The sequence below is a fragment of the Lachnospira hominis (ex Hitch et al. 2025) genome (genome assembly GCF_040096395.1).
GTDB classification, from domain to species: Bacteria; Bacillota; Clostridia; order Lachnospirales; family Lachnospiraceae; genus Lachnospira; species Lachnospira hominis.
The window spans coordinates 1-115,343 of the sequence record NZ_JBBMES010000007.1 but is presented as its reverse complement, the minus strand read 5'-3'; the positions used below and the strand labels follow the sequence as shown (position 1 = coordinate 115,343).

Sequence of the window (115,343 nt, the reverse complement as noted above, 5' to 3'; positions counted from 1 at the left end):
TATAATAAATGCCGCAAGGCACGGAAGATGCTGGATACAGATACACAGAGCTTTAACGGGTGTTATGCTTACAATAATTCTGTTTTGCTTTATATACGGCATGGATATGTATACTATGTATACAATGTATGGTATGCCGTACCTTGAAGCTCCACTTATGAGTCTTACTTTTATGGAGGGGTGTAATCCGTCTTTTACAATAGGGCAATGGATTATAATTCGTCTTGTAAAAAGATTTGTTGTGATTCTTCAAATATATATTGCCACATATGCCATAACAAATGTTGTTATGCGAAAGATGACAGGCGGAAAGTAACATGTCATGAATTATTCTTGCCAATATACAAATCGGCGAGTATAATTAATTAAGAAAAAATTAATAAAATGTTAATAAACAAAGGAGCAAAACAAAATGAAAAGACGATGTATGGGGATTTTTCTTGTTCTGTGTATGACATTAAGCTTGTTGCCAGCAACGGCTTCTGCCACAGAAAACGGCGTTGCGATTAACGAAACAAATTTTCCGGACGCCTTGTTCAGGGAGAAAGTTGCGGAATATGATAAAAATAACGATGGCGTTTTAAGTGACACAGAAATATCAAATATTAGGAGTATTTCAATAAACGGGGACTCATCGAAAGGCGGAGATGTAACTGACCTGAAAGGAATTGAGTATTTTACTTCATTGACAAGGCTTCAATGCGGTCATAATAAAATTTCAAAGCTTGATGTTAGTAAAAATACAGCATTGACAGAGCTTTACTGCCCAAATAACGAGCTTACGGAATTGGATTTGGGTAACAATACAGCTCTTGGTCAACTTACCGTAACAAATAACCAACTGAAAGAATTGGATATAAGTAAAGATACAGCTCTTACTTATCTTGCTTGTGCAAACAATCAATTAAAGGAATTGAATGTAAGCAAAAACACAGCCCTTACAGAACTTAGCTGTTCGTATAATCAACTGACAGAGTTGAATGTAAATAACAATACAGCTCTTACAAGGATTGACTGCGGAAGTAATCAGTTGTCTGAATTAGATGTAAGTAAAAACACAGCACTTACTTATCTTAGCTGCGGAAGCAATGAAGGCAACAAACTTACAAAACTTGATGTAAGCAATAACACAGAGCTTACGTATCTTGAGTTTTGGCACAATGAGATTACATCTATAGATTTAAGTAAAAATACGGCATTAAAAAATCTTTCTTGTTATGAAAACAAATTGACAGAATTAGATTTAAGTAAAAATACAGCTCTTACTAATCTTTTGTGTGGTGATAATGAATTAACTTCATTGGATTTAAGTAAAAATACGGCATTAAAAAGCCTTGAGTGTTTTTCCAATAAGTTGACAGCATTGGATTTGAGCAATAATACAAACCTTGAGGTGCTTCGTTGTAACGATAATAAGCTTACATCGTTAGATTTAAGTAATAATACTTTAATAAATGGTTTTAGCGGTAAGTATAATATTTATAATATTACAGCCGATTCTGACCGTAGAATCAATCTTTCTGATTTGCCGGGAAGCTTTGATGTGAGCAAAGCAAGCAACTGGAAAGGCGGAACGGTAAGCGGTAATGTATTAACCGTTAATGAAAATGCAAAATTTGTTACTTATACTTATGACTGCGGCAGCGGTCAGTCAGTTGATTTTAATTTGAGGGTAACAGTTGATGAAGCTCCTGCTCATACACATACATACGGTGAGTGGAACAATGACGAAACAAATCACTGGCATGAATGTAGTGATGCTTCATGTACTGATAAGAGCGGAAGTGTAAAAGATTTGGCAGAGCATACTTTTGAATGGAAAGTTGACAAAGAAGCAACTGAAACAGCAACAGGACTTAAACATGAGGAGTGTTCGGTTTGCGGTTACAAACGCAATGAGAATACTGTAATTGAGAAAATTGAGAAAATTCCTGCTGACATCTCGAATAATACTCCTGCTCCTGTACAGACAGTTCCGGAAACAGGTGACAACAGCAATCTTATATTCTGGCTTGCTGTTATGTTTATAAGTGCCGGTTCACTTGTCGGTGCAACAGTTGTTTGCAAAGAGAAAATGTATTGAAACCCTAAAAGTTTATAACTAAAAGTTAAGGCACAGCCGACAGAAGTTTTTCTGTAAGCTGTGCCTTTGTTTTCAATGAATTAATATATTTAATATCAATGATTAATAATACATAGACATGCCACCTGATGTATTAATGAAAGCAAAAACATAAAATACGATTGTTAAGATTCCGAGGATAAGACCTACCAGAAGAGCAATCTTACATCTTTTGAGCTGTTTTTCATAATCATCGAAGTTTCCGATTTTGAAAGCGTTGTTACCCATGATAATAAATATTATTCCGATTACACCACATATTTTATTTAAAAATACGGCACACAATATACTCAGAGTAAGCCATGTGCCAAAAGATGGTGCATTCTGGCTTGATGGATATGGCGGACGGTTATATCCGTTATTATATTGATTATATCCGTTGTTATATTGGTTTCCGTACTGATTATTGTAGTTATTATAGCCATTGTTTCCATAACCATTATTGTAACCATTGTTGTAGCTGTTGCCGTTATTATAGCCATTGTTGTTGCCGTAGCCGTTATTATAGCCGTTATTGTAACCATTGCTGTTGCTGTAGCCGTTATTATAGCCATTATTGTAGCCGTTGTTATTACCATAGCTGTTATAGCCATTATTGTAACCGGAATTGCCATTGTTGTTATAATAATTATTATATCCGTTGCCATAATTGTTGTTATTGGAATTATTGGAATTATTGCTGCCGGAATTGTTATTGTAATAATTGTTGTCAGAAGAATTATTGCCGTCAGAATTATCGGATGTTGAACTATTGTTTGAATAGTCATCTGATGGTCTGTAATTGGCATCATATGTATCATTATAGCTGCCGTAAGTTCCGTTGCCGGAAGCATTATTACCGTTATTCTGATTATTATTCTGGTTGTTGCCTGAATTATCATTAAAAGGATCTGGTGTATAGTTATCCATGAAACTCCTCCATTTCTGTATGATTCATACTATACTTAGAGTATAATAAATATAAGCTGTTACGTCAAGTTAAAATTTATTACTAAAAAGTAAAATAAAAATAGCATTTGCATGTAAATTGTTAAAACAAATAAAAAAATAAGTTTGTAAATTTTATAATTGCATGATATACTCATAATAACATTAATATGTTGATGACATAAAATATTGGAAATACAGGAGTAAAAATTATGCCTAATATACTAATTGTAGAGGATGATATAAATATTAATAACCTTCTTTGCGAGGTACTTAGGAAGGCAGGTTATATGTGTGAACAGGCATTTTCAGGAACGGAGGCAAAGCTGCTTCTGGATATAAAAGAAAAGGCTTATACGCTTGTACTGCTTGACTTAATGCTGCCTGGTGCAAGTGGTGAAGAGGTTTTAAAAGAGATAAGAAAGCAGGGAAGGCTTCCGGTGATTGTGCTGACTGCAAAGGATAGTATAGATGATAAAATCGGAGTGCTGACAGACGGAGCAGATGATTATATAACAAAGCCCTTTGAGATAAGAGAGGTACTGGCACGTATTCAGGTACAGCTTCGTCATATAGAGGCAGAAACAAAAAGTGAAGCAGATGCAGAAACAGAAGCAGAAACGGAAGTAAAAACAAAGGCTGGTATACAGGAAGGACAAGGCAGCGGAAGGCTTGAGTTCAGGGATATGGTGCTTACACGCTCTACCTTTGAGGTAAGTATCGGTGGCAGGGTGCTTCCTAAGATTACAAAACAGGAATTTGCAATACTGTAATTGCTGCTTAAAAACCCGAAGCAGGTGTTTAGCAAGGAGGATATATTTGAATATGCGTGGGATGAGCCATATATGGGTGAAACAAAGACACTGGATGTGCATATAAGCAATATCAGGAAGAAAATAAAAACCGTTACATCTGATGAATATATAGAAACAATATGGGGGATTGGATATCGCCTGCATGAATAATTTACTCTTTTTTTACTATTTATTTGCGATTGATTAGGATTTATTTTTTATGATAAGAGCAGATAGGTGATTGCGGAATGTATTAACCAGAATTTATGTGGTTGTAAGAGTTTCGCAAACACCCGGATAAGAGCATTTAGGAAAAGGAGAAGAAGGCTTTGAGTGAATTATTATTGCAGACAAGGAATCTGACTAAGCAGTATGGCAGACACAGGGCGGTTGATGATGTAAATATGCACATTAAAAAGGGTGCGATATATGGCTTTATTGGAAGAAACGGAGCCGGTAAAACGACCTGTCTTAAGATGATTAGCGGACTGTCAGCACCGTCTTATGGCGAAATAGAAATGTTTGGGTATAAGGGAAAGGACTTACAAAAGGTACGTTCAAGAGTAGGGTGTCTTATAGAAGCTCCCGGACTTTATGGCAATATGTCAGCATTTGACAATCTGAACATTAAATGTAAGCTTACAGGAATTAAGAAAAAAGGATATATAGAAGAGCTGTTAAAAACAGTAGGTCTTGATGCTGTTGGAGAAAAGAAAACAAAGCATTATTCGCTTGGAATGAAGCAGCGCTTAGGAATTGCTCTTGCACTTGTAGGCGAGCCTGACCTGCTTATTCTTGATGAGCCGATTAACGGACTTGATCCGCAGGGAATAGTGGAGGTGCGTGAAACCATCCAGAAGCTTGCTAAGGAGCGAGGTATGACAATATGTATTTCAAGTCATATCCTGGAGGAATTATCAAAGATTGCTACAGATTATGGCATTATTCATAATGGATGCCTTGTGCAGGAGCTTACAAGAGAAGAGCTTATGAAAAAATGCAGTGAGCGTATAGAGCTTACGCTTGATAATCCTAAGCAGGCTATTCCTGTGCTTGATGATATGGGCTTTAGCAGCTATCAGGTTATAGATAAAGAACATATTCATATATTTGAAAGACTGGGAGAAAGTGCCAATCTGAACATGGAGCTTGCAAAGGCGGGAATTCCAGTTAAGGGAATATCTATTACAAGTGAAGAACTTGAGAATTATTTCTTAAGGCTTACAGGGGGTGACAATCGTGCTTAATATGATAAAGATGGATGTATACAGAATGTTTCGTACAAAGAGTATGTATGTAATATGGATTATATTGATGGCATCAGCACTGCTTACCTCATTTCTTTCAAAAATAGATTATGATGCAGTTAATAAAGAGTGGGAGCAACAGCAGGCAGTGGAAAGACAGGCAGATACTGATGGTCAGACAGTTGATGTGGTAAATGCACAAAACATAGAGGAACAACAGGCAGATGACAGCAACAAGGAACAGCTTTCGCAGCAGAATACAGATAATGTCAATCTTGGTATGAGCGTGGAATTACCTACGGAGCCAGGGAAGAAGGTTACGGTAATGGATGTTTTCTTTTCTAATGCACAGGGAAAATTTTATGCACTTTTTCTTGTAATATTTGCGGTTATGTTTGCAACAGCAGATATTAAGAGCGGTTATATTAAGAATATTGGTGGACAGGTGTCACAAAGGGGGATGCTTATTGTTTCAAGGGCAGTTGTGCTTGCCTTATTTACAGCAATTACCTTTGCAGGGATATTTGTATTCCAGGCAGCAGCGAATATGCTTGCGTTTAAATGTGTGGTGTGGGGTAACTGGAAGGAGATTATACCTTATTTCTTAACGGAACTTACGCTTCATTATGCATTTGTGTTAATATGTATGGCAATAGCAGTTATAATTAAGAACAATGTCATAAGCATGACCTTGTCGGTATGTCTTACCATGAATATAATGAGCATTGTGTATGGCTTTATAGATTATGTAGTTAACAGAAAGGGACTTCATAACTTCAGCATCTATAAGTATACAGTAACTGGAAGGATGGCAATGCTTCCTATGAATGCAGGCAGGGATGATGTTGTTAGTTCAATGTGTGTGGCAGTTATATTTATTATTATAATTCTGTCATTAAGTAGTTATGTTTTTCAGAAAAGGGATATTTAGAGGATGAGGATTATTATTGGAATATTAGCAGTAATAATTATTATACAGGCATTTATTATGTGGAAATACCAGCGGCAGATTAAGGACATCTGCCGCCAGTTGTCGTTTCTTATGGAACATGATAGTAACAAGCTGATTCAACGTGAAATAGATATGGGGGGAATAGGTGAGCTTTCAGATAAATTGAATAAGCTTCTTGACCTGCGTAAAAAAGAAAGAAATGAGTACAGAAAAAAAGAAGAGCTGATTGCAGATACATATACTAATCTTTCACACGATATAAGGACACCGCTTACATCGCTGGATGGGTATTTCCAGCTTATAGAGGAATGTGACAATATAGATGACCAGAGGAGATATCTTGATATAATCAGAGAAAGGCTTAACAGCCTCAATGAAATGCTGGAGGAGCTTTTTACATTCACTAAGCTGAAAAATGATTCTTATAAGCTGGAGCTTACGGATTGTTGTATGAACAGAATATTAAAAGAAGCTGTATTTTCTTATTATGATGAATGGAAGAAGCAGGGTATCTGCCCGGATATTAGTATTACTGAGGAAATGCTGTACATATCAGGTAATAAGCAGGGCTTAAGGAGAGTTATACAGAATGTCATAAAAAATGGTCTTGATCATGGGGAAAAGAATATAAGTATCAAGCTTATCCGTGAGGATAATCACGCCTTGCTTAAAATCAGCAATTATACGGAACATCCTGAAAATATTGACTTAAGCCATGTGTTTGAACGTTTTTATAAAGCAGATGTGGCAAGAGGCAGAGCCTCAACCGGACTGGGTTTATCTATTGCAAAAGAGCTTGTGGAGCGTATGAATGGAGATATAAGTGCAAGAATACAGGGGAATGATTTCCTTATTGAGATAAAAGTTCTGCTTGTGGTATAATATGAATAGGTTGAAAGAGAGATAAGGAAGGTGTTTTTATGAAATATTCTAATGTAGTAGTTGCCGGTGGTGGGGTGCTGGGAAGCCAGATTGCATTTCAGGCAGCATATTGTGGTTTTAACGTAACTATATGGTTAAGAAGTGAGGGTTCTATTGGTCGTACACAGCCAAAGATTGATAATCTTAAAAAGACATATACAGAAGCAATTGAGAAGATGGCAGGCGATAAAAATGCGTGGTGTGCAGGTCTTGCTGATGAAGATTCATTTGATAAGGTAGAGTGTCTTAAAAAAGTCGAAGCTGCTTATGAGGGCATAAAACTTGAACTTGATATGGCAAAAGCGGTTAAAGATGCTGACCTTGTAATTGAGTCAATGGCAGAAAACGAAAAAGATAAGATTGCGTTTTATGAGAAGCTTGCCCCGCTTCTTCCTGAAAAGACGGTCGTTGTGACTAATTCATCAACACTTCTCCCGTCAATGTTTGTAAAGTATACAGGAAGACCTGATAAGTATTTATCGCTTCATTTTGCTAATTCAATATGGAAGAATAACACGGCAGAAGTAATGACACAGCCTCAGACAGACATGAAGTATTTTGATGAGGTTATGCAGTTTGCTAATGATATAAGAATGATTGGACTTCCGGTAAGGAAGGAAAAGAGTGGATATCTGCTTAATTCAATGCTTGTTCCATTTCTTTTAAGCGGACTTGATTTGTATGCGTCAGGCATATCTGACCCTGAGAGCATTGATATAGCGTGGACAAGAGGAACAGGAGCACCTAAAGGACCATTCCAGATATTTGATACAGTAGGACTTAACACTGCATATAATATTGTTCATCAGTATCACAGTGTTCCGGGAATATTTTCACCATTATTAAAGAAGATGATGATGCCATATAATTTTAAGAAGATGGAAGAAATTCTTAAAAAATACATAGATGAAGGCAAGCTTGGAATGTCAACAGGTGAAGGATTTTACAAATATAAATAAATATATTATTCTATAGATAATCAAAAGGAGGCTTGTCAACAGATGATTGGCCTCCTGAATTATTTATACAGGAGAGATTAGATGAAATTAGATGTTCTGGGGCTTATCGGTGCATGCTCATATGCATTGGACTGTGTTGAGGCAGAATTAGTTCATGTGACGAATAAACATGCAAAGCGTGTGGCATATATGAGCGTATGCACGGCAATGCAGATGGGAATTACAGGCAGAAAACTGCAGGACCTGGCTGTGTGTGCACTTTTGCATGACAATGCCCTTACTCAATATATACAGGAAGAATTTCATAATGACATTTCACATGTAGATAGTATAAAAGAACTGCCGCATGCAGGGGCACATTGTGTAATGGGTGAACAAAACATAAAAGACATTCCATTTTATACAGATGTAAAAAATGTTATTTTATATCACCATGAAAATGCCGATGGAAGTGGGCCGTTTGGTAAAAAATGGAACGAGATTCCGCTTTTTGCACGAATTATACATATGTGTGACCTGCTTGATATGGTATGTCTGCGTAAGGCGGTTGACTTTGAGACATGGAAGAAAATAAGTGAGTTTCTTTCAAAAATACGTGGAACGGTTATTGATGATGAGTGTGCAGATGCATTTATGGATGCATTTACAGGAGTGTCCGTTATGAATATGGAAGATTCGCAGATAGAGAAGAGTCTGTGGGAAAAAGTACCACGCGAAAAAATAGAATTAACTTTTGAGCAGATAAAAAATATTGCCGGATTTTTTGCGAGAATAGTAGACTACAAATCACCATTTACAAGTACACATTCAATTGGCGTGGCTGAATGTGCCAGGAAACTTTCGGGATATATGGGATTTGATGATGAAACAGTACAGAAAATGTATCTTGCCGGAGCACTGCATGATATCGGAAAAGTTGCAATAGGCAATGACATACTTGAAAAACCGGACAGGCTTACTGATGAAGAATTTGATACAATGAAGCATCACGCATTATATACATATCGTATTTTGTCAGATATTGATGATTTTGACGAAATCCGTGACTGGGCAGCTTTTCACCATGAAAGATTAGATGGAACGGGATATCCGTTTGGAAAGAGTGCAGACGAATTGAATGAATGTGAACGGATAATGGCATGTGTTGATATTTATCAGGCGTTGACAGAAAGCCGGCCGTATAAAAAAGGAATGACACATGAAAAAGCAATTGGGATTCTTGAAGATATGGCACAAAAAGGATGGCTTGACAAAAATATTGTATTAAAGACAGATGAATGTTTTTCTGTATGATAAATATAAAAAATATGGAGGGAATATGCTTGATATAATATATGAAGATAAAAATATGATTGTAGTAAATAAACCGGCAGGACAGCTTGTGCAGAGCGGCAGATCATTTGAACTTGACCTTACAAGCGAAGTGTTAAATTACAGGCGTGAAAAAGGCGAAGAAGCATATGCTGCAGTTATAAACAGGCTTGACAGACCGGTGAGCGGACTTGTGCTGTTTGCAAAAAATAAAAAAGAGGCATCAAGATTGAGCAGCCTTATGCAAGAAGAAGGCTTTTGTAAACAGTATTATGCGGTGTGCTGCGGAAAACTGCCTGATAAAAACGGTGAGTTTGTGGATTACCTTTTAAAAGACGGAAAGAATAATGTTTCAAAGGTTGTAAAGGAAGGGACAGCCGGTGCGAAATACGCAAAACTTCTATACGAAACATTAAAAGAGATAGAAAAAGATGATAAGGTTTACACGCTTGTAAAAGTAACACTGATAACCGGAAGACATCATCAGATACGCGTGCAGTTTGCACATAGAAATCATCCGCTTCTTGGCGATACAAAATACGGAGATGAGAGATTTAACAATGAAATAGCACTCTGTGCAGCATTTTTAAGCGTTGACGGACATGAATATTCGATAGAGCCGTCATGGCAGTTTTGAAACTGAAATACTGAATAATTACCCCGCCTGTTGACAATAATTACATATATAAAGAATGTAAAACGTTGTGAACTTATTATAGAAGGGGCAGGGCAGATGCAGGAAACCGGGAAGCATTATGAAAAAGCATATTGGACAAACAGGCAGAAGTTGCAGTATATAAGTGGAATCGTAATTATTACGGTATCTGTAATTGCTGGCTTTAAATATGTTTTTCCTTTTGTTGCACCATTTGTGATTGCATATGCTGTGGCAGTAATGATTGAAAAGCCTGTAAACAGACTCGCAAGGGTGTTCAAGGGCAGAAAAATGATTGCGTCGGCTGTTATAGTTATTTTGTTTTCGGCAGTTTTGTGTGTGGGAATCGGACTGTCAGCGTATTTTGGACTGGCTGAGATAAAGTCATTTATAAAAAATTATGAGTATAATATGGTGACATTCAGGCAGACCGCCGCAAGAATCTGTTTTAATATGGATGGATGGCTTGGACTTTCGGACGGACAATGCCTTGATTTTATATGCCGCTGTATGGAAAAATTTGAAAAAACTGTTGATAATGGCGGTGTTTCACAGATTATGACTAAAGTTGTGACAATTTCGGTTCCTGCTGTAATAAAAACAATTACAGTTACAGGTTCGGTAATTATCTGCTTTATATCAGTTGTGTATCTTGCGGTTGTGATTGACAACGTGAGGGATTGGAAAAAGGAAAATGTTTTTCGCATGGAAATAAAAGCTGTATCTGATTCGTTATACAGGCTTATACAGGTATATTTTAAAATAGAGGCATTAATTCTGGTTATTAATTCAATACTATGTATAATTGCTTTGCTTATAATAAAAAATTCGTATGCAGTTGTGCTTGGCATACTTATAGGTATTGTGGATATGCTTCCCGTTTTCGGAACCGGAACAGTTCTTCTTCCGTGGGCATTATTTGAACTTGTTAATAAAAATGTGACATCGGCAGCAGTTCTTGTAAGTGCGTATGTTGTGACATATTTTGTGCGTGAGATAATGGAGAGCAAGTGCCTGGGAGACAAAACGGGGATTCCGCCGTTTGTTATGCTTATGGTAATATTTCTGGGGATTATGATATATGGCATAATGGGATTTATATTAGGCCCTGTTTCATATTGTATAATGAAAGCACTGATACTTCACTTGAAAATAGAGATTGAACGTGGTACACTAAAAAATACTTGAAATATAAGCTGTAAAGTAACAGCAAAATCGGAGGTAGACATGGCAGAGGATAAGAAACTGGTAGAGGCAATTACATCAATGGATGTTGATTTTGCACAGTGGTATACAGACGTTTGTAAGAAGGCAGAACTTATGTCCTATTCAAGCGTAAAGGGATGTATGATATTTAAGCCCGCTGGATATGCCATTTGGGAAAATATAAAGAATGAATTAGACAGAAGATTTAAGGAGACAGGTGTTGAGAATGTATACATGCCAATGTTTATTCCTGAAAGCCTTCTTGAGAGAGAAAAAGATCATGTAGAAGGATTTGCACCGGAAGTTGCATGGGTGACATACGGCGGTCTTAATCCACTTCAGGAAAGAATGTGCGTAAGACCTACATCAGAGACACTTTTCTGTGATTTCTATAAAGATGAGATTCAGTCATACAGAGATTTACCAAAGGTTTATAACCAGTGGTGTTCAGTTGTAAGATGGGAAAAAGAGACAAGACCATTCCTTCGTTCGAGAGAGTTCTTGTGGCAGGAAGGCCATACAGCACATGCTACAGCTGAGGAAGCAGAAGCAAGAACACAGCAGATGCTCAATGTATATGCATCATTTTGTGAGGAAGTTCTTGCAATACCTGTTATCAAGGGACGTAAGACTGATAAAGAAAAGTTTGCCGGTGCTGAGGCTACATATACAATTGAAGCACTTATGCATGATGGCAAGGCACTTCAGTCAGGTACAAGCCACAATTTCGGTGATGGATTTGCAAAGGCATTTGGTATCCAGTATACAGATAAAGATAATAAGTTAAAGTATGTTCACCAGACATCATGGGGAGCAACAACAAGACTTATCGGAGCTGTTATTATGACACACGGTGATAATTCAGGTCTTGTTCTTCCGCCTAGAGTTGCACCTGTTCAGGTTGATATTATTCCTATCATGCAGAAGAAGGAAGGCGTGCTTGATAAGGCATTTGAGGTTATGGATACACTCAAGGCAGCAGGACTTCGTGTTAAGGTTGATGATTCTGATAAGAATCCGGGATGGAAGTTCTCAGAACAGGAGATGCGTGGTATTCCTGTAAGAGTTGAGATGGGACCAAGAGATATTGAAGCTGGTCAGGCTATCGTTGTAAGAAGAGATACAAGAGAGAAGATTACAGTTAATATTTCTGAACTTGCTGATAAGATTAAAGAGATTCTTGATGCAATGCAGGTTGAGATGCTTGAACGTGCAAGAAAGCACAGAGATGAGCATACTTATGTTGCAACAAATTATGATGAGTTTAAGGATATAGTTGCTAATAAACCTGGATTTGTTAAGGCTATGTGGTGCGGTGACCAGGCATGTGAGGATAAGATTAAGGAAGATACAACTGCTACTTCAAGATGTATGCCATTTGCACAGGAACATCTTTCAGATGTATGTGTATGCTGCGGAAAGCCGGCAAAGAAGATGGTTTACTGGGGTAAAGCATACTAAAAGATTATTAATATAGATAAAGACAAAGGCGGGCAAAAGCCCGCCTTTTATAAAAGATTAAAATTTGTGGAAATGAGGTAATGTATGGATAAATACAATATTGTGATGCCGCAGGAGGTTAAGGATATAATAAAACAGATAGAGGCGGCAGGCTTCGAGGCATTTGCTGTCGGTGGCTGTGTCCGTGACTGTATTCTTGGCAGAACACCGCAGGATTGGGATATAACGACATCAGCACTGCCTTCACAGATAAAAGAAATATTTGCAAGAACAATAGATACAGGCATACAGCATGGAACTGTTACCGTGATGATAGGCAAAACCGGTTATGAGATAACTACATACCGTATTGACGGGGAATATAAGGATTGCCGTCATCCTGAAAATGTCGAATTTTCATCAGATTTAAAGGATGATTTAAAAAGACGTGATTTTACAATTAATGCAATGGCATACAATGACAGCACAGGCCTTGTTGATGAATTTGACGGAATAAATGATTTGAACAAAGGTATTATAAGATGTGTGGGAGATGCAAAAGAGCGTTTTACGGAAGATGCTTTGAGAATGATGCGTGCAATACGATTCTCTGCCCAGCTCGGATTTGATATTGAAGAAAATACATACAATGCAATATCAAAGCTGTCACCATCAATAAGCCATGTCAGCATGGAACGCATACAGGTTGAGCTTGTAAAAACATTGTTGTCGGATAACCCCGGTTATGTAATGAGATTTTATGAGACGGGGCTGTTTAAATATGTGCTTCCGGATATCGGCCGGGTGCTTGGCGGAAGATATTCAAGAAATGCACTTACAATGTTGAAATTTTCTAAAAAACAGCCTGTTTTCAGGTATGCAGCACTTCTTAACACGCTTGAACCGGAAAATGTAAGAAAGACGCTCAGGGAATTGAAACTTGATAATTATACGGTGGAGCATGTTACAAAACTTGTTGCTAATTCAAAAGTAACAATAGAAGAAAATGAACCAGCATTAAGAGAGGCAGTCCACCAATACGGAAGAGAACTCATACAGATGATGTTTGAGCATGAAGAGGCCATAATTGCCACAAAGGAAGAAATTACCGGTATAAAGCTTGCTGGCAAGAAAAAACACCTTATCGTTCTCAGGACTATGTATGATGAGATTACAAAAAGAGGTGACTGTATCTGTATAAAAGACCTTGATATAACGGGAAATGATTTGATGGAATATGGACTTAAAGGTCCTGAAATAGGGAAGACACTCAATGAACTCCTTGGCGTTGTAATAGAAAATCCACGTCTTAATGATAAAGCAACACTTATAGCATTAATAGAACATCTTAATTAACTTTAGGGTATTTTTCCTCCACAGCTTTCATATGATAAGACAGACATATGGAAGTGTGGAGGTTTATAATGAATGAAAAATCACTGGATGTATTAAAACAGTATGATATAGATGTGTATAAAACTATGCGTGGAAGAGGAGGAATGCTGCTCTTTACAAATCAGGGAGTGAAGCTGTTTCTCGAGTGTAATCATCCTGATAAATATTATGAAAGAGAAGATATAATTACTAAAACTATTGCACATAATGGATTTATTAATGTTGATACATATATAAGAAATGCAGATGGCGGGCTTGTGAGTGAGAATGAGGAGGATGGCAGACGGTATATACTGAAAAACTGGGTTGATGCAAGAGAGTGTAATGTGAATGATATTTCGGATATAGCAGCCGGTGTCTCAACGCTTGCAAGGCTGCATACATCACTTGATGAAGCGGCAGTGTGTTTCAGGGAGATGGATGTTAATCCTGTAGCAGAAAACATGAGGCTTGCGGATAATTATGTGCGCCATATGAAAGAACTGAAACAGGCATCCAATTATCTTAAAAATAAGAAAAAGAAATCTGAGTTTGAAAATATTGCATATAGAAATATAGGTTCATTTTACAGTGAGGCGGTGAATGCTGTCCGTAAAATGAGCGATGATAAATTAAAAAAACGTTTTTTGCAGGCACAGCTTAGCGGTGAACTTGTACATGGCAACTATACATATCATAATGTATGTTTTTGCGGAAGCACTGTATTTGTCACGAATTTTGAGAAGTGCCGCAATGAATGTCAGATAAGTGATTTGTACCAGTTTATGAGAAAAATTCTTGAAAAATATGAGTGGGATATTCAGACGGCATACAAAATGCTTGATGAATATGACAAAGTAAAACCTGTATCTGATATTGATTTGGAGCTTTTAGGAGTGCTTTTTTCATTTCCGGAAAAATTCTGGAAGATAATCAATTATTATTATAATATGAATAAGGCATGGATACCACCCAAAAGTGTTGAAAAACTGAAAGCAGTTACATCCGTAAACAGCCGCAGGCTGGAATTTCTTGCAAGTATAGGTGCATTGTGATAATATAGCTTACAAGTACGGATAGATTTTGAATTGGAGTACGTATGAACAAAAATGTATTTTTTAATATAATATATAAGGCAGTTTCCGTTATGATGATTGTTGTCATTTCTGTGTCAGGTCTTGTAGGCTGCGGCTCGAAAAAAACAAGTTCTGTCATACCGGGAAGCTCAATACTTCCGGCACCGACAAAGTCAATTACGGATGCACCTGTAAATGCAAAAACAAATGAAATTACAATAGAAGGTGTTTTGTCTTCATTAGATAAAGATGCCAAAAAGATGAGATTTGTTGAAAATTCATCAGGAATAGAATATGAAGTTCCATATACGGGGGGAACTGATATTCAGACAAAATATGGAACAAAGATAGCACCATCCAACATGAAGCCGGGTGAGATATACGAAGTTACATGTGATAAAAAAGGAACAGCACTGACAATCTACGGTGCAAAGGATGCGTGGGAAAGAACCGGGATTACAGGGCTTGATTTTGATGAAAGCACAAGAAAGATTACGATTGGTTCAACTAATCTTGTATATGCACAGAAATCGGTGATTTTGTCAGATAATGAAAAGATATCTATTTCCCAGATTGTAAAACAGGATACTGTAATATTAAGAGGTGTTGATAGTACGGTTTACTCAATTGTAGTTGATGTAGGACACGGATATATTAAGTTCACAGGAGTAAGTGCATTTGAGGGCGGATATGCAAGTATAGGAAAGAGCCAGCTTGTAGGTGTGACTGATAATATGCTTGTTACTGCAGCAACCGGAACATATGATCTTGAACTTGATGCAGGAACCATGAGCGGAAAGAAGACTGTTACGGTTGAGAAAAATAAAGAGACAACGGTTGATTTCAGTGAATATAAGCTTCCAGTTGATGAGCAGGGAGCTGTTAATTTTAAAGTTACTCCGTCAAATGCTGTCATGACGATTGACGGCGAGGAAGTGGATTATACAGAACCTGTTATGTTGAAATTTGGCAGTCATGTCCTGACACTGGCAGCTAATTATTATGAAGCATATACAGAGACATTTACAGTAAGTTCGGCTTATTCTACAAAAGTTATAGATATGACATCTAAGTCAGCCTCGACTAAGAGCAGCAGTTCATCGACGACTGCAGCATCAACAAATGGTTACAAGGTAAATGTAACAGCACCTGCAGGTGCAGCACTTTATGTAGACAGCGTATATGTTGGGATTGTGCCGTGTTCATTTGAGAAAAAGTCGGGTACAAAGACTATAACTCTTACGCAGAATGGATATAATACAATTAGTTATTCTATTTCTATTGCCAACAGCAGCGGAGATTTGAATTATGCATTTCCGGATATGACAAAGAAAGAATAGAAGGAGGATAAATCCTCTCCTCGCTAGGAGACATAGTGCATCAAAGATGCACATTGGGATTTTTCTTTGAAAAACAAGGAGGATATTATGAATATACCGTTTTCACCACCTGATATAACAGAAGAAGAGATAGAAGCAGTTGCCGAGGTTATGCGTTCCGGCTGGATTACAACAGGACCAAAGACTAAGGAACTTGAAAGAAAGATGGCAGAATTTACGCATACAAACAGAGGTGTATGCCTTAATTCGGCAACATCATGTATGGAGATGGCACTACGCTTGTTTGAGATAGGACCGGGAGATGAAGTTATTGTGCCGGCATATACATACACTGCCAGTGCCAGTGTTGTATGTCATGTTGGTGCGACGCTGCGTCTTGTGGATGTAGAAAAAGGAACATTCCACATTGATTATGCTGCGGTTGAGAGTATGATTAATGAAAATACAAAGGCAATCATACCTGTTGATCTGGGCGGTGTTATGGTTGATTACGACCGTATACGAGCTATTGTTGAATCAAAGAAGAGCCTTTTTAGACCTTCTTCAAAGATGCAGGAAGCATTGGGACATATTTTAATTCTTGCTGATTCTGCACATGGATATGGTGCTTCACAGAATGGAAAGATGAGTGGAGAATGTGCTGATTTTACAAGCTTTTCATTTCACGCTGTTAAGAATTTTACGACAGCTGAGGGTGGCGGACTTGTATGGAGACATGTGCCGGGTGTTGAAGATGAGGAGATTTATCATAATCTTATGCTTCTTACGCTTCACGGACAGTCAAAAGATGCACTTGCAAAGACAAAGTTAGGTGCATGGGAATATGACATAAAGGGACCTTATTACAAATGTAATATGACAGATATTCTTGCCGCTGTAGGCCTTGTACAGCAGAAGCGTTATAAGAGCCTTCTTGCGAGAAGAAAAGAGATTATTGAGCGTTATGATGAGTGGATTAAAGATGATGATATAATGACACTTAAACACTTTGATGGCGGTAATATTTCAAGTGGACATCTTTATCTTGTAAGAGTGCTTCCATATGATGAAGAAAAGAGAAATTCCCTTATAACAGCAATGGCAGAGGCAGGTATTGCAACTAATGTCCATTACAAACCTCTTCCTATGCATACGGCATACAAGAACCTTGGATTTGATATAAAAGATTTCCCAAATTCATACGAGATGTATAAAAATGAAATTACACTTCCGCTTCACACATGTCTTACAGATGAGCAGACAGAGTATATCATTGAGAATTTTAACAGATTAAGGAAGATTTAATTATGGAGTTAAGACAGTGGAATGAGCTGCCTGACCGTATGAGAACGCGTGAGGTCAGAAAATATTATAATATAATCGCACAGCGAAGAGGCTGGTTTCGTGCAAAAAGGGTATTTGATGTCATAGTTTCATTAATAATGCTTGTATTTCTTGCAATTCCTATGGCAGTTATTGCAGCCATGATAAAGTTAGACTCAAAAGGTCCTGTTTTTTTCAGGCAGGAAAGAGTTACGCAGTATGGAAGAATTTTTAAGATTTACAAATTCAGAACTATGGTGAATAATGCTTCATGTATTGGAAGCCAGGTTACAGTGGCAGGTGACGCAAGAATAACAAAGGTTGGTAAATTTTTAAGAAAATTCAGACTTGATGAATTTCCACAGCTTTTTAATATAATAGCTGGTGATATGACACTTGTTGGGACAAGACCTGAAGTGCCGAAATATGTTAAGCATTATACACCTGAGATGTATGCAACACTGCTTCTTCCTGCAGGACTTACATCGAGGACAAGCATTGCATACAAGGATGAGGATAAGCTTTTGAAGGATGCAAAAAATGCCGATAAGACTTATGTAGAGCAGATTCTTCCTGTTAAAATGCAATATAATCTTGAAAGTTTAAGAAAATTTGGACTGGTTGATGACTGTAGCATTTTATGGAATACTTTTTATTCTGTAATCAGGAAGTAGGATTGGAGACATTATGTTTATTACAATGTGTGTAATTGCATATAATGAAGAAAATGCAATTGACAGAATTCTTGGCGATATAGCCGCACAGGATTACAATCATAATGATATGGAAGTTGTGCTTGTTGATGGGGCATCAACTGATAATACAAAAAAACATCTTGATAATTTCAAGGAAAAATACAAAGATGATTTCAGAAGAGTTGTGGTGCTTGATAATCCTAAGAGAACACTACCGTCAGGCTGGAATGTAGCACTCAGGGAATATAAAGGCGATGCAATCATAAAAGTAGATGCACATGCCGAGATTCCTAAGGATTTCGTGAGCAAAAATGTGCGTGTTCTTGAGAGCGGAGAGGATATATGCGGTGGACAGAGACCTGTGATTATAGATGAAGAGACTCCGTGGAAGAATACGCTTCTGCTTGCGGAGAGCAGCATGTTTGGCTCAAGTATAGCTCCATACAGGAACAATCCGGGAAAAACATATGTAAAATCAATGTTTCATGCTGCGTACAGAAGACAAGTTTTTGATAAGGTCGGTTTTTTTAATGAAAATCTTGCACGCACGGAAGATAATGAGATTCATTACAGAATGAGGGAAGCAGGATTTAAACTTTGCTTTGACCCTGATATTATCTCATATCAGCATATAAGAAGCAGTCTTCCTAAGATGTTAAAACAGAAATATTCCAATGGATTGTGGATTGGGAAAACAGCAAAAATATGTCCGCAATGTTTGTCATTATATCATTTTGTGCCATTTGCCTTTGTATCGGCAATTATAATGTCGGTAATCGGAACAGGCCAGAAAATATGTATGCCGCTTAACAGGCTTGCAAAAAAACTTACAAAGTTGATGTGGTCTGTTTATGGACTTCTGGCAGCAGTAATGTCAGCATTTTCGGTGATGAAAGCAGGCAAAAAGAAAAATATGACAAATGTGGCACTGCCATTTTTGTTTTTATTGCTTCATGTAAGTTACGGAGTTGGCACATTAAAAGGCTTACTTAGTAAGACTGATGGTGAAAGGAAATAGGAAAAGATATGGGAGATACAAGAAAAGACAGGATACAGCTCCTTGTAAGAAGAATTTTTTTGGTTATAACGGATATTATTCTCATAAATGGTTCAGTATTTCTTTCACTGATTATGCGTTTTGAGATAAATATAGCAAGTGTTCCGGAAGAATATATACAAAAGTACATTGTAAATGTTATTCCATTTACAATCGTGACGCTTATAATATTCTGGTGTTTCAGGATGTATCACAGTCTGTGGCAGTATGCAAGTATCGCAGAACTTTATAAAATTGTGGAAGCATGCGTTGTTGCAGAGCTGGCACATCTTTGCGTGACATCTTTTATGGGATGGATGCTTCCACGTTCATGTTATTTTACATCAGGAGTATTTCTTATAGTTGCAATGAGTGCAAGCCGTTTTATGTACAGGCTTTTAAGGCAGCTTATTAATGAATACAGACATACCTCGGAACAGTTAAAGATAATGATTATCGGTGCCGGAGAGGCAACAAGTGTGCTGATGAGAGAAATTTCCAATTCGAGATACCTCGACAACTCAAAGGTGGTTTGTATAATAGATGACGATTTGGGAAAAGTTGGAAAGTATATCCGTGGTGTCAAAATTGTAGGTACAAGAGACCATATAAAAGAGTATGCAAGATATTATGACATCGATGAGATAATATTCGCTATTCCTTCAGCATCAACTAAGGATAAGAGGGAGATTCTTAATATCTGTAAAGAAACATCATGTAACTTAAAGATTCTTCCCGGCGTTTACCAGATGGTTGACGGCGAGATTAACATTAAGGATTTAAGAAATGTTGATGTTCTTGACTTGCTTGGAAGAGACCCTGTAAAAGTTGATATAGAATCAATTATGGGTTATGTTAAAGACAAGACAGTGCTTGTAACAGGAGGCGGCGGTTCAATTGGTTCCGAACTTTGCAGACAGCTTGTAAGCCACAAGCCGAAATGTCTTGTTATATTTGATATATATGAAAATAATGCCTATGACATACAACAGGAATTAAAAATAAAATATCCTGATGCAAATGTGGTTACGCTTATCGGTTCAATAAGAAATACATCAAGACTTGAATCGGTATTTGAACAGTACAAGCCTGATATTGTTTATCATGCGGCAGCACACAAGCATGTTCCGCTCATGGAAGTAAGCCCTAATGAGGCTATAAAGAACAATGTTGTCGGAACATGGAATGTTGCAAAGATGGCTGATAAGTACGGAGTTAAGAAGTTTGTTATGATTTCTACGGACAAGGCTGTTAATCCTACAAATGTAATGGGTGCAACAAAGAGAATCTGTGAAATGATAATCCAGTCATTTAATGAGAAATCAAAGACAGATTTCGTTGCTGTTCGATTCGGAAACGTGCTTGGAAGCAACGGTTCGGTTATTCCGCTCTTTAAAAGACAGATTGAGGCGGGAGGTCCTGTTACAGTTACACACCCTGATATTATCAGATACTTTATGACAATTCCGGAGGCGGTATCACTCGTCCTTCAGGCGGGAGCTTATGCCAAAGGCGGCGAGATATTTATTCTTGATATGGGTGAGCCGGTAAAGATTGACGATCTTGCAAAGAACTTAATACGTCTTTCGGGTTACACGCTCGGTGTTGACATGGAAATCAAATATACAGGTCTGCGTCCCGGTGAAAAGCTTTACGAAGAGCTTCTCATGAATGAAGAGGGCATGCAGGACACAGATAACAAACTTATTCACATAGGCAGACCAATCGAATTTGACAAAGAACATTTCTATGAAAAGCTTGAAGAGTTAAAAGAAATGGCATATGCAGAAGATTCGGCAGATATAAGAAAGAAGATTATGGAGGTTGTGGATACGTATCATCCGCAGAATTTGTAATCTCTATTATGGCAAGTATAGTAGCCTACTATATTTGTAAATGGCTGGATAGAGATTATTAGTCGGCAATCAGCCTAGGGTTTAAGCCGCCTTGCAAAAAAGGAATAAAAATCCCAGTGAGCTGCAACTCACTGGGATTTTTTCAAAATTTAAATGTATTTTCAAGCGTGTCCCACAATTTATCTTTTTCGCTGAAGTTAAGTGGCGTGCCATCTTTTAATGTGTAGCCGGAAGGGTCAGCATTTCCAGGATATTCGCCTGTTATCTCAGGCCATTTGATGCCGATTACCGGGTCGTTCCATGCAAGTCCGCCCTCATCACCAGGATGATAGAAATCAGTGACTTTATAACAGAATTCAGCTGTATCACTTAATACAAGAAATCCATGTGCAAATCCTTCACTTATATAGAACTGCTTTTTATTTTCTTCAGTGAGTTCGACACCAAACCATTTTCCGTATGTTTTTGAATCCGAGCGTAAATCAACTGCAACATCAAATACACGCCCTTTGATTACACGGACGAGCTTGCCTTGCGGAAATTCTTTCTGGAAATGAAGTCCGCGAAGCACGCCTTTTGATGAACTTGATTGGTTATCTTGTACAAAGACCATGTCAAGTCCTGCTTCATGCATATCATTCTGATTATATGTTTCCATAAAATAACCGCGGCTGTCACCATGAACAGTCGGTTCTATTATATAAAGACCATCTATGTCGCAAGGTGTAACTTTAATCTGTCCCATAGTATTCTCCTTAAAATTAAAAAATAGTGTTAATAAAAAATGTATCGGGTTATTGATGATTAATCAGCAAGTTCTCCTATTTCGTGGAGATATCGGTTAAGTGCATCCTGCCATGCTGGCAGTGGAGTGAATCCGTTTTTAACAAGTTTGCTTTTATCAAGCCTGCTGTTAAAAGGCCGTGCAGCTTTTGAAAGACCATATTCGGCAGTTGTTACAGGTGTAACTTTTGTTTTGAGTCCTGCCTGACGGTAAATTTCACATGTAAAATCATACCACGAAATATATCCGCCTTCATTAGTTGCGTGGTAATAACCATATTTATCGGTTTCTGCCATGTCGATAAGTAAACGTGATAAATCAAGAGTGTAAGTAGGAGTTCCAATCTGGTCATTTACAACACGGACTTCATCATGTTTTTTACCGACATTAAGCATTGTTTTTATAAAATTTTTACCGTTAAGCCCAAAAACCCACGCAATGCGGATGATAAAATATTTTTCAATTGTACTGGAAACAGCAAGCTCGCCTGCAAGTTTAGTTTCGCCATAAACATTGAGCGGTTTATAGTCTTTACAGTCTGGCTGCCAGGGGGTGCTTCCCTGACCATCAAATACATAGTCAGTACTTATGTAAATCATTTTACTGTCTGTTTTTTTGCATGCAGCGGCAATGTTTCTGGTTCCATCAGCATTGATTGAATGGGCTTTATTTTTATTTTCGTCATCTTCTGCAGCATCTACAGCTGTCCATGCAGCACAATGAATAACCACATCAGGATTTACGCTGGTTATGACTTTATTTACGGAAAAGTCATCTGTAATATCAAGGGATATATAAGGTGCGGTTGTTACGGCTGAATTATCTTTAACTCCCGAATATTCAGGTGCAATGTCACTTCCGATTCCTTCATGACCACGCTTTATTAATTCATTCATCACATCGTGACCGAGTTGGCCGCCAACTCCTGTAACTAAAAATTTCATATAAAATCTCCATTATGTATTGTCTGAATGGTATGTATAAAATGTTAATCAGCGGTTTTTATACATCTTTTCATAATAATTCTGATACTCACCGGAAATGATTGTTTCCCACCATTCCCTGTTGTCAAGATACCATTTTATAGTTTTTTTGATACCGTCTTCAAATTTTGTTTCAGGGAGCCATCCAAGTTCATTGTGAATCTTTGTCGGGTCGATGGCATAACGCATGTCATGCCCTTTGCGGTCGCCAACGTGAACAATAAGTGATTCGGGCTTGCCAAGTTCTTTACAGATAAGTTTTACAATATCAATATTACGTTTTTCGTTATGTCCGCCAACATTGTATACTTCGCCAACTTTTCCTTTGTGAATGATAAGGTCAATAGCTTTGCAATGGTCTTCAACATAGAGCCAGTCACGGACATTAAGACCTTCACCATAAACAGGAAGTGGCTTGTCATTTAATGCGTTTGCAATCATAAGAGGAATGAGTTTTTCCGGAAAATGATATGGACCATAGTTGTTGGAACATCTGCTTATTGTAACAGGAAGCCCGTAAGTTCTGTGGTATGCAAGAACGAGTAAATCGGCTCCGGCTTTTGAAGAACTGTAAGGGCTTGATGTATGTATAGGTGTTTCCTCAGTAAAGAAGAGATCAGGACGGTCAAGAGGTAAATCGCCATAAACCTCATCTGTAGAAACCTGATGGTAACGTGTGATTCCATATTTTCTGCATGCATCCATAAGCACTGCTGTACCTTTAATATTAGTATCAAGGAAAATCTCAGGATTTTCGATTGAACGGTCAACATGTGATTCCGCTGCGAAGTTGACAACCATATCAGGGTGTTCTTCTTCAAAAAGCTTGTATACAGCTGCTCTGTCTGTGATATTTTCTTTGACAAATCTAAAATTAGGATTATCCATTACAGGTGCAAGTGTAGAAAGATTGCCTGCATATGTAAGGCAGTCAAGACAGATGATTCTGTAATCAGGGTATTTTTTTAACATATGGAAGATAAAGTTGCTTCCGATAAATCCGGCACCGCCGGTTACAATAATATTCATAATTGGTAATCTCCTTATACTGTATGTGAAAAATTTATCTGCGGATTGTATCAATATATTTTCCGTCAAGAACGTCTTTGAGATATTGTCCGTATTGGTTTTTCTTTAAGATTTCGTATACCTTTAATACGTCATCTTTTGTAATCCAGCCGTTTAAATATGCAATTTCTTCAAGGCATGCAATTTTTCTGTGCTGATGTGTTTCAACTGTTTTTACAAAATTAGTTGCCTCAACAAGACTTTCATGTGTACCTGTGTCAAGCCATGTAAATCCCTGACCGAGAAGTTCTACGTTAAGATTTCCGGATTCAAGATAGATTCTGTTTAAGTCGGTAATTTCAAGCTCACCTCTTGCAGAAGGTTTAAGATTTTTTGCGTACTCAACAACTTTGTTGTCATAAAAATACAATCCTGTTACACAGTAATTGCTCTTTGGCTTTGCGGGTTTTTCTTCAATCGAAATGGCTTTTCCATCAGAATTAAATTCCACAATACCAAATCTTTCGGGGTCATCAACGTAATAACCAAATACGGTTGCACCGACACCGCTTTCAGCATTATGTACGGCTGCTTTGAGGCGTTCGTTTAATCCGCTTCCGGCAAAAATATTATCGCCGAGAATCATTGCAACTGTATCATCACCGATAAAATCCTCGCCAATAATAAATGCCTGTGCGAGTCCGTCCGGTGAAGGCTGTTCTTTGTATGTCAGGTTTACACCAAACTGGTGGCCGTCGCCAAGAAGTTCTTCAAAACGTGATAAATCCTGAGGCGTAGAGATAATTAAAATATCACGGATTCCGGCATTCATAAGAACTGACATAGGATAATAAATCATAGGCTTGTCGTATACCGGAAGAAGCTGCTTGCTTGTAACCATTGTCAGAGGGTAAAGCCTAGTACCGGAACCGCCCGCTAAAATAATTCCTTTCATAAAATATCAATCTCCAATCTTTTGTTATAAAAATTTGACGCATCAGCGTCATTATATGTTGCATTAATTTTTGTTAAATATATAATAAAAGATGACGTTACGTTATCTTCAAGCGTTTTTTAAAAAATATTCAAATTATAAAAATTAACTGGCAGAGGAGTGGATTTATGCATAAAGAGGGATTTTATTCATCAGGAGAATTTGCAAAAAAAGCAAATGTGACAGTAAGGACAATACGTTTTTATGATAAAAAGAATCTTTTAAAGCCATCATATGTCAATGAAAATGGGGCAAGATTTTACACGGATGCAGATTTTGCAAGGCTGCAGCAGATATTGTTATTTAAGTATCTTGGGTTTTCTCTTGATGATATAAAAAATATAACTGTAGGTGATTCGGATTACAACATTCTTATAAATTCACTTCATCTGCAGCTTAATCTTATAAAGGATAAGATTGCCCAGATGCAGCTTGTAAAAAATGCAATAGAAGATACGGAAAAAATATTAAAGGACAGCGAATCCATAGACTGGAGCAGCATGCTTTCTTTAATACATCTTACCAACATGGAAAACAGTCTTAAAACACAATATCTTAATGCCGGAAATATTTCTGCGAGAATTAATCTGCACGCAAAGTATTCTGTTAATAAGCAGGGATGGTTTTCTTGGATATATGAGCAGTGTGGACTTGAACCGGGAATAAAAGTGCTGGAAACGGGATGCGGCGATGGGAGACTATGGGTTGATAATATAAAAAATGTTGAGAAACTTAAGAATATTAAAATAACTGTTACAGATATTTCTGAGGGAATGGTTAATGATGCAAGAAGAAATATCGGAAACGGAATGTTTGATTATGGTGTAGCAGACTGTATGAACCTGCCGTTTGATGATAATTCATTTGACTGTGTGATAGCTAATCATGTGATTTTTTATTGCGAAGAACCGGGGAAAGCTTTTAAAGAGATAAAGAGAGTGCTAAAACCCGGAGGAAAGGCCGTGTTTAGTACATATGGAAGCCATCATATGCAGGAAATTGCACAACTGGTTAATCAGTTTGATAAAAGAATAGTTTTGTCGGCGGATGTGCTGTATGAGAAGTTTGGGCTTGATAATGGGGAAAGATTGCTGAAAAAATATTTTAATAAGGTAGATAAGCGTTTGTATGATGATTATCTGCTTGTTGACGTGGCAGAGCCTATTATTGAATATATTTTGTCATGTCATGGCAATCAGAATCATTATCTTTTGGACAGATATTCAGATTTTAAAGCGTTTATAATGAAAAAAACAAGGAAACCATTAAAAATAACAAAAGAGGCAGGAGTGTTTGTGTGCTTCAATTAAATGCTTTTAATTGATTTATAGTATGTATATATGGTATTATTATATATTATTCAGGAAAAAATTGTATATGCTGATTTATAATATGGCATGTTAAGACAGAATAGTGCATGAGGAGATGTTATGTCATTAGTTTCAACGGGTTTTCTGCTGTTTTTGCTGGCAGGAGTGATTGTATATTATATAATACCAAAGAAAATGCAGTGGGTATGGCTTCTTGTATTGAGCTGTTTTTATTATCTTTGTTCAGGATATAAGACAATAATTTTTATAATAACAACGACGATAGTTACCTATTTTGCAGGAGTGTTTCTAAATAAAGAAAATGAGAGAATAAAAAATATTCCGGCACAGGCAGACAGAAGTGAAAAGAAAAAGATAAAAGAAGATGTCAAAAGAAGAAAAAAACTTATAGTTGCATTGCTTCTTGTTATTATATTCGGAATACTTGCAGTGATTAAATATCACACATTTGCAATAGAAAATATTAATGCGGTTATAGGTGTGTTTACAGGAAAATATGATACAATTCCGACATTTAAGCTGCTGCTTCCGTTAGGAATATCATTTTATACATTTCAGTCAGCAGGTTATATAATAGATGTATACAGGGATAAATATGAATGTTGCAATAATATTTTTAAATTTGCATTATTTGTATCATTTTTTCCTCAGATTATGCAGGGACCAATTGGAAGATATGACAGATTAAGCCCTCAATTTAACGAACCACATTATTTCAGCCTTGAGAATACAGAATATGGACTTCAGCTGATGCTGTGGGGATTTTTCAAGAAAATTGTTATTGCTGACAGAATTGGAGTAGTGGCAGACAAAGTATTTCTTCATCCGTATGATTATAACGGAATATTTGTAATTGTTGGAGTTCTTGCATACTGCCTGCAGTTATATGCGGATTTTTCGGGTGGAATGGATGTTGTATCAGGTGCAGCTGAGCTATATGGAATCAGGCTTGACAAGAATTTCAGACAGCCATTTTTTTCAAAGTCAATTTCAGAATTCTGGAGAAGGTGGCATATAACACTTGGAACGTGGATGAAAGATTATGTGTTTTATCCGTTTAGTCTATCTAAGAAAATGATGAAGTTTTCAAAGCTTATGAAAAAACATCTCGGCACATTTGCAGGAAAAACACTTCCGATATGTCTTGCTGATTTACTTATATTTTTCCTTGTAGGCGTATGGCATGGAGCTGCATGGAAGTTTATTGTATATGGAATGTACAACGGAATAATAATTGCTGCAAGCAGTCTGTTAGAGCCGGTGTATGAGAAAATGTTCAAAGTTACGCACATCAACAAAAATGCGAAATGGTACAGGGTATTTCAGATTATAAGAACATTTATACTTGTAAATATAGGCTGGTTTTTTGATGATGCAGCAAATCTTAAAGAATCATTTGTTCTTATAAAAAATGTATTTGTCAATTTCAGCATAAAGCCGTTGTTTGACGGAAGCGTAAGAGCAATGATGGAATTTTCAAGCATGGATATGCTTGCAATAGCAGTTGGTATAGCAGCATTGTTTATTGTAGGAGTTATAAATGAAAAAGGCATTGATATAAGAAAATCACTTGCAAAAAAGCCACTTATATTAAGATGGGCTGTATATCTTATGCTTGTTATGTCAATTCCTGTATTAGGATATGTTTCAGCAGAAACAGGAGGCTTCTTATATGCACAATTTTAAAAGAATTATGAGGGCAGCTGCATTTATAATTGTGGTTATTGTGCTTATGAATGCGTGCAATTTTATATTTGCCCAATCAGGATACACAAGATATATAATTCATCAGGTTGACAATCCTGGTACGAAAGATGGCTACGATACAGTTATAATCGGGGCTTCACATGGCAGGGCAGGGGTTGACCCGGCTGTGCTTGATGAGTATGGTGCCTCTGATAATACCGTTAATCTGTGTATTCCGGGTGCGTTTATAAGAGATAATTATTATCTTTTAAGAGAGGCGGCTGCACACAATAAGATTAAAAAAGTGATACTTGAGATGGACTATCAGTACTGGTGCAATTACAAGGGCGGTGAATTTATTGAGACGGCTGTGTATTCGCATCTTCCATTATCTACAAGAAAAATTGATTTTATCTGGAATAACCTTCTTGATAAAGATTTCAGAACAACTTTTGTAAATAAAAATTCATGGGTGTCAGATTTTAGCGGAATAAAAAGCAATATTAAACTCAAGATGTCGAAAGCATACAGGGATTATGATATAAGTGCTGTTATAGACAAGGATGCTTATGGTGAATATAAAGGAAAAGGTTTTTATTACAGGACACAGCGTGCAGATGATAAAGGCCAATTTGAACCATTTGCATGGGATGAAAATGATGTGGGAAAAACTCCTCTGAAATATTTTCAAAAGATTGTTGGATTTTGTAAAAAAAATAATATAGAGCTTACGTGCGTTACAACGACTATTACGCCGAAGGCAGCACTGGACGGAGTATCAGAGGAAACAGGCAGATGGTTTGCCAATCTTTGCAGTCAGAATGGAGTAAGATATATAGATTTTAATCTTGTATCACTTGATGAACTGGAAAGAACAGATGATGATTTTGCAGACTGGGAAGGTCACATGATGGGCTGGATGGCAGAAAAGTATTCGGAAGTCCTTGCAAAAGTTATTCGTGGAGACAATATCCGGTTTTACAAAGATTATCAGGAATACCGCATGGCGTATGAAAGCAGGAAAGGCATAAAATGAGGAAAATAAAGATTGCAGTTGATGCAAGAACACTCGGCTCAAGACCGAGCGGTGTAGGAATGTATCTTAATGATTTCCTTGAACAGCTTATTAATTATGACGAGTTTGAATGGGTTTTATTTACCGATGTTGCAAAAAGCGAGTATATAAAAAGATTTGAAGCAAGGGGAATCAGGGTTATATCATGGGGCAAACCGGTATACAAGAGTGCGGGCGTTTATCTTTACTTTAATTTTATAAGAAATGAATTAAAGAATGTCAGCCCGGATATATTCTGGGAAGTAAATACGATTATTCCTATAAATATGGGAAAGGGATTTAAAACACTTATAACAATACATGATATGTTTCCTATACAATATGTAAAATATTTTGGAAAAGTATACAGTGCGTATTTCCATATTAATCTTAAACGTACATTAAAGAGAACGGATATGATACTTTACAATTCAGAGCAGACAAAAGCCGATACGTGTATGTATTTTCCAGAAGCTGCAAAGATAGCAAGCTGTAATGCATACATCATATCTAATCCGCTTACGCGGTATGTTCCGCCAAAAGATGAGAATTATTTTCTTTATGTAGGTAATATGGAAAAGAGAAAAGGCGTGGATATACTTGTAAAGGCATATCGCGAGTATAGAAAGACAGGTGGCACAAGGCCGCTTATCCTTGCTGGTAAAATGCAGGAAGCAGATGTTGGCAAACTTGTTGAAGATGCACTCACAGAACTTGATGGCATGACATATCTGGGATATGTTTCACACACTACACGTTACGATTTGTACAATAATTGTTCATGTTTTGTATTTCCTTCAATGGCAGAGGGATTTGGAATGCCGCTTCTTGAAGTTATGAAACATAATAAGCCGATACTTGCCAGTGATTTGAAAATATTCGATGAAGTTGTTGGAAACTGTGTTGAAAGGTTCAGTCTTGACGGAGGAGAGGAAAAACAGATAAAAAATCTTTCGCAGGCAATGCATAATTTTGATAAAAAGGCAAGTGTGGGAATTGTAGACGAAAATGCATATAAAAATGCACTCGAAAAATTTACTCCTGACAGACTTGGTGGAATGGTACGTGATTTTATCAATACGCAGATGGAAAATAAATAATATTTTTGAAAAAATTCAATACAAGGAATTAGAAATGGAGAATTTATGGGATTTTCTAAACTTTTTTTAAATGCCGGAGAAGCGTTGAGACCGGTGCTTACAAAGATTATTCCGATGAAGCTTTTAAGCAAGATGAAAGCGGGAATTATTAATAATGCGACTGATAAACTTTCTGCAGATTCAATTGCGAAGTACGAGCCGGGAAAATATAAACAGGGTGTCAATGTAATTGGTAATATTAAAGGCGATAATGGACTGGGACAGAGTGCAAGAATAATGTGCAGGCTTCTTGATGAAAACAATGAAGTGCATGTTATAAGAGATTTTTTTGTTCCACCTGGAGGCTCAAGAACAAATGAGACTTATGATGACAGGCTTACAACAGAACTGCCGTATGATATTAATGTTATTCATGTAAATGCGAGTGAGTTTATGGTTGCATATTTAAGTCTTGGAAAAGAAGTATGGGATTACAGATATAATATCGGATACTGGGCATGGGAATTAGAGACGTTTCCGGAAGAATGGCTTCCGGCATTTAAGCTTGTTGATGAAGTATGGACTCCGTCCGATTTTGTTACAAATACATTGAAAAAATATACGGACAAGCCGGTAATTACGGTTCCTCACTGCATTGCACCTGTTACGGATGAAAAGTATGATAGGAAGCATTTTAATCTTCCAGAAGATAAATTCCTGTTTCTTGTAATGTTTAACAGTGGAAGTGTAATGGAACGAAAGAATCCTCTCGCTGCAATAAAGGCATTTAAAGAGGGCTTTTGTAAAGATGAAGAGACAAAGAAAAAGTATAAAGATGTTGGTCTTGTTATTAAGATAAGTGAAGCAGAATTATCAACAGATGACGAGAAAATAATCAATTCTGTTGTGGATAAAGATGATAATATTTATTATATGTGTGGACATCTTAACAAAACAGAAGTTAATTCACTTATAGCTGATGTTGATGTTTATGTTTCTCTTCATCGTTCGGAAGGCTTTGGGCTTGTCATGGCAGAGGCAATGTATGTCGGAACGCCTGTTATTGCGACAAATTGGTCTGGCAATACAGAATTTATGAACAGCGATACAGCCTGCATGGTTGGCTACGACATGAAAGAACTTGATAAAGATTATGAGCCTTTTAAGAAAGGCAATCTCTGGGCTGATGCACACGTGGATGAGGCTGCACAATTTATGAAAAAACTTTATGAAGATAAAGAATTTTACAATAAAATTGCCGTAAATGGTCAGAATTATGCGAAAGAACATCTTGCATACAAGCGTTCGGCAGATATTGTTAGTGATAGAATCAGAAAAATACACGGAGTGTTTGACAAAGAGGTACATTAAGACTATAATGGGCTGGATTTGTGCCTGATGATATATAAATACAGGCGTTGGAAAGGTATGGATAGCAAAATGAAAAAGGCACTTCCTTATATAAAAAGTTTGATTTTTATTGTGGGACTTATTGTGATAATCGGTGTGTGTGATTATTGCTTTGCAAAGACAGGATATATACATTATATATTGCAGCATGTAAATGAAGATGATGAAAATTATGATACAATTGTACTTGGTGCTTCGCATGCAAGAAGTGCTATTGACCCGGCAAAGATAGACAGCCAGGCAGATACAGTTACATTAAGTATGGCAATTCCCGGAGAAACATTAAAAGATTCATATTATGTTCTTGAAGAGAGTTGTAAAAATAATGATGTTAAAAGAGTGATATTTGATGTGGACTACCAATATTGGTTTGGCCCACAGGAAGAGGGATATTTCGCCGAAACATTTATATATAACCAGTTCAGCTGGCTTTCTTTGACCAAGTGGGATTATTTTATTCATAACAGTGAATACATGGATATAAGAAGTGCATTTACAAAGAGATATGTTTATTGCGACCCTACGGATTTTTCAGCAGTGAAAAATAATATAATCCAGAAAAATTCAGAGGATTATAAAAATGCCAATATTTATTCACTTGATGTTAAAGATGCAAAAGGTCCATATAAGGGGCAGGGATTTTTTTATCGTGATAATATAGAAGGTGGTCCTTTAGGTGAAGGATATGTGCAGACATGGGAAGGACGACAGTTTACAAAAATGCAGTCATATCCTGTCGCATATTTTAAAAAGATAAAAGAATACTGTGATAAAAACGGAATTGAACTTATATGTGTGACATCACCTATCACTCCGTCAAGTGTTAAAAGACTTGGACTTGATGTTGTTAATGAAAAATTTGAAAAGTTTTTTGGTGAGCTTGGAGTAACATATTACAATTTTAATAAGGCGAGAATGGATGTCCTCCCGAGAGAGGATAATGATTATGCGGATAAAGAAGGCCATATGGAGGGGCATCTGGCTGAAGAATATTCACAGGTTCTCGGTGAGGTTATAGATAAACATATAGATGGAACTCTCAATATGAAGGATTATTTTTATGATTCTTTTGAAGAACTTTTTAAGACTACGGAGGAATAAAAAATGTCACTGACATCAACAGTGTTTTATGCTTTTTTGATAGCTGGGCTTCTGGTATATTATATTTTGCCTGCTAAGTTTCGTTGGGTCTGGCTTCTTATAATGAGCTATGTTTATTATTGGGGATACAATGTAAAAAGCTCGTTATATATGGTATTTGATACAGTAATTATCTACTTTGCAGCGATGCTTATCTGGAAAATTAATGATTCATCTAAAAAGTATCTTGCACAAAATAAAGAGATACTTACAAAAGATGAAAAGAAAAAATACAAGGAAAAAACAAAGAAAAAGAAAAGGCTTGTTCTTGCCGGAGGACTTGTACTTACGTTTGGACTTCTTGCTGTCTTAAAATATTCAAAGTTTTTCCTGATTAATTTTGAGAGCTTTTTTGTTTCTATAGGAGTTACTAATGCACATTCTCTTGCATGTAAAATGATTATGGCAATGGGATTGTCATTCTACACATTCCAGTCGGCATCATATTTAATAGATGTATACATGGGCAAGTATGACTATGAAAAAAATATATTTAAACTGGGACTTTTTATATCATTCTTTCCACAGATTCTGGAAGGACCGATTGGAAGGTATGACAGGCTTGCACCACAGCTTTTTAAGGGCAATAAGTTTGAACTTAAAAATATACAGTATGGTTTTCAGAGAGTTATATGGGGTCTTGCAAAGAAGTTTATTCTTGCAGACAGGGCATATGTGTTTGTAGAAGCTGTATTTGGAAAGTATTATGAATATGGTGGATTTGTTACAATTGCAGCAGTGCTAATGTATTCGGTTGAATTGTATTGTGACTTTTCAGGTGGTATTGATATTGTAATAGGTGTGGCTCAGATGTTTGGAATCAAGATGGATGAGAATTTCAGACAGCCATTTTTTTCAAAGTCAATTGGTGAATTCTGGAGAAGGTGGCACATAACACTTGGTACATGGATGAAAGATTATATTTTTTATCCGATGTCATTATCTAAAGGCATGAATAAACTCAGTAAATGGGGAAAGAAGCATCTTGGTAATCATCTGGGAAGAACGCTTCCGATATGTTTTGCCAATCTTGTAATATTCTTTATTGTAGGTATATGGCATGGGGCTGAAGTGCGTTATATAGCATATGGTTTATATAATGGTATCATAATTGCATTCAGCAATCTGTGCGAACCGATTTATAAAAAGGGACTAGAAAAGTTTCATATTAACGGTGATGGCAGAGGCTGGAAGATATTTAAGATAATCAGAACATTTATTCTTGTAAATATCGGATGGATATTCGACTGCTGTGAGTTGGGAATGAGAACTGCTGTTAAGATGATGACAGAGATGTTTACAAAGCTAAATGTACAGCTGCTGACATGGGATATATTTAAACAGTTTGAATTAAAGCCAAAAGATTATATTGTCATAGCAGTAGGGTGTGTGGTAATATTTATTGTCGGAATTTTTAAAGAAAAAGGCATTAAGATAAGGGAAACGATAGCATCAAAGCCATTAGCTGTAAGATGGCTGCTTTATTATGGAATTATTATTCTGGCATTATTGTTTGGTTATACAGATTCGGGTTCAAGCGGATTTATGTATGCAGCTTTTTAGTGAATACGAATGGAGGTCAGTATGCAGCATTTAAAAGAATTATACGAATACAGGGAAATGATATTCAGTCTTGTAAGAAAAGATTTAAGGGGAAGATATAAAGGTTCGGTTCTTGGATTTTTATGGACATTTATTAACCCGTTATTACAGCTTGTTGTATATACAATAGTTTTCTCGGTAATTATGAGAGCAAGTTATGAGCAGTATTATCTGTTCCTTTTCGTTGCACTCGTGCCATGGATGTTTTTTTCATCAAGTGTTACGGATGGTGCATCAAGTATTCTGAGAGAAAAAGATATGGTAAAGAAAATATATTTCCCGAGAGAAGTACTTCCTATAGCAACTGTAACAAGTGCGTTTGTTAATATGATACTTACGTTCATTGTGGTATTTGGCGTTGTAATTATTGCAGGACGTGGGATTCATATTCATGCAATGCTTTGTCTGCCGATTGTTATGATAGTAGAGTATATATTATGTCTTGGAATTGCACTTATTGTATCATCAATCACGGTATATCTGAGAGATTTACAGTATATTCTTGGCATATTTGTTATGGCGTTGCAGTATCTTACACCTGTTATGTATGGTGTAGATATGGTTGAGAATTCAGGTGCAGGTTACTGGCTTGTATTTCTTTTCAATCTTAATCCTATGACACCTATAATAAGAATCTACAGACAGATTATTTATTACGGAGAAGTGCCGGAACTTCACTCATTACTTCTGGCATTAATTGTGGGAATTGTATTTATAGTGATAGGCGAAGTTATGTTTAAAAAGCTTCAGAAAGGTTTTGCTGAGGAGTTCTAATGAATACCGGTAGAAAGGCATGGTTTTAAGTATGAATAAAGAAAATGCAATTGAAGTTAATAATATAACAAAAAGTTTTAAGGTTTATTACGATAAGGGAAGTGAATTAAAAGAAAAGATGCTTTTCTGGAAACGTAATAAATATGAGATGAGACAGGTACTTAAAGGAATCAGTTTCAATGTAAAAAAGGGGGAGGCAATTGGTCTGGTAGGCAAGAATGGTTGTGGTAAGAGTACAACTCTCAAAATGCTTACAAAGATTATGTATCCTAATTCAGGAACTATTGAAATGTGCGGACGAGTATCAAGTCTTATTGAACTTGGTGCCGGTTTCCATCCTGATATGTCCGGACGTGAAAACATATATACAAATGCATCAATATTTGGCCTTGATAAAAAAGAGATTGACAGGAGACTTGATGATATTATAGCATTCTCAGAACTTGAGGAGTTCATAGATAATCCTGTAAGAACATACTCATCAGGTATGTATATGAGACTTGCATTCTCTGTAGCGATTAATGTTGATGCGGATATTCTGCTTATTGATGAAATTCTTGGCGTTGGTGATGCTAATTTCCAGGCAAAATGTTTTAATAAGTTAAGAGAAATCAAGGCACAGGGAACAACAATTGTCATTGTTTCGCACTCACTTGGTCAGATTGAACAGATATGTGAACGTTCAATCTGGATTAAAGATGGTCTTATTGAGATGGAAGGAAAACCGCAGGAAGTTCACCTTCAGTATCTGAATTATATGAATGAAGAAAGAATCAGTCAGCAGGAAAAAGAAAGAATAAGACAACAGAAAAAAGAAGCAGATGATAGAAAAAAACAGCAGGAAGAAGAAGAACGCAGAAAGAAAGAAGAAGAAATTAAACGTATGCGTCAGGAAGAGTGGGATAATAACACACGTTATGGGAGCGGTGATATTATGTTTACCAGCCTTGAACTGTGTGATGTAAATGATCATGATGTATCGACATATAAAACCGGGGACACTATGACATTGAAAGCAAAATATAAGATGAATAAACCAGTACAAGATGTTGTTTTTGGCATAGGCGTATTCAGAAATGATGACCTTTGGTGTTATGGAACCAATACTAAGATTGAAAGATTTGAAAAGTTTGATGTTAATCGAGATGGTGAATATGACATTACTTTTACTGACTTAAATCTGATTCCTGGTCAGTATTGGATGAATGTAAGTATAGAATACGGTGCTGATGGTGCACCAATAGATTTTTATAAACAGGCGATAAGATTTGAAGTCGTATCAAATGTTGGTGATATTGGTGTTGTGAGAATACCACATAAATGGCAGATTAAGAATTAATACCAGGAGGATATTTTAATGCAGGAAATTAACGTGGAAGAGATTATGCAGGGCATAAGAAAAGAAATAGCCGAAAAACACTATGAAGATGTAGAATATAAATTCAGGGATGTTCATTTAAGACTCAATTGTGCTGATGCAGTATATGATAAAGAGGAATTTATTGCTAATCTCGATAAGGCTAAACCACATGCGATTGTAAATGCTTACAAGCCGCTTTACGGCAATCCAATCTCAAAGATTATTAAGAAAATTAACAGAAAGCTTATTGCTTTTTATGTTGAATCTATAGTGGATGACCAGAATGATTATAATATCTATACGCATAGGGCTATTGCTATGCTTCCGGATAGATTTCAGGATACAGATGAACGCCTCTTTGAGCTGGAAAAAAAGCTTGCAAAGTGTGAAAAAACTATAGAAGAACTGAAAAGTCAGCTTGAGAAGTAATTACGGAGGTTAAATGTATGCGAATAGTACAGATGCTGCCATCACTTGCTTATGGCGATGCAATAGGAAATGATACAGTTGCATTAAAAAAAAGTCTTGAGGAACAGGGATATGATACAGCAATATATGCAAAATATATAGATGGCAGGCTCCCGGAGGGGACAGCACAGGAAGTATCAAAAATGCCTCATATGAATAAAGATGATATAGTATTATATCATATGTCAACAGGTTCTGAACTTAATGAGATGTTTGGTGATATGAAATGCAAAAAGGTCATGATTTATCATAATATTACACCACCGGAAATGCTTGAACCTTATAATAAGGCAGCAGCAGCAGACTGTCGAGAGGGTTATGAAGAGCTAGCAAAGCTTGCCGATAAAGTTGACTATTGTATTGCGGATTCTGAATATAATAAGCAGGATTTAATTAAGGCAGGTTATAAATGTAAGATAGATGTACTTCCGATACTTATTGCATTTAGTGATTATGATAAAAAACCAGATGCTCCGTTATATGGCAAGTATAACGATGGGGTTACAAATATAATTTTTACGGGGAGAATTGCAAGTAATAAATGTCAACAGGACGTTATACATGCATTTGGACTGTATCAGAAGTATTACAATTCTAATTCCCGGCTTATCCTTGTGGGAAATGAAGGCGGATATGAGACATATAAGCTGAAAATGCAGAAATATGCCCAGCTTAACTGCATTAAGAATGTTATATTCACAGGACACATCAGGTTTGCTGAAATTCTTGCATGTTATAAGGCTGCGGATTTATTTCTTTGCATGAGTGAACATGAAGGATTCTGTGTTCCACTTGTAGAAGCGATGTATTTTAAAATTCCTGTTATTGCATACAATTCATCAGCAGTTGGTGAAACGCTTGGAAAAGGTGGAATACTTTTAAATGAAAAAAATGCACTTGAGACAGCAGCTCTTATGGATAAGATATTAAAAGATAAAGGACTTCAGAAGAAGATTATTGCAAATCAGAATGAAAGACTTGATGATTTTGCACATGATAAGATTCTGGCAAGATTTAATGAACTGTTAAGAGAAAATGTTTTATAGAACTAATTGTTTTGGAGGATGTTGTGAAAAAACTGGCATTAGTTGTACAGCGATACGGTCTTGAAGTGAATGGTGGAGCGGAACTTCTTATGAGACAGATGGCTGAACATTTGAATGGGAAATATGATGTTGAGGTGCTCACCACTAAGGCTGTTGATTATCTTACATGGAAAGATGAATATGAGAAGAATAATGAAGTTATCAATGGAGTACTGGTGAGAAGATTTGGTGTTAAAAAGCCAAGAAGTATCAAACGGTTTGGACATTTATCAATGCTTATTGATAAGCCTTTTAATATGCATTTTCTTGAAGATAAATGGGTTGATTCACAAGGTCCATATTGCCCGGAATTAATAGAATATATAAAAGCTAATAAAGATAAGTATGATGTGTTTGTATTTATGACATATCTTTATTATACAACAGTTCGCGGAATAAAAGAGGTGGCTGATAAATCAATACTTATTCCTACAGCACATGATGAGCCTACAATTTATTATGATGTTTATAAAGATGTTTTTACAAAACCGTCAGGTATTTTTTATTGCACAGTGACAGAAAAGAATTTTGTGGAAAATAAATTTCATAATGAAAATATAATTAATAATGGTGGGTTTGGCGGTGCAGGTATAGAACTTCCTTCTGATATAGAGCCATATAAGTTCAAAAAAGAGAGAGGGATAGATAATTATATAGTTTATGTTGGAAGAATTGATACACATAAAGGATGCCAGCAGTTATTTGAATATTTTATAAAATATAAGCAGGAAAAGAATAATGATGTAAAACTTGTGCTTATGGGCAAGACGGTAATGGAAATTCCTGAAAGGGATGATATTATTAGTCTTGGCTTTGTGTCAGAAGAACTTAAATACAATGTTATGGCAGGAGCAGATGCTCTTATAATGCCTTCAGAATTTGAGAGCCTTTCGATTGTTGTTCTGGAGTCACTGGCACTTGGAGTACCTGTGATTGTTAATGGGTTATGTGAAGTGTTAAAACAACACTGTGTTATAAGCAGAGCAGGAACTTATTATACTAATTATGATGAGTTTGCAAATCAGCTTGATGATATGGTTTGTGACGGCGGTCTGAGAGAAGAGATGGGGAAACTTGGAGTGCAATATGTTGACCGGTATTACCGCTGGGACAAAATTATAGATTCATTTTCACAGATGGTTGAAAAAGTAAGTGATAAAGCAGAAAGAAAGGAATGATTATGAAAACTATAGCATTTGTAATACCATGGTTCGGATTTGATATTCCGGGTGGTGCAGAGATGGAGCTTAAAGGTCTTGTATCACATTTACATGATGCGGGGGTAAAAGTTGAGATACTCACAACATGTGTAAAGGAATTCACTTCAAGCTGGAGTGTTAATCATTATAAGCAGAAAGCATATGTTGAAAATGGAATAACAGTAAGAAGATTTAAGGTAAAAAAACAAAAAACAGATTTGTTTAACACTGTTAATAAAAAACTTATGTCAAATGATAAGCTTACTCCGGAAGAGGAAAAAATATTTACAGATGAAAATGTAAACAGTCCTAATCTTTATAAATATATAGCAAAGCATAAAGAAGATTATGATTTATTTGTCTTTATACCATATATGTTTGGTACAACATATCATGGAATACAGCAGTGCATCGACCGTGCCGTAATGATTCCATGTTTTCATGATGAAAGCTATATATATATGGACAGATTTAAAGAAGCATTTTCAAAAGTTGCAGGTATGATTTTCCATGCCAGACCTGAGATGGAACTCGCATCAAAAGTGTATGACCTTAGTAATGTCGATGCAAGAGAGCTCGGTGAAGGTGTATATACTGATTACGAGTATGATGCAGAAAGATTCAGGGAAAAATATAATATAGACAGCCCATTTATTTTATATGCAGGAAGGAAAGATATAGGTAAGAATATCTACACACTTATATATTATTTTGAAGAATATAAGAAAACACATCATTTTGATGATTTGAAACTGGTTCTTATCGGTGGTGGTAAGGTAAATATTCCGGCAAGGATTAAAGAGCATGTATATGATCTTGGATATGTTCCTATGCAGGATAAGTATGATGCTTATGCGGCTGCAACAGTAATGTGCCAGCCTTCAAAGTTTGAAAGTTTTTCGCTTGTAGTTATGGAAAGCTGGATATGTGAGACTCCTGTGCTTGTCCATAACCAGTGTAATGTCACAAAATATTTTGCAAGTGATGCTAATGGTGGCTTTTATTTTGATAATTACAGGGAATTTGAAGCGGAGATTGAATATCTACTTTCGCATCCTGAAGAATGTAAACAGATGGGTGAAAATGGTAGGAAGTATGTTCTTGATAAGTTTGCCTGGAATGTTATAGTGGACAAGTATACAAAGTATTTTCAGGATGTTATTGACAGAAGAAAAAAGTAAAATTATAATTGTGATATATGTCATGAAATAGCATTTATTGTTATTTATGAGGAGAAGAAGCTTTTTAGATTCCGTACTGTGCAGGAATTTATGCCTGAAAGAAGGCAGAGCTAAAAATACAGACACAGAATGAGGCAAATTATGAAAGTAACAGCTCTTATTATGGCAGGCGGTAAAGGTGAAAGATTCTGGCCAAGAAGCCGTGTTAATATGCCTAAGCAGTTCTTGTCACTTACAGATGATGGCAAGACAATGATTCAGCTGACAGTTGAAAGAATTAGTCCTATAGTTGATATTAAGGACGTTTATATTGCTACAAATGAAAATTACAGAGAACTTGTAAAGACACAGTTACCTGGACTTCCGGAGGAGAATATTCTGTGTGAACCGATTGGAAGAAATACAGCTCCATGTATCGGTCTTGGTGCAGTTCATGTGGCAAAGAAAAATGAAGATGCAATTATGATAGTTCTTCCGTCAGATCATCTGATTAAGAATAACGAGATATTTAAGGATACTTTTGTAAATGCATGTAATATTGCAGAGCAGGGAAGTAACCTTGTTACAGTTGGCATAACACCTAATTATCCTGAGACAGGATATGGTTATATCAAATACAATAAGTCAGATGTTCTTGATGGCAGTTTTGCAGTAGAAAGATTTGTGGAAAAACCGGATTTGGAAAATGCAAAGAAATATGTTGATGATGGAACATATCTCTGGAATTCCGGTATGTTTGTATGGAAGACCTCTACAATCTTAGATTGCTTTAAGAAATATATGCCATCGACATATGAAGGCCTTATGACAATCAAAGATTCAGTAGGAACAGCTGATGAAGAAAAGGTTCTTAAAGAAGTGTTCCCAACACTTGAATCACAGTCAGTAGATTATGGAATTATGGAAAAGGCATCAGATATCTATACTCTTGCCGGTAATTTCGGATGGGATGATGTTGGTTCATGGCTTGCTGTAGGAAGAATCAAAGAAAATGATGACAAGGGCAATGTTGTCAATGGTAATGTTGTAACCGTTAATACTGAAAACTGTGTAATTGAAGGTGACAAGAAGCTTATAGCAACTGTAGGGCTTCGTGATATGATTATTGTTGACACACCTGATGCAACATTAGTTTCAACTAAGGAAAATGCAGGAGAGATTAAGCAGGTTCTTGCAAAACTTAGAGAAGAAGGCAAAAATCAGTATTTATAAATTATAATATAGGAGAAGTAAAATGAAAAATGCTTTAATTACAGGAATTACAGGTCAGGATGGCTCATATCTTGCTGAACTTTTACTTGAAAAGGGATACAATGTGTATGGACTTATGAGAAGAAAGAGTGTTGTTGATTATGGTAATGTAGACCATATTAAGGATAAGATTCATTTCATTTATGCTGATATGCAGGATTTGGTTTCTCTTGTATCTGCTATGAAAATTTCACAGGCAGATGAAGTATACAATCTTGCTGCACAGTCATTTGTTGCCACATCATGGGATACACCATGTACAACGGCCGATATCGATGCTATAGGTGTTACAAATATGCTTGAAGCAATCAGAATGGTTAAGCCTGAGTGCAGATTTTATCAGGCATCAACATCAGAGATGTTTGGTAAAGTACAGGCTATTCCGCAGACAGAGGAAACACCGTTTTATCCAAGAAGCCCATATGGTGTTGCGAAGCTTTATGGACATTGGATTACAAAGAATTACAGAGAGAGTTACAATATGTATGCATGCTCAGGAATTCTTTTCAATCATGAATCGGAAAGACGTGGTAAGGAATTCGTTACAAGAAAAATTACTAATGCAGTTGCGAGAATTAAGCTTGGTCTTCAGGATTATGTTGAATTAGGTAATCTTGATGCAAAGAGGGACTGGGGACATTCAAAAGATTATGTCCGTGCAATGTGGCTTTTATTACAGCAGGAAGAACCAGATGATTATGTAATTGCAACCAACGAGACAAGAACTGTAAGAGAATTTGCTAAAACAGCATTTGAAGCAGCAGGAATGGAAGTTGAATTTGAAGGTGAAGGAGTTAACGAGATTGCAAAAGACAAGGCAACTGGTAAGGTCGTTCTTAAAGTAAATCCTGAATTTTTCAGACCGGCTGAAGTTGAACTCCTTATAGGAAATCCTGAAAAAGCAGAGAAAAAACTTGGATGGAAGAGAGAAATTTCATTTCAGGAATTAGTTGAGAGAATGGTTAAGAATGATTTGGCTTTAACTGAAAAGGAAGTTAAAGCTGCACAGCTTTAATTGAGGTTTTATATGAAAGCATTAATAATTGGTGGTGGTGGTTTTGTCGGACCATATCTTGCAAAACATCTTACTGAAGATTTGGGATATACTGTAACAGTTACCAAAACAGAAAAAGAAACATTGAATTTAGATGGGGTTGGCATTGCCAACCTCAATATTCTTGATAAAGAGCAGATAAAAGAACTTTTGGTGAATGAAGAACCAGATTATGTATTTCATCTTGCGGCACAGTCATCGGTTGCATATTCATGGAAAAACCCTTCACTTACCATTGATGTTAATGTAAAAGGATGTGCCAATCTGCTTGATGTACTTAGGGAACTTGAGAAAAAACCGCGTGTACTTCTCATTGGTTCAGGTGAAGAATATGGTCATATTAAAAGCAGCGAGTGTCCTATTGTAGAGGATAATACGGTACGTCCGGGTAATATCTATGCGGCAACAAAGGCATGCCAGAATATGCTTGGAAAGATTTATGCTGATGCATATGGACTTGATGTAATAATGGTACGGGCATTTAATCATATAGGACCGAATCAACTACCGATGTTTGTTGTGGCTGATTTTTGTAAGCAGGTAGCTGATATTGAAAAAGGGATACAGCCTCCTGTAATAAAGGTTGGTAATCTTAGTGCAAAACGTGATTTTACAGATGTAAGAGATGTTGTGAAAGCATATGCACTTCTTGTGATGAATGGCAGACGAGGAGAGACATACAATGTTGGAACTGGAAATGCAGTAAGTATTCAGGAAATATTGGACCGAATCGTATCAATGTCAGAGTGTGAAATAAAAGTTGAAGTTGATTCTGCTAAGCTTCGGCCTGTTGATGTGCCTATAATTGAGCCTGATATTACAAAGATTGTAGATGAGGTTGGATGGCACCCGGAGATAGATTTAAATGAAACGTTGAAAGAAACTTTGACATATTGGAGAAGTAAATAATATGAATGAAAAAAAGACGAATAAGCAATTGGTAAGTTACATAACACTTGCAGTTTCATTACTTGTAATTGTATTGCTGGAATACAAGTTCTTTGCTAATGTTATGTTTAATGGCGTGCTTATAGGAGACGAAGGAGATGCCCGTCTTAATAATCTTTTAGTGGAACATTGGTTCAGGGCATTTGGCGGCAAAGAAAAGTTTAGCATTGTTAATATATTTTATCCGATAACCAATACACTGGCATATACAGATATGCTTCTCGCACTTGCAATTCCATACAGCATTTTAAGAATGTTTGGCATGAATATGTTTCTTGCAAATAAGATTGTTTTAATAGGTTTCCATATATTTGGAAGTTATTCACTTTTTTATCTGTTAAAAAAGAAATTCAAGTTGAATAATCTCTGGAGTCTTTTCGGTGTGATTGTATTTTCATATTCTAGTGCATATTATGTAAGAATAGGACATACCCAGCTTATTACAATCAGTCTGGTTCCGTTGTTGATTATATTCATGTTCTGCTTTTTTGAAAATTTTCAGAATAAAGTTAAGCGTATAGTTTACGGACTTTTGACAATAACATTATATGTTCTTATAATGTATACAAGCTGGTATACAGCATTCTTTACAGCATTATTTATGGCGACATTTATTGTAATATATGTATGTGTTGCATCAAGTAATAAGAACAAGGTATTTAGTAATGTCTGGATGTATATAAAGAAATGCTATAAAGAGATTATTGCTTATGTTGTATATGCAATATGTATTGCAATACCATTTTTCAAGATGTATATACAGGTAAGCAGAATGTATGGCAAGCGTTCATATAGTGAGATTGCAACAATGCTTCCTGAATTGATTGATTTCTTTAATGTTGGCGATAATAATCTTCTTATAGGTCGTTTTATCAAGGCACTTGGTCTTTCGTCAAGAACATATCTTAATCAGGGAGAAATGTCGGTAGGCTTTTCATTACTTACAATGGGACTTCTTGTAGCTGCGTTTTTCTATGTGAGAAAGAAGTATCTTAAAGAAAAATATAAGGCACTTGAGACGGAAGGAAGCTATACAGTCCAGAGCAAAATGGTTCTTGTATCAATAATATATGCCGTACTTGTATCATTTATACTTCTTGTACAGTCTAAGGAAATATCTTTCTGGTATCTTGTATACAGATTCGTTCCAGGAGGAAGTGCAATCCGTGCAGCAGTACGATACAATTATTATCTTGTAATGCCAGTTGCAATAGTAATTGCAAATTTTGGACAGATGCTTCAGAATAGAATAAAAAAAGAAAAAGTGAATCTTATATTTGGCATTGTGATGCCTTTATGTGCTGCGGCTCTTGTGTGGGTAAGTAATTATAATACACAGGGGGTATATGCACATTGGAATATGGAGAGTGAAAATAAATTCATTGAGGCAGTATCGGCACCACCGGATGACTGTGAAGTCATGTATATAGTTGATTCAAAGTATGAAGACAGAAAATATGCATTTCATTCATATCAGCTTATGGCATGGGAAGTATCATATAAATATAATCTCAAAAATATGAATGGATATTCAGGACAATTTCCAAAAGAATGGGAACTTGATAATGTATGGGAAAAAGACATTCATACAAAAGCCGCTGAGTGGATTAAACTTAATAAGATAGACAAAAAAGTTTATTATTATGACGTTGCCACGAATGTATGGACGAAAGCTAATTGATTAAAATATATTATTTAAGAATGGAGTAAAAAATGGCTAATAATGAGAAAGTTTTGTCTATAGTAATTCCTTGCTATAACGAAGAAAACAGTATACTTGATCTTGTGAAAAAGGTATTGGAATCACCTGTTCCTAACAAAGAAATCATCGTAGTAGATGACTGTTCAAAAGATGGAACAAGAACAGTTCTTGAAAGAGATGTAAAACCTCTTGTAAGCAAGATTGTTTATCATGAAGTTAATCAGGGTAAGGGTGGAGCTTTAAAGACTGGCTTTGCGGCTGCTACAGGTGACGTTGTGATTATTCAGGATGCTGACCTTGAATACGATCCAATGGAATATCCACAGGTTGTAAATCCTATATTTAATGATGAAGCTGATGTAGTATATGGTTCAAGATTTAAAGAATCTAAGATGAAAGGTTATCTTGCTAACAGAATGGCGAACTGGTTCCTCACAAGATTATCAAATCTTTTCACACATCTTAAATGTACAGATATGGAGACATGTTATAAGGCATTTAAACGTGAGATTATTCAGTCTGTTGATATTCAGGAAAAGAGATTTGGTTTTGAACCTGAAATTACAGCCAAAGTAGCAAAAATGAATGTAAGATTCAAAGAAGTACCTATTTCATATTATCCAAGAACAAATGAAGAAGGTAAGAAGATTGGCTTCAGCGATGGCGTAAGAGCTATTTACTGCATTTGGAGATATAGAAAATAATGAAGTTATTAAATAAAGCTAACATAAAACAATTTATATCTTATTTCTTTGTTGGCGGTGTTGCTGCAATAGTTGAGTGGGTAATGTTCTTTATATTTGCAAATGTATTGCAGATAAATTATTTTGTTTCAACAGTAATTGCATTTATATTTTCAACGACAGCCAACTGGATATTAGGAAGAATAACAACATTTAAAGATAACAATACGTATAAAGATAAGAAAGCAAAAGAGGCTTTTCTTGTATTTATTGTAAGTGCAATAGGATTGCTATTTAACCTCATTCTCATGTATCTTTTTGTTACTGTGATGGGATTTGACAGTTCGTTAGGCAAGACATTAAGTAAGATTGCAGCTACAGGTATTGTTTTTATATGGAATTTCCTTATAAGAAAACTTGTTATATATAAATAAATATATAGATGTGCGAATCCTCTGCTTTTGTAATAATCAAGGGCAGAGGATTTCTTTTGGAGATATTAATGAAAGACAAACAGATTAAAATCGAAAAGACTATATTTTATATGCTGTTAATACTGGTAATGGTATATAGGGGTGCTATTCTTTTTAAATATTCATTTTATTATGTTGATGATGACCAGGCATTGATGTGGTACGGAACTGTTTCGTTTGCTCATTTTGATTTTCATGAGCCATGTTTTTTTGGACAGTCATATGGAAGCATGATTGAATCACTGCTGGCAGTACCGTTTTATTTTCTTCATATACCGCTTAATGTGGCACTTCCCGTTTCAACATTAATTTTTACAACACTGCCATTTTTATATCTGGGTATAAAAAGCCTTGAAAATAACAGAATGGTTGCAGCTTATATTATATTGTTTGTATATGCTGCTATGAGTTATGACTGGGATGTGCTTACATCTATTCCAAGGGCGTTCGTTGGAGGATTTATATTCGGAGTAATAGGTGGTGTGCTTATAAATGAAGAAGGTAAATGGTATAAATATCTCATAGCATCATATTGCATATATCTTGGGTGCATTATAACAAATACAGTTGTTGCAATTGCAGGAATGTCATATCTTGCAATGGTTTTATATAATAAAATTGATAAAGATTTTATTAAAAAGCGTTTTCCGGGGCTGATAGCCGGTAATGTGCTTGGATTTATTACAGGGTACTTTATAAAAATGTTTTATGTAAATAATCCTGATTATAATCTTCATCCTGCTTATAATGCTGCAGTAAGCCTTGAAGTTTTAAGAGAAAATATTGCAGATTTTAATGAAATAGCAGGCTGGTTTACACCAGTGACCATAGGGGTGGTATGGATTATTGTAATGCTTGTGATTGTATGGATATGCATATACAGAGGTGCGTTTAAGTCACTTATAATGACAGCGTTTGCCTTTTTTGGATTTATTGCTATACTGTCGCTTGATAAAATGGAAGATTATATGCCGGGAACACTTTTATATGGTCAGCTTAGGATGCTGTTGTTCGTTCCGTACATGATTGTATTAGTTGTTTTTTTGTGCTCATGTTATGATGAATCTGTGTGGAACAGAAAAAAGACATATGCGGGATGTATAGTTATGGTATTATGTTTTCTTGCAGTAATGGTCATAAAGAGTAATATAATAATAAAAGAAATTATCTCAGAAGACAGTGTTTTGTATAATTCAGAAGTTATAAATTTACAACAGTCAGATGACCTGATTGAAAATGCAAAAGAAGCAGGAAAAATTGCAAAGCAGAATAATTGTGATGTTGCGATTCAGGTTGATGATAATAAAGCGTTTGGATATATATGTGCCGCATTGAATTATAATAAATTTGTTCAATATAATGCAGAATATGACAGAAGAACATGGGTATATCACAATATGCAGCAGCCTGGAAATTTCAGATGTCTTCTCGTAAAATATAACAGCGATGACGGATTATCGACAGAAGTTGTAGAAATATATGATGAGCCTGTGACACAATGGCTTTACGATAATATGGGATTAACAAGAAATAATTAAAAGTTTAAACTACTTTATCAAAAGCTATTTGTATAAGTTCAACAAAAAAACTTGATAAAATTTGACAAAAGTGTTGAAGAATTAATTTTATTTTGATAAAATAATTAAAGTGGTTTTTTATTAATAAATATAACTTTAAGAAAAGAGGTATATGATGAAGATAGCAGTTGTAGGAACAGGATATGTTGGCCTCGTAACAGGAGCTTGTCTTTCAGACTTAGGAAATAACGTATGGTGCGTTGATGTTAATGAAGAAAAGATTAACGCATTAAAGAATGGAGAAATTCCGATTTACGAACCGGGACTTGAAGATCTTGTTATGAACAACTTTAGGGCAGGAACTTTAAAGTTCACAACAAAGATTCATCAGGCACTTGCTGATTCAGATATATGTTTTATAGCAGTTGGTACACCTATGGGTGAAGACGGAAGTGCAGATTTACATTATGTATTAGGCGTTGCGGAAAGCATCGGACAGTACATGGATCATCATATGTATATTATAGATAAATCAACAGTTCCTGTTGGTACAGCACAGAAGGTACGTGCAAAGGTTCAGGAAGAACTTGACAAGAGAGGAAGCAGTCTTACATTTGATGTTATCTCTAATCCTGAATTCTTAAAAGAAGGTACAGCTATTTCTGACTGCCAGAGACCTGACAGAATTGTTATTGGTACAGATAATGATAATGCAGCAAAGGTAATGAAAGAACTTTATCTTCCACTTGTACGTAACAATGAAAATATTATTTTTATGGATATTGCAAGTGCAGAGATGACAAAGTATACAGCTAATGCAATGCTTGCAACAAAGATTTCATTTATGAATGAGATTTCAAATATTTGTGAGAGAGTTGGAGCTGACGTTAACAAGGTTCGTCTTGGTATTGGTTCAGATAAGAGAATTGGTTATTCATTCATTTATCCAGGCTGTGGATACGGCGGAAGCTGCTTCCCTAAAGATGTTCAGGCACTTATCAAGACAAGCAAAGATTTTGGTTATACAACAAAGATTCTTAATGCTGTAGAGGAAGTAAACTTTGAACAGAAGCATGTAATTCCAAGAAAGGTTGTAGAGCGTTTCGGCGAAGACCTTACAGGAAAGACATTTGCAATATGGGGACTTGCATTTAAGCCTGATACAGATGACATGAGACAGGCAGCAGCCATCACAATCATCAATGAACTTACAAAGCGTGGTGCAAAAGTTAAGGCTTATGACCCTAAGGCAGAAAAAGAAGCAAGAGTATGCTACCTTAAAGATAATAAGAATGTTGAATACTGTGACAGTAAGTATACTGTACTTGTAGATGCAGATGCAATGATTCTTGTAACAGAATGGAAAGAGTTCAGACAGCCGGATTTCATTGAAATCAAGAAGAGACTTAAAAATCCTGTTATATTTGACGGACGTAACCAGTTTGATGCACACAGCCTTTCTGATAAAGGATTTGAATATTACCAGATTGGTGTCAGCAGCAAGTTAAATAAATAATATTATTACAAAATGCGGCTGCATTATGGCAGCTGCAATTTTGAGATGGAGATTAAAATGAAAAGAATATTAGTTACAGGCGGAGCTGGATTCTTAGGCTCTAACCTCTGTAAAAGACTTATAAAAGAAGGCAATCATGTAATCTGTGTTGACAACCTTTACACAGGCCGTATGGTAAATATTGAAGAACTTATGGATAATCCTGAGTTTGAATTTATCAACCATAATATAATTGAGCCGCTTGATATTGACAATCTTGATGAGATTTACAATCTTGCATGCCCTGCAAGCCCTCCACATTATCAGAAGTCACCAACATATACAACTAAAACATGTGTACTTGGTATTCTTAATATGCTTGAACTTGCAACAAAGAATAATGCAAAGATTATGCAGTTCTCAACAAGTGAGGTTTATGGAGATCCTTTCGTACATCCACAGGTTGAGACATACAGGGGAAATGTTAATCCAATCGGTATCCGTTCATGTTATGATGAAGGAAAGAGAGTTGCAGAGACGCTTTGCTTCGATTATAACAGGGAATTCGGAACAAGAATCAAGGTTATAAGAATATTTAACACATACGGACCTATGATGGATCCTAAAGATGGCCGAGTAGTTTCTAATTTCATTATTCAGGCACTTAAAGGCGAGGATATTACTATATATGGTGATGGTTCACAGACACGTTCATTCTGTTATGTTGACGACCTTATTGAAGGTATCGTAAGAATGATGGCATCAAGAGAAGATTTCTTAGGACCTGTAAATCTTGGTAATCCTGGAGAGTTCACAATACGTGAACTTGCAGAAATCGTACTTGAGATGGTAGACACAAAATCAAAGCTTGTATGCATGGATTTACCAAAGGATGACCCAACACAGAGAAAGCCTGATATAACAGTTGCAGGAAGAGAGCTTAACGGATGGGCTCCAAAGATTTCTTTAAGAGAAGGACTTGTACCTACAATTGAGTATTTCAAGAAGACAATCTGATTAATTTAATATGTATATTTAAAGACTTTACTCATTAGTATAAAAAATACTATTGAATAAAGTCTTTTTTAATGTTAGATTATATACTATGTGTTTATAATTGAAATGTAATAAGGTGAGAAGAATATGAAAGATAAAAAAGTTAGAGAAGAACTGATTATAGATGCTTTTGCAATGTTATTTCTACTTGCAGGTGAACTATATTTTTTCAGGAATATTATTGGTACAGGTCAGCTTATAAGTGATGGCAGTGATGGAAGGCTGACGATGCTTATTGCAGAACACTGGTACAATGTTTTCAAAGGCAAGGCATCAATTATGGATATGGGAATGTTTTATCCGGCAAAGAATACGCTGGCATATTCTGATATGCTGTTAGGATTCGGACTCATACATTCTGTATTGCGTGTTGTAGGACTTGATATTTTCAGGGCATACAAATATACAATTATGTTGGTTCATCTGACCGGAACGGTTTCGTCTTATTATCTTCTGCATAGAAAATTAAATTTATGTGCTGGATGGTCTGTGTTTGGTACTGTGATGTTTTCGTTTTCAAGTACATATGCGGTACATATTTATCATACACAGCTTGTATCGCTTAGTCTGATACCGCTGGCAGCTGTGTTTGTTATTTCCTTTTATAATAATTTGAAAAATAGAAAAATGAGAAACGTATATACATTTTTATTTATAATAACAGCTGAAATCATTCTCTACACTGCATGGTATATATTCTTTTTTACGGTTTTTTTTGTATTGGGAGTTATAATTACGGGAATTATATTAAATGTTGTAAATGACTGCGGTCTGTGGGATAAAACAAAAGATTTTTTTAAGACCGTAAAATATGATTTTGTTATATATGTTGCTGCATTGATTATTATTGCACTTCCGTTTCTTATTATGGAAATGTCGATTATTAAAATGTCAAGTGGTAGGGAATATTCAGAAGTATGCTATTACCTTCCCGAAATGATTGATGTTATAAATGTATCATCAAAGAACTGGCTTATGGGTGGTCTTCTTACAAAAATGAAACTTGATGCAAGAGGTTTCAGCTTTGAAAATGCAGCGGGCTTTTCACCAGTGCTTCTTGCGACATTTATCGGATTTTACATTTTTGTAAAGAAAGATAGAAAAAACAGCTGGATAAAAACGATATGGATAACAGTTGTGCTTGGAATATTTCTTACAGTCAGACTGAGTAAGGATGGACTGTCATTGTGGTGGTTTATATATAAATTTTTCCCTGGTGGTTCATCAATAAGAGCAGGTGTGAGATATCTGCTTTATCTCAGTCTGCCTATGGCTGCCGTTACATCTATGATGGGAAATGAACTGACAAACAGAATCGGTTCAAAGAGGATAAGTATACCATTAGTCGCTTTAAGTATACTTGCGGGTTTTGTTTCGTGCATAAAAACAGATGGAGTGTCATCTGGATGGAATGTGGCTGATGAAGTTGAAAGAATAGAAAATGTGGCAGATGTTCCGGTAGACTGTGAGTCATTTTATATAACACATTTTAATGACAGTGATGAAAAACTTGTATATCATGAAAGGGATGTACTTCAGATATTTGCATGTGGGATTGCTGATAAATATAACATAAGGACAATTAATGGTTATTCCGGTGTCAAGCCGGAGAACTGGGGACTTGTAAGCGATTTGGAGAGCGATGTTTATGAACAGGCGGTATCTGGCTGGATAGAGAGAAATAAGCTGAAAAATGTGTATGCATATGATGTTATTGATAATAACTGGATAAAATTTGAAAGAGAAAATGTTATGGATAATCGTATTAATTTTGGCGAAAAGGATGTCGCTGATTTGATGACAGGAATATTAGATATGGATTCAACATCTGATTATTCATGGACACAAAGAGAGTTTCAGGTTACATTAAAAAATAATGATATAACAAAATACGGATTAAAGCTAAAGATAGGCACTGAAAAAGATTCGTATATAAAACAGCAGCCTGATTTGAAGCCATATGTTGAATTATATGTAAATGGCAAAAAGGTCAAAGAACTGGATGTTATAAATGGAAATGCAGAATATAGCATCAATGTAGAGCCGTCTTCTGATGATATTTATAATATTCAGATAAAGACAAATTGTTATTTTGTACCTAAACAGGTTGGAATTAGTAATGATACAAGAGAATTGTCGTACAGGCTTTATTATATTGAAGCTGATTGACACATTTTAAATTACATTATAAAATAATAAAGATATATACTAAGAGGCAGTGATTTTTGGACACTAATTAATATAAATAAATTTTATCAGGAGAAATTGATTATGAGCAGCAGACAGTTGAAACTTTTTGTGCCGGGACGTTTATGTCTTTTTGGCGAACATAGTGATTGGGCAAGTTTACATAGAGTTATGAATGCACAGATTGTACCGGGTCATGCTATTGTTACAGGTGTTGAACAGGGAATATATGCAACAGTAACAGAGTCGGACAAGTTTATAGTTGAGAGTGAAATAGAAAGCTTTAAGAGTGCTTCATTTGAATGTGAAATGGATTCGGCAAAATTAAGACAGGCGGCACAGGAGGGAGGATTTTTCTCTTATGTTGCAGGCGTTGCATCTTATGTAATTGACCATTACAGGGTTAAAGGATTAAGAATTCATATAGATGAGATGGATCTGCCAATTAAGAGCGGGCTTTCATCAAGTGCAGCTATATGCGTTCTTGTTGCAAGAGCTTTTAATGAGATGTATGAATTGCAGCTTAATACTATGGGTGAGATGAATATAGCATTTTATGGAGAGCAGAGAACTCCATCAAGATGCGGAAGACTGGATCAGGCATGTGCATATGGTGTTTCACCTGTCCTTATGACATTTGATGGAAATGAGGTTTTTGTTGACAAGTTAAAGTTAAAAGAACAGCTTTACTGGGTGTTTGCAGAACTTCATGGAACAAAAGACACTGTTAAAATTTTATCGGATTTGAATAAATGTTATCCATTTGCCGAGACGGAGATAGAAAAAAATGTTCAGCAGGCATTGGGTGTTGATAATGAAAAGCTTATAAACGAAGCTAAGGCGGCAATAGAAGCTGGTGATTCAAAGGAAGTTGGCAGACTTATGGTTGAAGCACAGGCACATTTTGATAAAATGGTCGCACCTGCATCTCCGGTTGAACTTAAAGCACCTGTTCTTCATTCTATTCTTGCTGATGAAAAGATAAAAGAGCTTACATATGGTGCAAAAGGTGTAGGTTCTCAGGGAGATGGATCGATTCAGTTCCTTGCAAAAGATGATAATACACAGGAAGAACTTATAAAATATATCAAAGAAAAGTATGATATGGAAGGATTTAAGCTTACATTAAAACCAGGTAAAAAAGTTAAGAAAGCAATTATTCCTGTAGCCGGATTTGGTACTCGTTTATATCCTGAAACAAGAAGTATCAAAAAAGAATTTTTCCCGATTATAGATAAGGATGGATATGTAAAACCTGTAATTTTATGTCTGCTGGAACAGCTTGAAGATTCGGGTATAGAAGAAATCTGTCTTGTAATAGGTGAGGAAGAACAGAAACAGTATGATGAATTTTTCAGTCCGCTATCACAGGAGCATATTTCAAAGCTTTCAGAAGAAAAGAGAGAATATGAAGAAAAAATTCTCAGAATCGGAAAGAAGATAACATATGTATATCAGAAAGAAAGAAAAGGCTTTGGACATGCAGTGTACCAGTGCAGGGAATTTACAAATAATGAGCCGGTTCTTCTTCTTCTTGGTGATATGATTTACCAGTCATATGAAGATAAGACATGCAGCAGACAGCTTATCGATGCATATGAAGAGACGGGCAAGACGATGGTTTCAATGCAGGCAGTTCCTCTTGAAAATGTATCAAGCTATGGCATTCTTGCCGGAACATGGGAAAATGAGTCGGAAAATCTTTTAAAAGTAACTTCAATGGTTGAAAAACCAAATGTTGCAGATGCAAAAGATTCGTTAAAGGTAAAAACAAGAAAAGACGGAGATAAATATTTCTGTGCATATGGACAGTATGTATTGACACCTGAAGTGTTTGAAGCATTGGAATATAATATTGAAAATAATATTACTACAAAGGGAGAAATACAGCTCACAGATGCTTTAGATAGTGTAAGAGAGACATATGGAATAAGAGGATTTGTATTTAATGGTAAAGTGTATGATGTCGGAACAGCTGATAATTACAGAGAGACATTAAATACATTCTGCAGAGAGGACTAAGACTGATGGAAGAAAATAAAAAAGAAGGTTTTTTAGACGTATTTATACAGTTTATTAAATTTGGGCTTGTCGGTGTATCCAATACAATTGTTTCAGGTGTAATCTATTTTTTGCTTAATACAGTTATATTACCGGGAGTATGGATTGTTGCCAGCGTTGTAAGCTGGGTTATTTCTGTGCTTTGGGCTTATTTTATGCAGAATATTTTTGTGTTTAAAGAGGATAAGAACAAGGAACACCGTGTATGGTGGCAGACGCTTATTAAGACATATATGACATATGCATTTACAGGGCTTATTCTTAATAACATACTGCTGTTCCTTTGGGTAAATGTTATTGATATTGCACAGTACAGCGGAGCAATAATAAGCTTTTTTGCAAGAATACATATTGGATTCCTTGGGGATGCAGCTACATTTTCAAGCAATATGGGCTGGTTTATTAATATGATAATTTCAATACCACTTAATTTTTTTATTAATAAATTCTGGGCTTACAGACAGAAAGGTGGAAATAAATAAATACTATTGCCATTGCTTGCATTGTATGTTACAATACATCAATGTGAGCAATAGCTCTAATAAGGGCGGATTCCCGAGTGGCCAAAGGGGACAGACTGTAAATCTGCTGGCTATGCCTTCGAAGGTTCGAATCCTTCTCCGCCCATTAAGCCGGTGTGGCGGAACTGGCAGACGCACAGGACTTAAAATCCTGCGGGACTTATACTCCCATACGGGTTCGATTCCCGTTGCCGGCATAAACATATGACAGCAAAGTGGAAAGATTTACACTTTGCTGTTTTTTTACGTTATTGGAGGGGTTATGGTTAATCTTGATGGAAAATTATCAGTTGTAATGCCGGCGTATAATGAGGAAAAACTCATATACAGTAGTATTAAAACAACTATTTCTGTTATTTCTGGATTTGTAAAAGATTTTGAGATAGTTGCGGTAAATGATGGCAGCACTGATGCGACCAAAGAGGAAATAAAGCGTGCCATGAAAGAAGATGACAGAGTAAGAATGGTGTCATCTGATAAAAACAGGGGTAAAGGTACGGCTATAATATCAGGCGTAACAGAGTCAGAAGGAAAATATATTGCATTTCTTGATGCGGACCTTGAACTTAATCCTTCACAGCTTGAGAGTTACCTTCGCAAGATGATTGATGATAAAGCAGATGTTGTAATCGGATGCAAATTTCACAAAGATTCAAAACTAAGTTATCCTTTAATACGTAAAATAATAAGTATGGGATATTATATAATGCTGCTCATTCTTTTTCATCTTAATGTAAAAGATACACAGACAGGATTAAAAGTATTTCGTGCAGAAGCGATAAGACCGGTGGCACATCTTGTGAGGACTTCAGGATTTGCATATGACATAGAACTGCTTGTTGCACTTAACAGGAGAGGATGTACTATTGCACAAATGCCTGTAACTGTGGTATATGTAAGGGATAAGAATACAAAAAGAATTGGAATGAAAGATATATGGCGTGCGTTTAAAGATACATGGGCTATATTTATAAGAGTTTATTTTAAACATTATTATGACTAGATATTTGCATATATAAATAAAAATTGATATAATAAAAAAGTATATGATTAATAGATGCGAAAGGACGATAAAGATGCATTACGATTATCTTGTTGTTGGTGCCGGACTTTACGGTGCAGTATTTGCACATGAGGCAAAGAAAAAAGGAAAGACCTGTCTGGTTATAGAAAAAAGAAATCATATAGCAGGTAATATATATTGTGAAAATGTTGAAGGGATTAATGTACATGTATATGGTGCACACATTTTTCACACTTCTGACAAATTTATATGGGATTATGTAAATGAGTTTGCAGAATTCAATAATTATATTAATTCACCGATTGCAAAGTATAAAAATGAATTATATAACCTTCCTTTCAATATGAATACATTCAGCAAGATGTGGGGAATAAGCACTCCACAGGAGGCAAAAGATATTATTGCAGCACAGATTGCAGACCTTAATATAACAGAGCCGAAGAATCTTGAAGAACAGGCATTATCACTTGTCGGAAAAGATGTATATGAAAAGCTTATAAAGGGATATACTGAGAAACAGTGGGGAAGAGACTGCAAAGAACTTCCTTCATTTATAATTAAGAGACTGCCGTTAAGATTTGTATATGATAACAATTATTTTAATGACAGATATCAGGGGATTCCAATTGGCGGATATACTAAGATAGTAGAAAAGATGCTTGAAGGAATTGAGGTAAGGCTTGATACTGACTATCTTGCAAATAGGGAAGAATTTAATTCCATGGCAGATAAGATTGTATATACAGGGATGATTGACCAGTTTTATGATTATAAGCTGGGAGTTCTTGAATACCGTTCGGTAAGATTTGAGACGGAGACGCTTGCAACTGATAATTATCAGGGAAATGCAGTTGTCAATTATACAGAACGTGAAGTTCCTTATACAAGAATTATTGAGCATAAACATTTTGAATTTGGAAAACAGCCGGTTACGGTAATTTCAAGGGAATATTCAAGTGAGTGGCATAAAGGTGATGAGCCTTATTATCCGATTAACAATGAAAGAAATAATGAGCTGTATCAGAGATATAGAGAGCTTGCAGATAAAGAAAAACGTGTGATTTTCGGTGGAAGATTAGGCGGATATAAATATTACGATATGGATAAAGTTATTAAAGCTGCACTTGAAATGTGTAGTGAAGAATTGGTTTAAGGGGAATGAAAATGGAAAAAGAGGACAGGGAATTAATTAAGTTATTAAATGATTCTAAAAAAGGCAATAAAAACAGCTTTGAAAAATTCACAAGACTTGTATATCAGGAAGTTTATAATCTTGTTGCATTTGTCTATATAACAAAGGAATCAAGAGAGAAGCTTACCAAGCACGTTCTTGTCAGAATGTTCAAAAATGCTTCAGAGTTTGATAATGAAGAACTTGATATACATTTGTGGATTGCCCGTTTTACAACAGTTGAAGTCTATAATGTGTGCAAAAAACAGAATGGTGAATTATTTGATACACAGATTTCTGCCGAAGAGTACAATTATGACTCAATAAGTGAAGATTCAGAATTTGCAAAATGTGCAGCTGATTATAATCAGGCATTTCTTGATATAGATCAGTTAAATGAGATTATGACAGATTTTGAGGATTTTTCAAAGGGACAGAGGCTCCTATATCTTATGTTTGCATATGAGAGTTATACGATAGACGAGATTGAGGATTTACTTGAAATTGACAGCACATTTATCGGCACACAGATTATGCAGATACGAGGTATGCTTGGACTTGATATGGTATCATTGGATGGTGATGGGGCGCAAATACATGTGGCAGATGAGGATTTATCAGAGGATGAGACAGATGATGAAGATAGTTCCGATGACAGTGTACCTGAAATTGATTTTGATGATAATGACAATTATTCTGACAGATATGATGCTAAGAGTGCAAATCATGGAATTAAGGCAGATGCACGTATGAGAGGAATAATAGCAATATGTGCGGCATTGGTGGTTGTGCTTGCAGTGGCAACTGTTGCAATTGCCGGACGTATAAAGAAAAATAAGTCAAAGAGCACATTTAATCCGACACCTGTTACAACAGCTGCAGAAGAGGCTACAACTAAGAAATCATCAAAGAATAATAATGCAACAACAAAGGCGGCAGAGACGACAACAACTAAAGCAGCAGAGACTGATGAACAGACAGAGGCTGCAACAACTAGAAGAATGCAGACTCAAACGAATGATACTGAGGCTGCCGGAGATACCGAAGATGGTGGAAACGCAGGCGGAAGCGATTCAGGTGACAGCGGAAGCACAGATGGAAGCGGTTCAGGCGATAGTGGAGACACAGGCGGAAGCGGTTCAGGCGATAGTGGAGACACAGGCGGAAGCGGTTCAGGCGACAGCGGAAGCACAGGCGGAAGCGGTTCAGGCGATAGCGGAAGCACAGGTGGAAGCGGTTCAGGTGACAGCGGAAGCACAGGTGGAAGCGGTTCAGGTGACAGCGGAAGCACAGGCGGAAGCGGTTCAGGTGACAGCGGAAGCACAGGTGGAAGCGGTTCAGGCGATAGTGGAAACACAAGTGGAAGCGAAAGTGGTAGTGAAACCGGAAGTTCAGAAGCCGCAGGAAATTAACTATTGTTTTTAGTTTGCATTGCAATACAAGGAGGATACGAAAAACAATGAAATGTTTAATACTTGCCGGAGGCAGCGGTGACAGCCTTTGGCCATTGTCAAGAAAGAATTATCCAAAGCAGTTTATGAATATTAAAGAAGGACGTTCACTTTTACAGGAAACGGTCGTTAGAAATATGCCATTTTGTGATGAATTTATAATTGTCACAAAGGAGAGTTACAGGAATATAGTCAATGGTCAGATGAAAGCATTCCAGAGTCTGAAGTACCGGCTTATTCTTGAGGGTTCACCAAAGGGGACAGCTGCGGCAATTATGCTTGGAAATATGTTCTGCAATCAGTCAGAACTTGTTTTTGTAGTAACTGCGGATCATTTAATAGAAGGTCAGGAATATAGAAATGCAGTGCTTAGAGGCAAGGAACTTGCTAAAGAAGGATATGTTGCTGCTATAGGAATCAAGCCGACAGAGAATACATCCGGATATGATTATATTATAAAAGATGAAGAGGATGTACTTGGTTTTGTCGAGAGACAGCAGTTCGATTCGGAAAGCGATTCGTATAAGAATAAAGAATATCTTTGGAACAGCGGAATGTATATATACAGAGTTGGGGATCTTATAAACAGTGTGAAAAATATTTCACCTGAATTATATAATACATGTCGTTTTGCAAAGAGAAGAACTCCTGCAATAAGACGAGGCATACGCTTTTCTGAAAATGTGATGAAAGATATTCCTACAGGCAGTATTGAGCAGATTGTATTTTCAAAGAACAGTATTGTAAAAGTTGTTGAGGCAGAATTTGGCTGGAAAGATGTCGGCAATGTAAGTGATCTTGACGGATTTGGCAGTGTGACACATTCTGATTATGTAATAAAGAATAATTGTGAAGATGTGTCAGTCGTAAACAATGCAGAGAGACAGCTTGTTGTAACAAATGATTTGAATGATGTAGTAGTTGTAAATACTGAAGATGCAGTTTATGTTTCTTCAAAAGAGCGTGCAAAAGATATTAAAGATATAATAAAAGATAACCGTGAAAAGTATGAAAGTTATTTTGATTACAACAGACTTTCTTATCGTGAATGGGGAATTCATGAACTTCTCACATGGTCAGAAGGGTACAAGGTAAAGAAAGTAACAGTTTTTCCGGGAATGAGCATGAATCTTCACCAGCATGAGATGAGAAGTGAGCACTGGGCTGTTGTTGAAGGTACAGCGACTATCACACTCGGTCAGGAGACAAGAGATTATCATAAGTTTGAAAGCGTATTTGTGCCTATTGGAATGAAGCACAAAGTTGCTAATAAAACAGATAAAAATGTTGTTATTATAGAGATTGGAATAGGTGAGGTTGTATCTGAGAGAGATATTGTAAAGATATATACAGATGAATCCTCTGAGGGCAATTATGTTGCGACACAGGATAATCCTGTTGTAAAGCTTGACCCTGCATTTAAGGATAATCTCTGGGGTGGCACGAAGCTTCGTACTGTATTTGGCAAGAAATGTGATTATGATATTATTGCAGAGAGCTGGGAATTATCAGCACATCCGGATGGACCAAGCCGTATAGCAGACGGTAGATACAGGGGTATGCTTTTTGGTGATTATCTTTCAATTATCGGAAAAGAAAGCCTTGGCTGGAAATGTCAGGCACAGGACAGATTCCCTATCCTTATAAAGTTTATTGATGCAAAGCAGGCATTGTCAGTACAGATTCATCCTGATGATGAATATGCACTTGAAAATGAAGGTGAGTATGGCAAGAATGAGATGTGGTATGTTGTTGACAGTGAACCGGGCTCATATCTTTACTGCGGACTTAAAAAAAATACTGATAAAGAAGAGATTGAACGCAGAATTGCCGATAATACAATAACAGATATTCTCAATAAAATTGAAGTTAAAAAGGGCGATGTTGTTATGGTTAAAGCCGGAACAATACATGCTATAGGAGCCGGAATAATTATCTGTGAAATTCAGCAGAACTCAAACTGCACATACAGAATGTATGATTATGACAGAAGAGATAAGTATGGCAATCCGAGAGAACTTCATGTAAAAAAAGCACTTGATGTTGTTGACACAAAAGCATATGTGAAAGATAATAAAACGGAAGTTATGCTTGAGGAAAATGAGCATTATTCCCTTGAACGTCTTGTACAGTGCAAATACTTTGAGTGTCTCAAATATGAGATAAAAGACGAGGTTAAGATAGTTGCAGATGAATCATCATTTGTTTCGCTTGTATTTATAGAGGGAAGCGGAACGATAGAGGCAGATGATTATAAGCAGGAAGTTCCGTTCAAAGCGGGAGAAAGCTTCTTTGTAAGTTCAGGAAAAAGAAGCATCAATATTAAAGGAAAAGGCACATGCATAGTAACACATGTATAAATATGCGGTGTGTATTTATACATGCGTTACATGGACACGTTGTGTAAACTATGAAAGCCCGCATCAGCTGCGGGCTTTGTGACGTAAAATAAAAAGGCAGGTTTCTGATGAAAAGCGGCGGTAAGAAGACAAGGATTGTGCTTTACAGTGCAAGTATTATATTGGTATTATTTTATATAATTGTAATGTGGTGGGGAATTACCCCAAAAGTAGGAATTGAATATAAGATGTATTATATAACGCACGAACTTTCTGACTGGCCGGGATATGGCAGATTAAGCTATAAACTTGGAACCAAAGAAATCTGTACATCATACAAAGACAGAAATGGAAGTCCTTATACATGGGATGTATGTGTGAGGAAAGGTCAGGGCTGGAACAGGGAGCAGTATGACGGAAGCGTAAGCAATGCATCTGAAAGCTACATATATTATCTTCCTGAAAAAAATGCGGATAATGTTACATATACGATTGAGGTAAAAAATGTTACAGGAGCCGTAAAGGTATATGCGGATGATAAGCAGATAGGTGAGTTTGAAAAAGATGGAACATACAGTTTTAAAGCAGGAGATGCTGTGAGTGATAAATTATTTACAATAAAATTTGAGACAGAAAGAGGAAGCAGTTTTACACTGTGGAGTACCTGCCTTGAATAATGCAGGCTGGTTGATTATTAAGTGATGGAGGCGTTATGAAAGACAACAAATCGTTATTTCAGAGAGTAAAATTATATGCCATACCCGGATTGATTACGTGTGCGGTTATTGTATTTATTTATGTTTTTAAAGGTATATGGCCGTTTGGAGCTAACCGTATAGATTATTTTGACAATATGCAGCAGGTAGCACCACTCTATGCACATCTTTGGGACTGGATGCATGGAAAGGCGTCATTGTGGTTTGACTGGTACACAGGATTTGGCACGAATGTATCAATGAGTATATCTGCATTTTCAATGCTTAGTCCTTTTAATCTTTTGCTGTATCTTTTTCCGAGAACTCTGATACTTGAAAGTATATCAATACTTACGCTTGTAAAGATGATATTTATGGCAGTTGCCATGTATGCATATATTAATAAAAAATATAACAGCCTTTCATATAATATGAAAGTTGTATTTTCACTTATGTATACATTCTGCGGATATACAGTGCTCTATAGTTCATGCTTTACACCATGGATGGATATAGTTGCATTATTCCCACTCCTTATGCTTGCATATGAAAATATGATGCAGACAGGCAAAAAGCTTTTTTACATAATAATGGTTGCAATTATTTTCATAATTAACTATTATCTCGGTGCCATGTCACTTGTATACATATTCCTTATAAGCGGGGCGTATGTTCTTCTTATGTCTAAGAAAGAAAAAATCAAGGAACATGCATGGAATCTTGGAATTGGAACTGTTGCAGGACTTGGGCTTTCATGTTTTGTGCTTGTGCCTGTAATGATGCAACTTTCAGGCTCACAGAGAGGTGGCTCCGGACAGGGAATTGTATCGCAGTATATCGGCTGGATAAAGAGTGCTATTATATCTGACGGACAGATGGCAGCATTTCAGAGATGGATGATGCTTTATGGAATGGCATTTGCAGCAGCAGTAATAATTATGGGCTTGAAGAAGTTCAAAGAAGAGAAGAATACTATAAGATATATGATTTCCCTGCTTCTTATTTCGCTTCTGCCAATTGTTGTCGAAGGAATCAATCTTATGTGGCATTTTGGTTCGTATAACGGATATACGTTGAGAAACGGATATATTGTCGCATTTACGCTTATAACTGTTGCTGCGTATTTTGCACAGCGGATGTTTGAAGAAGTGACAGCTGATAAAAAACAGCTTGTAAAACAGCTTGTCATATTTGTTGTAGCGGCAGCTGTATATGCAGTTATTTATAATATTATTCCTTCAAATGATATCATCTTAGCAGCATTTATATTATTTATAGCGATATTTATAGCGGCATTTATTTTTTATAATAAAAAGCTTAAAAAAGATGGAATTGGATTTGATTTTAATACTATTATAGCGATAGTTGCTATAGAAGTATTTATTGGTGCATATTCGCTTATCGGACCACCTAAGTTTTATGAATATGAGCCATATCAGTATGGCGATTATGTCCAGGCTGCGAATGAAGTAAAAGATTCACTTGATATTGAAGAGTCTGTGACTGATAGAATTGTCAATCCGGATATAAGCCTTAATGCCAACTATCCGCTTATTTTAAGGAGAAGTGCAATGTCAAGCTTTACGGCGGCACTTCAGAGTGATACACAGAGTTATTCAAAGAAATTTGGTTACTCTAAGTATTTCCTCTGGCTTCTTGATTCAGGCGGCACGGTATTTACTAATTCACTCTTTCATGTTACTCAGGCAGTTAATGTGAATGAACTTGATTCACAGATGTATACAGCAGTAAGAAGTGATGGAGACTATACGTTATATGATGCTGATTACAAGCTTCCTTTTGCAATGAGTGTAAATAAAAACATTACACGTCAGGATTTCAGTGGAAACTGGGAAGATTTACATAATATTTTCTATAAGGCACTCACCAATGACACACAGGATATTGTTAATGGCATGTCATATACTAAGAAAGAGTCATCGGTTATAAGGGAGTATAATGTAAGAGCAGATGGAAAACAGGCTGTTTATATTAATATTGTTGATGTAAATAACCGTAATACAGATGCTAATGCTTCATGGCTTATAAGTTCAATGCATATATATGTCAATGGTGAAGCGGTTCTTGTTCCGACACTTGGTGATGTTAAGAATACAGCATATTTTACAGATTATAATAATAATCTCGTATATCTTGGCACATTTGAGAATGAGAATTTTACAATAAGAGTTGAATATGATGACCCATGGTATCTGAAGGTAAGTGAGGTATCATTTGCCGGACTTGATATGGATAAGATGCAGTCACTTGTCGATAAACATGCCGATGATTACTGTGAGACATCATATACTTCAGATTCGCTTACAGTTAAGATTAACGGAAGCGGTGTAAATAATATGGCACTTATTCCTGTTGTATACAGTGATAACTGGAATGTAAAGGTGAATGGAAAGAAAGTAAAAGCTAAGAGTGTCTGCGGACTTTTTACAGGTGTTGATATTCATGCAGGTGAAAATGTGATTGAGATGACATTTGAGCCTAAAGGCAAAAAAGCAGGAATGCTTATATCTTTAGCAACACTTATTATGATGATAGCATCAGCACTTATTTTGAAGTTTACAAAATTGAAAGTGCCGGCTTTATTAAAAATGTGTGCAGCATTCATATATCTTGAACTTTATAATATTGTAATTGTTGCAATGTTTTTAATTCCTGTAGTAGCGGCAATTCCGGCATTGATTTATCAGATTGTTATAAGGCTGATGCAGCTGTTCTGATGCAGCTGTCCAAATAGGGGATAAAGAATGAATACTTTGATTGAAAAATACAAAAAGAACAGTAATTTCAGACTGGCTGTTCAATTGCTTTTTATACTTGTACTATCAAGGGTGGTTATGCTTATTATGGTACCGGTATACAATGGAATTATGGGAACAAACCGGTCATTTAGTTTCCTTATGAATGAGTGGGATGCAAAAAGATACCAGTTTATGGTAGATAATGGATATACATTTCCTCTTGATACTGACCCGCAGGCGAACTGGGCGTTCTTTCCGATGTATGTTATTGTCTGCCAGTTTGTGAAACTGCTCACATTCTGGAAAGCCGATACGTACTGGGTTGGCATGTTTGTATCAAATGTGTGTATTTATATAGCAGCATATTTTGGTATAAAATGGCTTCGAGACAGATATGAAATAAATAATGGTACACAGCCGGATATTAATAATAATTATGGAATTCTTCTTGGAATTCTTATGTTTATGGCACCATATTCATTTTACTGTGCATCTGTTTATACTGAAGCGATGTTTATAATGTTTATTGTTTTATTCTTTTATTTCAGCCAGAAAAAGCAATGGCTTATTGCGGGACTTATGTCTGCATTTGCAAGTGCAACAAGAATTGTGGGCTGTACACTTGTATTTGCACTGATTATCGAACTTTATCTTGACTATAAGAATAAAAATACAGTTATTGACAGCAAAAAAGCAGGAATCTGGCAAAACGTCAGAGATTTTGTGGTTCATTTTATAAAGACGCCGAAAGAGATATTGTCAGTTATGCTTTGTCCTCTCGGAACATTTATATATATGACATTTTTGAGATTTTTCTGCGGAGATGTGTGGGCATTCATGCATGTTCAGATTGCCTGGAGAGAAGATTCATATTTTCCTGTAATCGGAGTTATGTGGAAAGCCTGCACAGGGCAGATTGAACCAAGATATACATATATGGGCTGGTTTTGTATTGCAGCATTTGCTGTATATGCATATATGATTTACAGAAAATATTATTCAATGGCATTTTTTGGAATAATAGCACTTCTTGTCCCACTAACATCACATGTTATGAGCACATGCAGATTTATAATAGGCTCATTTGTCATATTTATTGGTGCGTATGATTTGATGACTGCCGGTGGACGGGAGTATTCGGAATTAAAAAATAAAAAGAAAGTAATTGCTATTGATTCTATTGTTTTAATAACCTTTTTTGTTTTAGAGTTATTTTTATTGTTTTTGTGGTATAATTCTGATTGCTGGCTGATGTAGTATTACGTATATAGATATGTGGAATACTGAGAGGGAATGCTGGAAAGAAAAGGAGTAATAGTCATTGAAAATTAAACTTAAAAGAAGAAAAGGAACAAATAAAAAACAAAATAATCAGAATTTGAGAAAATTTGGCGAAAGACTAAATGTTTTTTTCAGCGACAGGAAGAATGTTGCTGTTACATCATTGTTTGTAATCATTATTGTTATAGCTTCGGTCTGTGGAGTTGTAGGCTGGAAAAAGGTCAACAGACCTAAGAATAAGGAAGTATTGACGACAGAGGCACTCTCTGAGACTGAAAAAATTACGACAACCCAGGCGGAAACGGAAACTGAGACGGAAACGGAAACTGAGACGGAAACTGAGACGGAAACAGAAATTTCGGAAGAAGAAGCCGAAGAATTAATGGAAGAATTGCCGGATGAAGATCAGGCACCATGGGAACTGCCTCCAAGAACTATGACGTCTGAATGTATACCATATGACGGACAATACAGGGAGATTTCTTGCTGGGGAGATTCTATGACATGGGGAAATGGGTCTGAATACGTAGAGGGATATTATAATGGGAAATCCTATACATATCCTAGAACGTTAGAAATGTTTAGTCATATACCGACACATAATTTTGGTATGCCGGGGGCAACTTCCGATGAGATTGCAATGATGCAGGGTGGACTTGCAATGAAAACGGACAGAACTGTAACAATAAATGATGCCAGTGAGACACAGATAAGAATTGTAAGAGGTGACAATGGCGATTTTATTTCCAATGACTGGGGATTTCTTGATAATGTTTATATATTAGACAGAGTGTTCCATGTAAGAAAAACAGATGACAGACATTATATTTCAAGAATATATGAGATTGAATTAAAAAGTGAATCACAGAATTCTAATAAACTTGCGGCATTTGCTAATGTTAAGGGAAAAGATTCTGATGCGGCTGTTATAAAAGAGACTGGGACAGCCACAAAAGAAAATCCGACAAAAGAACCAACAACACAGGAACCGACAACAGAAGCACCAACACCGGCATATGAGACAATAACAATACCTGAGGGAACGAGAGTTTATACAAAAACAGCAATTGATCACAGCGGCGATATTCTTATTCTTGAGATAGGAAGTAACGGTGGCTGGGAAAATGATTATAAGACACTTATTCTTCAATATGATGCCATGATTCAGGAGTTTGGCTGCAAATATTATATTGTTGTAGGTGACACGGATGACCCGGGAACATCTATTGGTGATCTCAGTCAGGGGGAAACGGATGCAAACGGTGATTATATAGGCATTGGCGACACATCATGGGAAGCAGCTTTAAGACTTGCATATGGTGACCATTTTATCAATATGAGAACGTATCTTATTCAGAATGGGCTTAAAGATTTAGGACTTGTACCTACATTGGAAGATCTTGAAAATTATAGAATAGGCAGAATCTCTAAAAGAATAAGAGCTGATTGGACTCATCTTAATTCAAAGGGTTATTATTCAAAAGGAAAAGGCATATATCTTAAAGGTGTAGAACTCGGATATTGGAATTGATACTTGTATATTTTATAAATAAGTATTATAATCAATTAGCTTAGACACAAGCGATAATACGGATTTATTTTGAATAAAAAGGAGAAAATACAATGTTATCAGTAGTAGTACCTACATTTAATGAGGGAAAGAACATTAGAAATCTTGTAACACAGATAGATGAGGCACTTAAAGGAATTGATTATGAGATTCTTTTTGTGGATGACAGTAAAGATGATACACCACAGATAATTATGGAGGTTGCAAAAGATTTCCCGGCAGTGAGAATGGAACACAGAACAGGTGAGAGCGGACTTGCAACAGCAGTTCTTAAAGGCTTCAGACTTGCAAAAGGTGAGTATATGGCATGTATGGATGCGGACTTACAGCATCCTCCGATTGTGCTTAAATATATGTATAAAGCTATGGAAGCAGGTGCTGATTTCTGTATTCCAAGCCGTCTTATTCCTGGTGGCGATGACGGCGGACTTAACTGGTACAGAAAGTTTGTATCAGGAACTGCAAGAAAGATTGGACAGATTATGCTTCCGTGTTTAAGACAGATTTCCGACCCTACAAGCGGACTTTTCATGTTCAGAAGAGAAGTAATTGAACATGCTGACCTTCAGCCAATTGGATGGAAGATTATGGTAGAAGTTCTTGCTATGGGTACATATTCAAAAGTTATAGAGATTCCTTACAAGTTCCAGCAAAGAACAGAGGGCGAATCAAAGCTTTCAGGAAAAGTTACAATGGAATACTTAAAGCAGCTCAAAGACTTGAGAAAGAGATATAACAAGGCTAACAAGTATAAAGTTGAAATATGGTCTGAAGATAAGATGCTTGGAAGATAATCTAGGAGAACAGATATGTCATTCATTTCTGCGGGGTTTTTATTTACAATTATGATTACGGCATTTATATATTATCTTATGCCGAAAAAGTATCAGTGGGTTGTGCTGCTGATTATGAGTTTTGCTTTTTATGCTACATATGGAATTAAGTATATGGGATATATTATATTTACGATAATATCATCTTATATATTTACAATTAAGATGGAGGCTTGCGTTGATAAGAAAAATCGACGCAGGCTTCTAATTGCATGCCTTTTATGCAATTTTGGCATATTGACGGGCATGAAATATATCAATTTCTTTATAAGCAATATCAATGCAGTGGGAGCATTATTTGGAAATACAGCAAAGCTTCCGGGATTTAAGATTATAATGCCTCTTGGAATTTCATTTTATACATTTCAGACTATGAGTTACGTGATAGATGTATATCAGAAAAAGTATGAGGCACAAAAAAATATATTTAAACTTGCTCTTTTTACGGCATTTCTTCCTCAGCTTTTACAGGGACCTATCGGAAGATATGACAGACTAGCACCGCAGTTTTTTGAAGGACATGACTTTGATATTAAGAATGTGGAGTTTGGCATGCAGCGTATGGCATGGGGACTTGCAAAGAAGCTGATTCTTGCAGACAGGGCTTACGTTGCGGCAAATACTGTATTTTCAAGTCTGAATACATATTCGGGAGTACATATTGTATTTGCACTTCTTTTATTTTCTATATATGTATATTGTGATTTCGCCGGCGGAATGGACCTAGTAATCGGTGCGTCAGAAATATTCGGGATACATCTTGATGAGAACTTCAGACAGCCGTATTTTTCAAAAAATCTTGGCGAATTCTGGAGAAGATGGCATATCAGTCTTGGTACATGGATGAAAGATTATATTTTCTATCCGTTTTCTATATCTAAACATATGCTTCATTTTGGTAAATTTGCAAAAAAACGTTTTGGTAAAACAACAGGAAGAGTCCTTCCTATATGTCTTGCCAATATTCTTATATTTTTTATAGTAGGTGTATGGCATGGTGCTTCGTGGAAGTACATACTGTATGGATTCTATAACGGCATAATCATTGCACTCAGCAATCTGTTAAAGCCTGTTTATGCATCTATGGCAAAGAAATGCCATATAAATACGTCATCACGCTATTGGAAGGTTGTAAGTATTATAAGGACATTTATAATTGTTAATATTGGCTGGCTTTTCGACGCCTGTTTGACAGCAGAACTTGCATTTAAGGCCTTTACAGGGATATTCAGGGGATTTACTTTTTCAGTTCTTGCAAATGGCAGTCTTTTAAGACTTGGGCTTAATATGAGGGATTACAAGATTCTGATTGTAGGAACAGTTATTTTATTTATAACAAGTGTAATGAAAGAAAAAGGTATTAATTTACGTGAATTTGTTGCACAAAGACCGCTTGTTGTAAGATGGGCATTATATATAATTCTTATATTTGCAACAGCACCGTTTGGATATGTCGGAAGTACGACTGAATTTGTATATGCACAGTTTTAGGAGAGTATTATGAAGAAAAGAAAAGGTCTTATTGCAGCAGTGGTGTTCATAATTCTTGTCACTGCTATCAACCAGTTTCTTAATTATGCTTTGGTGCAGCCCGGACTTGGCAGGACAATGTTTTATGAGTGTAAAAATAATGATTATGAATGTCTTATTCTTGGTGCATCACATGGAAGTTATGGCTTTGACAGCAGCAAAATGAGCGAAGAGCTTGGAATGTCCACAATGAATATGTGTATAGGCGGAGAGTATATGTATGATGCATATTATATTTTAAAATATGCATTAAAATACAAAAAATTAAAAACAGTAATACTTGACCTTGACTATCAATATTTTGTAAACCAGCATGATGAGAGTATTCTTTTTAATAATGTATACAATGCTTATCCGGCATGTAATGAAAAGCTTGGGTATTATATGCACAAAATGGCAAGAGAAGAGTACCGGGGAACATTTCTTCGATGGACTAATTACTGGCAGTGCTATAAGACTGTTGGAAAGACGATTAAATTAAAGCAGTCAGATGCATATAAGAATTATTCTCCTGAAGTTGTCAGCATGAATAAGTATGATACATATATGGGAAATGGTTTTGTATCAAGGAGCAAAGATTATAAGAAATCCACAACATCATGTCTTGACTGGGACGAGAGCAAGCTTGACAGCGAAGAGGGGGAATATGTTGAGAAGATTGTTAATCTATGTCGTAAAAACGGAATTAACATAGTACTAACAACAGTTGTGCAGGATCCCGACACAGTGGCTGAAAAATGCAGCGGTTTTGCACAGGCGGATGCATATCTTAGCAATCTTGCAGCACAGCTTGATGTCAAATACCTTAATTTCAATAAGTTAAAGTTTGATGTACTTGACAGAACAACAGATGATTTCTATGATAAAGAGGGTCATATGTATGGTGATATGGCTGAAAAGTTTAGTGCAGTCTGTGCAAAGGCTGTAAAAGAAGCTATCGCTGATACTTTAAACGAAGAAGACTATTTTGATAAGGATATGTCTAATCTTTATAAAAAATAAATTTTTACTTAATAAATATGAAAAGAGGTAGTACAATGTCTATTTTAGTAACAGGCGGTGCCGGATATATCGGCAGTCATACGGTAATCGAACTTCTTAATTCAGGATATGAAGTTGTAGTGCTTGATAATCTTGTTAATTCATCAAAAGAGTCTCTTAAAAGGGTAGAAGAGATTACAGGTAAAAAAGTAACATTTTACGAGGGCGATATTGCTGACCGTGAATTGTTAAAGAAGATGTTTGAAGCTGAAAATATTGACAGTTGTATTCATTTTGCAGGTCTTAAAGCAGTTGGTGAGTCAGTGTCAAAGCCGCTTGAATACTATAGTAATAATATATCAGGTTCTCTTGTTTTATTTGATGAGATGAGAAATCATAATGTTAAAAATATTATATTTTCTTCATCTGCGACTGTTTATGGGGACCCGGCATTTGTACCTATCACAGAAGAATGCCCAATGGGTGAGATTACTAATCCTTACGGAAGAACAAAGGCAATGCTTGAACAGATTCTTACTGATATCCAGAAGGCTGACCCAGAATGGAATGTAATTCTTTTGAGATATTTTAATCCTATCGGGGCACATAAGAGTGGGAAAATCGGAGAAAACCCGAATGGAATTCCCAATAACCTTATGCCATACATCACACAGGTTGCAGTTGGCAAATTAAAATGTCTGGGCGTGTTTGGTGATGATTATGACACACCGGACGGAACATGTATAAGAGATTATATTCATGTATGTGACCTTGCAGATGGACATGTAAAGGCTGTTGAGAAGTTAAAGTGCAATCCGGGAATAGAAATTTACAACCTCGGAACAGGAAAAGGTTCTTCGGTTCTTGATGTTGTAAAGACATTTGAGAAGGCATCAGGTGTAAAGATTCCTTATGAGATGAAGCCAAGAAGAGCCGGTGATGTTCCTGTTAATTACTGTGATGCAACAAAGGCTGAAAAAGAACTTGGATGGAAAGCGAAGAGAGATTTATTTGATATGTGTGAAGATTCATGGAGATGGCAGAAGAGCAATCCTAATGGATATGAAGCATAATAATAGAGATTCATAATATTTATTGTATTAATGTGAAAGTGAGGCAGTTATGGGCAAATATTTTGGAACAGACGGTTTCCGTGGTGAGGCAAATGTTAATCTCACAGTGGAGCATGCTTACAAAGTCGGAAGATTTTTAGGATGGTTTTACGGGAAAAATCATGAAGATGGAAAGGCAAAGATTGTAATTGGAAAAGATACAAGAAGAAGCAGCTATATGTTTGAGTATTCACTTGTAGCCGGACTTACAGCATCAGGAGCTGACGCATATCTTTTACATGTTACAACGACTCCGAGTGTGTCATATGTTACAAGAACAGAAGATTTTGACTGTGGAATTATGATTTCAGCAAGCCATAATCCTTATTATGATAATGGAATCAAGCTTATCAATGATAAGGGAGAGAAGATGAGAGAAGATGTCATCGGAGAGATTGAAAAGTATCTTGACGGTGAGATGGCAGAGCTTCCATTTGCTACAAGAGAAAAAATCGGATGTACTGTTGATTATGCTGCCGGACGTAACAGATATATGGGCTATCTTATGAGTCTTGCAATTTATTCTTTTAAGGGTATGAGAATTGGACTTGATGCAGCAAACGGAAGTGCGTGGTCACTTGCAAAGAGCATATTTGATGCACTCGGAGCAAAGACATATGTGATTCATGCAGAGCCTGACGGATTAAATATCAACAACGGCTGCGGTTCCACACACATCGAAAGTCTCTGTGAGCTTGTAAAAAGAGAACACCTTGATGCCGGATTTGCGTTTGACGGAGATGCGGACAGATGCCTTTGTGTTGACGAGAATGGCAATGTTATAAACGGAGATCATATTTTATACATCTATGGCTGTTATATGAAAGAAAGAGGCAAGCTTGTAGACAATAAGGTTGTAACTACTGTAATGTCAAACTTTGGACTTTATAAGGCATTTGACGCGATTGGAATTGATTATGAAAAGACAGCAGTCGGTGACAAATATGTATATGAATGCATGTCAAAGAATGGTTACAGACTGGGTGGAGAGCAGTCAGGACATATTATTTTCAGTAAATATGCAACAACAGGCGACGGTATAATCACTGCAATCAAGATGATGGAAGTAATGCTTGCAAAGAAAAAGACGCTTGGACAGCTTGCATCACCTGTTGTTATATATCCTCAGGTGCTTAAAAATGTGCGTGTGACAGATAAGACAGAGGCACAAAATGATGCTGATGTCAGGGCAGCAGTTGAAGCAGCGGCAGAAAAACTCGGCGAGAATGGACGAATTCTTGTACGTGAGAGCGGCACAGAACCGGTTGTGAGAGTTATGGTTGAGGCTGATTCAGTTGAGACATGTGAGAAATATGTTGACGATGTAATCGAAGTTATCAAAAATAAAGGTTATGTTATAGGATAAATATAATAAACTACGAATAAATAGCAAATCCCTGTAATAAGATTTTATTAAGTCTTGTTACAGGGATTTATTATTTTCAGGTGGTGAATATGTATTGAAAAAAAGAAATGTATTTAAAAGAATTGAGGCAAAAAGGCATCTTATTCCGGTATTGCTTGTTATTGCGGTACTTCTGTCTGGAATGTGTGTTCTGCCGGGATGTTCCCTGAAGGGAATAAACAACACTAAAAAAGAGGAGATAGACTATACAGTTGTCGAAGACGAAGATCTTCCGGCTGAGTTAAAGAAACTTATAGATGAAAAAAAGGGAAGTACGCTTAAAATGACATATACAACAAAAGATTATACATATATGGTTGCAGGTTATGGAACTATGACAACGAGTGGCTACAGTATAAGCGTTAATGACGTATATCTGGGCGAGAATTCAATATATGTAGATTTAAGCCTTGCAGGTCCAAAAACTCAGGAACCGGTCACACAAAGAGCCACAACACCATATATAGTTTTAAAGACAGAAAAGCGTGAGGAACCGGTAGTATTTAAGATGTAATATTTTATATATTAATATTATAAAGGGGGAAACATTTTGAAAATCAATAAAGAAAGAATCCGTGAAAACAGCGTTAAATGTAAGAATACAATGCAGATTACACTTGATGATGATTTTAATGTATCTGACAGCAAAGCGGATATAGATTCGATTATACGTGAGTGGGGAAATCCACATGCGGACAGCGTGAAAGTAAGCGGAGAACGTGCAGAGGTGAAGGGAAGTCTCGATTTTGCGTTTCTTTACTGTGGAAGAAATGAAACTAATGGAAAAGTTATGCCGTATAAAATGGCAGGCAGCATGAATTTTAATGAAAATGTCAATCTGCCTGATAATGCAGATGGTACATATGCGGTGTGCGATGCCAAGCTGGAGGATTTAACAGTCAAGGCAATTAATTCAAGAAAAGTCAGTATTAAGGCAATAATTGCAATTACTGTTGTGTGCGAGGAATTAAGTGAGATTCAGGCAGCAGCAGGAGTGGAAGAAGACGATGGATGGCATATACAGACACTTAGTGAGGATGTGGTATATTCTGAGCTTGCGGTTAATCTCAGGGATAATCTGAGAATAAAAGAAAGTCTGTCTGTACCGGCTGGAAAGCCTGATGTTGGTGAAATTATCTGGGAAGAATCCTGTATAAAATCATTTAACAGCAGACTTACAGATGATGGGGTATCACTTAACGGTGAGGCAGGAATATTTTTTATGTATATTCCGGTTGATGAAAGCCAGCCTGTACAATGGGTTGAGACAACATTTCCATTTGAGGGAAAACTTGATATAAATGGATGCAGTGAGGATATGGTGAGCTTTGTGCAGTACAGACTCATCAGTTTTACAATGGAGGCACGTCCGGACTATGACGGCGAAAACAGGGAAATTGCAGTTGAGATGGTGCTTGATTTGTCCGTAAGGGGATATGAAGAAAGGCACCAGACGGTGATAAATGATATATATTCTCCTGTAAAAAATATAACCGTAAAATGTGATGAGACAAAATTAAAGAAGCTTATTGTCAGAAATAACGGAAAATGCCGTGTATCACAGAGGGTAAAGACAGACAGATATGCCGGTATAATGCAGATATGTAATTGTAGCGGAACTGCACAGATTGATGATATATCGGTTGAAGAAGATGGAATTGTGATAAATGGTGCAGTTATAGCAGCTGTGTTTTATGTGACATCAGACGACGCTGTACCTATGGGCGGGCTTAAAGCTGTCGTACCGTTTTCATACAAATTGCAGCTGACATCATGCAAGGATATGGATTATACGCTTGACATATGTGTTGAGCAGCTTTCGGCAGTGATGACTACAAAAGATGAAATAGAGATAAAGGGAAGTGTTTCAATTGATGCCATTTGTTTTGAGATGTATACATGTCAGGCGGCAAATGAATGTGAAATAACAGATTATGATGAGAAAGAGTACCTGGCACTTCCGGGAATTGCCGGATATATATCTGACGGAACGCAGAATATGTGGAATATTACAAAAAAATATCACACTACAATGGATATGATAAAACAGCAGAACAGCCAGCTTTCTGATATTGATGATTTAAATTACAGACCGCCGAGAGGACAGAAACTGCTGTTAATAAAAACTCCGGCCATCTAGTAAGACAGCCGGAAAAATGTTTAAGACTAATTATTTACACCATGGTGTATAGCAGGACTTGATTCAGTAAGAGGAAGAAATGTATATCCGTTGGCAAGTCCCCATACAATAATATCCTCAACTGCGTTGACGCTGAAAAGTTTTATGTCATGTTGTAAAACTACAGATATGTCATGTGACTGTATTCCGCTTATGACATTATTATAAACTTCGGATGTGCTTGTTGTACCGCCTGCATCACCGCTTGATACATTCCAGTCAAAGTACTTGTATCCCTGGTCTGAGACAGCTTTGGTAAGGACTGACATAATACGGGAACAGTATTGTTTGCTTATTGTATTTGAACTTCCACCTGGAAAACGCAGAAGTTTTGGACGTTTTCCTGTCTGTTCGGTTATTATGTCTGACATGCGGTTTAAATCTTCAAAATAAGCATCACAGCTTGAATAGATATACTTGTAGTCGTGGGTTGCACTGTGTATTGCAACAGTGTGTCCTGCGGCTGCTTCTTTTGCAAGAAGATAACGGTAATCACTGTTTCCGTCAGTTACAAAAAAAGTTGCTTTTACATTATATTTTGCGAGTGTGTCGAGAAGCTGTTGCGTGTATTCGCCAGGACCGTCATCAAATGTGAGATAGACAGTTTTTGAACCGGGACTTACAGTATCTGCCTGCCGTAGCGGATTGATTTTTATATGTCTTTCGACACTTGATTCATTTCCATATTTGTCAGTGACAGAATAAGTTATAGTATAATCACCGGCTTTATATGTATTTAAATCACCGTCAACAGTCACTGCTTCTGTGAGATCATTTCCTTTTGAGTCGGAAGCTGTGCAGCCGGGGTCATCAAAAGCTGTTCCGGCATTCATTGTTATATCTGAATCGCCGTTCAATGTGATTGTCGGTGCAATTCCGTCATTATATTCAATTTCACGGGTTGCAACTGCGATATTTCCTGAAGAATCGCGTACTGTATAAGTTATGGAACTTTTTGTCTCCTTGCGTGTTACTTTGTTTGTTATATCGCCGTCATAGTTATCATGTGCGGTGTATCCTTCTTCAATATAGGCTTCACCTTTTTTGGGATAATAGCCGTCGGTGTGGTTAAGTTCAATTACAGGACATTCTGTGTCAACAACTGATACGGTGCGTGTTTTTTCGCTTAAGAAAAGTCCTTTTTTGGCCTTGTACTTTATATGATATTTTCCGACTTTTGAGGAGTCAACTATACCATCAATTGTTACTGCAAGAGGCTTTTTCTTTGAAAATAATACGGTATAAGCTGCAGTTGCACCTTCTTCAGTATATTCATTTCCATATTCAACTGTCTCGTCAGAATCTCCGTTTAATCGTATTTTTATATGACATAATGAGGTAAATATAATAATTAAAAGAAGTAATGCTGAGATAATTGTTGTAATAATTAAAAGCTGTTTCTTTTTCTGATTTTGTTTCTTTTTTTGCACGATGTTTTCTGATGCCATTTTATCTATATTGCTCCTGAAAATATAACATTGCCATGTTACAGTTAAACATGGCAATGTCAGTAAATTTTTAAAATTATGTTTTAGTTATTACCTAAAATATCGGATGTCTTTGTTGAATATCCGTTATCTGAAAACCACTGGTCAAACTTTTTCATTGTTGCTGAATATGTATCGTTTGAGATTGAAGGAAGGTCTTTTCCCCATGATTTAGTTGCTTCTTTAAATCCTTTTTCTACAGCAGATACCATCTTTTTCATGTTTTCTTCATCGCCGCCTGAAAGAGCTACAGCGAAATCAAGAAGTCTGTCTGATGTCTGGTTGACACCCCAGTAACCGTCTTCTGAAATATCTTCTTTTGCCTGTGCAATAGTACTAGCATCTGCTGTAAAATTGCCATTGGCAAGTGCTTTCCACATATCATCGGCAGTTCCGATTGTAATGCCCTGCTTTGCAAACATCTTTGTTACAAGTGACTGCATCTGTGCCATTCTTTGCTCTGTATCAGATTTTAGCTGTGCAATGATGGCCTTTCTGTCTGCAGCAGATGTTACTTTTGATGTTGATGAAGAAGGTTCATAAGAAGCACTTATTTCAGAATAAGCAGATTTTTCTGAAAATTTATCAGTTGAATCAGCTTTTTTGTCATTTGTTGATTTAGCTGATACATTTTTAGTTTCATAAGATGAATAACTTGTTCCTATTCCGTTAAAATCCATAATATTACCCTCCGTGGTATGATTTAGTATTCTTTACATTATATATCGGACAGAACTTACTCAATCTTAATAGTACGTTTTTTCCAAATTCCTGTCCAGTAAAGAATATAAAGAATAAGAGCGGATGTCGCATTACTTACTACAACAGCATACCATACACTTTCAACTCCCATTTTGAGGATTGATGAACAAACCCATAATGTGAGAAAACGGAAAATCCATATTCTTGTAGCATCGACAAGCATTGTTATCAATGTATGTCCGGAACCCTGGAAAAGTCCCTGTGTTACGTTATAAAAAGCATTAGTCCAGCAGCACATTGCCATGATTGACAGAAATTGTGTTGCAAGCGGAACAACATTTTCATCGCTTGTAAAGAAACGTACAATTGGTTCAGCGATAAACGGACGCGAAAGGATAGTACCAAATACAAAAAGAAATACTGCACCGATTCGCAATGCGATATGATATGATTTATTTACACGTTTGAGATTATTGGCTCCGAAATTCTGACCGACTATTGTTGATATAGCAGAGCCGATTCCGCTTGCCGGCATTGTGATAAGGCTGTTGATTTTATTTCCGATACCGTATGCGGTTGTAGCTGTAGTTCCGTATGCATTGACATTTTTTGTCATAAGAAGGAAACCAAACTGCATTGTGCTTCCACCGATTGCTGTTGGAAGACCAATTTTAAATATAGATGTCATTTTATTTTTATCAAATTTGAAATTTTTAAAGTCAAGACGGATAAGCTGGTTTTTGCGTCTTAATGCAAGTATTGCAATTGCGGCACTTGGAATTTTGGCAATAAGTGTTGCAAGTGCGGCTCCGGAGATTCCCATTTTAAATACGATAAGGAAGACCGGATCCATTATTAGGTTGAGTGATACGCCCAGAAGATTAAGAAGCATAGGACGTACAGTGTCACCTTGTGACTGTTTTACTGATGTATACAGGTTAATCATAAAAAGAAATGGAAGGTCAAGTACAACTATCCTTAAATATGAAATACTGAAGTGATAAATGTCCTGTTCAGCTCCAAGCCATTTTACTATACCAGGTGTGGCAATCCAGCATATTCCGGCACATATTACTGCAAATACAAGCGAACACAGGCAGATATGGTTTGCCATTGAATTGGCCTGCTTGTCCTGTCTGGCACCGAGATACTGTGATATAAGAATTGAACCGGCGGTTGTTATGCCGGCACCAAAGTTTATTAGTATATTCTGCACAGGAGATACAAGTGTTATTGCAGCCTGTGAAGCAGTTCCGATTTTTCCAAGCCAGAATGTATCTGTAAGGTTGTACATTGACTGGATAAAACTGTTGAGCATTACAGGAATTGCAAGCATAAGGATAGCCTGAATAAGGTTACCCTCAAGAATTAATTTGCGTTTATCAGCACTTATTGGTTTTGACATGTTAATTATCTCCATTTCTGTGCAAAAATGGCATATTTTAGCACATAATTATTTTTGGTACTTGACAAGATAAATCAAGTTCATTAATGTTTATGTTAATCATAGCACAAAAAGCAGTAAATTCTACAAAAATATAACGATTTTAGTGGAATAATACAGAAAAAAAGTTTGGAGATTTATTTATAATATACGGAGGCCTTTATGGATTATTTATTTGATATGCCTACAGATTTTAAAGTTTATAAGATAAAAAGAGATAAAAGTTCGGGAAGCCAGCCGACGCATACACATCCATATTATGAGATTTTCTATCTGATAAATGGTGACTGTACATTTTTTATTGACCATAATATTTATAAGCTTAACAGAGGCGATCTTATTGTTGTACCGCAGGGGGAACTTCATAAAAGCTCGTTTCCGCAGCATGGCTGCAGTGAGAGATATGTTTTGTGTTTTAAAGAGAGTAATTTAAAATGGCTCAATGACATTGTTGGACCGGATTTTGTGAAAGAATCTCTCTCAACCGGTGTTATTTCTATTCCTGATAAAAGAAGAGATTATGTTGAATCACTTATGAATAAGATGATTTTTGAAAATGAAGGACAGGATATATTGTCACCGGCATTTATAAGGACGGGGCTTATAGAACTTGTCCTTTTTATAATAAGATGCCGGAGATATGAGGAAAATGTTATAAAAGAGCTTGATGTTGATAATCAGCTCATGCAGCAGATTGCGACATATATATATGAAAATTATGACAAAAAGTTAAGTCTTGAGGATATGTCGGATAAATTCCATATAAGCAGGTCATACTTATCTAAGAAGTTTAAGGCTGTAACAGGTTTTGGATTTAAAGAATATATAGTTAATGTAAGAATTAAAAATGCGTGCAGGCTCCTTCTTGAGACTAATAAGTCTATCACTGATATAGCATTTGAGTGCGGTTTCAATGACAGTAACTATTTTGGGGATGCATTCAGGCATGTCAAGGGAGTTTCACCTAATAAATACAGGAAAAATAAGGAAGCTATTTAGGCAGATATTAAATATATGTAAAAAACAAGAAAATATTTATAAAAGATAACTATGTACTTGCAAAAATACAATACATTTTATATAATTGTTGTATACAAGAAACAATGGAGAAAAGATATGGACAGTATACGATTAAAGGCACGTGCAAAGATTAATCTTGGTCTTGATGTTCTTGGAAAAAGAGATGATGGCTATCATGAAGTACGCATGATAATGCAGACTGTTGGAATATATGACAGAATCATCATTAAAAAGATTCCGGAGGATGAGATAAGGATTAATTCTAATCTGTTTTTCCTGCCTGTGAATGAGAATAATCTTATTTATAAGGCTGCCAGGATGATGAAAGATGAATATAATATCAAAGAGGGCGTAGAGATAGACCTTAATAAGTTTATACCGGTTGCAGCCGGTATGGCTGGAGGAAGTACAGATGCGGCTTCAACATTATTTGGCATGAATAAGATATTTGACCTCGGAATATCGCAGTCGAAGCTTATGGAGATGGGCTTAAAGATTGGTGCGGATGTTCCTTATTGCATAATGAGAGGAACAGCACTTGCTGAGGGAATAGGAGAAAAGCTTACGCGTCTTACGCCTATGCCACACTGCTGGCTTATTGTCGCAAAGCCTCCGATTAATGTTTCAACAAAGCTTGTCTATGAAAGTCTTGATATGGGCGGAATAAGCAAGCATCCTGATATTGATGGCATAATGGATGCAATAAAAAGAGGCGATGTAGAAGGCGTGGCACAAAATATGGGCAATGTGCTTGAAGATGTCACAATTCCTCTTTATCCGGTTATAGACAGCATTAAGAAACAGATGCTTAAAAACGGAGCGATAGGAGCAATGATGAGTGGAAGTGGTCCTACTGTGTTCGGAATTTTTCCGGATGAACAGACGGCATTGAGATGTCAGGCTGTATTAAAGGCACAGGGCGAGGCACGTCAGGTATATATTACTGAGACATTTAACTAGGATAACTGTTCAATCGAAACATACGTAATAATATAATTAGAAATGGAGGACATAAGAAATTATGAAGGGCGAATTAAAGATGGATGTAAATGATTATCTCCCATTGAGGGATGTTGTTTTTAATACATTGAGACAGGCAATACTGCGTGGCGAGATGGAACCCGGTGAGAGACTGATGGAGATTCAGCTTGCACAGAAGCTCGGAGTAAGCAGAACACCTATAAGAGAAGCTATCCGTAAGCTTGAACTTGAGGGACTTGTTATTATGATTCCAAGAAAGGGTGCAGAAGTTGCCCATATAACTGAAAAAGATATGAGAGATGTTCTCGAAGTAAGATGTACACTTGAGGAGCTTGCAGTTGCACTCGCATGCAAAAATGTGACACCTGAGCGTATTATGGATTTGAGAGCTGCCAATAAGGTGTTTGAGTCTGCAATTGTTTCAAAAGATGTTGTAAATATTGTAGATGCCGATGTCCAGTTCCATGATACAATATATGCAATGACAGACAATGACAGGCTTATACAGATTATCAATAAGTTAAGGGAGCAGATGTACAGATACAGACTTGAGTATGTTAAAGACGCAAGAACACATTCAATTCTTATAAATGAACATAATGATATTATCCAGAAGCTTGCCGACAAGGATGTTGAGGGGGCAAAGATGTTTATGCGTCAGCATATACGTAATCAGGAAAAAGGTATTATCAGACTTTTAAATAAATAATTGTTTAGTCTGTGTCATTTTGGAAATAATCTCTATAGATTTATTAAAACACCGGCATTTTACCGGTTGATAATATTAAGACGGAGGTTATTATGAAGAAAAAAGGACACAGACTATTTATTTTTATTGCTTGTATTATATTTGTGAGTTTATGTACAGCAGTTTTTACATACAGAGTTTCGGGCAATGAGAGCAGAAACAGAATACAGGAAGAACTTGCACAGGATATTATCAGATTTCATGTAAGGGCTAACAGTGACAGCGATGAGGACCAGAAAAGAAAGCTTGCCGTAAAAGATGCTGTTGTTGAGTATCTTTCGCCGCTTCTTGCCGAATCACAAAGCATTGATGAATCAAAGGAGATTCTATCAGAATCAATGGTTGATATTGAAAATATAGCACACGAAACACTTATGGCACATGGTGGAGATAGCAAAGTAAATGTCTATTTTGAGGAGAGTTATTTTCCTATGAAAGCGTATGCTGATGTAACATTTCCGCCGGGAGTATATGAGGCTTTCCGTATAGACATAGGAGAGCATTGTGGGAAAAACTGGTGGTGTGTTCTCTATCCGCCGCTATGTTTTGTTGATTCGACATGTGGAGTGCTTCCGGATGATTCTAAGGAAAAATTGAAGAATATTTTGACAGATGATGAATATAATGCTATAACAAAGACTCAGTATGTTTACAGATTTAAGTATCTGAAATTTCTAAATGACTGGTTACAGGGAGGAAAATAAGTTAATTATGGATAAGAACGCACCAATCGGAGTATTTGATTCCGGTGTCGGCGGTCTGACGGTTGCAAGAGAGATTATGCGTCAGATTCCAAATGAGCGTATTGTTTATTTTGGTGATACGGCACGAGTGCCTTATGGAAGCAAATCAAAAGATAATATTATAAAGTTTTCAAGACAGATTATACGTTTTCTTCAGACAGAAAATGTTAAGGCGATAGTTATTGCATGTAATACAGCGAGTGCACTTGCACTTGATGAGATGCAGCAGGAGTTTGACCTTCCGATTCTTGGTGTTGTTAAGCCGGGAGCAAAGGTGGCAGTTGAGACTACTGCTAATAAAAGAATTGGTCTTATTGGAACGGAAGCAAATATAAGGAGCGGAGTGTATACAAGATACATAAAGTCACTTGATGATGAGGCAAAAGTGTTTGAAAAAGCATGTCCGTTATTTGTTCCGCTTGTTGAGGAAGGCTGGCTTCATGATGATATAACACTTCAGGTAGCCTCACGTTATCTGGAAGAATTAAAAGAAAAAGATATAGATACGCTTATTATGGGATGTACGCATTATCCGCTTATACGTTCTACAATACGGAAGGTTATGGGCGATAAAGTGAATCTTGTAAATCCGGCATATGAAACTGCTATTGAACTCAAAAATCTGCTTGAGAGAGATAATCTTGCAAATAAATGTGATGTTGACAGTCCATCAAGCATGTATAGATTCTATGTAAGCGATGCGGAAGAAAAGTTTAAGTTATTTGCTAATTCAATACTTCCATTTGATATTACAATGACGAAGCAGATTAATATTGAGAATTATTAGAGTGTTTATTTGTTGTGTATGATATGTAAAGAAGATGATTTTTAACTGAGGAAAACAGTATGGATGAAAGAGTATTTGTAAGTATAAAAGGACTTCATTTTGCGAGTGGCGTTCAGGATTCAGATTCTGACGGCAGTGAAGATGAAGAAGTTATTGAGACTGTCAATACCGGAAGATATAAGCGTTCCGGAGAAAATGAGTATATTAAGTATTCGGATATGATTGACGGTGAGGATAAGCCATGCAGCAATCTTATAAAGATTACGCCTGATGGCACGGTTGAGATTACTAAAAAAGGATATGTTACAACGCATTTTTCTTTTGTTCCCGGGGAGCGAACAACAACATATTACGAGACACCATATGGCGGCATTTATCTTGGAATCAATTCAAAAAATATTGTCATTGAAAGAAGTGATGAAAGGATATATGCAGGGATTGAGTATACGCTTGAACTTAACCATGAAATAATTTCAGAATCAAGTGTTGAGATAGAGATAAGCTCAAAGAAGAATTTTAAGTTGGAGAATTAAAATTCAGGAATTTAAAATATAGAAATTTAAAAGCGTTCAGGCGGATAACTGCTGTCCTGAACGCTTTTTATTAACCCTTTTTTGCAGGGCTTTACAGGTTGTATTTTAGTGAATATGAGGAGTTGAATAAGTATTTAAAAGCTCCTGTTTGCAATCGTATAATTTCTTTGATAAATCGACATGTACTTCCTGTGGATTTATAAGACGTTTTGATTCATCCCATAAAGTAGCAAGTTCATGTTTACAGTATTTCTGTATATCCATGACAGGTGGAGTTGTGTATACACATTCTCCATTTTTGAATACAGGAACGATAATTTCACGAAGAGTGTATTCACCCGGCTGAAGAAGCGTTTTTTTCCATGTCTCTATAGGGTCAAATAAAAGAAGAGGTTCGTTTTCATCGTATGTCTCGTCTGTAAGTGCAATAAGGTCTGCTTTTAACATTCCGTCAGTGTCGTAAACACGGTAAACTGTCTTATTTCCCGGATTAGTAATCTTTTCCGAATTCTCAGAAAGCTTAATCTTTGGAATAAACTTTCCATCATCTCCCATAACAGCGGCAAGCTTGTATACACCACCAAATGCAGGATTGTCTTTTGCTGTAATAAGGTTAGTTCCGACACCCCATGAAGTTATAGCGGCACCCTGTGTTTTTAATGAATCAATAAGGTATTCATCAAGGTCACTTGATGCAGATATAATAGCATCTTCAAAACCGGCATCATCAAGCATTTTACGTGCTTTCTTAGAAAAATAAGCAAGGTCGCCTGAGTCGAGTCTGATACCATATCCTTTAAGTTCAATTCCTGCTTCACGCATTTCTTTAAATACACGGATTGCATTAGGAACGCCTGAGCGTAGTGTATCATATGTGTCTACAAGAAGAATGCATGCATTCGGATAAAGGTCTGCATATGTCTTAAATGCTGTATATTCATCAGGAAAACTCATAATCCAGCTGTGAGCGTGGGTTCCTTTGACCGGAACGTCAAACATCTGACCTGTAAGAACATTACTTGTTCCAACACAACCGGCAATGACAGCAGCTCTTGCACCATATATTCCGGCATCAGGACCCTGGGCACGTCTCAGACCAAATTCCATTATTCCGTCGCCTTTTGCTGCATAGCATACTCTGGCAGCCTTAGTTGCGATAAGGCTCTGGTGATTAATTATATTAAGGATTGCAGTCTCTACAAGCTGAGCTTCAATGATAGGAGCAATTACTTTAACAATTGGTTCTCTTGGAAAAATAAGTGTTCCTTCGGGAATGGCATATATATCGCCTGTAAAGTGGAAGTTTTTTAAATAATCAAGAAAATCATTATCAAAAAGATTAAGGCTGCTAAGGTAAGCGATATCATCATCGGTAAAATGAAGATTATTAATATAATCGATTACCTGGTCAAGACCACATGCAATGGCATATCCGCCGCCGCAAGGGTTATTGCGGTGGAAAGCATCAAATATAACCGTACGGTTATTGACTGTTTTGAAGTAACCCTGCATCATAGTAAGCTCGTATAAATCTGTTAATAATGTTAAATTACGCATAAAAGCTCCTTTCATATATTAAAAGATACCGCCGGCTGGCGATACCTTTTAATATTGCTTTGCGGTTTATTTATTTTATTTGTTACGTTTGAAAAATCCCTTTTTCTTTTTCTTTTCTTCAACGACAATCTTGCCGCCACGAACTGATTTGATGCCTGTGATGTAAATTCCGCTTACTTCAGCCTTGATTTCAGCTTTTACAGGAATCTGTTCAAATACTTTTGGGTCACACATAAGAGTCATGACTCTTGGTCCGATTTTTGCCTTGACAATAGGCATCTTTGAACCCCTTAAATACTTAGGCGTCTGGTCAAGAACCATCTTAGGAAGTCCGGCATCTTTAAGCTTCATCTTCTTTTTGTCAATTACAAGCATTGACATAATCTGTTTTGCAGCGTCAATCTGCTCCTGCTGTGACTCCTGCTTTTTACGCAGCTTATTACCGACAATTATAAGTGCAATAAATACAACTAACAATATAACCAATATTGTTAATAATACAATACTCCATACTGGCATTGATTTTATCCTCCTGATAATTAATGAATTCTAATGTACAATATTGTAGCATATCCCTTATGTTTAAACAAGAGATTTATTCTTTTCGTATATCTGTAACATCAAGTCGTGAACTGTATCCGGCAGGGCTTTTCTTTCATCCCTGTCAAGTGCAGCTGTGTCAATCGGTGTACCAAATTCAAGAACGGTATGAGTTCTTTTGATTGATGGAAAATGAGCTTCCAGAACATTTTCAGTATTATTCTGAACCATAGGGATTATCTTGCAGTTGCTCTTGTCTGCAAGTTTGAAGCTGCCGCCGTGGAAAGGCATAATTCCATCACCTTTGTTCCTGGTTCCTTCAGGGAATATTACAATAGAAATGCCATTATTAATCTGTTCTACACCGGAAAGAATAGTTTTAAGACCTTCTCTCGGATTGGAACGATCCATAAAAAGGCAGTGTAAATATTTCATCCATAATCTTATAAATGGAACTTTTTGCATCTCTTTTTTGGCAATAAAACCTGTAAGACGCGGCATGCGGCTGTAAGATACAACCGTGTCAAAAAACCCGCGGTGGTTGCCTATAAAAACAACAGGTTCGTCTTTTGGAATATTCTCAAGACCTATAACAGTTGTGCTTACCCCCGATAAAAATAAAATCACCTTAAACACAAACTGCACAAAACGAAGTGAGCTTATATCTTTTGCTTTTGGTGAAATCCTGCCTATAAGCCATTCAATTGGAAAAAGAATAAGGCTTAACACAAAAATGATGAGTAAAAATATACACACCAGAATTAATCGTATCATGTAAATAAAAATCCTTTCTTAGTTTATTTCAGATATGAAGAAAATCCGCTCGAATACTTAATAGTTCCGTCAGACATGACAAACATGGCTTCAATGCCGGACAGGCTTTCTATAAGTTTTAATCCTTTATCAGCACCAAGTGCAAAACATGTGGTGCTTAAACAGTCTCCCGTGACTGATGCATCAGATATGATTGTTACATCTGAAAGTCCGTTATCATACGGATATCCTGTGGATGGATTTAGAATATGATGATAAAGCTTGCCATCCTGATAAAAGTATCTTTCGTAGTTGCCGGAAGATACGGCGGATTTATTATTAAGACGCAATGTTACAAGAGGTACTGAATCTTCAGAGAATGGTTTCTTTATTCCTATAAGGAAAGGATTATCTGAAGATTTTTCACCTACACATAATACATTGCCGCCAAGATTAATAATACCACGGTTTATGCTTTTTTCCAAAAGAAAATTGCGTATTTTATCTGCAATATAGCCTTTTGCTATGGCACCGAGGTCAATGATGGTCTTATCCGGCTTGTCTACAGTATATGTTCCGTCATTATTTTCCGTAAGTTTAAGCCTGGTATAATCTACATATGATAATGCATTCTGTATATCACTGTCATCAGGTACAGCCGGATTATCTGATGTGAAATCCCACAAAGATGATATGCTGCCGATTGTTATGTCAAATGCACCATCTGACATATCGGCATATTGGATGCCATATGATATCAGTTCTCCGAGTTCATGCGGCACAGTTGTGATCTGACCATCATTAAGCTTATACAGGGTACTGTCCGGGTTGGTTCTTGAAAACATCAGCTCATATGTGTCACATATTCGCAGAGCTTCGTTAAGAATCTCTTTAAGCTCTGAGGTTTTGTGACCTCCTGTTGTATATGCACTTACAGCAACATAAGTATTGAGCTTGTAACCTGTAACCTGTACAGGGTCGGAAAGTGCAGTGTTCTGGCATCCGTTTAGTAAAAATGACAAAAATATTAAAATGCAGGCTGCTGATGATAAATGCCTTTTTGTGACTGATTTCATAAATTACTTCCTTTATAAAAATGAAAAAAATGTGAAACGCCTTTTATTTTGTCAATAAGTATGCTATAACAGTCTATGTTGTTAAAAATAGTTGACAACTATATGCGTTTGTGGTTATATTATAAATATATTTTATATATTTTGCAATACCTGAATGCAGAAATTTTTATTTTTTGAAAGGAACTTATTATGAAAAAGAAATTTATGAGTGTTATGCTTGCGGCAACACTTGTTGTTTCATTGGTGGGCTGTGGTAAGAAGAATAACAATAATACTGCAACAGATGCTGATGATACATCAAACAAAGCTATTACAGCAGAGGAATATAATGCAACTATTGCATCGAATGCAGCGGTTTATAAGAAGTACATTACACTTCCTGAGTATAAGGGAATTGCAGTGTCAGTTGATAAGTCGTCACTTACCGTATCGGATGATGATGTTGAGACTTACATAAGCAATATTTTATCTTCACATGCTACTTCAGAGCAGGTAACAGAAGGAACAACTGCAAGCGGTGATACTATATCACTTGATTACAGCGGTAAGCTTGACGGTGTTGCATTTTCAGGCGGAACGGCAACAGATGTATCATACACAATCGGTTCAGGCAAGTTCATAACAGACCTTGACCAGGGACTTATAGGACTTAATGTAGGTCAGGAATATGATATTCCATGTACATTCCCTAGTGATTACAGCAGTTCGGATCTTGCAGGAAAGAGCGTTATATTTACAGTAACAGTTCATTCTATTACAAAGAAGACAATTCCTGAACTTACAGATGAGTGGGTTGCAGCTAATGCAGAGAGCATGGGGATTGAAGGAACAACAGTTGAAGCTTTAAGAAAAGAGACAAGAGAATATCTTGAGAATTCAGGAAAGAGTACATATGACAGCAAAAAGTATAGTGCTGTTTACGAAGTAATTAAGAAAGATATAACAGTTAATGGATATCCGCAGGCAGAGTTAGACAGCTTAAAGTCAATTCTTAAACAGAATATGGAAGCAGAATATAATCAGTATCAGTCATATTATTCTGCACAGGGTATCTCAGATTTTTCATCATATCTCTCAAGCGTATACAATCTTTCTGATGATGCAGCATATGATGATTATGCTACACAGACAGCACAGGAGTATCTTCTGGAGAAGATGACTCTTACAATAATTGCAGCTGATAATGGAATTAATGTAAGTGCAGATGATATTAATGAAATCGGTGCTACATATGCAAGCTATTATGGTTATACAGATTATCAGGAGATTCTTGATGCATATGGCAACGAGATGAATGCAGAACTCGGATACGAGAAGCTTAGCGAAAAGGTTCAGAGTTTCTTAAATGATAATTCAGTAGAACAGTAAAAATATAAACAAAAGAACGTTTGTTTTTTGGAAATCTTTGTGATTTTATCAGAGATTTCCCAAAATGTTTGTTATGGCGTTAAAGAACGGAGAGAGAAAAATGAATCAGTTTGTGCCAAAGCTGTTTGACTGTATGAAGAGTTATACAAAAGAGCAGTTTGTAAAAGATGTTATTTCGGGAATTATTGTCGCTATTATAGCCCTTCCACTATCAATAGCCCTTGCCCTTGCATCGGGAGTGGGACCGGAGCAAGGCATATATACAGCGATATTTGCTGGATTTGTTATTTCGTTTTTAGGTGGAAGCAATGTGCAGATTGCCGGTCCAACAGCTGCATTTGCAACGATTGTTGCAGGAATTGTTGCAAGAAACGGAATGTCAGGTCTTGCAGCTGCAACGATTATGGCAGGCATACTTCTTATTATCATGGGCTTTTTAAAGCTTGGCAATCTGATAAGATTTATTCCTTATACAATTACAACAGGATTTACGTTTGGTATTGCTGTGACTATTTTAGTAGGCCAGATAAAGGACTTTCTGGGGCTTACATTTACTAATTCACCTATAGATACAGTTGATAAGGTAAAAGAATGTATAAACTGTATTGGAACTTTTAATTATCAGGCACTTATAGTCGGTGTTGTTGCACTTGCTATTTTAATTATATTTCCTAAGATTACAGAAAAAATTCCACCATCACTTATTGCAGTAATTGTGACAATTGTGATGGTTAAGATGTTAAAAATGGATGTAAAGACAATCGGTGATTTGTATACAATATCCAATAAACTTCCGTCTGTCAGCCTTCCATCAATTAATTTTACTATGATAAGGGAACTTTTCCCTGATGCACTTACAATTGCAGTGCTTGCTGGTATCGAATCACTCTTATCATGTGTTGTTGCAGATGGTATGGTTGGAAGCAGACATAAGCCTAATATGGAGCTTGTTGCACAGGGAGCCGGTAATGTTGTATCGGCACTTTTCGGAGGTATACCGGCAACGGGTGCCATTGCAAGAACAGCGGCAAATATCAAGAGTGGCGGACGAACTCCGGTTGCAGGTATGGTACATTCAGTCACGCTTTTACTTATACTTGTTGTTCTTATGCCATATGCGGCATGGATTCCAATGCCTGCAATTGCGGCGATTCTTTTTATGGTTGCATATAACATGAGCGGCTGGAGAGAATTTGTTTCACTTTGCAAGACATCTCCAAAGAGTGATATTCTTGTTCTTTTGACTACATTTGTCCTTACAGTGGTATTTGACCTTGTAGTTGCTATTGAGGTCGGTGTTGTTATGGCAGCACTTCTTTTCCTTATGAGAATGTCTAACGTAACGGAAGTTAAGAGTTGGAAGTATCTTGGAGAGGATATTAACGAGCACGATGACCCTGACAGCATAAGACTTAAAGTTGTTCCAAAGAATACGGTTGTGTATGAGATAATCGGACCAATGTTTTTTGCGGCAGCAGACAAATTTATGGAGATTTCGTTAGAACCCGGCGTAAAAGTTCTTATAATAAGAATGCGAGGCGTTCCGGCAATGGATGTTACAGCACTTAAATCATTGCAGAAGATACAGGCTGCATGTAAGAAGCGTAATATAACACTTCTTTTATCACATGTTCAAGAGCAGCCAAGACTTATGATGGAAAAGGCTGGATTTGCAGATGCTGTCGGACATGAGAATTTCTGTGCGAATATAGATGCGGCATTAGAGAGAGCAGCATCTCTGTAGGATAGCAGGAATAAAGAGAATATAACAATCTGATAAAATATTTGATAAAAATAACAGAGCGGCACTGGTTTGTAGTCAGTGCCGCTTTGTTTATGTTAATGATGTTTGTTGATAATGAACGGAAATATCAGAAGCTGTGACCGCCGCCACCACCGCCGCCGCCTGACGAACCGCCGCCGCTGGAAGATGAACTGCCCCCTCCGCCTGATGAACCTCCGCTGCTGGAACTTGGTGGAGAATACACTCTTGTCTGGTTTATAAATTGAAATTGTGTATCATTAAAAGCCTGATGAACGAAAGCACCGCTGATAAGCTGCTTTGATTTTGGCTTTTTCTGCTTTGTGAGTAATCGTACAATCCCATAATTGGCAAACAAAGCAATTATAAGAGCCAGTAAAATATTACTTGTGTATTTCATCGGCTGGCGTATTTTTGAACCTTTCAAAAGAGCCAATTCCTGCTCAAATGCCTTACTTGCACAATTATAATATTCTTTTTTACTTGCGTAAGTGTAAATATTATCTGTTATTGTATCAGCGTAACTTTCTGTTATGGTTTTATAAATTGCACCATTGCTGTGAATCCATATTTTTCTTTTTGCCATATCTATAAGAAAGACAGTTCCGCTGTTTTTCTGGAATATTTGTGCATAGTATGCATATGCGTAATCGCCCGTTGTGCTGTACGAATTAGTCAAAATACTCTTAAAGGCGGCATTTCCGTATTGTGTTATATCTTTCATCAAATCCGCAAGCTGCGTTTTTTCATAATCGGTCAGCAGTGCGGCATCATCCTCAATACGTACAACATATCCGGTCTCTGGATTTGTATAATAAATATTTCCTGAGACAGAAGAATTATTGCTTTTATTATCGGCAGAAGTTGTTGCTTCAGTATTAGGGTTGTTATCTGCTGCAGACGCATTTAAAGAGAATAAAAATACTGAAAATAGCATGGTTAAGCAGAAAATACATGTATATACAACTTTGAAAAATCTGCTGTAAAGACTGCTGTTTTTAATCTGCATCATCATCACCTCCGTTATAATTGTCGAATTCGGGAAGTTTTCTTGTTGCAAGCATATTGTAATAATTAATAAGACTTATAAGTGAGAACACAACAGCAATCATGGCACCGATACATCCGCCATAATAGAAAAGGTCTGATACAGGCTTTAATATCGAAATAACTGCTGCAATTATAATAGCTGCAAGTGACGGCAGTGAACCGGGTATAACAAATTTATTTTTCAGTGTCTTCAGAGTCTTTTTATGTGTACAGACAAGTACAATGCCAATAATAATCATTGCAATCCAGAATATTGGTCCGAAATTAAAAAGCAAAAGGCTGCTCATAAGAGCGGCAGTCATTGACATTACATTAAAAGTAATAAAAACAATAAAAAATGCAGTAAACATGCTGAAAAATTTTGAATTATTAACTTTTTTAAAGGAGCGTTTCCGTTTATTTTTTACAGGCTGCTTATTGTCAAAGTTATCATTGCATATAGCATATTTTCCGATGTCATCAAGACCTTCGTCACGCTTTTTGATTTCCTTTAATTCTATTCCGTAAAGAATCATGGAAATAAGTGCTATAAACGCAACAAGCGTTAATGTTGTAGTTGGGCGGAGTGTAAAAAATATGTTTAAAAACAAAAATATAGGAATTGTGAGCAAAAGCGAACCGGTAATAAATTTTCCTATAGATACAGGTAAGTCTGCGGCAATTTTTCCGGTCTGGCCGTTTATTGTAGCATATGCAACTCTGTCTTTTTTTCTATATGACAAAAACCATACAGGAAACATTGCACAGTCGGTTTCCTCAATGTGAGAATCAAGGTGACTGGCTATCTGGCTGTCAGAGTCATCAAGATTATATCTGTGGGCTTCCTTTGAATCTGGAATTACAGAGTTTTTTATGTAATCAACAGATGCGTCTTCCGCTATTGATTTTGCATCATATTCATAAGTGTTTTTTGGCACATCCGCAGTATCGGCATAAAAACCACTCAGAAATGAAGGCGTGAATGTATTCATGTTTTTTGCATCAAAAGGAGCGATAGCCTGGCTTAAAGTGTCATCAAACGAAGATGAGGCATCAAATGACAGACCTTTATAAGATGAATTGTTATATCCGGAAAGCTCATAGTTGTCTGTATAAATATAGTCACCTTTGCGGTGGCTTCTTGAAAAACGGAATCCGCTCATGCCTTTCTGGGTTACATGATATACCCAGTAAGGCATATAAATTCCCCTGAAACCATCTATAAATTCCGGGTCTTTTAATTCTTTAGGTGCAAATATAGCATTTTTAACTCTTTTCTTGTAGGCTTCTTTACAATCCTGCTTAGTCATTTTGAACGGAATGATATATCCCGGACGCTTTTCTTTCGTAAGTCTGCCGGAAAGAATAGTTGACGCACCACAGTAAGAGCAAAAATTAGCAGCGGTATTTTCTGTACTTAAAATCCTGCCGCCGCATTGTGGACATGTAAACTCTGTCACATCAAAATATGTGTTTTCCTCTGCGTCAGTTTCCTTGGAAATATCATATGGATCGAAGTATGAATTACAGTTTGCACAAGCCATTTTTTGTGAAGCGATATCAAACTTGATATTACCGCCACAGTTGGGACATTGATACATTATCTAATTCCTTTCTTTTAAATAAAAATTTAATATAAAATTTACTGAATATTTACAATAACATGATAGCAGATTTCACATAACCAATACAATATTTTATTTTTCATATGATACAAGAATTCCGTGTTTTTCGGCATAATAGCTGCATAGACCACCTGTAGGAATTATTTTGATATTTACAGTCGGGAACTGCTGACGGAGCTGTCCGGCAACATAGTTTGCAGATTCGTCATTAAAACAGTGGCTTATTACTACTTTACCGCCGTTATAGCCATCATTTAACATGCTTTTAATAAGACGGTCATAGATATTGTTGCGTCCGCGGCATTTGTGTACAATATCAATTGTGCCTTCTTTTGAGGCACCAGCCAGAAGCTTAATGCCAAGTTTGCCGATGATATTACCTATAATTTTATTAACTCTTCCGTTTTTTACAAGGTTTTCAATTGATTCAAGGACGAATAAAAGTCCTATATGTTTGTGGTATTCTGTGATTCGTGTGCATATTTCTTCATATGAAAGATTTTCATCAATATATTCAGCGAGTTTTAAAGCGAGTATTGCAAGCCCTGAACCAGCCATCTTGCTGTCTATCGCAAAAATCTTTTTATCAGGATGGTCTTCCAGATACATATCTTTGGCAGATATCAGACTTTGCCAGCTGCCTGAAAGTTTTGAAGAAATTGTTATTGCAAATATAATATCAGCCTGTTCAAATGCATCAATCCAGCTTTGTGGGCTTGGTGCTGCACTTCCTGTTGCTTCTGTGCTTTCCTGCATTTCGTTCATAAAATTTTCTATATCAAGATTTTCATCATCAATAAATTCCTTGTTTCCAATTCTCAAAGAGAGTGGAGCTTGAAGGTAAATTGTGTTATTATGTGAAGAAGGCAGTGATTTTAAATCACAGCTTGAATCAGTAACAATTGCATATTTCATAAAAAATCTCCGTTCTGCCATTTTTGTGTATTAACATATTTTTTACGGCATAAAAATAAGATGTGGTTTTTAAAACTATATTATATTGTATTATATAACGTGATGTGATACAATTTACAAATAAAGGAAATATGTAAATAAGAGTATTGATTTAACTGTTAAATTTATGTTATTTAATCATGCGGAGGTGGAAATTTGCGTAAGATTGTCGGAGAAAAGAAAAAGACCCAAAGAAATCGTTTCACGAGAATGTGTATGGGAGATGCACTTGTAAATATTATGCAGCAGAAAGCATATGACAAGATATCAGTTTCTGATATAGTTAAAAAAGCCGGAGTGTCAAGGATGACATATTACAATTATTATGAAACGAAAGATGAACTGGTTAAAGATTATATAGAGGAAATAACATCGCTATATCTCGAGGAAGAAAAAAATAATTTAAAAGAAAAAAATAATATAATGGATTATGTGCATATACTTTTTTTAATCAAATTTTTCGACAGGTATGGTAAATTTTTTGTAACTCTTGCAGATGCAGGGATGTATTCATTTATTATTGATGCTGCCAATATTATTATGGAAAAGGAATATAAAGATAATTATAGTACAAGCGATGATGCGGATTTTCTGAAGAAAAAAACATATGAATTATATTTTTATTCAGGTGCAATGGTCAACGTTTTTTTACAGTGGCAGAAAAACGGTAAAAACATCACACCTGAAGAACTTGCCGGTATAATCACAGATTATCGTCGGATAAGCTGACTGTACCAGCGAAATGAATCTTTTGGAATCCGTCTGCCTGTTGCATAATCAATGTATACAAGCCCAAATCGTTCATTGTATCCACTGTGCCATTCAAAATTATCAGTAAATGACCAATGGAAATATCCGATTACATCGGTTCCGGCATCAAGGGCTTTTGAAAGTTCATTAATATATCTTGTAAGATAATCAATTCTGTCGGCATCATGTACTTTGCCGTCAAGGAAAATGTGGTCGTTGCAGGAAAATCCGTTTTCGGTTATTATGATTGGAAGTTTGTAACGTTCGTACATGAAAACAGGTCCCCAGCAAAGAACTTCCGGTGTTACAGGCCATTTCAATGCAGTTCTTGCAAATCCAATTCCGTGCTTTACAATTCCATCAGAGTTGACTTCGTGTCCGTTATATATGTTGAGCCCAAGAAAATCAAGTGGTGGGTTGAGTGCTTCAACATCATCCCATGAACGGTTGTATTCACATGTTTTTCCTAGTATTACTGCGTCACAAAAAATCTGGTGGCAGAACAGGAAGTCTTCTTTATTGGTTGAAAAAGTGAGCTTTTTAGCCATTTCAATATCTTCTTTGGAACCGGTCGAAGGATAGCACAGATTGCCTGTGCTTGAAAAACCGATTTTTATTTTTCTTTTTGCACATTTTCTCATGGCACGGACGGCAGCTGCATGTGCTTTTGCAAGTGAATGAAGAATTTCAAGAACTGTGTCGTCCGGGAGAGTAAGCCCGGGAGCATGCTGGCCTGTTGAATATCCCATGCGTGTTATTATCTGTGGCTCATTAATAGTGGAAAAGTATTCAACACGATCTGAAAAATGTTCACAAATCAATTCGGCATATTTTACAAAAGCATTTATTGTGCGTTCTGAAAGCCATCCTCCGTCATCTTCAAGAGTCTGAGGCAAATCCCAGTGAAAAAGTGTTATATGTGGTGTTATGCCATTTTTAAGGCAGCAGTTTACTAGATTGTCGTAGAATTGCAACCCTTTCGCATTAGGAATTTCGTCATCGCCGTCAGGAAAAATCCTTGTCCATGATATTGAAAATCTGTATGCACTTATGCCAAGTTCAGCCATAAGTTTAATGTCATCCTCATATTTGTCATAATGGTCACATGCGATGTCACCGGTTTCGTTATCGTTGATTTTTCCGGGTGTGTGGCAGAAGGTGTCCCATATAGAAACACCTTTGCCGTCGCGGTTATATGCACCCTCAATCTGATAGGCACTTGTTGCAGTGCCCCATATAAAATCTTTTGGAAAATTCATATTGTATCCTCGATTCTTTCTTGATTATATCGAAATATTTTATAAAACAGCTGTTACATCATATTTTTTGATATTTTCATCATATGGAATAATATTTCCTTCAACAGATTTTCCGTTGACGATAAGTGATTTCAGGCCTTTCTGTGAACCGGAAGAGTTGTCAATGTGGATATTATATTCGGCACCACGGAAGGTCCTCTTTACGCTGAATTCTTTCATGTAATCCGGTATGCATGGGTCTATGCACAGACCGTTAAATTCAGGCCGTATTCCAAGAATGTACTGTGAAATGTTGGTGAATGTCCATGCTGCTGTTCCTGTGAGCCAGCTGTTTTTTGCTTCTCCGAAATGAGCAGCATCAATGCCGGCTATCATCTGTGAGTATACATAACTTTCAGTCTTGTGAAGATCACTTACATCCTGAAGATATGCCGGGCAGATTTTCTTGTATACATCAAAAGCACGGTTGCCATGTCCGACAACAGTTTCAGCAATTGAAATCCAAGGGTTGTTGTGACAGAAAATTCCTGCATTTTCTTTGTAACCTTCCGGATAAGAAGTTATTTCACCAAGCTCGGGATGATAAGATGTATAAGCAGGCTGTAAAAGAACAATGCCATATTTTGTGTCAAGTTTTTCTTCGACTGAACGGAGTGCTCTGACTGCAAGACCATTATCAGTTCCTATTCCTGCCATAACACAGAAGCCTTGTGGTTCAATGAAAATCTGGCCTTCTTTACATTCATGGGAACCAACTTTTTCGCCTGCGGCATCATATGCACGTAAAAACCACTCTCCGTCCCAGCCTGATTTGGTAACAGCTTTAATCATGTCATTTACATGATTGTATACAGCATCGGCTTCGTCATCAAGACCTAGATGTCTGCATATTGCTTCGTAATCCCTGCCATATTTAACATACATTCCGGCTATAAACACTGATTCTGCTACAGGCCCTTCTGATGGTCCGGTAGTCTGGAATGATTCGCCCGGAACAGTTGAAAAACAGTTGAGGTTCAGACAGTCGTTCCAGTCGGCACGCCCGATAAGCGGCAGATTGTGAGGACCAAGATGTGTCGTTGTGAAATTAAATGAACGACGCAGATGTTCCATTAAAGGTGCCGTATTTTCTTTGTTACAGTCAAAAGGCGTCATTTCGTCGAGTATAGAATAGTCTCCTGTTTCTTTAAGGTATGCGGCAGTTCCGGCTATAAGCCAGAGAGGGTCGTCATTGAACCCGCTTCCGATATCGGAATTGCCCTGTTTTGTGAGAGGCTGGTACTGGTGATATGCACTTCCGTTTTCAAACTGGGTTGATGCAATATCAAGAATACGCTGCCTTGCAGCATCAGGAATAAGATGCACAAATCCGAGCAGATCCTGGCATGAATCGCGGAAACCCATTCCTCTGCCTGTGCCTGATTCATAATATGAAGCGGAACGTGACATATTGAATGTAACCATGCACTGATACTGGTTCCAGATGTTAACCATACGGCATAATTTGTCATCGGAAGTTTCAAGCGTATATTTTGAAAGAAGATTGTTCCAGTGTTCTTTCAACCGGTTAAATGCATTATCAAAAGCTTCATCAGTCATATATGTGTCAATCATTGCTTTAGCACGTTGTTTGTTTATTTTTTGAGGTGCTTCCCATTTTTCATCATCAGGATTTTCTATATAACCTAACATGTAAATAAAATGACATTTTTCATTTGGTTTAAGTGTTATGTCTTTTCTGAAAGATGCAACAGGGTTCCAACCGCTTGCTTTTGAATTATGTGATGTTTTTGCAGCGACTGCATCAGGCATCTGAGGGCTTCCATACGTTCCAAGGAAACTGTCACGGTCAGTATCAAAACCGTCACAAGATGAATTCATTGCACATAAAGCGTAGTGATTGCGGCGTTCGCGGTACTCGGTCTTATGATAAATACATGAATTCGCTTTGTAAGGTTCAATCTCAACTTCTCCGGTGCTGTATGTACGCTGGAAATTGTTCATATCATCAACGGCATTCCAGAGACAGAATTCAATATATGAATAAACTGAAAATGTCTTAGATTTATCGGAAGTATTATTAAGACTTAAACGTGTAAGCTCACAGTTTGCTCCAATTGGAACAAATGATGCAACATGTGCTTCAATGCCGTTTTTGCTGCCTTTGTATGTTGTATATCCAAGACCATGACGACATTCGTAGCTGTCAAGTTCAGTCTGTACAGGCTGCCATCCCGGATTCCAGATGCATCCGTTATCGTTAATATAAAAATAGTGACCGTTAGAATCAAGCGGAGCATTGTTATAGCGGTATCTTGTAAGCCTTAAAAGTTTTGCGTCTTTATAAAATGCATATCCGCCGCCTGTGTTGCTTATAAGTCTGAAAAAACTTTCACATCCAAGGTAATTAATCCATGGAAGAGGAGTTCTGGGAGTTGTTATAACATATTCTTTATTATCATCATCAAAATATCCCAAATTCATATAAACCTCGTTTCTGCATATTTTATTCATATGCAAGCTGTATTAGATATTACGAAAACGATTAAGAGACAAAAAACAGTAAAACACAGGAGAAATTAAGATAAAACCTGTATATTATATAATATGATTGTCCTAATTAAAAAATTAAGAATATATTTATCTGATTTGAGTATATTTTAATGAAAATGAAAAAGCAATGTTTAATGATAAAAAACAGAAAAATAGTCATATTGCACAAAAATGTATATACAAAATTTGTCATAACTATAAAAATATAAAAAACAGTTGCATTAAAATAGATGTCGTGCTATAGTGAACTTACGAAAACGATTAAGTAATAACAACAAGCACAGGTAAAGGGGTAAGATACGATGGTTTCTATGAGAGATATTGCAGAAAAATGCAGCGTGTCAGTTGCGACAGTAAGCAAGGCACTTAATAATCATAGTGACATCAGTGAAGAGACCAGAAAGAAGATACGTCAGACTGCAAGTGATATGGGTTATTATCCTAACTCAGCAGCCAGAGCATTGAAAACTAATCGTTCATATAACATTGGCGTGTTAATGAACGATAGAGCACACAGTGGTCTGACACATGAATATTTTTCAGCGGTGCTGGAGGGTGTTAAGGTCGAATCCGAAAGTCGTGGATATGATATTACATTTATCAATACCCATAACAGAAAGATGACATACTATGAACATTGCAAATATCGCAATCTTGACGGTGTTGTTATTGCCTGCGCGGATTTTGAAGAACCTGAAGTACAGGAAGTTGTCAATGGTGCTATTCCCTCAGTGACTATTGATTACATATTTAACAACTGTACTTCCGTCAGCTCAGATAATGTAAAGGGGATGAGAGAACTTGTACAGTATGTATATAAGATGGGACATCGTAAGATTGCTTATATACATGGTGAGAGTAATTCAGAAGTAACAAAAGAAAGACTTGCATCATTTTATATGACACTTGAAGAACTGGATGTAGATGTTCCGGATGAATATGTTAAGTCATCTGAATATCTGAATGCAGTTAAAGCAGAGAAGCTTACAAATGAACTTCTTAATATGACGGATGCACCAACATGTATTTTTTATCCTGATGATTTATCTTATTCGGGAGGGTTTAATGCTATAAAAAGCAGAGGCTTAAAAGTGCCGGATGATATTTCAATGGTAGGTTATGACGGCATTAAGCTTTCACAGATATTGAATCCAAAGCTTACGACAGTAGAACAGCAATCAAGAAAGATAGGAATGCTTGCTGCGAGAGAGCTTATAGCATGTATTGAGAATCCCAAGACTGCATTGGTTAAAAGAGTTGTTGTTGATGGCAGATTACTGGAAGGAGAGACAGTAAAGGACATCAGACAAAAGTAAACAGATGTGATGCAACAGGCAAAGAAACAAAGGGTTATGTATTGGTTAAATTTTAGAGGAGGTTTTATTATGATGAAAAGAAAATTAACAAGTCTGTTTCTTGCAACAGCAATGGTAATGACAACGCTTGCCGGATGCGGTAATTCCGGTGGAAAGCCAGCTGCAAAGGTAGATACAAGTGAAGCAGCACAGGGAAAGGTTCTTAATATTTATTGCTGGAATCAGGAATTTCAGGAAAGATTTGAATACTTTAAGAAATCAGGAAAATTACCTTCAGATGTAAAGGTTAATTTCGTTGTTACACCAAATGAGAATAATGCTTATCAGAATGCACTTGATGCAGCACTGTTAAAGCAAAAAGATGCACCGGCAGATGAAAAGGTTGATATTTTCCTTGTAGAAGCCGATTATGCATTAAAATATGTAGACAGTGATTATACACTTGACGTTGTAAATGATATTGGTCTTACAAAAGATGACCTTGCTGACCAGTATCAGTATACAAAGGATATCGTAACTGATTCAAAGGGTGTCCAGAAAGGTACAACATGGCAGGCAACACCGGGACTTTTCGCTTACAGACGTTCTATTGCAAAGGATGTATTAGGAACTGATAATCCGGATAAGGTTCAGGAAGCACTTTCATCATGGGATAAGTTTAATTCTGTTGCTGAAAAAGCAGCTGCCAAAGGTTATAAGATGCTTTCAGGTTATGATGATGCATACAGGGTATTTTCTAACAACGTATCAGCACCTTGGGTTGATTCAAATAACAAGATTGTAATTGATGACAATATTATGAAGTGGGTTGACCAGACAAAGCTTTTCACAGAGAAAGGATATAATAACAAGTCATCTCTCTGGGATAATGTATGGGCAGCAGACCAGGGACCTAAAGGTAAGGTATTTGGTTTCTTCTATTCAACATGGGGCATTAACTTCACACTTCTTGGTAACTCACTTGCAACTCCTGTAAAGGAAGGTGGTAAGGAAGAAGTCGGTAATGGTATCTATGGTGATTATGCAGTATGTCAGGGACCACAGAGTTACTACTGGGGTGGTACATGGATCTGTGCAGCAGCAGGAACAGATAATCCAAACCTCATTAAAGAGATTATGAAGACACTTACATGTGATAAGAGTACAGAAGTTCAGATAACAAAAGATACACAGGATTACACAAACACAATTTCAGGTATGAATGAACTTGCTTCAAGTGATTTCAAGTCAGCATTCCTTGGCGGACAGAATCATATCAAACTGTTTGCACAGGCTGCACCTAAGATTAACATGAAGAATATTTCAGCTTATGATCAGGGTCTTAACGAAGAATTCCAGAAAGCTATGAAGGATTACTTCGATGGAAATGTAACTAAGGATAAAGCACTTGATAACTTCTACAAAGCAGCTATTGAGAAATATCCAAACTTGTCACACTAATAAATATATGTAATTAAGTGATGGAAGCACGTCGGGAAATCAATAATTGGTATTTAATCTGAATCGGTTTCAAGGCGTGCTTTCCTGTCGCTGGAAATGGAGGGCGGCATGAAAAGGAAAAAATCAAAATGTGTGAGTTATGCAAAGTGGGGATATATTTTTTTGATACCATTCTTTTTGGTATATATTATTTTTCAGTTAATTCCGTTGCTTTCCACTTTCTATAACAGTTTTTTTGAAAATTACAGAGTTGGTCTTATGCAGGTAGGACCTACATTTGTTGGATTTAAAAATTATAAAGAAATATTATTTAACAGCGAACTTCCAATGTATTTAAAGAATACATTTATTATATGGATGATGGGATTTATTCCACAGATGTTTTTCTCATTATTACTTGCATCATGGTTTACGGATTTAAGATTAAGATTAAAATGTTCAGGTTTTTTCAAGACAGTTATATATATGCCGAACCTGATTATGGCATCTGCATTTTCAATGTTATTTTATACAATATTCTCAGATGTAGGACCTATTAATAATCTTCTTAATTCAATGGGACTTCCTACATACAGGTTTCTGGCGGAGGTCGCCGGAGCCAGAGGACTTATCGCACTTATGAATTTCCTCATGTGGTTCGGTAATACAACAATTGTCCTGATGGCAGGCATTATGGGAATCGATACAGGAATTATGGAAGCGGCAAGAATTGATGGAGCGAGTTCATTCCAGATATTCAGAAAGATTACACTTCCAATTATAAAACCTATCATGGCTTATACACTTGTAACTTCACTTATCGGTGGTATCCAGATGTTTGATGTTCCTCAGATTCTTACTAATGGTAATGGTAATCCGGACAGAACAAGCATGACTGCCATCATGTATCTGAATAAGCATTTGTATAGTAAGAATTATGGTATGGCTGGTGCTCTTTCAGTTATATTATTTATAATAACAGCAGTGCTTAGTATTTTCGTATTCAAATATGTAACAAAAGATATGGTGGATACAGGTGCAAAAGCATCGAAGAAAGCAAAAAAGTGAAGGGAGGCGTAGATTATGAGTACAGAAACAAATAAGAAAAAAGCAGATAAAAGCGATAAAATTGCATTATATATACAAAGAACTTTGTGCTATATTGTATTAATTCTGTTATCAATTTTATGCCTGTTTTCATTTTATGTATTGCTTATAAATACTACAAGATCTCATCCGGATATACAGAAAGGTTTTTCACTTATTCCGGGAAAATCATTTCTGGTTAACATGAAAAATCTTCTGACAGATAAGCAGCTTCCGGTATTAAGCGGCATGGCAAACAGCCTTCTTGTAGCCAGTGGAACAGCAATTCTTTCAGTATATTTTTCGGCACTTACGGCGTATGCAATACATGCCTATAATTTCAGATTTAAGAAATTGGCATTTACATTTATTATGATTATAATGATGGTGCCTACACAGGTATCAGCACTTGGATTTATCAAGCAGATGAGTGATATGCATCTGATGAATTCATTCATACCGCTTGTTGTTCCTTCAATAGCTTCACCGGTAGTATTTTTCTTTATTAAGCAGTATATGGACAGTGTACTTCCGATTGAACTTGTTGAAGCAGCAAGAATTGATGGTGCACATGAATTCAGAATATTTAATCAGATAGTGCTTCCACTTATGAAGCCGGCAATTGCAGTACAGGCGATATTCACTTTCGTTGCTTCATGGAATAACTATTTTATTCCTTCGCTTCTTCTTAATAAAGATAGTAAGAAAACACTTCCAATACTTATTGCACAGCTTAGAAGTGCAGACTTTTTGAAGTTTGATATGGGTAAGGTTTATATGATGCTTGGATTTGCAATTCTTCCGGTTATTGTAGTTTATCTGTGTCTTTCAAAATTTATTGTAAGAGGTGTTACGCTTGGTGGTGTAAAGGGTTGATTTTAAACTGCTTTTCATAGGCAAAGGCCTCCTTTATAAAACCCCGGTAAAAGTCGCAAAGAGTCTTTTGCCGGGGTTATTTATATAAAAAAATGACCGATAAAATATATATGTGCATTTGATAAAAAATATACAACATAAAGCGGAAAGGAGAGAAATATGAGAGTTACTACACAGATGTTAAATGAGACAGCAAGAAAAGCGAGACTTCCAATTAATAATTCAACATTGCTTGATTATATTAATAATGATAGTTCAGCAGATTCGATGCTTAACAGCATAAATGGCAGCACATCAGCAGCGACACAGATGCTGAAAGCAAAAGTTTCCAAAACAGGATATGAAAATACTGATAAATCATCAGAGGATTTGCAGAATGCTATTGATAAGCTTGCAGGTGAAAAGAGTACAGTATTTAAAGATGCAAGAGAAAGCAAAGATACTTCAAAGGTTACAGCAGCAGCACAGGAACTTATAGATAAATATAATTCGCTTGTTGAAGTTATGTCAAAAACTTCCTCAAGCCTTGACGAATTCTATAAGAAAGCATTAAAGGGACTTCCAGAGAGTATTAAGGAATCACTTGAAAAAGTCGGAATAACTTATAACAGTGACGGAACTCTTGAGGTTGATTCTGATAAGCTTAAAAAGGCAGACGTTGATTCACTTGAAAAAATATTTGGAAGTGATTCTGAATTTATGAAAAAGCTTTCGTTTGTTACAGACAGGATTGAGAGTAATGCTGAAGCTAATTTACAGAGTGTGAGCAGTACATATAGTTCTACAGCAGATATTATGTCTTCATTCAACAGCTCAAAATATGATTTTCTTGGTTGATAATTATTGAATTTACGAAACTTGTAAAGAGTATATATTCTTCATAGGTAGAAACTAAAAAAAGCACCGCTTCCGGATTTCCCGAAAGCGGTGCTTTTAAAGTAATCTAAAGCATATGATATATCGGCATAATGCCTATATATTCATTGTTTATTATAACTGTGGACCTGCTGAAACAAGTGCCTTACCAGCTTCATTTCCTTCGTATTTAGCGAAGTTCTTAATGAATCTGCCAGCTAAGTCTTTAGCTTTAACTTCCCATTCAGAAGCATCAGCATATGTGTCACGAGGATCAAGAATCTCTGTTGCAACACCTGTAAGTTCTGTAGGTACTTCAAAGTTGAAGTAAGGAATCTTCTTTGTAGGAGCCTTGAGGATATCTCCGTTAAGGATTGCGTCGATGATACCACGAGTATCCTTGATTGAGATTCTCTTGCCTGTGCCGTTCCAACCTGTGTTAACGAGGTAAGCCTTAGCACCGCTCATCTTCATCTTCTTAACAAGTTCTTCAGCATACTTTGTTGGGTGAAGCTCAAGGAAAGCCTGACCGAAGCAAGCTGAGAATGTAGGAGTAGGTTCTGTAATACCACGCTCTGTACCAGCAAGCTTAGCTGTGAAACCTGAAAGGAAGTAGTACTGTGTCTGCTCTGGTGTAAGAACAGATACTGGAGGAAGTACGCCGAAAGCATCTGCTGAAAGGAAGATTACGTTCTTTGCAGCTGGTGCTGAAGAAATAGGACGTACAATATTCTTAATGTGGTTAATTGGATAAGATACACGAGTGTTTTCTGTAACGCTCTTATCAGCAAAATCAATCTTACCATTAGCATCAAGTGTTACATTCTCAAGAAGAGCGTTACGCTTGATTGCATTGTAGATATCAGGTTCAGAATCCTTATCAAGATTGATAACCTTAGCATAGCATCCACCTTCAAAGTTGAATACACCGTTATCATCCCAGCCGTGTTCATCATCACCGATGAGGAGACGCTTAGGATCTGTAGAAAGTGTTGTCTTACCTGTACCTGAAAGACCGAAGAAGATAGCTGTGTTCTTGCCATCTAAATCTGTGTTAGCTGAGCAGTGCATTGAAGCAATACCCTTTAATGGGAGATAGTAGTTCATCATAGAGAACATACCCTTCTTCATCTCACCGCCGTACCATGTATTGATAATAACCTGTTCGCGGCTTGTAATATTGAATGCAACGCAAGTCTCTGAGTTAAGACCTAATTCTGCATAATTTTCAACTTTTGCCTTAGAAGCGTTGTATACAACGAAATCTGGCTCAAAGTTCTTGAGTTCTTCTTCTGTTGGCTTGATGAACATATTTGTTACGAAATGTGCCTGCCAAGCAACTTCAACGATGAAACGAACTGCCATTCTTGTGTCTTTGTTAGCACCACAGAATGCATCAACAACGAAAAGTCTCTTGTTGCAAAGCTCTTTCTTAGCGATGTCCTTAACCTTAGCCCATACATCTTCTGGCATTGGGTGGTTATCGTTCTTGTACTCATCGCTTGTCCACCATACAGTGTTCTTTGAGTTTTCGTCAACTACGATATACTTATCTTTAGGAGAACGTCCTGTGTAGATACCTGTCATAACATCAACAGCACCAAGTTCGCTTTCCTTACCAACTTCATAACCTTCGTTCTTAGAAGATGTTTCTTCCTCGAATAATAATTCATAAGAAGGGTTATGAACTATCTCAGTTGTACCTGTGATACCATACTTGCTTAAATCGATTTCTGCCATCTTACATTTAACCTCGTTTCTTTACTTATTGTGCGATAACCGTCTTTAAAGGCGGTTTTATCTTCTTATATTATACATAATCGACCTGTAAAATCAACACAATTTGTGTAATTTTTGACGAAAATGATAAAAATTTAACAACATTTTTATATTTTATATATCTTAATAAACATCGCAGTAATTACCCTGTTAAGCTATTGTAAAATAGAGGATGAAATATTAAAATAAATAAAATAGGTTTTATTACATGATTTTGAGACGCAGCTGCATGCATTTATGGTAACGCAGCTTATTGATATTAAGAAAATTGATGATTAATCAGTTTTGCTAGAAAATAAATATGTGAAAGGAATGTCGGGTATGAAAAACAGAAAATTTTTTGATGAGATTACAGACAGAACAGGTACCCATTCAATAAAGTGGGACAGGGTTAAAGAAGGTGGTCTTGCCATGTGGATTGCGGATATGGATTTTCGTACACCGCATGCGGTAACTGATTCGATAATCAAAAGAGCAGAAAATGGGATTTTTGGATATACTGACATACCGGACGAGTGGTACTGTGCATATCAGAAATGGTGGAAAGACAGATATAATTTTTCTATTAATAAGGAATGGCTTATATTTACAACCGGCGTAATCCCGGCTATATCAAGCATTATCCGCAAAATGACTACACCGGCAGAAAATGTTGTTGTTATGACACCTGTTTATAATATGTTTTTTGATTCAATATTGAATAATGGAAGAAATGTGCTTGAAAGCAGGCTCGTATATAATGATGGAAAATACAGCATAGATTTTGCGGATTTGGAAGAAAAGCTCGCAAATCCACAGACATCTATGATGATATTATGTAATCCGCATAATCCTACAGGAAATATATGGGATAGAGATATTTTAGATAAAATAGGAAAACTTTGCAAAAAATATCATGTGCTCGTTGTGTCTGATGAGATTCATTGTGATATAACAAAACCAGGTATCAGCTATATCCCGTTTGCATCTGTATCAGATGTGTGCAGAGATAATTGTATTACATGTGTTGCACCGACAAAGACATTTAATATTGCCGGAATCCAGACAGCGGCAGTTATCGTGGCTGATGAAAATATCAGACATCGTGTTATCACAGGACTTGAGACAGACCATTTGGCAGAGACTAATGTTTTTGCGGCTGATGCGGCGGCTGCGGCATATAGTGAAGGTGGAGAGTGGCTTGACGACCTTAGAGAATATCTGTGGGAAAACAGGCAGTTTGCAGAAAAATTTATAAAAGAAAGAATTCCGCAGATAAAGCCCGTGGAGTCAGATGCGACATATCTTATGTGGCTTGATTGCACAGATATTGCAAGTGATTCTGATGAATTAAAAGACTTTATATGTGAACGCAGCGGGCTGTATGTAAGCAGCGGCTCTGCTTACAGAAGCAATGGTGGATTTTTAAGATTTAATATTGCATGCCCACAAAAAATGCTTGGAGATGGACTTAAACGCCTTGAAAAATCTGTTAAGGAATGGAAATGTTCATGAAAAACATACATGGCGGAGATATTTATAAATATGAAAATGTGACAGATTTTTCAGCTAATATTAATCCTATGGGAATTCCGGAAAGCGTGCGTGAAGCGGTTGTTAATTCGCTTGAAATGTGTGAAAATTATCCGCAGATGTTTTGCGATGATTTAAGAGAAAAGATTGGCAGAAGATATGGAGTTGACAGTAGCTTCATTATATGCGGAAACGGAGCTTCTGATGTGCTGTACAGATATGTATTTGCCATAAAACCGAAAAATGCGGTTGTTGCAGCTCCATGTTTTGCAGAATATGAAGCCGCACTTGAATGTGTCGGGGCAAAAGTTGAATATTATCAGATCAATCACAACACATTTGAAATAGAAGATGATTTTATGAAAATGTTTGAGTATAAACCTGATATGATTTTTTTATGTAATCCTAATAATCCTACAGGGATACTTATAAATGACCGTTTGCTTGAAAGAATTATAAAGGAATGTGACAGGAACGGAGTGCGTATTTTTCTGGATGAATGTTTTCTTGATTTTACAGGGCAGGAAGATGAACTTTCATACGTTAAAAGTATATTAAGATACAGAGGTTTGTTTGTTCTGAAGGCATTTACCAAAATGTATGCAATACCGGGCATCAGGCTTGGATATGGCATTACATATGATAAAGAGCTTATTGGCAAAATGTATGATGCCGGGCAGCCGTGGAATGTTTCTGTTTTGGCACAAAATGCGGGAATAGCTGCTCTTGATGAGGATAAATTTGCTGCAGACACAGTAAGTTTAATAAGTAAAGAGAGAGAATTTATCTGTACTAATTTTCAAAGAATGAATATTAAGTATTGGGAGAGTGACGCAAATTATATATTTTTTATGCACAAAAAAGGTCTGAAAGAAAAACTTTTAAACAGAGGAATCCTTATAAGAGACTGCAGCAATTATAAGAATCTCACAGACGGGTATTACAGAATTGCCATAAAATCACATAAAGATAATGTAAAATTGATAGACGCTTTAGCTGATATTGATATTATTTAGGAGAACTTATGCTGGCTGGTGCTCTGTCACCTAAAGAGGTTTTTGTTATTTTGAAAAAATATCTTTCATTCTGAGAGGTTACAGTGAACCTGTACTTGCAGGTATATACTCAAATGCATTTGTTCCTGCCAATTTAATGAGTTTGTTTGTGTGAATTTTAATCTATTGGAAATTTCCGGAAATAAAAATGTCGAATCGCATGGTTCGACATTTTTTTTGCGTTGTGGGTAGATTTGTCATGGCGGATAATTTTGCGGAGGCTATAAATAAGTCAATGGAGATTGAGCGGAAGTATCAGGGGATTGTGTGGTGAGAGGTGTGAAAATGTGTGAGGGGTATGGCGGTTGTCATGCTCTCTGTTTTATTGTGGCAATGTAAAGGGAAAAGTAGTATAATTGAGAAAAATTGAATTTATATGAGAGGTATACCTATGAGAAATGATGCAATTGCATATAATGAAAAATATTGGAATAATCATGCAGATTTATGGTTTGGGACAACTGCTCTTCCGCAGTATGGTGTGAAATTTCCAACGGAAGATGAGTTAAAGCTATTTGGAAATGTAACCGGTAAGAAGATGTTGGAAATCTGTTGCGGTAGCGGTCATTCCTTAAAATATCATGCCGAAAGAAACGCCGGTGAGTTATGGGGAATTGATATTTCTCAGAATCAACTTGATAATGCCCAAAAGTATCTTGATGAATGTGGATATGCAGCAAATCTCATATGTAGTTCTATGGAAGAAATGAATCTCCCTCAATGTTATTTTGATTATGTGTACTCTATATATGGTATTGGCTGGACTACCGATTTGCAAGGGACTTTTAATAAAATTGCTTCCTGTTTAAAAAAAGATGGGATATTTATTTTTAGCTGGAATCACACGTTATATCATTGCGTTGCCTTTTGTCGAGAGAATGGAAAGAATATGTTGGATGATGGCAAAATGGTATTTGAATCAAGTTACTTTGATGAATCTTATTATAAAATGCCTGTGCATGATAGTGAAGTTATTTTGTGTAATCGTATGATTTCAACATATGTTAATGCTCTTGCAAAAGCGGGCTTTGTAATTGAGCAAATGATTGAGCAAAATGTTAGTGATATGAATGACACAAGTGATAAGGCAAAAAAGGCAGAGATGATACCTATTTCGGTGTGCTTTAAGGCTAGAAAGTTATAAAAATTACTCTTATTAATGTTCAATTTGTTTGTTTGAATTACGAAATTCCCAATTTTACAGCGAGAATGAAAGTGTGTAAAGATTTAAAGTTAGTAGAAAAAAATGTCGAATCGCAGGATTCGACATTTTTTTTGCGTTGTGGGTGGTATATATAGATAAAGGAATTTTATGGGAAAGGAGGGAAAATGTGGGGGATGAGTATAAATGTAAGTAAAATTATTAAGGAGAAGAATGTATGAAAGAGATAAAGACGAAAGAAGATGTATTTAAAGCAATTTGTAATGCGTCAAGGTTGGGGAATTTAGGTTTTTTTGTTGGCTCGGGTTTTACAAAAGCAATACTGGAAAATAATACCTATTATGAAGCGTATACATGGGCTGAATTATTAAAAGTATGTTGCGAAGAAATGAAAATTAATGAAAATATATTAAAAAATAAAAATTCTTATCCTGAAATTGCAACAAAAATATGTAAGGAATATAGTATTGAAAATAATATTACATATCAAGAAGCTGTTAGAAAAATGAAGTGCATAATTAGTGAAAAAACAAATGTTTATCCAGAAGAGAGTATCAAAGAGGATTATGAAAAATACTTTAGAAATATTCCAGCATCCTGGATTACTACTACTAATTATGATACGGTTTTAGAAAATATTTTGGGTGGTGATTGTATATCTATTTCACCAGATGGTTGTTTTACCAAAATTTCAAATATGATTCCTATTTATCACATTCATGGAGTATGTAATATACCGGATAGTATTGTTATAACAAACGAAGATTATGCATATATGTTTAGACCTAATGATTACAGACAGGCACGATTACCATTTTTGATGAAAGAGTCACTTGTTATTATGATTGGATATGCATTGGGAGATTTGAATGTTATTACAGCAGTCGATTGGGCTAATAATGTTTATACAAATACAAGTGGAGAATACGACTTTCCTATTGTTCAGCTGCTTTATACAGATAATCCTAAACAAGATCCATATGTTGAACAGAATGGGATTGTAATTTTTGAGGTTTCTGATATTAGCAAATTCTTTCTGGAACTTTATGATTTTTCAAAAGACTATAATGTAGAATATGAAAATTATATTTCGTTGGTTAATTCAAATGTAATGTATTTTAATCAATATCAGGATGAAAATGTAATAAATAATTTTATTGGAAATGTAGACGGTGTCAGGGATAATAAAATTAATTTTATTGCAGAACTTCCGCAAGAATTTGGATATGTATATAATTATTTTTTTACATTTATACATTCTGCAATGCTTGCACTTGATGAAATGGCTAAACCTAATGGAGCGTTTTATGCATATGATTGGAAGTTAGAGTTAATAATTGATATTTTAAAAAATGTACCAATAAAAAATATGCCAAATTCATTTTTTGGAATGCTTGCAAATTCATTAAATGATGTAGCTGCTTTTATAGGCTATAGAATTGGTGAGAGTTTTGCGGCAGGACAGAGGTGGGATAATGAAAAGAGCAATTTGTCTGAGGAGGTTATAGATGCTTTATGGCTTTTTGCTAAGTCAAGCCGGCATTTATTTAATTTAAAAATTTTGCTTAAAAATATATAAGAAACATAATTAGAATTGTTTATTTTAAACCACCGGTTCAATGACATATTACATATCATACTATAAAATACGTAATGTGTTAAAGAAATGGAGGTTTGGAAATTGGATACAGAATTTATATTCCACTGAAAAAATTTTCATTAAAATATAAATATTTTTGTTATTTTGATATAAGAGACTATGTAGCAGATAATTTATTTGCAAAAAATAATGTGAGTGTCAAGTATGAAAAAGAGGCATGTAGGCCGGATTCGGATTTTATCATTGTTTTTTGCAAAGTGAAAAAATATGAAGTTGGAAGTTTCCTGAATTCATTATTTGAACTTAATAATAAAATGCTGTTGCTTGGGTACAGTGAGTATCAGAATTTTTGCAAGAATATATATGAAACAATTATGGAAAATTTAGCCGTTGGATGTTAAAATTAAAATAGTTCGGGATAGATTAAGGAGGAACAGAAATGCAGCCTGTTTATTTATCTATTCAACAAAAAGCAACTGGTGAAAGAATTAGGGAATTGTTAAAGAAAAATGGATATACCGTGAAAGATATTCAGAAATTTATGGGATTTGAAAATCCTCAAGCCATATATAAATGGATTTCAGGGCGGTCACTTCCAAGTATAGATAATTTTCTTATTCTAAGTAAAGTGTTACATACCAGTATTGAAGATATCCTCGTCGTTGACGGGGATATTTTTGCGTTAAAATTAAATTTATGGAAAATAACAATTGTGCATAAATTTGAAAAATATATTAATGATAATTAAATTGAAGGTGTAAAATGAGTAATAAAAAATATTATGTAAATAATGTCTGGGATAAAGAGGAATTTCGCCGTTGTGCTTTGGGTAAAAAATTTAAAATGCAGGAAATATTAAAGTATTTAAAAAGATGTATAAAATGGAGTTGTCAGCGTATAGTCAGAGGTTATGCGGAGTGTGACGTCTGGAATATGGATGGTTATCTGCAACGGTTGGTTCCTGATATGCTACAGGATTTAAAGGATAACAGAAATGGTTCGCCATCATATCTTGGGGAAAATTATACGAATGAAGAGGGAATTTTAGTTAATGATACATGCCATGATGAGTGGGATAAGATATTGGATAATATGATTTTTTTATGGAGAGAATCTAACGAAGAGACATGTAAAAGAATAAATCCATATTATGATGAGTATGACAAGGCATTTGAAGAATTTACAGAAAAATACGGCATATTGGGAGATAAATTAAGGACAGAAGCTGAGTTGGAAAATGATAAAAAGTTCAGGGTAAGGACGGGACATTTTATGGATGAACTTCCACAATATAAGGAAATATCAGAAAAATATTTTGCAGAAGAAAAAAAGTTGGAAGAGTACAGAAATAAATGCAAGGATGATGCAATTGATTTATTAAAAGAACATTTTTATGCTTTGTGGGATTGATTTATATAAGTTATTGAATTACAAGTCCAATGACAAATACTTGACTATTGTTTATAGTATATTTATAATAGTATTTATAAAAATAATGCGAAAAAAGTATTTAGGAAAGGAAGATGTGATATGGTACCTGTAATTGATAATATTGAAACCGGCAATAATATAAGAAGAATAATGCAAAACCAGGGATTGACTGTAAAAGATGTGAAAAAGTATCTTGGACTCGGATGTCTGCAGAGCATATACCGATGGATGAACGGTGCTAATGTGCCGTCGATTGACAATTTATATGCATTGAGTAATTTGTTTCAGATGCCAGTTGATGAGATAGTGCGTGGAAACAGACCTAAGATTGAGCCTCGCGATGAACATTATTATAGTATGAGAAAAAGAATGCTTGCGTATTGCAGACTAAGTAAAAAATATTTATCTTATGATTAGGTTTGGATTTGATGGTGTAATCTGCTGAACATGACTGGTACATTAAGGTTAGAGCAGATAATGTGGTAAAGAGTAAAATGGATGTTCCAAACCCACTTGCACAAAAATTATGCGTGAGCTAGATTCTGACAATGGCATCGGATTGATTGAGAAGAAACGGAGAGGGCTTGGTAAACCGGACATTATTTATGTGAAAAACTTTTCTTCTGTTCCAGATGAAAAAGAAGAAAACGAGCCTTCAAACCCTGATGTTTCCACAGAAGTAAAAAGATTTAACTTCAAAAAGCAAAAGAATTTAACTTCTGGAAGTAAAGAAAGTGAACTTCAAGAGGTAAAAGAATCTGCCCTCAAGAGGGAAAGAAAGTTGACTTCTGAAAGTAAAGAAATTGTACCTCAAGAAGTAAACGATTTTTTCCCTAATTATAACAATACTAACCATAACAATTTTAATTATAACGATATGAATTATACCAATCCTATCAATCAATCTGGTAATGAGAGTAAGACGGAAAAAAGAATTGATTTGATGGATGATGTCAATGCATACATAGAACTGATTAAGGAGAACATCGAATATGAGCATCACATGAAGTACGATGACTGGCAGAACAGGGCTTTGTATGAGGAGCTTTTTGAGGTTATCTGTGAGGTAGTGTGTGTAAAACGTACAACAATTCGGATTGCAGGAGAGGACTATCCGTATGAGCTTGCAAAGTCAAAATTCCTAAAACTGAATAGTGGACATTTGGAGTATGTGATTGGCTGTATGCATGATACAAATACGAAAATATCCAATATCAAGGCATATATGGTTACTGCTCTTTATAATGCACCCTCAACGATGAACCATTATTATCGGCAGGAAGTGCAGCACGATATGTACGGAGGTGGCTGGCATGAAAAAGGTATTGTTTAAAATAATTATTCCCTTAGTTGTTCTTGGAGTGTGGGCACTGACGTGTTATCTGGTCTGTAATAAAGCAGGTGGTTTTGATTATTTCCTTTATTGGATTTTGGTCGGCTGTCCTTATGGCATCAGAAAAATGTGTATGTTTCTTGTGCCAAAGAATTTTGGTATTGCAGGAAGTATGGGAATGCTGGCACTGAATTGTATCGTTGGAGGTCTGATTGGTGGTATTATTGTTCTTGTGAGGATTATCGTTATATTTACGGAGATAATAAAAGTAATAGCAGGACACTTCTGGACACAATGTCCAAAGGTGTAAAAGAAAAAGGCAACAAAAAAGGTATTGTCAATCAATCATGAACAATACCTCTACTTGTCATCTGGAACATATTCCATAATATCTTCAATCCGGCAGTCAAGTATCTGACATAGCCTGTTCAGAATAATGGTCTTTACCACCATATTTTGCCGGAGTCGCTGAAGCTGTGCTTTGTCAATGCCGTAATCTTTAATGAGCTGGTACTGACTGATGTTCTTAGCCTTAAGCGTTTGCCAAAGTGGATCATATTTAATCATACAGGCAACTCCTTTCCTACCTTGTATTTTAATGGCAGGGAACTTATAATGA

Annotated in this window: 101 protein-coding genes, 2 tRNA genes and 1 pseudogene (1 of these 104 running past the window's edge); 85 read left to right on the top strand and 19 right to left on the bottom strand. The window is 36.3% G+C overall.

The annotated features are described in order from the left end of the window. Nucleotides 1-316: the final stretch of a hypothetical protein gene (locus WMO38_RS08325; RefSeq protein ID WP_349162206.1), read on the top strand. The gene continues 1,763 nt to the left of window position 1, outside the view; 316 of the gene's 2,079 nt are visible here — the last part of the coding sequence; the start codon falls outside the window, past its left edge; the stop codon is at nucleotides 314-316. Nucleotides 317-412: 96 nt separating this feature from the next. After that, nucleotides 413-2,083, top strand: a complete 1,671-nt coding sequence (locus tag WMO38_RS08320; protein WP_349162205.1) for a leucine-rich repeat domain-containing protein — start codon at nucleotides 413-415, stop codon at nucleotides 2,081-2,083. 102 nt (nucleotides 2,084-2,185) lie between these two features. Here the strand turns inward: WMO38_RS08320 and WMO38_RS08315 are convergent, their stop codons facing one another. Continuing rightward, complete coding sequence (locus tag WMO38_RS08315) at nucleotides 2,186-3,031, bottom strand: hypothetical protein (protein ID WP_349162203.1); 846 nt, start codon at nucleotides 3,029-3,031, stop codon at nucleotides 2,186-2,188. Between the two features lie 230 nt (nucleotides 3,032-3,261). Here WMO38_RS08315 and WMO38_RS08310 point away from each other — a divergent pair, with 230 nt between their 5' ends. The 17 genes from WMO38_RS08310 to WMO38_RS08235 all read left to right on the top strand — a co-directional run bounded on the left by WMO38_RS08310 (nucleotide 3,262) and on the right by WMO38_RS08235 (nucleotide 21,213). Continuing rightward, on the top strand, nucleotides 3,262-3,822 hold the full coding sequence (locus WMO38_RS08310; protein ID WP_435391007.1) for a response regulator transcription factor: 561 nt from the start codon (nucleotides 3,262-3,264) through the stop codon (nucleotides 3,820-3,822). Beyond that, a complete protein-coding gene (locus WMO38_RS15290) occupies nucleotides 3,823-4,014 on the top strand; it encodes a winged helix-turn-helix domain-containing protein (RefSeq protein ID WP_435391006.1) in 192 nt (63 codons plus the stop codon). It begins immediately after the preceding gene. Nucleotides 4,015-4,172: 158 nt separating this feature from the next. After that, the gene (locus WMO38_RS08305) at nucleotides 4,173-5,090 is read left to right on the top strand and encodes an ABC transporter ATP-binding protein (protein WP_349162202.1); all 918 of its coding nucleotides are present in this window, start codon (nucleotides 4,173-4,175) and stop codon (nucleotides 5,088-5,090) included. Nucleotide 5,091: 1 nt separating this feature from the next. Further along, a complete protein-coding gene (locus WMO38_RS08300; protein ID WP_349162240.1) occupies nucleotides 5,092-6,021 on the top strand; it encodes an ABC transporter permease in 930 nt (309 codons plus the stop codon). Between the two features lie 3 nt (nucleotides 6,022-6,024). After that, the gene (locus WMO38_RS08295) at nucleotides 6,025-6,924 is read left to right on the top strand and encodes a sensor histidine kinase (RefSeq protein ID WP_349162201.1); all 900 of its coding nucleotides are present in this window, start codon (nucleotides 6,025-6,027) and stop codon (nucleotides 6,922-6,924) included. A 38-nt stretch (nucleotides 6,925-6,962) separates the two neighbouring features. Beyond that, complete coding sequence (locus tag WMO38_RS08290; RefSeq protein WP_349162200.1) at nucleotides 6,963-7,922, top strand: 3-hydroxyacyl-CoA dehydrogenase; 960 nt, start codon at nucleotides 6,963-6,965, stop codon at nucleotides 7,920-7,922. An 81-nt stretch (nucleotides 7,923-8,003) separates the two neighbouring features. Continuing rightward, nucleotides 8,004-9,215: an HD domain-containing phosphohydrolase gene (locus tag WMO38_RS08285; RefSeq protein WP_349162198.1), complete on the top strand. Its 1,212-nt coding sequence runs from the start codon at nucleotides 8,004-8,006 to the stop codon at nucleotides 9,213-9,215. 25 nt (nucleotides 9,216-9,240) lie between these two features. Next, nucleotides 9,241-9,870 carry an RluA family pseudouridine synthase gene (locus WMO38_RS08280; protein ID WP_349162197.1) on the top strand — a complete coding sequence of 210 codons (630 nt, stop codon included), beginning with the start codon at nucleotides 9,241-9,243 and terminating at the stop codon, nucleotides 9,868-9,870. Nucleotides 9,871-9,966: 96 nt separating this feature from the next. Beyond that, the gene (locus tag WMO38_RS08275) at nucleotides 9,967-11,076 is read left to right on the top strand and encodes an AI-2E family transporter (RefSeq protein WP_349162196.1); all 1,110 of its coding nucleotides are present in this window, start codon (nucleotides 9,967-9,969) and stop codon (nucleotides 11,074-11,076) included. 39 nt (nucleotides 11,077-11,115) lie between these two features. Next, the gene (gene proS, locus WMO38_RS08270; RefSeq protein WP_021866482.1) at nucleotides 11,116-12,555 is read left to right on the top strand and encodes a proline--tRNA ligase; all 1,440 of its coding nucleotides are present in this window, start codon (nucleotides 11,116-11,118) and stop codon (nucleotides 12,553-12,555) included. Nucleotides 12,556-12,639: 84 nt separating this feature from the next. Continuing rightward, on the top strand, nucleotides 12,640-13,890 hold the full coding sequence (locus WMO38_RS08265; protein WP_021866481.1) for a CCA tRNA nucleotidyltransferase: 1,251 nt from the start codon (nucleotides 12,640-12,642) through the stop codon (nucleotides 13,888-13,890). A gap of 68 nt (nucleotides 13,891-13,958) precedes the next feature. Further along, a complete protein-coding gene (locus WMO38_RS08260) occupies nucleotides 13,959-14,963 on the top strand; it encodes a YutH/CotS family kinase-like spore coat protein (RefSeq protein ID WP_349162193.1) in 1,005 nt (334 codons plus the stop codon). Nucleotides 14,964-15,007: 44 nt separating this feature from the next. Further along, the gene (locus tag WMO38_RS08255; RefSeq protein WP_349162192.1) at nucleotides 15,008-16,324 is read left to right on the top strand and encodes a PEGA domain-containing protein; all 1,317 of its coding nucleotides are present in this window, start codon (nucleotides 15,008-15,010) and stop codon (nucleotides 16,322-16,324) included. Between the two features lie 87 nt (nucleotides 16,325-16,411). Then, nucleotides 16,412-17,608, top strand: a complete 1,197-nt coding sequence (locus WMO38_RS08250) for a DegT/DnrJ/EryC1/StrS family aminotransferase (RefSeq protein ID WP_349162190.1) — start codon at nucleotides 16,412-16,414, stop codon at nucleotides 17,606-17,608. Nucleotides 17,609-17,610: 2 nt separating this feature from the next. Then, nucleotides 17,611-18,300, top strand: a complete 690-nt coding sequence (locus WMO38_RS08245; RefSeq protein ID WP_349162188.1) for a sugar transferase — start codon at nucleotides 17,611-17,613, stop codon at nucleotides 18,298-18,300. A 13-nt stretch (nucleotides 18,301-18,313) separates the two neighbouring features. Next, a complete protein-coding gene (locus WMO38_RS08240; protein ID WP_349162186.1) occupies nucleotides 18,314-19,339 on the top strand; it encodes a glycosyltransferase family 2 protein in 1,026 nt (341 codons plus the stop codon). An 8-nt stretch (nucleotides 19,340-19,347) separates the two neighbouring features. Continuing rightward, nucleotides 19,348-21,213: a polysaccharide biosynthesis protein gene (locus WMO38_RS08235; RefSeq protein WP_349162185.1), complete on the top strand. Its 1,866-nt coding sequence runs from the start codon at nucleotides 19,348-19,350 to the stop codon at nucleotides 21,211-21,213. Between the two features lie 142 nt (nucleotides 21,214-21,355). On the opposite strand, the gene rfbC is transcribed toward WMO38_RS08235, so the two are convergent. From rfbC to rfbA, 4 genes are read right to left on the bottom strand one after another with little or no spacing between them, the layout of a single operon-like run. Continuing rightward, nucleotides 21,356-21,958: a dTDP-4-dehydrorhamnose 3,5-epimerase gene (gene rfbC, locus WMO38_RS08230; protein ID WP_021866474.1), complete on the bottom strand. Its 603-nt coding sequence runs from the start codon at nucleotides 21,956-21,958 to the stop codon at nucleotides 21,356-21,358. Between the two features lie 59 nt (nucleotides 21,959-22,017). Continuing rightward, nucleotides 22,018-22,941 carry a dTDP-4-dehydrorhamnose reductase gene (gene rfbD / locus WMO38_RS08225; protein WP_349162183.1) on the bottom strand — a complete coding sequence of 308 codons (924 nt, stop codon included), beginning with the start codon at nucleotides 22,939-22,941 and terminating at the stop codon, nucleotides 22,018-22,020. A gap of 48 nt (nucleotides 22,942-22,989) precedes the next feature. Continuing rightward, nucleotides 22,990-24,009: a dTDP-glucose 4,6-dehydratase gene (gene rfbB, locus WMO38_RS08220; RefSeq protein ID WP_021866472.1), complete on the bottom strand. Its 1,020-nt coding sequence runs from the start codon at nucleotides 24,007-24,009 to the stop codon at nucleotides 22,990-22,992. A gap of 34 nt (nucleotides 24,010-24,043) precedes the next feature. After that, nucleotides 24,044-24,943: a glucose-1-phosphate thymidylyltransferase RfbA gene (gene rfbA, locus WMO38_RS08215; RefSeq protein ID WP_349162182.1), complete on the bottom strand. Its 900-nt coding sequence runs from the start codon at nucleotides 24,941-24,943 to the stop codon at nucleotides 24,044-24,046. A gap of 167 nt (nucleotides 24,944-25,110) precedes the next feature. Between rfbA and WMO38_RS08210 the strand changes: the two genes are divergently transcribed. The 42 genes from WMO38_RS08210 to WMO38_RS08005 all read left to right on the top strand — a co-directional run bounded on the left by WMO38_RS08210 (nucleotide 25,111) and on the right by WMO38_RS08005 (nucleotide 75,590). Further along, entirely contained in the window at nucleotides 25,111-26,292 is a 1,182-nt protein-coding gene (locus WMO38_RS08210; protein WP_349162180.1) for a MerR family transcriptional regulator, read from the top strand. Between the two features lie 120 nt (nucleotides 26,293-26,412). Then, the gene (locus WMO38_RS08205; protein ID WP_349162179.1) at nucleotides 26,413-27,999 is read left to right on the top strand and encodes an MBOAT family O-acyltransferase; all 1,587 of its coding nucleotides are present in this window, start codon (nucleotides 26,413-26,415) and stop codon (nucleotides 27,997-27,999) included. Then, nucleotides 27,986-29,035, top strand: a complete 1,050-nt coding sequence (locus tag WMO38_RS08200; protein ID WP_349162178.1) for an SGNH/GDSL hydrolase family protein — start codon at nucleotides 27,986-27,988, stop codon at nucleotides 29,033-29,035. Before WMO38_RS08205 ends, WMO38_RS08200 begins: the two co-directional genes overlap by 14 nt. Further along, nucleotides 29,032-30,153 (top strand): glycosyltransferase family 4 protein, encoded by a 1,122-nt coding sequence (locus WMO38_RS08195; RefSeq protein WP_349162177.1) that lies wholly within the window; start codon nucleotides 29,032-29,034, stop codon nucleotides 30,151-30,153. Before WMO38_RS08200 ends, WMO38_RS08195 begins: the two co-directional genes overlap by 4 nt. 45 nt (nucleotides 30,154-30,198) lie before the next feature. Further along, a complete protein-coding gene (locus WMO38_RS08190; RefSeq protein ID WP_349162175.1) occupies nucleotides 30,199-31,503 on the top strand; it encodes a glycosyltransferase family 4 protein in 1,305 nt (434 codons plus the stop codon). Between the two features lie 57 nt (nucleotides 31,504-31,560). Then, a complete protein-coding gene (locus WMO38_RS08185; protein ID WP_349162173.1) occupies nucleotides 31,561-32,643 on the top strand; it encodes a hypothetical protein in 1,083 nt (360 codons plus the stop codon). A gap of 3 nt (nucleotides 32,644-32,646) precedes the next feature. Continuing rightward, nucleotides 32,647-34,245: an MBOAT family O-acyltransferase gene (locus WMO38_RS08180; protein ID WP_349162172.1), complete on the top strand. Its 1,599-nt coding sequence runs from the start codon at nucleotides 32,647-32,649 to the stop codon at nucleotides 34,243-34,245. 21 nt (nucleotides 34,246-34,266) lie between these two features. Beyond that, the gene (locus tag WMO38_RS08175; RefSeq protein ID WP_021866463.1) at nucleotides 34,267-35,058 is read left to right on the top strand and encodes an ABC transporter permease; all 792 of its coding nucleotides are present in this window, start codon (nucleotides 34,267-34,269) and stop codon (nucleotides 35,056-35,058) included. A 31-nt stretch (nucleotides 35,059-35,089) separates the two neighbouring features. After that, entirely contained in the window at nucleotides 35,090-36,397 is a 1,308-nt protein-coding gene (locus WMO38_RS08170) for an ABC transporter ATP-binding protein (protein WP_021866462.1), read from the top strand. Between the two features lie 18 nt (nucleotides 36,398-36,415). Beyond that, nucleotides 36,416-36,847, top strand: a complete 432-nt coding sequence (locus tag WMO38_RS08165; RefSeq protein ID WP_021866461.1) for a hypothetical protein — start codon at nucleotides 36,416-36,418, stop codon at nucleotides 36,845-36,847. A gap of 17 nt (nucleotides 36,848-36,864) precedes the next feature. Continuing rightward, the gene (locus tag WMO38_RS08160) at nucleotides 36,865-37,932 is read left to right on the top strand and encodes a glycosyltransferase family 4 protein (RefSeq protein WP_349162169.1); all 1,068 of its coding nucleotides are present in this window, start codon (nucleotides 36,865-36,867) and stop codon (nucleotides 37,930-37,932) included. A 23-nt stretch (nucleotides 37,933-37,955) separates the two neighbouring features. Beyond that, nucleotides 37,956-39,149 (top strand): glycosyltransferase family 4 protein, encoded by a 1,194-nt coding sequence (locus WMO38_RS08155; RefSeq protein WP_349162167.1) that lies wholly within the window; start codon nucleotides 37,956-37,958, stop codon nucleotides 39,147-39,149. A 2-nt stretch (nucleotides 39,150-39,151) separates the two neighbouring features. After that, entirely contained in the window at nucleotides 39,152-40,351 is a 1,200-nt protein-coding gene (locus tag WMO38_RS08150; protein ID WP_349162166.1) for a glycosyltransferase family 4 protein, read from the top strand. A gap of 141 nt (nucleotides 40,352-40,492) precedes the next feature. Next, entirely contained in the window at nucleotides 40,493-41,563 is a 1,071-nt protein-coding gene (locus WMO38_RS08145; RefSeq protein ID WP_349162165.1) for a mannose-1-phosphate guanylyltransferase, read from the top strand. A gap of 22 nt (nucleotides 41,564-41,585) precedes the next feature. Further along, nucleotides 41,586-42,617, top strand: a complete 1,032-nt coding sequence (gene gmd / locus WMO38_RS08140; RefSeq protein ID WP_349162164.1) for a GDP-mannose 4,6-dehydratase — start codon at nucleotides 41,586-41,588, stop codon at nucleotides 42,615-42,617. 12 nt (nucleotides 42,618-42,629) lie between these two features. After that, complete coding sequence (locus WMO38_RS08135) at nucleotides 42,630-43,565, top strand: GDP-mannose 4,6-dehydratase (protein WP_349162163.1); 936 nt, start codon at nucleotides 42,630-42,632, stop codon at nucleotides 43,563-43,565. A gap of 1 nt (nucleotide 43,566) precedes the next feature. Next, on the top strand, nucleotides 43,567-45,285 hold the full coding sequence (locus tag WMO38_RS08130; RefSeq protein ID WP_349162162.1) for a hypothetical protein: 1,719 nt from the start codon (nucleotides 43,567-43,569) through the stop codon (nucleotides 45,283-45,285). A gap of 32 nt (nucleotides 45,286-45,317) precedes the next feature. Then, nucleotides 45,318-46,010, top strand: a complete 693-nt coding sequence (locus WMO38_RS08125; protein WP_021866455.1) for a glycosyltransferase family 2 protein — start codon at nucleotides 45,318-45,320, stop codon at nucleotides 46,008-46,010. Further along, entirely contained in the window at nucleotides 46,010-46,423 is a 414-nt protein-coding gene (locus WMO38_RS08120) for a GtrA family protein (RefSeq protein WP_021866456.1), read from the top strand. The genes WMO38_RS08125 and WMO38_RS08120 overlap by 1 nt, the downstream gene beginning before the upstream one ends. 68 nt (nucleotides 46,424-46,491) lie before the next feature. Beyond that, the gene (locus WMO38_RS08115; RefSeq protein WP_349162161.1) at nucleotides 46,492-48,000 is read left to right on the top strand and encodes a hypothetical protein; all 1,509 of its coding nucleotides are present in this window, start codon (nucleotides 46,492-46,494) and stop codon (nucleotides 47,998-48,000) included. 154 nt (nucleotides 48,001-48,154) lie between these two features. After that, complete coding sequence (locus tag WMO38_RS08110) at nucleotides 48,155-49,495, top strand: UDP-glucose dehydrogenase family protein (protein WP_349162160.1); 1,341 nt, start codon at nucleotides 48,155-48,157, stop codon at nucleotides 49,493-49,495. 57 nt (nucleotides 49,496-49,552) lie between these two features. After that, the gene (locus WMO38_RS08105; RefSeq protein ID WP_349162158.1) at nucleotides 49,553-50,491 is read left to right on the top strand and encodes a UDP-glucuronic acid decarboxylase family protein; all 939 of its coding nucleotides are present in this window, start codon (nucleotides 49,553-49,555) and stop codon (nucleotides 50,489-50,491) included. Between the two features lie 126 nt (nucleotides 50,492-50,617). After that, nucleotides 50,618-52,699: a putative glycosyltransferase family protein gene (locus tag WMO38_RS08100; protein ID WP_349162156.1), complete on the top strand. Its 2,082-nt coding sequence runs from the start codon at nucleotides 50,618-50,620 to the stop codon at nucleotides 52,697-52,699. Between the two features lie 102 nt (nucleotides 52,700-52,801). Beyond that, nucleotides 52,802-54,739 carry a sugar phosphate nucleotidyltransferase gene (locus WMO38_RS08095; protein ID WP_349162155.1) on the top strand — a complete coding sequence of 646 codons (1,938 nt, stop codon included), beginning with the start codon at nucleotides 52,802-52,804 and terminating at the stop codon, nucleotides 54,737-54,739. A gap of 5 nt (nucleotides 54,740-54,744) precedes the next feature. Further along, nucleotides 54,745-55,260, top strand: a complete 516-nt coding sequence (locus tag WMO38_RS08090) for a GtrA family protein (protein WP_349162153.1) — start codon at nucleotides 54,745-54,747, stop codon at nucleotides 55,258-55,260. Between the two features lie 63 nt (nucleotides 55,261-55,323). Next, nucleotides 55,324-55,405, top strand: a tRNA-Tyr gene (locus tag WMO38_RS08085). Nucleotides 55,406-55,409: 4 nt separating this feature from the next. Next, a tRNA-Leu gene (locus tag WMO38_RS08080) sits at nucleotides 55,410-55,496 on the top strand. Between the two features lie 65 nt (nucleotides 55,497-55,561). Continuing rightward, nucleotides 55,562-56,302, top strand: coding sequence for a glycosyltransferase family 2 protein (locus tag WMO38_RS08075; protein WP_349162151.1), 741 nt, complete (start codon nucleotides 55,562-55,564; stop codon nucleotides 56,300-56,302). Nucleotides 56,303-56,375: 73 nt separating this feature from the next. Further along, complete coding sequence (gene glf / locus WMO38_RS08070) at nucleotides 56,376-57,476, top strand: UDP-galactopyranose mutase (protein ID WP_349162150.1); 1,101 nt, start codon at nucleotides 56,376-56,378, stop codon at nucleotides 57,474-57,476. A gap of 11 nt (nucleotides 57,477-57,487) precedes the next feature. Further along, a complete protein-coding gene (locus WMO38_RS08065; protein WP_349162149.1) occupies nucleotides 57,488-58,906 on the top strand; it encodes an RNA polymerase sigma factor in 1,419 nt (472 codons plus the stop codon). Between the two features lie 47 nt (nucleotides 58,907-58,953). Beyond that, nucleotides 58,954-61,305, top strand: a complete 2,352-nt coding sequence (locus WMO38_RS08060) for a type I phosphomannose isomerase catalytic subunit (RefSeq protein WP_349162148.1) — start codon at nucleotides 58,954-58,956, stop codon at nucleotides 61,303-61,305. A 107-nt stretch (nucleotides 61,306-61,412) separates the two neighbouring features. Further along, the gene (locus WMO38_RS08055; protein WP_349162147.1) at nucleotides 61,413-61,961 is read left to right on the top strand and encodes a hypothetical protein; all 549 of its coding nucleotides are present in this window, start codon (nucleotides 61,413-61,415) and stop codon (nucleotides 61,959-61,961) included. Between the two features lie 35 nt (nucleotides 61,962-61,996). After that, on the top strand, nucleotides 61,997-64,717 hold the full coding sequence (locus WMO38_RS08050) for a YfhO family protein (protein WP_349162146.1): 2,721 nt from the start codon (nucleotides 61,997-61,999) through the stop codon (nucleotides 64,715-64,717). A gap of 27 nt (nucleotides 64,718-64,744) precedes the next feature. Continuing rightward, a complete protein-coding gene (locus tag WMO38_RS08045; RefSeq protein WP_349162145.1) occupies nucleotides 64,745-65,995 on the top strand; it encodes a putative hexosyltransferase in 1,251 nt (416 codons plus the stop codon). A gap of 64 nt (nucleotides 65,996-66,059) precedes the next feature. After that, nucleotides 66,060-67,550 carry a hypothetical protein gene (locus WMO38_RS08040; protein ID WP_349162143.1) on the top strand — a complete coding sequence of 497 codons (1,491 nt, stop codon included), beginning with the start codon at nucleotides 66,060-66,062 and terminating at the stop codon, nucleotides 67,548-67,550. A gap of 92 nt (nucleotides 67,551-67,642) precedes the next feature. Next, nucleotides 67,643-68,383, top strand: a complete 741-nt coding sequence (locus WMO38_RS08035) for a polyprenol monophosphomannose synthase (protein WP_021866180.1) — start codon at nucleotides 67,643-67,645, stop codon at nucleotides 68,381-68,383. A 15-nt stretch (nucleotides 68,384-68,398) separates the two neighbouring features. After that, nucleotides 68,399-69,913, top strand: coding sequence for an MBOAT family O-acyltransferase (locus WMO38_RS08030; RefSeq protein WP_349162142.1), 1,515 nt, complete (start codon nucleotides 68,399-68,401; stop codon nucleotides 69,911-69,913). Between the two features lie 9 nt (nucleotides 69,914-69,922). Next, nucleotides 69,923-70,954 carry a hypothetical protein gene (locus tag WMO38_RS08025; RefSeq protein ID WP_349162141.1) on the top strand — a complete coding sequence of 344 codons (1,032 nt, stop codon included), beginning with the start codon at nucleotides 69,923-69,925 and terminating at the stop codon, nucleotides 70,952-70,954. 35 nt (nucleotides 70,955-70,989) lie between these two features. Then, complete coding sequence (gene galE, locus WMO38_RS08020) at nucleotides 70,990-72,006, top strand: UDP-glucose 4-epimerase GalE (protein WP_349162140.1); 1,017 nt, start codon at nucleotides 70,990-70,992, stop codon at nucleotides 72,004-72,006. A gap of 49 nt (nucleotides 72,007-72,055) precedes the next feature. Next, on the top strand, nucleotides 72,056-73,411 hold the full coding sequence (glmM, locus tag WMO38_RS08015) for a phosphoglucosamine mutase (RefSeq protein ID WP_349162139.1): 1,356 nt from the start codon (nucleotides 72,056-72,058) through the stop codon (nucleotides 73,409-73,411). Between the two features lie 94 nt (nucleotides 73,412-73,505). Further along, complete coding sequence (locus tag WMO38_RS08010; RefSeq protein ID WP_186837185.1) at nucleotides 73,506-73,964, top strand: protease complex subunit PrcB family protein; 459 nt, start codon at nucleotides 73,506-73,508, stop codon at nucleotides 73,962-73,964. 36 nt (nucleotides 73,965-74,000) lie between these two features. Further along, nucleotides 74,001-75,590, top strand: coding sequence for a DUF3794 domain-containing protein (locus tag WMO38_RS08005; RefSeq protein ID WP_349162138.1), 1,590 nt, complete (start codon nucleotides 74,001-74,003; stop codon nucleotides 75,588-75,590). Nucleotides 75,591-75,616: 26 nt separating this feature from the next. On the opposite strand, the gene WMO38_RS08000 is transcribed toward WMO38_RS08005, so the two are convergent. The 3 genes from WMO38_RS08000 to WMO38_RS07990 all read right to left on the bottom strand — a co-directional run bounded on the left by WMO38_RS08000 (nucleotide 75,617) and on the right by WMO38_RS07990 (nucleotide 79,223). Next, nucleotides 75,617-77,077 (bottom strand): immunoglobulin-like domain-containing protein, encoded by a 1,461-nt coding sequence (locus WMO38_RS08000; protein ID WP_349162136.1) that lies wholly within the window; start codon nucleotides 77,075-77,077, stop codon nucleotides 75,617-75,619. Between the two features lie 83 nt (nucleotides 77,078-77,160). Beyond that, nucleotides 77,161-77,796 (bottom strand): hypothetical protein, encoded by a 636-nt coding sequence (locus WMO38_RS07995; RefSeq protein ID WP_349162134.1) that lies wholly within the window; start codon nucleotides 77,794-77,796, stop codon nucleotides 77,161-77,163. 56 nt (nucleotides 77,797-77,852) lie between these two features. Beyond that, nucleotides 77,853-79,223, bottom strand: coding sequence for an MATE family efflux transporter (locus WMO38_RS07990; protein ID WP_349162133.1), 1,371 nt, complete (start codon nucleotides 79,221-79,223; stop codon nucleotides 77,853-77,855). A 201-nt stretch (nucleotides 79,224-79,424) separates the two neighbouring features. Here WMO38_RS07990 and WMO38_RS07985 point away from each other — a divergent pair, with 201 nt between their 5' ends. The 6 genes from WMO38_RS07985 (at nucleotide 79,425) to WMO38_RS07960 (ending at nucleotide 84,074) form a co-directional block, all read left to right on the top strand. Beyond that, entirely contained in the window at nucleotides 79,425-80,261 is an 837-nt protein-coding gene (locus WMO38_RS07985) for an AraC family transcriptional regulator (RefSeq protein ID WP_349162131.1), read from the top strand. A gap of 117 nt (nucleotides 80,262-80,378) precedes the next feature. Continuing rightward, nucleotides 80,379-81,242, top strand: coding sequence for a 4-(cytidine 5'-diphospho)-2-C-methyl-D-erythritol kinase (gene ispE / locus WMO38_RS07980; protein ID WP_349162130.1), 864 nt, complete (start codon nucleotides 80,379-80,381; stop codon nucleotides 81,240-81,242). 61 nt (nucleotides 81,243-81,303) lie between these two features. Further along, entirely contained in the window at nucleotides 81,304-81,972 is a 669-nt protein-coding gene (locus tag WMO38_RS07975) for a GntR family transcriptional regulator (protein WP_021866192.1), read from the top strand. Between the two features lie 92 nt (nucleotides 81,973-82,064). Next, the gene (gene spoIIR / locus WMO38_RS07970; protein WP_349162129.1) at nucleotides 82,065-82,715 is read left to right on the top strand and encodes a stage II sporulation protein R; all 651 of its coding nucleotides are present in this window, start codon (nucleotides 82,065-82,067) and stop codon (nucleotides 82,713-82,715) included. 7 nt (nucleotides 82,716-82,722) lie between these two features. Continuing rightward, nucleotides 82,723-83,541, top strand: a complete 819-nt coding sequence (gene murI, locus WMO38_RS07965) for a glutamate racemase (protein ID WP_021866194.1) — start codon at nucleotides 82,723-82,725, stop codon at nucleotides 83,539-83,541. Between the two features lie 59 nt (nucleotides 83,542-83,600). Continuing rightward, nucleotides 83,601-84,074, top strand: a complete 474-nt coding sequence (locus tag WMO38_RS07960) for a YwiB family protein (protein WP_186837189.1) — start codon at nucleotides 83,601-83,603, stop codon at nucleotides 84,072-84,074. A 105-nt stretch (nucleotides 84,075-84,179) separates the two neighbouring features. Here the strand turns inward: WMO38_RS07960 and WMO38_RS07955 are convergent, their stop codons facing one another. The 4 genes from WMO38_RS07955 to WMO38_RS07940 form a co-directional block, all read right to left on the bottom strand. After that, a complete protein-coding gene (locus WMO38_RS07955) occupies nucleotides 84,180-85,631 on the bottom strand; it encodes a nicotinate phosphoribosyltransferase (protein WP_349162128.1) in 1,452 nt (483 codons plus the stop codon). Nucleotides 85,632-85,706: 75 nt separating this feature from the next. Then, entirely contained in the window at nucleotides 85,707-86,150 is a 444-nt protein-coding gene (locus tag WMO38_RS07950) for a hypothetical protein (RefSeq protein ID WP_349162127.1), read from the bottom strand. Nucleotides 86,151-86,213: 63 nt separating this feature from the next. Next, nucleotides 86,214-86,945 carry a lysophospholipid acyltransferase family protein gene (locus WMO38_RS07945; protein WP_021866198.1) on the bottom strand — a complete coding sequence of 244 codons (732 nt, stop codon included), beginning with the start codon at nucleotides 86,943-86,945 and terminating at the stop codon, nucleotides 86,214-86,216. Between the two features lie 23 nt (nucleotides 86,946-86,968). Then, nucleotides 86,969-88,000 carry an FAD:protein FMN transferase gene (locus WMO38_RS07940; protein ID WP_349162126.1) on the bottom strand — a complete coding sequence of 344 codons (1,032 nt, stop codon included), beginning with the start codon at nucleotides 87,998-88,000 and terminating at the stop codon, nucleotides 86,969-86,971. 189 nt (nucleotides 88,001-88,189) lie between these two features. Here WMO38_RS07940 and tig point away from each other — a divergent pair, with 189 nt between their 5' ends. Both tig and WMO38_RS07930 read left to right on the top strand, forming a co-directional pair. After that, entirely contained in the window at nucleotides 88,190-89,368 is a 1,179-nt protein-coding gene (gene tig, locus WMO38_RS07935; protein ID WP_349162124.1) for a trigger factor, read from the top strand. Nucleotides 89,369-89,468: 100 nt separating this feature from the next. Continuing rightward, entirely contained in the window at nucleotides 89,469-91,112 is a 1,644-nt protein-coding gene (locus WMO38_RS07930) for a SulP family inorganic anion transporter (RefSeq protein ID WP_349162123.1), read from the top strand. 127 nt (nucleotides 91,113-91,239) lie between these two features. On the opposite strand, the gene WMO38_RS07925 is transcribed toward WMO38_RS07930, so the two are convergent. From WMO38_RS07925 to WMO38_RS07915, 3 genes are all read right to left on the bottom strand, one after another. Beyond that, entirely contained in the window at nucleotides 91,240-92,142 is a 903-nt protein-coding gene (locus WMO38_RS07925; RefSeq protein WP_349162122.1) for a TPM domain-containing protein, read from the bottom strand. Continuing rightward, complete coding sequence (locus WMO38_RS07920; protein ID WP_349162121.1) at nucleotides 92,129-93,760, bottom strand: hypothetical protein; 1,632 nt, start codon at nucleotides 93,758-93,760, stop codon at nucleotides 92,129-92,131. Before WMO38_RS07920 ends, WMO38_RS07925 begins: the two co-directional genes overlap by 14 nt. A gap of 96 nt (nucleotides 93,761-93,856) precedes the next feature. Next, nucleotides 93,857-94,699 (bottom strand): DegV family protein, encoded by an 843-nt coding sequence (locus tag WMO38_RS07915; protein WP_349162120.1) that lies wholly within the window; start codon nucleotides 94,697-94,699, stop codon nucleotides 93,857-93,859. 195 nt (nucleotides 94,700-94,894) lie between these two features. On the opposite strand from WMO38_RS07915, the gene WMO38_RS07910 reads away from it, so the two are divergent. Further along, entirely contained in the window at nucleotides 94,895-95,467 is a 573-nt protein-coding gene (locus WMO38_RS07910) for a TetR/AcrR family transcriptional regulator (protein WP_349162119.1), read from the top strand. Here WMO38_RS07910 and WMO38_RS07905 read toward each other — a convergent pair. Next, the gene (locus WMO38_RS07905; RefSeq protein ID WP_349162117.1) at nucleotides 95,449-96,747 is read right to left on the bottom strand and encodes a GH1 family beta-glucosidase; all 1,299 of its coding nucleotides are present in this window, start codon (nucleotides 96,745-96,747) and stop codon (nucleotides 95,449-95,451) included. The genes WMO38_RS07910 and WMO38_RS07905 overlap by 19 nt on opposite strands. Before the next feature lie 39 nt (nucleotides 96,748-96,786). After that, nucleotides 96,787-99,231, bottom strand: coding sequence for a glycoside hydrolase family 94 protein (locus WMO38_RS07900; protein WP_349162115.1), 2,445 nt, complete (start codon nucleotides 99,229-99,231; stop codon nucleotides 96,787-96,789). Nucleotides 99,232-99,602: 371 nt separating this feature from the next. On the opposite strand from WMO38_RS07900, the gene WMO38_RS07895 reads away from it, so the two are divergent. From WMO38_RS07895 to fliD, 5 genes are all read left to right on the top strand, one after another. Then, entirely contained in the window at nucleotides 99,603-100,616 is a 1,014-nt protein-coding gene (locus WMO38_RS07895; protein ID WP_021866208.1) for a LacI family DNA-binding transcriptional regulator, read from the top strand. A 72-nt stretch (nucleotides 100,617-100,688) separates the two neighbouring features. Continuing rightward, nucleotides 100,689-102,056 carry a carbohydrate ABC transporter substrate-binding protein gene (locus tag WMO38_RS07890; RefSeq protein WP_186837224.1) on the top strand — a complete coding sequence of 456 codons (1,368 nt, stop codon included), beginning with the start codon at nucleotides 100,689-100,691 and terminating at the stop codon, nucleotides 102,054-102,056. Between the two features lie 108 nt (nucleotides 102,057-102,164). After that, complete coding sequence (locus tag WMO38_RS07885; protein WP_349162114.1) at nucleotides 102,165-103,103, top strand: carbohydrate ABC transporter permease; 939 nt, start codon at nucleotides 102,165-102,167, stop codon at nucleotides 103,101-103,103. Between the two features lie 15 nt (nucleotides 103,104-103,118). Next, entirely contained in the window at nucleotides 103,119-103,997 is an 879-nt protein-coding gene (locus tag WMO38_RS07880) for a carbohydrate ABC transporter permease (RefSeq protein WP_186837202.1), read from the top strand. A gap of 159 nt (nucleotides 103,998-104,156) precedes the next feature. Further along, nucleotides 104,157-104,834 (top strand): flagellar filament capping protein FliD, encoded by a 678-nt coding sequence (gene fliD / locus WMO38_RS07875; RefSeq protein WP_349162113.1) that lies wholly within the window; start codon nucleotides 104,157-104,159, stop codon nucleotides 104,832-104,834. A 153-nt stretch (nucleotides 104,835-104,987) separates the two neighbouring features. Here the strand turns inward: fliD and pckA are convergent, their stop codons facing one another. Next, nucleotides 104,988-106,592: a phosphoenolpyruvate carboxykinase (ATP) gene (gene pckA, locus WMO38_RS07870; protein WP_349162111.1), complete on the bottom strand. Its 1,605-nt coding sequence runs from the start codon at nucleotides 106,590-106,592 to the stop codon at nucleotides 104,988-104,990. A 360-nt stretch (nucleotides 106,593-106,952) separates the two neighbouring features. Here pckA and WMO38_RS07865 point away from each other — a divergent pair, with 360 nt between their 5' ends. The 10 genes and pseudogenes from WMO38_RS07865 to WMO38_RS07820 all read left to right on the top strand — a co-directional run bounded on the left by WMO38_RS07865 (nucleotide 106,953) and on the right by WMO38_RS07820 (nucleotide 115,034). Then, a complete protein-coding gene (locus WMO38_RS07865) occupies nucleotides 106,953-108,125 on the top strand; it encodes a MalY/PatB family protein (protein ID WP_349162110.1) in 1,173 nt (390 codons plus the stop codon). Beyond that, entirely contained in the window at nucleotides 108,122-109,159 is a 1,038-nt protein-coding gene (locus WMO38_RS07860; RefSeq protein ID WP_349162109.1) for a pyridoxal phosphate-dependent aminotransferase, read from the top strand. Before WMO38_RS07865 ends, WMO38_RS07860 begins: the two co-directional genes overlap by 4 nt. A 430-nt stretch (nucleotides 109,160-109,589) precedes the next feature. Further along, entirely contained in the window at nucleotides 109,590-110,342 is a 753-nt protein-coding gene (locus WMO38_RS07855; RefSeq protein WP_186837207.1) for a class I SAM-dependent methyltransferase, read from the top strand. A gap of 235 nt (nucleotides 110,343-110,577) precedes the next feature. Further along, entirely contained in the window at nucleotides 110,578-111,939 is a 1,362-nt protein-coding gene (locus tag WMO38_RS07850) for an SIR2 family protein (RefSeq protein ID WP_349162107.1), read from the top strand. 95 nt (nucleotides 111,940-112,034) lie between these two features. Further along, the gene (locus WMO38_RS07845) at nucleotides 112,035-112,361 is read left to right on the top strand and encodes a hypothetical protein (RefSeq protein WP_349162106.1); all 327 of its coding nucleotides are present in this window, start codon (nucleotides 112,035-112,037) and stop codon (nucleotides 112,359-112,361) included. 38 nt (nucleotides 112,362-112,399) lie between these two features. Then, nucleotides 112,400-112,708, top strand: coding sequence for a helix-turn-helix domain-containing protein (locus WMO38_RS07840; RefSeq protein WP_349162104.1), 309 nt, complete (start codon nucleotides 112,400-112,402; stop codon nucleotides 112,706-112,708). 14 nt (nucleotides 112,709-112,722) lie between these two features. Beyond that, on the top strand, nucleotides 112,723-113,370 hold the full coding sequence (locus WMO38_RS07835; RefSeq protein WP_349162103.1) for a hypothetical protein: 648 nt from the start codon (nucleotides 112,723-112,725) through the stop codon (nucleotides 113,368-113,370). Between the two features lie 120 nt (nucleotides 113,371-113,490). Further along, entirely contained in the window at nucleotides 113,491-113,808 is a 318-nt protein-coding gene (locus WMO38_RS07830; RefSeq protein ID WP_186837211.1) for a helix-turn-helix domain-containing protein, read from the top strand. A 79-nt stretch (nucleotides 113,809-113,887) separates the two neighbouring features. Beyond that, nucleotides 113,888-114,724: pseudogene (locus WMO38_RS07825) on the top strand (DUF6017 domain-containing protein); the annotation flags it as partial. Next, nucleotides 114,705-115,034: a DUF6050 family protein gene (locus tag WMO38_RS07820; RefSeq protein WP_349162101.1), complete on the top strand. Its 330-nt coding sequence runs from the start codon at nucleotides 114,705-114,707 to the stop codon at nucleotides 115,032-115,034. The pseudogene WMO38_RS07825 and the gene WMO38_RS07820, both read left to right, overlap by 20 nt. A 50-nt stretch (nucleotides 115,035-115,084) precedes the next feature. Here WMO38_RS07820 and WMO38_RS07815 read toward each other — a convergent pair whose 3' ends face one another. Then, entirely contained in the window at nucleotides 115,085-115,291 is a 207-nt protein-coding gene (locus tag WMO38_RS07815) for a helix-turn-helix domain-containing protein (RefSeq protein WP_035779437.1), read from the bottom strand. Between the last annotated feature and the right edge of the window lie 52 nt (nucleotides 115,292-115,343).

What these genes read in the sequence shown, in the direction of transcription:
- WMO38_RS08320 (WP_349162205.1), top strand. Translation starts at nt 413, where the DNA reads ATGAAAAGACGATGTATGGGGATTTTTCTTGTTCTGTGTATGACATTA.
- WMO38_RS08315 (WP_349162203.1), bottom strand. Translation starts at nt 3,031, where the DNA reads ATGGATAACTATACACCAGATCCTTTTAATGATAATTCAGGCAACAAC.
- WMO38_RS08310 (WP_435391007.1), top strand. Translation starts at nt 3,262, where the DNA reads ATGCCTAATATACTAATTGTAGAGGATGATATAAATATTAATAACCTT.
- WMO38_RS08300 (WP_349162240.1), top strand. Translation starts at nt 5,092, where the DNA reads ATGATAAAGATGGATGTATACAGAATGTTTCGTACAAAGAGTATGTAT.
- WMO38_RS08295 (WP_349162201.1), top strand. Translation starts at nt 6,025, where the DNA reads ATGAGGATTATTATTGGAATATTAGCAGTAATAATTATTATACAGGCA.
- WMO38_RS08290 (WP_349162200.1), top strand. Translation starts at nt 6,963, where the DNA reads ATGAAATATTCTAATGTAGTAGTTGCCGGTGGTGGGGTGCTGGGAAGC.
- WMO38_RS08285 (WP_349162198.1), top strand. Translation starts at nt 8,004, where the DNA reads ATGAAATTAGATGTTCTGGGGCTTATCGGTGCATGCTCATATGCATTG.
- WMO38_RS08280 (WP_349162197.1), top strand. Translation starts at nt 9,241, where the DNA reads ATGCTTGATATAATATATGAAGATAAAAATATGATTGTAGTAAATAAA.
- WMO38_RS08275 (WP_349162196.1), top strand. Translation starts at nt 9,967, where the DNA reads ATGCAGGAAACCGGGAAGCATTATGAAAAAGCATATTGGACAAACAGG.
- proS (WP_021866482.1), top strand. Translation starts at nt 11,116, where the DNA reads ATGGCAGAGGATAAGAAACTGGTAGAGGCAATTACATCAATGGATGTT.
- WMO38_RS08265 (WP_021866481.1), top strand. Translation starts at nt 12,640, where the DNA reads ATGGATAAATACAATATTGTGATGCCGCAGGAGGTTAAGGATATAATA.
- WMO38_RS08260 (WP_349162193.1), top strand. Translation starts at nt 13,959, where the DNA reads ATGAATGAAAAATCACTGGATGTATTAAAACAGTATGATATAGATGTG.
- WMO38_RS08255 (WP_349162192.1), top strand. Translation starts at nt 15,008, where the DNA reads ATGAACAAAAATGTATTTTTTAATATAATATATAAGGCAGTTTCCGTT.
- WMO38_RS08250 (WP_349162190.1), top strand. Translation starts at nt 16,412, where the DNA reads ATGAATATACCGTTTTCACCACCTGATATAACAGAAGAAGAGATAGAA.
- WMO38_RS08245 (WP_349162188.1), top strand. Translation starts at nt 17,611, where the DNA reads ATGGAGTTAAGACAGTGGAATGAGCTGCCTGACCGTATGAGAACGCGT.
- WMO38_RS08240 (WP_349162186.1), top strand. Translation starts at nt 18,314, where the DNA reads ATGTTTATTACAATGTGTGTAATTGCATATAATGAAGAAAATGCAATT.
- WMO38_RS08235 (WP_349162185.1), top strand. Translation starts at nt 19,348, where the DNA reads ATGGGAGATACAAGAAAAGACAGGATACAGCTCCTTGTAAGAAGAATT.
- rfbC (WP_021866474.1), bottom strand. Translation starts at nt 21,958, where the DNA reads ATGGGACAGATTAAAGTTACACCTTGCGACATAGATGGTCTTTATATA.
- rfbD (WP_349162183.1), bottom strand. Translation starts at nt 22,941, where the DNA reads ATGAAATTTTTAGTTACAGGAGTTGGCGGCCAACTCGGTCACGATGTG.
- rfbB (WP_021866472.1), bottom strand. Translation starts at nt 24,009, where the DNA reads ATGAATATTATTGTAACCGGCGGTGCCGGATTTATCGGAAGCAACTTT.
- rfbA (WP_349162182.1), bottom strand. Translation starts at nt 24,943, where the DNA reads ATGAAAGGAATTATTTTAGCGGGCGGTTCCGGTACTAGGCTTTACCCT.
- WMO38_RS08210 (WP_349162180.1), top strand. Translation starts at nt 25,111, where the DNA reads ATGCATAAAGAGGGATTTTATTCATCAGGAGAATTTGCAAAAAAAGCA.
- WMO38_RS08205 (WP_349162179.1), top strand. Translation starts at nt 26,413, where the DNA reads ATGTCATTAGTTTCAACGGGTTTTCTGCTGTTTTTGCTGGCAGGAGTG.
- WMO38_RS08200 (WP_349162178.1), top strand. Translation starts at nt 27,986, where the DNA reads ATGCACAATTTTAAAAGAATTATGAGGGCAGCTGCATTTATAATTGTG.
- WMO38_RS08195 (WP_349162177.1), top strand. Translation starts at nt 29,032, where the DNA reads ATGAGGAAAATAAAGATTGCAGTTGATGCAAGAACACTCGGCTCAAGA.
- WMO38_RS08190 (WP_349162175.1), top strand. Translation starts at nt 30,199, where the DNA reads ATGGGATTTTCTAAACTTTTTTTAAATGCCGGAGAAGCGTTGAGACCG.
- WMO38_RS08185 (WP_349162173.1), top strand. Translation starts at nt 31,561, where the DNA reads ATGGATAGCAAAATGAAAAAGGCACTTCCTTATATAAAAAGTTTGATT.
- WMO38_RS08180 (WP_349162172.1), top strand. Translation starts at nt 32,647, where the DNA reads ATGTCACTGACATCAACAGTGTTTTATGCTTTTTTGATAGCTGGGCTT.
- WMO38_RS08175 (WP_021866463.1), top strand. Translation starts at nt 34,267, where the DNA reads ATGCAGCATTTAAAAGAATTATACGAATACAGGGAAATGATATTCAGT.
- WMO38_RS08170 (WP_021866462.1), top strand. Translation starts at nt 35,090, where the DNA reads ATGAATAAAGAAAATGCAATTGAAGTTAATAATATAACAAAAAGTTTT.
- WMO38_RS08165 (WP_021866461.1), top strand. Translation starts at nt 36,416, where the DNA reads ATGCAGGAAATTAACGTGGAAGAGATTATGCAGGGCATAAGAAAAGAA.
- WMO38_RS08160 (WP_349162169.1), top strand. Translation starts at nt 36,865, where the DNA reads ATGCGAATAGTACAGATGCTGCCATCACTTGCTTATGGCGATGCAATA.
- WMO38_RS08150 (WP_349162166.1), top strand. Translation starts at nt 39,152, where the DNA reads ATGAAAACTATAGCATTTGTAATACCATGGTTCGGATTTGATATTCCG.
- WMO38_RS08145 (WP_349162165.1), top strand. Translation starts at nt 40,493, where the DNA reads ATGAAAGTAACAGCTCTTATTATGGCAGGCGGTAAAGGTGAAAGATTC.
- gmd (WP_349162164.1), top strand. Translation starts at nt 41,586, where the DNA reads ATGAAAAATGCTTTAATTACAGGAATTACAGGTCAGGATGGCTCATAT.
- WMO38_RS08135 (WP_349162163.1), top strand. Translation starts at nt 42,630, where the DNA reads ATGAAAGCATTAATAATTGGTGGTGGTGGTTTTGTCGGACCATATCTT.
- WMO38_RS08130 (WP_349162162.1), top strand. Translation starts at nt 43,567, where the DNA reads ATGAATGAAAAAAAGACGAATAAGCAATTGGTAAGTTACATAACACTT.
- WMO38_RS08125 (WP_021866455.1), top strand. Translation starts at nt 45,318, where the DNA reads ATGGCTAATAATGAGAAAGTTTTGTCTATAGTAATTCCTTGCTATAAC.
- WMO38_RS08120 (WP_021866456.1), top strand. Translation starts at nt 46,010, where the DNA reads ATGAAGTTATTAAATAAAGCTAACATAAAACAATTTATATCTTATTTC.
- WMO38_RS08115 (WP_349162161.1), top strand. Translation starts at nt 46,492, where the DNA reads ATGAAAGACAAACAGATTAAAATCGAAAAGACTATATTTTATATGCTG.
- WMO38_RS08110 (WP_349162160.1), top strand. Translation starts at nt 48,155, where the DNA reads ATGAAGATAGCAGTTGTAGGAACAGGATATGTTGGCCTCGTAACAGGA.
- WMO38_RS08105 (WP_349162158.1), top strand. Translation starts at nt 49,553, where the DNA reads ATGAAAAGAATATTAGTTACAGGCGGAGCTGGATTCTTAGGCTCTAAC.
- WMO38_RS08100 (WP_349162156.1), top strand. Translation starts at nt 50,618, where the DNA reads ATGAAAGATAAAAAAGTTAGAGAAGAACTGATTATAGATGCTTTTGCA.
- WMO38_RS08095 (WP_349162155.1), top strand. Translation starts at nt 52,802, where the DNA reads ATGAGCAGCAGACAGTTGAAACTTTTTGTGCCGGGACGTTTATGTCTT.
- WMO38_RS08090 (WP_349162153.1), top strand. Translation starts at nt 54,745, where the DNA reads ATGGAAGAAAATAAAAAAGAAGGTTTTTTAGACGTATTTATACAGTTT.
- WMO38_RS08075 (WP_349162151.1), top strand. Translation starts at nt 55,562, where the DNA reads ATGGTTAATCTTGATGGAAAATTATCAGTTGTAATGCCGGCGTATAAT.
- glf (WP_349162150.1), top strand. Translation starts at nt 56,376, where the DNA reads ATGCATTACGATTATCTTGTTGTTGGTGCCGGACTTTACGGTGCAGTA.
- WMO38_RS08065 (WP_349162149.1), top strand. Translation starts at nt 57,488, where the DNA reads ATGGAAAAAGAGGACAGGGAATTAATTAAGTTATTAAATGATTCTAAA.
- WMO38_RS08060 (WP_349162148.1), top strand. Translation starts at nt 58,954, where the DNA reads ATGAAATGTTTAATACTTGCCGGAGGCAGCGGTGACAGCCTTTGGCCA.
- WMO38_RS08055 (WP_349162147.1), top strand. Translation starts at nt 61,413, where the DNA reads ATGAAAAGCGGCGGTAAGAAGACAAGGATTGTGCTTTACAGTGCAAGT.
- WMO38_RS08050 (WP_349162146.1), top strand. Translation starts at nt 61,997, where the DNA reads ATGAAAGACAACAAATCGTTATTTCAGAGAGTAAAATTATATGCCATA.
- WMO38_RS08045 (WP_349162145.1), top strand. Translation starts at nt 64,745, where the DNA reads ATGAATACTTTGATTGAAAAATACAAAAAGAACAGTAATTTCAGACTG.
- WMO38_RS08035 (WP_021866180.1), top strand. Translation starts at nt 67,643, where the DNA reads ATGTTATCAGTAGTAGTACCTACATTTAATGAGGGAAAGAACATTAGA.
- WMO38_RS08030 (WP_349162142.1), top strand. Translation starts at nt 68,399, where the DNA reads ATGTCATTCATTTCTGCGGGGTTTTTATTTACAATTATGATTACGGCA.
- WMO38_RS08025 (WP_349162141.1), top strand. Translation starts at nt 69,923, where the DNA reads ATGAAGAAAAGAAAAGGTCTTATTGCAGCAGTGGTGTTCATAATTCTT.
- galE (WP_349162140.1), top strand. Translation starts at nt 70,990, where the DNA reads ATGTCTATTTTAGTAACAGGCGGTGCCGGATATATCGGCAGTCATACG.
- glmM (WP_349162139.1), top strand. Translation starts at nt 72,056, where the DNA reads ATGGGCAAATATTTTGGAACAGACGGTTTCCGTGGTGAGGCAAATGTT.
- WMO38_RS08000 (WP_349162136.1), bottom strand. Translation starts at nt 77,077, where the DNA reads ATGGCATCAGAAAACATCGTGCAAAAAAAGAAACAAAATCAGAAAAAG.
- WMO38_RS07995 (WP_349162134.1), bottom strand. Translation starts at nt 77,796, where the DNA reads ATGGATTTTAACGGAATAGGAACAAGTTATTCATCTTATGAAACTAAA.
- WMO38_RS07990 (WP_349162133.1), bottom strand. Translation starts at nt 79,223, where the DNA reads ATGTCAAAACCAATAAGTGCTGATAAACGCAAATTAATTCTTGAGGGT.
- WMO38_RS07985 (WP_349162131.1), top strand. Translation starts at nt 79,425, where the DNA reads ATGGATTATTTATTTGATATGCCTACAGATTTTAAAGTTTATAAGATA.
- ispE (WP_349162130.1), top strand. Translation starts at nt 80,379, where the DNA reads ATGGACAGTATACGATTAAAGGCACGTGCAAAGATTAATCTTGGTCTT.
- WMO38_RS07975 (WP_021866192.1), top strand. Translation starts at nt 81,304, where the DNA reads ATGAAGGGCGAATTAAAGATGGATGTAAATGATTATCTCCCATTGAGG.
- spoIIR (WP_349162129.1), top strand. Translation starts at nt 82,065, where the DNA reads ATGAAGAAAAAAGGACACAGACTATTTATTTTTATTGCTTGTATTATA.
- murI (WP_021866194.1), top strand. Translation starts at nt 82,723, where the DNA reads ATGGATAAGAACGCACCAATCGGAGTATTTGATTCCGGTGTCGGCGGT.
- WMO38_RS07960 (WP_186837189.1), top strand. Translation starts at nt 83,601, where the DNA reads ATGGATGAAAGAGTATTTGTAAGTATAAAAGGACTTCATTTTGCGAGT.
- WMO38_RS07955 (WP_349162128.1), bottom strand. Translation starts at nt 85,631, where the DNA reads ATGCGTAATTTAACATTATTAACAGATTTATACGAGCTTACTATGATG.
- WMO38_RS07950 (WP_349162127.1), bottom strand. Translation starts at nt 86,150, where the DNA reads ATGCCAGTATGGAGTATTGTATTATTAACAATATTGGTTATATTGTTA.
- WMO38_RS07945 (WP_021866198.1), bottom strand. Translation starts at nt 86,945, where the DNA reads ATGATACGATTAATTCTGGTGTGTATATTTTTACTCATCATTTTTGTG.
- WMO38_RS07940 (WP_349162126.1), bottom strand. Translation starts at nt 88,000, where the DNA reads ATGAAATCAGTCACAAAAAGGCATTTATCATCAGCAGCCTGCATTTTA.
- tig (WP_349162124.1), top strand. Translation starts at nt 88,190, where the DNA reads ATGAAAAAGAAATTTATGAGTGTTATGCTTGCGGCAACACTTGTTGTT.
- WMO38_RS07930 (WP_349162123.1), top strand. Translation starts at nt 89,469, where the DNA reads ATGAATCAGTTTGTGCCAAAGCTGTTTGACTGTATGAAGAGTTATACA.
- WMO38_RS07925 (WP_349162122.1), bottom strand. Translation starts at nt 92,142, where the DNA reads ATGATGCAGATTAAAAACAGCAGTCTTTACAGCAGATTTTTCAAAGTT.
- WMO38_RS07920 (WP_349162121.1), bottom strand. Translation starts at nt 93,760, where the DNA reads ATGTATCAATGTCCCAACTGTGGCGGTAATATCAAGTTTGATATCGCT.
- WMO38_RS07915 (WP_349162120.1), bottom strand. Translation starts at nt 94,699, where the DNA reads ATGAAATATGCAATTGTTACTGATTCAAGCTGTGATTTAAAATCACTG.
- WMO38_RS07905 (WP_349162117.1), bottom strand. Translation starts at nt 96,747, where the DNA reads ATGAATTTTCCAAAAGATTTTATATGGGGCACTGCAACAAGTGCCTAT.
- WMO38_RS07900 (WP_349162115.1), bottom strand. Translation starts at nt 99,231, where the DNA reads ATGAATTTGGGATATTTTGATGATGATAATAAAGAATATGTTATAACA.
- WMO38_RS07895 (WP_021866208.1), top strand. Translation starts at nt 99,603, where the DNA reads ATGGTTTCTATGAGAGATATTGCAGAAAAATGCAGCGTGTCAGTTGCG.
- WMO38_RS07890 (WP_186837224.1), top strand. Translation starts at nt 100,689, where the DNA reads ATGAAAAGAAAATTAACAAGTCTGTTTCTTGCAACAGCAATGGTAATG.
- WMO38_RS07885 (WP_349162114.1), top strand. Translation starts at nt 102,165, where the DNA reads ATGAAAAGGAAAAAATCAAAATGTGTGAGTTATGCAAAGTGGGGATAT.
- WMO38_RS07880 (WP_186837202.1), top strand. Translation starts at nt 103,119, where the DNA reads ATGAGTACAGAAACAAATAAGAAAAAAGCAGATAAAAGCGATAAAATT.
- fliD (WP_349162113.1), top strand. Translation starts at nt 104,157, where the DNA reads ATGAGAGTTACTACACAGATGTTAAATGAGACAGCAAGAAAAGCGAGA.
- pckA (WP_349162111.1), bottom strand. Translation starts at nt 106,592, where the DNA reads ATGGCAGAAATCGATTTAAGCAAGTATGGTATCACAGGTACAACTGAG.
- WMO38_RS07865 (WP_349162110.1), top strand. Translation starts at nt 106,953, where the DNA reads ATGAAAAACAGAAAATTTTTTGATGAGATTACAGACAGAACAGGTACC.
- WMO38_RS07860 (WP_349162109.1), top strand. Translation starts at nt 108,122, where the DNA reads ATGAAAAACATACATGGCGGAGATATTTATAAATATGAAAATGTGACA.
- WMO38_RS07855 (WP_186837207.1), top strand. Translation starts at nt 109,590, where the DNA reads ATGAGAAATGATGCAATTGCATATAATGAAAAATATTGGAATAATCAT.
- WMO38_RS07850 (WP_349162107.1), top strand. Translation starts at nt 110,578, where the DNA reads ATGAAAGAGATAAAGACGAAAGAAGATGTATTTAAAGCAATTTGTAAT.
- WMO38_RS07840 (WP_349162104.1), top strand. Translation starts at nt 112,400, where the DNA reads ATGCAGCCTGTTTATTTATCTATTCAACAAAAAGCAACTGGTGAAAGA.
- WMO38_RS07835 (WP_349162103.1), top strand. Translation starts at nt 112,723, where the DNA reads ATGAGTAATAAAAAATATTATGTAAATAATGTCTGGGATAAAGAGGAA.
- WMO38_RS07830 (WP_186837211.1), top strand. Translation starts at nt 113,491, where the DNA reads ATGGTACCTGTAATTGATAATATTGAAACCGGCAATAATATAAGAAGA.
- WMO38_RS07820 (WP_349162101.1), top strand. Translation starts at nt 114,705, where the DNA reads ATGAAAAAGGTATTGTTTAAAATAATTATTCCCTTAGTTGTTCTTGGA.
- WMO38_RS07815 (WP_035779437.1), bottom strand. Translation starts at nt 115,291, where the DNA reads ATGATTAAATATGATCCACTTTGGCAAACGCTTAAGGCTAAGAACATC.